84 protein-coding genes, 1 tRNA gene and 4 pseudogenes are annotated in these 84,439 nt (G+C 32.2%); 47 read left to right on the forward strand and 42 right to left on the reverse strand.

Going from position 1 to position 84,439, the window contains the following annotated elements; genetic code table 11:
* Positions 1-109: 109 nt before the first annotated feature.
* Positions 110-182: transfer RNA gene (locus B3578_RS10960), tRNA-Lys, on the reverse strand.
* Between the two features lie 298 nt (positions 183-480).
* On the opposite strand from B3578_RS10960, the gene B3578_RS10965 reads away from it, so the two are divergent.
* Both B3578_RS10965 and B3578_RS10970 read left to right on the forward strand, forming a co-directional pair.
* A complete protein-coding gene (locus B3578_RS10965) occupies positions 481-1,086 on the forward strand; it encodes a hypothetical protein (protein ID WP_180904952.1) in 606 nt (201 codons plus the stop codon).
* Positions 1,087-1,088: 2 nt separating this feature from the next.
* Positions 1,089-1,616 carry a shikimate kinase gene (locus tag B3578_RS10970; RefSeq protein ID WP_180904953.1) on the forward strand — a complete coding sequence of 176 codons (528 nt, stop codon included), beginning with the start codon at positions 1,089-1,091 and terminating at the stop codon, positions 1,614-1,616.
* Here the strand turns inward: B3578_RS10970 and B3578_RS10975 are convergent.
* Positions 1,613-2,026, reverse strand: coding sequence for an RNA-binding S4 domain-containing protein (locus B3578_RS10975; protein ID WP_180904955.1), 414 nt, complete (start codon positions 2,024-2,026; stop codon positions 1,613-1,615). The two genes, B3578_RS10970 and B3578_RS10975, sit on opposite strands and share 4 nt — an antisense overlap.
* Before the next feature lie 67 nt (positions 2,027-2,093).
* Between B3578_RS10975 and B3578_RS10980 the strand changes: the two genes are divergently transcribed.
* Both B3578_RS10980 and pncB read left to right on the forward strand, forming a co-directional pair.
* The gene (locus tag B3578_RS10980; protein ID WP_286494656.1) at positions 2,094-2,849 is read left to right on the forward strand and encodes a hypothetical protein; all 756 of its coding nucleotides are present in this window, start codon (positions 2,094-2,096) and stop codon (positions 2,847-2,849) included.
* Positions 2,850-2,945: 96 nt separating this feature from the next.
* The gene (gene pncB, locus B3578_RS10985; protein ID WP_280062556.1) at positions 2,946-4,148 is read left to right on the forward strand and encodes a nicotinate phosphoribosyltransferase; all 1,203 of its coding nucleotides are present in this window, start codon (positions 2,946-2,948) and stop codon (positions 4,146-4,148) included.
* A 73-nt stretch (positions 4,149-4,221) separates the two neighbouring features.
* Here pncB and B3578_RS10990 read toward each other — a convergent pair whose 3' ends face one another.
* A complete protein-coding gene (locus tag B3578_RS10990) occupies positions 4,222-5,526 on the reverse strand; it encodes an aminopeptidase P family protein (RefSeq protein WP_180904959.1) in 1,305 nt (434 codons plus the stop codon).
* Between the two features lie 338 nt (positions 5,527-5,864).
* Between B3578_RS10990 and rpsF the strand changes: the two genes are divergently transcribed.
* From rpsF to rplI, 3 genes and pseudogenes are all read left to right on the forward strand, one after another.
* Positions 5,865-6,212: a 30S ribosomal protein S6 gene (rpsF, locus tag B3578_RS10995; protein ID WP_038334492.1), complete on the forward strand. Its 348-nt coding sequence runs from the start codon at positions 5,865-5,867 to the stop codon at positions 6,210-6,212.
* Positions 6,213-6,220: 8 nt separating this feature from the next.
* On the forward strand, positions 6,221-6,523 hold the full coding sequence (gene rpsR / locus B3578_RS11000) for a 30S ribosomal protein S18 (protein WP_019976570.1): 303 nt from the start codon (positions 6,221-6,223) through the stop codon (positions 6,521-6,523).
* 21 nt (positions 6,524-6,544) lie between these two features.
* Positions 6,545-7,042 (forward strand): annotated as a pseudogene (gene rplI, locus B3578_RS11005) (50S ribosomal protein L9); the annotation flags it as partial.
* Positions 7,043-7,251: 209 nt separating this feature from the next.
* Here the strand turns inward: rplI and B3578_RS11010 are convergent.
* Positions 7,252-8,076, reverse strand: coding sequence for a DUF5694 domain-containing protein (locus B3578_RS11010; protein ID WP_280038012.1), 825 nt, complete (start codon positions 8,074-8,076; stop codon positions 7,252-7,254).
* Between the two features lie 469 nt (positions 8,077-8,545).
* On the opposite strand from B3578_RS11010, the gene B3578_RS11015 reads away from it, so the two are divergent.
* Entirely contained in the window at positions 8,546-9,286 is a 741-nt protein-coding gene (locus B3578_RS11015) for a sensor histidine kinase (protein ID WP_185144074.1), read from the forward strand.
* Positions 9,273-9,953 (forward strand): LytR/AlgR family response regulator transcription factor, encoded by a 681-nt coding sequence (locus tag B3578_RS11020; protein WP_125348776.1) that lies wholly within the window; start codon positions 9,273-9,275, stop codon positions 9,951-9,953. Before B3578_RS11015 ends, B3578_RS11020 begins: the two co-directional genes overlap by 14 nt.
* 130 nt (positions 9,954-10,083) lie before the next feature.
* Here the strand turns inward: B3578_RS11020 and aroC are convergent, their stop codons facing one another.
* The gene (gene aroC, locus B3578_RS11025) at positions 10,084-11,142 is read right to left on the reverse strand and encodes a chorismate synthase (RefSeq protein ID WP_115001405.1); all 1,059 of its coding nucleotides are present in this window, start codon (positions 11,140-11,142) and stop codon (positions 10,084-10,086) included.
* A gap of 23 nt (positions 11,143-11,165) precedes the next feature.
* Entirely contained in the window at positions 11,166-12,239 is a 1,074-nt protein-coding gene (locus B3578_RS11030) for a 3-oxoacyl-ACP synthase III family protein (protein WP_291048680.1), read from the reverse strand.
* 123 nt (positions 12,240-12,362) lie between these two features.
* On the opposite strand from B3578_RS11030, the gene B3578_RS11035 reads away from it, so the two are divergent.
* The 10 genes from B3578_RS11035 to B3578_RS11080 all read left to right on the forward strand — a co-directional run bounded on the left by B3578_RS11035 (position 12,363) and on the right by B3578_RS11080 (position 20,165).
* A complete protein-coding gene (locus B3578_RS11035; protein ID WP_291048683.1) occupies positions 12,363-12,926 on the forward strand; it encodes a hypothetical protein in 564 nt (187 codons plus the stop codon).
* 25 nt (positions 12,927-12,951) lie between these two features.
* Positions 12,952-13,692: a bifunctional demethylmenaquinone methyltransferase/2-methoxy-6-polyprenyl-1,4-benzoquinol methylase UbiE gene (gene ubiE / locus B3578_RS11040; protein ID WP_038334486.1), complete on the forward strand. Its 741-nt coding sequence runs from the start codon at positions 12,952-12,954 to the stop codon at positions 13,690-13,692.
* A 26-nt stretch (positions 13,693-13,718) separates the two neighbouring features.
* The gene (locus B3578_RS11045) at positions 13,719-14,540 is read left to right on the forward strand and encodes a porin family protein (RefSeq protein ID WP_291048687.1); all 822 of its coding nucleotides are present in this window, start codon (positions 13,719-13,721) and stop codon (positions 14,538-14,540) included.
* A gap of 52 nt (positions 14,541-14,592) precedes the next feature.
* On the forward strand, positions 14,593-15,732 hold the full coding sequence (locus B3578_RS11050; RefSeq protein WP_115001412.1) for an acyl-CoA dehydrogenase family protein: 1,140 nt from the start codon (positions 14,593-14,595) through the stop codon (positions 15,730-15,732).
* 123 nt (positions 15,733-15,855) lie between these two features.
* On the forward strand, positions 15,856-16,716 hold the full coding sequence (locus B3578_RS11055) for a fumarylacetoacetate hydrolase family protein (protein ID WP_125348772.1): 861 nt from the start codon (positions 15,856-15,858) through the stop codon (positions 16,714-16,716).
* Between the two features lie 334 nt (positions 16,717-17,050).
* On the forward strand, positions 17,051-17,506 hold the full coding sequence (gene rplM, locus B3578_RS11060) for a 50S ribosomal protein L13 (RefSeq protein ID WP_038334665.1): 456 nt from the start codon (positions 17,051-17,053) through the stop codon (positions 17,504-17,506).
* 9 nt (positions 17,507-17,515) lie between these two features.
* Complete coding sequence (rpsI, locus tag B3578_RS11065) at positions 17,516-17,902, forward strand: 30S ribosomal protein S9 (RefSeq protein ID WP_038334481.1); 387 nt, start codon at positions 17,516-17,518, stop codon at positions 17,900-17,902.
* Positions 17,903-18,026: 124 nt separating this feature from the next.
* A complete protein-coding gene (gene rpsB / locus B3578_RS11070) occupies positions 18,027-18,773 on the forward strand; it encodes a 30S ribosomal protein S2 (RefSeq protein ID WP_038334479.1) in 747 nt (248 codons plus the stop codon).
* A gap of 114 nt (positions 18,774-18,887) precedes the next feature.
* Positions 18,888-19,712: a translation elongation factor Ts gene (tsf, locus tag B3578_RS11075; protein WP_219033598.1), complete on the forward strand. Its 825-nt coding sequence runs from the start codon at positions 18,888-18,890 to the stop codon at positions 19,710-19,712.
* A gap of 129 nt (positions 19,713-19,841) precedes the next feature.
* Positions 19,842-20,165 carry a T9SS type A sorting domain-containing protein gene (locus tag B3578_RS11080; RefSeq protein ID WP_115001418.1) on the forward strand — a complete coding sequence of 108 codons (324 nt, stop codon included), beginning with the start codon at positions 19,842-19,844 and terminating at the stop codon, positions 20,163-20,165.
* A gap of 69 nt (positions 20,166-20,234) precedes the next feature.
* Here the strand turns inward: B3578_RS11080 and B3578_RS11085 are convergent, their stop codons facing one another.
* Positions 20,235-21,014, reverse strand: a complete 780-nt coding sequence (locus B3578_RS11085) for a superoxide dismutase (protein ID WP_286494662.1) — start codon at positions 21,012-21,014, stop codon at positions 20,235-20,237.
* A gap of 151 nt (positions 21,015-21,165) precedes the next feature.
* Between B3578_RS11085 and B3578_RS11090 the strand changes: the two genes are divergently transcribed.
* A complete protein-coding gene (locus tag B3578_RS11090) occupies positions 21,166-21,792 on the forward strand; it encodes a hypothetical protein (RefSeq protein ID WP_286494663.1) in 627 nt (208 codons plus the stop codon).
* A gap of 43 nt (positions 21,793-21,835) precedes the next feature.
* Here the strand turns inward: B3578_RS11090 and hemE are convergent, their stop codons facing one another.
* The 4 genes from hemE to hemA are packed head-to-tail and all read right to left on the reverse strand — an operon-like array spanning position 21,836 to position 25,709.
* Positions 21,836-22,864, reverse strand: a complete 1,029-nt coding sequence (hemE, locus tag B3578_RS11095) for a uroporphyrinogen decarboxylase (protein ID WP_219033601.1) — start codon at positions 22,862-22,864, stop codon at positions 21,836-21,838.
* Positions 22,851-23,528 (reverse strand): uroporphyrinogen-III synthase, encoded by a 678-nt coding sequence (locus B3578_RS11100; RefSeq protein WP_181816324.1) that lies wholly within the window; start codon positions 23,526-23,528, stop codon positions 22,851-22,853. The genes hemE and B3578_RS11100 overlap by 14 nt, the downstream gene beginning before the upstream one ends.
* Positions 23,528-24,454: a hydroxymethylbilane synthase gene (gene hemC, locus B3578_RS11105; protein ID WP_221854357.1), complete on the reverse strand. Its 927-nt coding sequence runs from the start codon at positions 24,452-24,454 to the stop codon at positions 23,528-23,530. Before hemC ends, B3578_RS11100 begins: the two co-directional genes overlap by 1 nt.
* Before the next feature lie 7 nt (positions 24,455-24,461).
* Positions 24,462-25,709 (reverse strand): glutamyl-tRNA reductase, encoded by a 1,248-nt coding sequence (gene hemA, locus B3578_RS11110; RefSeq protein ID WP_219033603.1) that lies wholly within the window; start codon positions 25,707-25,709, stop codon positions 24,462-24,464.
* 196 nt (positions 25,710-25,905) lie between these two features.
* On the opposite strand from hemA, the gene B3578_RS11115 reads away from it, so the two are divergent.
* The 3 genes and pseudogenes from B3578_RS11115 (at position 25,906) to B3578_RS11125 (ending at position 27,921) form a co-directional block, all read left to right on the forward strand.
* Positions 25,906-26,784: a helix-turn-helix domain-containing protein gene (locus B3578_RS11115; RefSeq protein WP_125348767.1), complete on the forward strand. Its 879-nt coding sequence runs from the start codon at positions 25,906-25,908 to the stop codon at positions 26,782-26,784.
* A gap of 81 nt (positions 26,785-26,865) precedes the next feature.
* A pseudogene (locus B3578_RS11120) lies at positions 26,866-27,609 on the forward strand (endonuclease); the annotation flags it as partial.
* Between the two features lie 24 nt (positions 27,610-27,633).
* Positions 27,634-27,921 (forward strand): T9SS type A sorting domain-containing protein, encoded by a 288-nt coding sequence (locus B3578_RS11125; protein ID WP_286494800.1) that lies wholly within the window; start codon positions 27,634-27,636, stop codon positions 27,919-27,921.
* Between the two features lie 52 nt (positions 27,922-27,973).
* On the opposite strand, the gene B3578_RS11130 is transcribed toward B3578_RS11125, so the two are convergent.
* The 6 genes from B3578_RS11130 to ruvB form a co-directional block, all read right to left on the reverse strand.
* On the reverse strand, positions 27,974-28,492 hold the full coding sequence (locus B3578_RS11130; RefSeq protein ID WP_052217554.1) for a hypothetical protein: 519 nt from the start codon (positions 28,490-28,492) through the stop codon (positions 27,974-27,976).
* A gap of 29 nt (positions 28,493-28,521) precedes the next feature.
* Entirely contained in the window at positions 28,522-29,016 is a 495-nt protein-coding gene (locus B3578_RS11135; RefSeq protein ID WP_038332097.1) for a hypothetical protein, read from the reverse strand.
* A gap of 52 nt (positions 29,017-29,068) precedes the next feature.
* Complete coding sequence (locus B3578_RS11140; RefSeq protein ID WP_038332094.1) at positions 29,069-29,383, reverse strand: hypothetical protein; 315 nt, start codon at positions 29,381-29,383, stop codon at positions 29,069-29,071.
* A gap of 46 nt (positions 29,384-29,429) precedes the next feature.
* Entirely contained in the window at positions 29,430-30,110 is a 681-nt protein-coding gene (locus B3578_RS11145; protein ID WP_286494665.1) for a hypothetical protein, read from the reverse strand.
* Positions 30,111-30,170: 60 nt separating this feature from the next.
* Positions 30,171-31,118, reverse strand: a complete 948-nt coding sequence (gene queG / locus B3578_RS11150) for a tRNA epoxyqueuosine(34) reductase QueG (protein ID WP_286494666.1) — start codon at positions 31,116-31,118, stop codon at positions 30,171-30,173.
* Positions 31,119-31,318: 200 nt separating this feature from the next.
* Positions 31,319-32,356 (reverse strand): Holliday junction branch migration DNA helicase RuvB, encoded by a 1,038-nt coding sequence (gene ruvB, locus B3578_RS11155; protein WP_038332085.1) that lies wholly within the window; start codon positions 32,354-32,356, stop codon positions 31,319-31,321.
* A gap of 108 nt (positions 32,357-32,464) precedes the next feature.
* On the opposite strand from ruvB, the gene hemH reads away from it, so the two are divergent.
* The 5 genes and pseudogenes from hemH to hutI all read left to right on the forward strand — a co-directional run bounded on the left by hemH (position 32,465) and on the right by hutI (position 37,871).
* Complete coding sequence (gene hemH, locus B3578_RS11160; RefSeq protein WP_286494667.1) at positions 32,465-33,448, forward strand: ferrochelatase; 984 nt, start codon at positions 32,465-32,467, stop codon at positions 33,446-33,448.
* 81 nt (positions 33,449-33,529) lie between these two features.
* Positions 33,530-34,630 carry a DUF3078 domain-containing protein gene (locus B3578_RS11165; RefSeq protein ID WP_286494668.1) on the forward strand — a complete coding sequence of 367 codons (1,101 nt, stop codon included), beginning with the start codon at positions 33,530-33,532 and terminating at the stop codon, positions 34,628-34,630.
* Positions 34,631-34,655: 25 nt separating this feature from the next.
* Positions 34,656-35,708, forward strand: coding sequence for a DUF3078 domain-containing protein (locus B3578_RS11170; protein WP_286494669.1), 1,053 nt, complete (start codon positions 34,656-34,658; stop codon positions 35,706-35,708).
* A gap of 491 nt (positions 35,709-36,199) precedes the next feature.
* A pseudogene (locus B3578_RS14345) lies at positions 36,200-36,430 on the forward strand (GNAT family N-acetyltransferase); the annotation flags it as partial.
* Positions 36,431-36,641: 211 nt separating this feature from the next.
* The gene (gene hutI, locus B3578_RS11180; protein WP_219033614.1) at positions 36,642-37,871 is read left to right on the forward strand and encodes an imidazolonepropionase; all 1,230 of its coding nucleotides are present in this window, start codon (positions 36,642-36,644) and stop codon (positions 37,869-37,871) included.
* On the opposite strand, the gene B3578_RS11185 is transcribed toward hutI, so the two are convergent.
* Positions 37,861-39,171: a DUF4026 domain-containing protein gene (locus tag B3578_RS11185; protein ID WP_219033615.1), complete on the reverse strand. Its 1,311-nt coding sequence runs from the start codon at positions 39,169-39,171 to the stop codon at positions 37,861-37,863. The genes hutI and B3578_RS11185 overlap by 11 nt on opposite strands.
* Before the next feature lie 149 nt (positions 39,172-39,320).
* Between B3578_RS11185 and B3578_RS11190 the strand changes: the two genes are divergently transcribed.
* The 3 genes from B3578_RS11190 (at position 39,321) to B3578_RS11200 (ending at position 41,609) form a co-directional block, all read left to right on the forward strand.
* Positions 39,321-40,181, forward strand: coding sequence for a YicC/YloC family endoribonuclease (locus tag B3578_RS11190; RefSeq protein ID WP_236688172.1), 861 nt, complete (start codon positions 39,321-39,323; stop codon positions 40,179-40,181).
* Entirely contained in the window at positions 40,181-40,747 is a 567-nt protein-coding gene (gene gmk, locus B3578_RS11195) for a guanylate kinase (RefSeq protein WP_221854349.1), read from the forward strand. Before B3578_RS11190 ends, gmk begins: the two co-directional genes overlap by 1 nt.
* 91 nt (positions 40,748-40,838) lie before the next feature.
* On the forward strand, positions 40,839-41,609 hold the full coding sequence (locus tag B3578_RS11200; RefSeq protein ID WP_221854348.1) for an alpha/beta fold hydrolase: 771 nt from the start codon (positions 40,839-40,841) through the stop codon (positions 41,607-41,609).
* A 32-nt stretch (positions 41,610-41,641) separates the two neighbouring features.
* On the opposite strand, the gene B3578_RS11205 is transcribed toward B3578_RS11200, so the two are convergent.
* The 6 genes from B3578_RS11205 to mutS form a co-directional block, all read right to left on the reverse strand.
* A complete protein-coding gene (locus tag B3578_RS11205; protein WP_291048719.1) occupies positions 41,642-44,137 on the reverse strand; it encodes a cation-translocating P-type ATPase in 2,496 nt (831 codons plus the stop codon).
* 140 nt (positions 44,138-44,277) lie between these two features.
* Positions 44,278-45,042: a C40 family peptidase gene (locus tag B3578_RS11210; RefSeq protein WP_219033619.1), complete on the reverse strand. Its 765-nt coding sequence runs from the start codon at positions 45,040-45,042 to the stop codon at positions 44,278-44,280.
* The gene (locus B3578_RS11215) at positions 45,042-45,689 is read right to left on the reverse strand and encodes an O-methyltransferase (protein WP_291048723.1); all 648 of its coding nucleotides are present in this window, start codon (positions 45,687-45,689) and stop codon (positions 45,042-45,044) included. Before B3578_RS11215 ends, B3578_RS11210 begins: the two co-directional genes overlap by 1 nt.
* A 179-nt stretch (positions 45,690-45,868) precedes the next feature.
* Positions 45,869-47,773, reverse strand: a complete 1,905-nt coding sequence (gene acs / locus B3578_RS11220) for an acetate--CoA ligase (RefSeq protein WP_286494673.1) — start codon at positions 47,771-47,773, stop codon at positions 45,869-45,871.
* Between the two features lie 97 nt (positions 47,774-47,870).
* On the reverse strand, positions 47,871-48,674 hold the full coding sequence (locus tag B3578_RS11225; protein WP_221854344.1) for a M48 family metallopeptidase: 804 nt from the start codon (positions 48,672-48,674) through the stop codon (positions 47,871-47,873).
* Positions 48,675-48,684: 10 nt separating this feature from the next.
* Positions 48,685-51,240, reverse strand: a complete 2,556-nt coding sequence (gene mutS / locus B3578_RS11230; RefSeq protein WP_286494675.1) for a DNA mismatch repair protein MutS — start codon at positions 51,238-51,240, stop codon at positions 48,685-48,687.
* Positions 51,241-51,320: 80 nt separating this feature from the next.
* On the opposite strand from mutS, the gene B3578_RS11235 reads away from it, so the two are divergent.
* Positions 51,321-51,851 (forward strand): RNA methyltransferase, encoded by a 531-nt coding sequence (locus tag B3578_RS11235; protein WP_125348748.1) that lies wholly within the window; start codon positions 51,321-51,323, stop codon positions 51,849-51,851.
* 53 nt (positions 51,852-51,904) lie between these two features.
* Here the strand turns inward: B3578_RS11235 and B3578_RS11240 are convergent, their stop codons facing one another.
* The 12 genes from B3578_RS11240 to B3578_RS11295 form a co-directional block, all read right to left on the reverse strand.
* A complete protein-coding gene (locus B3578_RS11240; RefSeq protein WP_115001464.1) occupies positions 51,905-52,357 on the reverse strand; it encodes a GNAT family N-acetyltransferase in 453 nt (150 codons plus the stop codon).
* A gap of 235 nt (positions 52,358-52,592) precedes the next feature.
* Positions 52,593-53,960, reverse strand: a complete 1,368-nt coding sequence (locus B3578_RS11245) for a deoxyguanosinetriphosphate triphosphohydrolase (protein ID WP_286494676.1) — start codon at positions 53,958-53,960, stop codon at positions 52,593-52,595.
* A 79-nt stretch (positions 53,961-54,039) separates the two neighbouring features.
* Complete coding sequence (locus B3578_RS11250) at positions 54,040-54,372, reverse strand: hypothetical protein (protein WP_221854340.1); 333 nt, start codon at positions 54,370-54,372, stop codon at positions 54,040-54,042.
* Between the two features lie 17 nt (positions 54,373-54,389).
* Positions 54,390-55,202, reverse strand: a complete 813-nt coding sequence (locus tag B3578_RS11255) for a TPM domain-containing protein (RefSeq protein WP_280036030.1) — start codon at positions 55,200-55,202, stop codon at positions 54,390-54,392.
* Positions 55,183-55,623, reverse strand: a complete 441-nt coding sequence (locus B3578_RS11260) for a TPM domain-containing protein (protein WP_286494678.1) — start codon at positions 55,621-55,623, stop codon at positions 55,183-55,185. The genes B3578_RS11255 and B3578_RS11260 overlap by 20 nt, the downstream gene beginning before the upstream one ends.
* A gap of 5 nt (positions 55,624-55,628) precedes the next feature.
* Positions 55,629-56,231, reverse strand: a complete 603-nt coding sequence (locus tag B3578_RS11265) for a LemA family protein (RefSeq protein ID WP_291048759.1) — start codon at positions 56,229-56,231, stop codon at positions 55,629-55,631.
* A 114-nt stretch (positions 56,232-56,345) separates the two neighbouring features.
* Positions 56,346-56,813, reverse strand: coding sequence for an ABC transporter ATPase (locus B3578_RS11270; protein WP_125348739.1), 468 nt, complete (start codon positions 56,811-56,813; stop codon positions 56,346-56,348).
* Positions 56,814-56,970: 157 nt separating this feature from the next.
* Positions 56,971-57,762 (reverse strand): (Fe-S)-binding protein, encoded by a 792-nt coding sequence (locus B3578_RS11275; RefSeq protein ID WP_038332021.1) that lies wholly within the window; start codon positions 57,760-57,762, stop codon positions 56,971-56,973.
* A 39-nt stretch (positions 57,763-57,801) separates the two neighbouring features.
* Complete coding sequence (locus B3578_RS11280) at positions 57,802-58,230, reverse strand: LNS2 domain-containing protein (RefSeq protein ID WP_125348737.1); 429 nt, start codon at positions 58,228-58,230, stop codon at positions 57,802-57,804.
* Positions 58,231-58,301: 71 nt separating this feature from the next.
* Entirely contained in the window at positions 58,302-59,627 is a 1,326-nt protein-coding gene (locus B3578_RS11285; protein ID WP_185144083.1) for a (Fe-S)-binding protein, read from the reverse strand.
* A 54-nt stretch (positions 59,628-59,681) separates the two neighbouring features.
* A complete protein-coding gene (locus B3578_RS11290; protein WP_291048766.1) occupies positions 59,682-60,656 on the reverse strand; it encodes an MlaD family protein in 975 nt (324 codons plus the stop codon).
* A gap of 59 nt (positions 60,657-60,715) precedes the next feature.
* On the reverse strand, positions 60,716-62,011 hold the full coding sequence (locus B3578_RS11295) for an N-acetylmuramoyl-L-alanine amidase family protein (protein ID WP_257467976.1): 1,296 nt from the start codon (positions 62,009-62,011) through the stop codon (positions 60,716-60,718).
* A 72-nt stretch (positions 62,012-62,083) separates the two neighbouring features.
* Between B3578_RS11295 and B3578_RS11300 the strand changes: the two genes are divergently transcribed.
* The 13 genes from B3578_RS11300 (at position 62,084) to B3578_RS11360 (ending at position 75,348) form a co-directional block, all read left to right on the forward strand.
* The gene (locus tag B3578_RS11300; RefSeq protein WP_219033626.1) at positions 62,084-64,696 is read left to right on the forward strand and encodes a putative LPS assembly protein LptD; all 2,613 of its coding nucleotides are present in this window, start codon (positions 62,084-62,086) and stop codon (positions 64,694-64,696) included.
* Positions 64,697-64,707: 11 nt separating this feature from the next.
* A complete protein-coding gene (locus B3578_RS11305) occupies positions 64,708-65,094 on the forward strand; it encodes a RidA family protein (protein ID WP_125348731.1) in 387 nt (128 codons plus the stop codon).
* 9 nt (positions 65,095-65,103) lie between these two features.
* Positions 65,104-65,580 (forward strand): hypothetical protein, encoded by a 477-nt coding sequence (locus B3578_RS11310; RefSeq protein ID WP_125348729.1) that lies wholly within the window; start codon positions 65,104-65,106, stop codon positions 65,578-65,580.
* Between the two features lie 9 nt (positions 65,581-65,589).
* Positions 65,590-66,663: a 4-hydroxythreonine-4-phosphate dehydrogenase PdxA gene (gene pdxA / locus B3578_RS11315; protein ID WP_291048771.1), complete on the forward strand. Its 1,074-nt coding sequence runs from the start codon at positions 65,590-65,592 to the stop codon at positions 66,661-66,663.
* A gap of 72 nt (positions 66,664-66,735) precedes the next feature.
* A complete protein-coding gene (locus tag B3578_RS11320) occupies positions 66,736-67,314 on the forward strand; it encodes a YceD family protein (RefSeq protein WP_291048774.1) in 579 nt (192 codons plus the stop codon).
* A 55-nt stretch (positions 67,315-67,369) separates the two neighbouring features.
* Positions 67,370-67,567 (forward strand): 50S ribosomal protein L32, encoded by a 198-nt coding sequence (rpmF, locus tag B3578_RS11325; RefSeq protein WP_019975824.1) that lies wholly within the window; start codon positions 67,370-67,372, stop codon positions 67,565-67,567.
* Between the two features lie 125 nt (positions 67,568-67,692).
* Positions 67,693-68,175, forward strand: a complete 483-nt coding sequence (gene accB, locus B3578_RS11330; RefSeq protein ID WP_125348723.1) for an acetyl-CoA carboxylase biotin carboxyl carrier protein — start codon at positions 67,693-67,695, stop codon at positions 68,173-68,175.
* Positions 68,176-68,195: 20 nt separating this feature from the next.
* A complete protein-coding gene (gene accC, locus B3578_RS11335; protein WP_221854334.1) occupies positions 68,196-69,560 on the forward strand; it encodes an acetyl-CoA carboxylase biotin carboxylase subunit in 1,365 nt (454 codons plus the stop codon).
* A gap of 279 nt (positions 69,561-69,839) precedes the next feature.
* The gene (locus tag B3578_RS11340; RefSeq protein ID WP_180905001.1) at positions 69,840-71,159 is read left to right on the forward strand and encodes a trigger factor; all 1,320 of its coding nucleotides are present in this window, start codon (positions 69,840-69,842) and stop codon (positions 71,157-71,159) included.
* Between the two features lie 50 nt (positions 71,160-71,209).
* Entirely contained in the window at positions 71,210-71,875 is a 666-nt protein-coding gene (gene clpP, locus B3578_RS11345) for an ATP-dependent Clp endopeptidase proteolytic subunit ClpP (protein WP_038331995.1), read from the forward strand.
* Between the two features lie 236 nt (positions 71,876-72,111).
* Positions 72,112-73,260, forward strand: a complete 1,149-nt coding sequence (gene clpX / locus B3578_RS11350) for an ATP-dependent Clp protease ATP-binding subunit ClpX (protein WP_280062867.1) — start codon at positions 72,112-72,114, stop codon at positions 73,258-73,260.
* A 598-nt stretch (positions 73,261-73,858) separates the two neighbouring features.
* A complete protein-coding gene (locus B3578_RS11355) occupies positions 73,859-73,996 on the forward strand; it encodes a hypothetical protein (RefSeq protein WP_286494681.1) in 138 nt (45 codons plus the stop codon).
* Positions 73,997-74,052: 56 nt separating this feature from the next.
* Complete coding sequence (locus B3578_RS11360; RefSeq protein WP_291048786.1) at positions 74,053-75,348, forward strand: TlpA family protein disulfide reductase; 1,296 nt, start codon at positions 74,053-74,055, stop codon at positions 75,346-75,348.
* 58 nt (positions 75,349-75,406) lie between these two features.
* On the opposite strand, the gene rodA is transcribed toward B3578_RS11360, so the two are convergent.
* From rodA to sppA, 6 genes are all read right to left on the reverse strand, one after another.
* The gene (rodA, locus tag B3578_RS11365; protein WP_291048789.1) at positions 75,407-76,951 is read right to left on the reverse strand and encodes a rod shape-determining protein RodA; all 1,545 of its coding nucleotides are present in this window, start codon (positions 76,949-76,951) and stop codon (positions 75,407-75,409) included.
* The gene (locus tag B3578_RS11370) at positions 76,920-78,905 is read right to left on the reverse strand and encodes a peptidoglycan D,D-transpeptidase FtsI family protein (protein ID WP_291048792.1); all 1,986 of its coding nucleotides are present in this window, start codon (positions 78,903-78,905) and stop codon (positions 76,920-76,922) included. Before B3578_RS11370 ends, rodA begins: the two co-directional genes overlap by 32 nt.
* Positions 78,902-79,417: a rod shape-determining protein MreD gene (mreD, locus tag B3578_RS11375; protein WP_291048795.1), complete on the reverse strand. Its 516-nt coding sequence runs from the start codon at positions 79,415-79,417 to the stop codon at positions 78,902-78,904. The genes B3578_RS11370 and mreD overlap by 4 nt, the downstream gene beginning before the upstream one ends.
* Positions 79,407-80,258, reverse strand: a complete 852-nt coding sequence (gene mreC, locus B3578_RS11380) for a rod shape-determining protein MreC (protein WP_291048797.1) — start codon at positions 80,256-80,258, stop codon at positions 79,407-79,409. The genes mreD and mreC overlap by 11 nt, the downstream gene beginning before the upstream one ends.
* A 14-nt stretch (positions 80,259-80,272) precedes the next feature.
* A complete protein-coding gene (locus B3578_RS11385) occupies positions 80,273-81,298 on the reverse strand; it encodes a rod shape-determining protein (RefSeq protein ID WP_019975837.1) in 1,026 nt (341 codons plus the stop codon).
* Between the two features lie 168 nt (positions 81,299-81,466).
* On the reverse strand, positions 81,467-83,236 hold the full coding sequence (gene sppA, locus B3578_RS11390; RefSeq protein WP_291048802.1) for a signal peptide peptidase SppA: 1,770 nt from the start codon (positions 83,234-83,236) through the stop codon (positions 81,467-81,469).
* A 49-nt stretch (positions 83,237-83,285) separates the two neighbouring features.
* Here sppA and folK point away from each other — a divergent pair, with 49 nt between their 5' ends.
* Positions 83,286-83,672 carry a 2-amino-4-hydroxy-6-hydroxymethyldihydropteridine diphosphokinase gene (gene folK / locus B3578_RS11395; protein WP_221854325.1) on the forward strand — a complete coding sequence of 129 codons (387 nt, stop codon included), beginning with the start codon at positions 83,286-83,288 and terminating at the stop codon, positions 83,670-83,672.
* 136 nt (positions 83,673-83,808) lie between these two features.
* Positions 83,809-84,439 (forward strand): annotated as a pseudogene (locus tag B3578_RS14435) (transposase); the annotation flags it as partial.

Here is an 84,439-nt window from a genome sequence, read left to right on the forward strand (position 1 = left end):
GAGCTACCAGGTCTCCGTTTTTTCGGACTGCAAATATACGATTATATCTGAGTTTACAAAACGAAAGACGTTTTTATTTTTTTATATAAAAAAGAACGTTTTGACTAAGTGACCTGGCTGGGGCTCGAACCCAGGACCCCAACATTAAAAGTGTTGTGCTCTACCAACTGAGCTACCAGGTCGGTTTCTTAAATCGAGTGCAAATATAGGGCGTTTAATACTAATTTAACAAACGTTTTGTGAAGTTTTTTACAATTTATTAATTAATCATTTCGGTTTTAAGAACTTAAATTTAGATAAATTTTTAGTTTTTTTTTGAAAGATAGAATTTCGGATAAGAAAACTGAAAAAATAAGCCATAGAAACATCATTTTATATATTTGATAAATGATTTATATACTATATTTGTCATCCAGCAAATCTAAATCTATGTGAACCGAAATTATTTTCGGAACGCTATTTAAAGATTGAAATTTTAGAATGAAGAAGAATATACTATATATTATTATTGCTTTGTTTTCGATAGTGTCGTGTAAAAAATCTGACAACCCAGAGGCAGACGTACCCGATTCTGAATATGCAAACAATTGTAATCAGGAAACAAAAGATGCACATTTGTCTAATTTTGCATTGAAAGAATTAAAGGAATTAATAAAAGATCAACCACAGATTATTCATCAAAAATTGAATGATCGTTGTTTCAAGGTTTCTAAACTTGGAAAAAATTTATACATTCAAAATTCAGATCGTTTAGATTCTTTGAAGATTAAAAACAATAATCAAGGAACGATGTTTTTGAATAAAATAACAGCAATACAGGTTTCGCAAGTGATTGTTTATAAATTAACATATTCTTTTCCTATTAAATTCTTGAATCAATATAGAGCAGAAATCAAAAAAGATGCGCCAAAATCTAAATACCATCATTCAAATTCAATCGTTACTAACGAAGATTATCAAGTAACTTATAATGTTGAACGTTATGATGCAAGACGTTTGGAGAATACGTATTCATATCAAATTGATACGTTTGATGGATATGCGAGATTAACTATTTTTTATTCAGAAGACTTACCAGTAGACTAATCATGATTATTTCTTTAGTAGGATATATGGGTAGCGGAAAATCGACTACCGGAAAAGATTTAGCCAAAGCATTGGGTTTCGAATTTATCGATCTTGATGATTTTATCGAAAATAAATATCAAACAAAAATTAGTGAGATTTTTGAAAAAGAAGGCGAATTAGGTTTTCGTAAAAAAGAAAGAGAAGCCTTAAAAGAAGTTCTGACTTCAACAAACATTGTGCTTTCTTTAGGCGGTGGAACTCCTGTTTATTACGATAATATGAATGAGATTGCCAACAATTCAATTTCATTTTTCATGCGTGTACAATTACCGCAATTGGTGAAACGATTGGAAAATAAAAAAGAAACTCGACCTTTAATTGCTCATCTTTCTAATGAAGAAATGATGGAGTTTATTGCGAAACATTTATTTGAACGCAATCAATATTATGAAAAGGCAAAATATACAATCAGCATTTCAAACCAAAGTACATTAGAGATTTTGGACGAAATTATGAAACATCTTAAAAAGGAGAAGATTTGGAATTAATCCAAATCTTCTCCTTTTATAATGATACCTTCAGTATCTTCTCCTCCCTCTTCTAAATAATCATCCAAATCTCGACGATCTTTTTTCGTTGGTCGACCTTCACCTCTTTCACGATAATAATCTTGCGAAAGTTTACGAAGCTCTAACACATCATATTCTTCTTTTGGCGTTGTATCCACAATATGTAAGGTTAATAATTTAGCTCCAATTCTATTATTTGGCACTTGCAATACTTTAAAAGATAAATTTATTTGATCTTTTCTCACCTCAATCGCATCACCTGGAATTATATCTCGCGACGCTTTTGCTACATCTCCATTTACTTTTACACGATTTTTTTTAACCGCATCAGCCGCTAAAGATCTCGTTTTATAATATCTAACACTCCAAAGAAATTTATCTAATCTCATTTAAAACTGAATATTTGTTAGGTTAAACTAATATTTTTTCTAAATTCGCAATATAAATCGAAATAACATGATAAAGAAATTCTTCGTTACTTTAATTGCATGTTCTGCTGTTTTAGTAGGATGTAATAATGATGATGATAACGGTGTGAATAAAGAAACTAAGATTCCAGTTGAAGAACGTAATGCATTAGATGATGAAGCGATTCAACAATACATGGAAGATTTTTACTTCAACTCTAAAGGTGTACTTACAAAATTTGATACCATCAAAGGAAACGAAGATGATGCTTATCCAACATTAAAATCTTTAGCAAAGCAAGATGAATTAGGAATTTGGTATGCCGAAAATCCTAATCATAAAGGAACAGGAAAAACTATTATTTCTAATGATAGTACTTCTATTTATCTAAGTTCTATTTCAACATATTTTGTTGCAACAAATAGTACAGACTACAAAAGAAAATATGGTTCTTTGGATCAGTTTTATTACTCAAGTATAAATACTGGAGATGGTTCTGCTACGCAAGATCCAACTTTTTATTACTTTACACCAACAGCAACTGAAATTAAAAATGGGGTAAAAAGAGAACACATCGAATTAAAAAACTTTGTAGAAGGATTAAAACATTTCAAAACAACTGAACGTGCTACAACTGACTTGTATAACTTTCAAGGTGTAATTATTTTACCTTCTCGTTTAGCTTATGCGAGAAACAAATATTATGTTACAAGCACAGGATTGACTGAATTTTCAGCTTATAGAGATGCAACTATAATTTTCAATTTCGAATTACCTAAAATCGAAAAAAGAACAACAGAATAATTATCTTCAAAATAAGATAATCTTACAAAAACCATCTGTATTGATGGTTTTTTTTTATCTTTAAATTTCAAAATGTATTAGAATTAAACCTAAAAAATGAGTATAATAAAATCTATTATCGATAACGATTTCTATAAATTCACCATGCAATTTGGCGTTACAAAATTGTATCCAGATGTAATGGCGCGCTATAAATTCATTAACCGTGGTGAACATCAATTTCCTGAAGGTTTTGCGGAAGAACTGCAAAAAGAAATCAATGCAATGGCTTCGCTTTCTTTAACCAAAGACGAAAAAAATTTTTTCACAATAAATTGCCCTTATTTAAGTCCTGCTTATTTAGATTTTTTGCAAGGTTATCGCTATGATCCAAATGAAGTAAAAATCACTCAAAACGGTACTGATGTAGAAGTTCACGTAGAAGGATATTGGTATCGTACTATTTTATGGGAAGTTCCAATCTTGTGTTTGATTAGTGAAATTTTCTATAAATTAACAAATGCGCAACGCATTTCTAACGAAGAAATCACAAAACGTACAAGCGATAAAGTTGATTTATACAATCGTCTTGGCGTTACAGTTGCGGAATTTGGTACCCGTCGTCGTCACAGTTACGAAGTTCATGATGTGGTAATGAAAGAATTAACAAACCATAAAGGAAAAAGCTTTGTTGGAACTTCGAATGTTCACTTTGCGCATAAATATGGTGTAAAACCAATTGGAACACACGCTCACGAATGGTTTATGTTTCATGGTGCACGTTACGGATTCAAAATCGCGAATTCAATCAGTTTAGATCGTTGGGTAAAAGTTTATTATGGTGATTTAGGAATTGCTTTGACTGACACTTATACGTCGGATGTTTTCTTTGGACAATTTGATAAAAAATTATCTAAATTATTTGATGGTGTTCGTCATGATTCTGGAGATCCGATTGAGTTTGGAGAAAAAACAATTGCGCATTACGAAAAAATGGGCATCAATCCTTTATTCAAAACGATTATTTTCTCGGATGGATTAAATTCAGAAAAAGTGGAAATGATTACAAAAGCTTTCAAAGGAAGAATTGGATTATCATTTGGAATTGGAACCAACTTAACAAACGACACTGATTTAAAACCTATGAATATCGTGATGAAATTGACCGAAATTTCTTCTATTGATATAAAATGGACAGGTGTTGTAAAACTTTCGGACGAAAAAAATAAACATACCGGAACGCCACGTATGATTGCTCTTGCAAAAGAAATGTTAGATTTAGATGACATTCCATCACATGATGCGCCAGAAAATGATTAAGAATATTCTTTAAAATAAAAAATGGAACTCAATATTGAGTTCCATTTTTGTTATCATTTAATATAATGAAAGATTACTTATTCATTAAATCTTCGATTTCTTCTGCTTCTAATGGAATATTTTGCATCAAGTTGAAAGGTTTTCCTTCTTTCTGAATTACATAATCATCTTCCAAACGAATTCCAAAACCTTCTGCTGGAATATAGAATCCTGGCTCGTTTGTGAAAACCATTCCTGCCACAAAATCATCAGTCAATAAACCATAATCATGTGTATCTAATCCCATATGATGAGACGTTCCGTGCATCATGTATTTTTTGTAAGCTGGCCAAGCTGGATCTTCATTTTGTACATCTGCTTTATCCAACAAACCTAAACCTAACAATTCAGAAGTATAAACTTTTCCTAATTCTTCATGGTATTTGTACCAATTATTCCCAGGAACTAACATCGTTTCCGCTTCTTTTTTACAACGTAAAACTGCGTCATAAACTTCGCGTTGGCGTTTTGTATATTTTCCATTAACTGGAATTGTACGTGACATATCTGATGAATAATTTGCATATTCAGCTGCAACATCAAACAAAATCAAATCACCGTCTTTACATTCTTGATTATTTTGAATATAATGTAACACATTTGCATTATTTCCAGACGCAATAATTGGCGTGTATGCAAAACCTTTTGAACGATTACGAAGAAATTCGTGAACAAACTCAGCTTCGATTTCGAATTCCCAAACTCCAGGTTTTACGAAATTTAAAATACGACGGAAACCTTTTTCTGTGATATCACACGCTTGTTGAATCAATTGAATTTCTTCTGGTTCTTTTACAGAACGTAAACGTTGCAAAATAGGGTTTGAACGTAAATAAGTATGTCCAGGATAATCTACTTTCAATTGTTTTACAAAACGATCTTCGCGCGTTTCTACTTGAGGTGCTTCTGTTACACGATAATGCTCATTTTTATTTACATAAACATTATCTGCTTCTACCATCAATTTGCGCAAAACATTTGGTAAATCTTGTAACCAAAGTACAGTTTTGATTCCAGAGACTTCTGTTGCTTGAGCTTTTGATAATTTTTCTCCTTCCCAAACTGCAATATGATCGTTTGTTTCACGAACAAATAATACTTCCTTATATTTAGGATCGTAAGCGTCAGGAAAAATTAATAAGATAGATTCTTCTTGATCAACTCCAGATAAATAAAAAATATCACGATGTTGTGCAAACGGTAACGTAGAATCTGAAGAAATTGGATAAATATCGTTAGAATTGAAAATAGCAAGAGAACGAGGTTTCATTGCTTTTACAAATTTCGCTCTGTTCTTTACGAATAACTCGCTTGGAATAGGATTGTATTTTGTTGTCATAAAATTTTACATTAATTATTATGACCAAATTTAAGAAGATGTTTTTAGAAAAAAAAGGAAAACCCTCGCAGAAACGAGGGTTTTAACCTTAACCAACCTAAACCTATGAAAAAGCCATTAGCCTTTTATGTTGACAAATGTAAGCTACTTTTTTTAAACTGCAAATTTTTTTTAAAAAAAGTCAATATTTTTTGAAGATCAATATGATAAAACGATAATATTCAATAAATAAGGTTTTAATAAAAATTCAATAAATATTCATTTGTAATATTTGGATTATTATTTATATATTTGCACCTCGAATTTTAGTATAAATAATAACTTAAAAGAAGTTAAAAATGACACATTACGAAACTGTTTTCATTTTGACTCCCGTTCTATCTGATTCTCAGGTAGAGGAAGCAGTTAATAAATTCAATGACTTTGTTACTGCTAACGGTGGTGAAATCGTAGCAAAAGAGAACTGGGGCTTAAAAAAATTAGCTTACCCAATTCAAAACAAAAGAAATGGATTCTACCACTTAGTAGAATTTAAATCAGACAATAACGAGTTAGTTTCTCAATTAGAAGTTGCTTACAAACGTGATGAGCGTGTAATCCGTTTCTTAACTGTGAAATTAGACAAACACGGTATGGACTGGGCAGAAAAACGTAGAACAAAATTAAAGTCTAACTCTAACAAATAAGCAAAGCTATGGCAATTGACGATTTAGCAAAAAAAGCAGCTGGAGGTAGCGAATCAGAAATCCGTTATTTATCTCCTTTAGATATCGAAACACAATCAAACTCAAAATATTGTCGTTTCAAAAAATTTGGAATCAAATACGTTGACTATAAAGACGCTGATTTCTTAATTCAATTCGTGAATGAGCAAGGTAAAATTTTACCTCGTCGTTACACAGGAACATCTTTAAAATACCAAAGAAAAGTTTCTAAAGCGATCAAAAGAGCTCGTCACTTAGCATTAATGCCATTTATTGGTGATCAATTAAAATAATAACCTAAATATTAAAATATCATGAACGTAATTTTAAGACAAGATGTAGAAGGTTTAGGTTTTGAATTTGAAGTTGTTTCAGTAAAACCTGGATACGCACGTAACTTCTTAATCCCTCGTGGATTAGCATCAGTTGCAACTCCAAATAACGTAAAAGCATTAAACGAAGTTTTAGAAGCTCGTAAAGCAGAAGAAGCTACATTAATCGCTGCAGCAAAAGAAAAAGCAGCTAAATTAGATGGTTTAGTTGTTAAAATCGACGCTAAAGTTGGTTCTGGAGACAAATTATTTGGATCTATCAACAATGCAGATTTAGCAGAAGCTTTAGTAAAAGCTGGTGTTGAAATCGAGAAGAAAAACATTAGAATCCCTGGAAATACTATCAAACGTTTAGGAAAATACGAAGCTAAAGTTCGTTTCCACAGAGATGTTGAAGTAGATTTCGGATTTGAAATTGTACCAGATGCTGCATCTATCAAAGCTGCTGAAGAAGCTGCTAAAACTAGAGTAGAATTAGCTAAATTAGATGCTCAAAAAGCAGCTAATGCTACTAAAGAAGAAGGTTCTTTCTTCAACTATGATAACCCAATTTACGCTAACGACAAGAAAGCGAAAAAAGAGGAAGTATCTGAAGAAGTTGCGACAGAAGAAACTCCATCTACAGAAGAATAATTATTATTCAACTATATAAAAAAAACCTCGCAATTTGCGAGGTTTTTTTTATGCTTTTATTTTAGATAATCTAACGTATTTACTTCTTTAAACTTTGGTGAACGTCGTAAGAAATCTTTAAAGAAAGCCGTATGTGTAGCTCCCATTAATACAAAAATACGATCGTCTTTTGTTATTGGCACATTATTCATATTTGAGAACATGGCTAAATTTCTATGATAATATTTCGCCGCTTGCTCTGCTCCTACTGGATATTTTTTGTATGAAACCGTCGTTAACATATCCGCATTAACTGCAACAGAAAAATCTAAAAATTCTGGTTGATTATAGTACTGCAATAACTCTTTTAATTTTACATCTTTTTTTGTTACTCCATTTTTCGATTCATTATTTCGGAACATTTCAATGTATCTTTTGAATGTAATCGAATCATCTTGCTCTTTCAACAAATCACCAAGCATATAAAGATAATCTTCTTGATAATTAATTCCGTAAATTTTCTTCGATCCGCTTAGTCTCCCAACTTCATAAGCCAATAACTCAACTTCGTTTGGATTTTCAAACTTCATTTTAGGATTAAGTAAATAATCTTGAAAAAGTTTATTCAACACTTTATTGCGAGAAGGATTTTGTTCAACTAAAATAATTGTAGGTTTAAAAGCCGCAATCTGCTTTGCTATTTCATGTATTTGACGAACATTATCTTGGTTATTCTCATCAAATTCAGTCGTACTTGCATCTGGAGTATATCCCATGTGAAAAGTTCCCATATTAAGAACTGGAATAGCATCATCAAATTTTGTTTGAAATTGATATTTTGTTTGAGCAGATAAATTCATAGTACCAATAAATGTAGCAATTGCAATAAATAAGTTTTTCATTTGAGTTAATTTTTAATTATGATTCAAATTTCTATGATTCTGAAAAAATTGACTTTTATTTATCGACTAACCCATTTGAATAATCGACGAATCACTTCACTTTTATGTAGAAAAGAATCTAATTTTACAAAAAACAAAAACAATGGAAGATGATAAAAAAAATTTAAGCTTCTCAAATCAAAAAAGCGTATTTATACTTTTAGGTTTTTGGGTTATTTACATTCTGTTTGATTACATAACAATTGGATTAGTTAATCTAACTAACGGAAATTCATTTTTTAAATCAATTACATTATTTGCATCAACAATGTATATTGTTCAGTTAATTACAATTTTTATTATCTATTTTTTTATTGCCCCCTATTTTCTTAAAAAAATAAATTGGAAATCGATATTATTCTCTATAGTATGTTCCTTTACAACATTCATTATTGTTCGTTATTTTATTGAGCAAATTATTACAGATTTTTTGTTCCATAAAGTCAATTATTTTGAAGGAACAACAATTAGTTTTTACATTTACGACAATTTACATTATGGTTCTTTTATCGTTTTTTCGTCACTTTTTTTATGGATGACATTCCATTCAATCCATACACTAAAACAAAATAACATCATTGAAAAAGAGAAAAAAGAAGCTGAAATTAATTTTCTCAAATCTCAAATTAATCCTCATTTTTTGTTTAATACACTCAATAATATTTATAGTTTGGTGAGTGTAAATTCTCCTCATTCGTTAAAAGCAATCGAAAATTTGAGTGCAATTATGCGTTTTACAACCTACGAAACCAATAAAGATAAAATTGAAATTGAACGAGAAATTGATTACATCAATCAATATTTAGATTTGGAGCAGATTCGTTATGGAGAAAAATTTTATGTCGAAAAAGAATTTTTGATTGAGAATTCTAAAAAATTAATTCATCCATATATTATTTCGCCTTTAATCGAAAATGCAATAAAACATGGTGTTGTAAAAGACATTAATCATCCAATTAAAATCAATTTAAAAACTAATTCTGAATACCTTGAGATTTCCGTTTCAAATAAAATTAATCAACATCAAAAAGATGAAACTTCAGGAATTGGATTAACGAATTTGAAAAAAAGATTGAATTATTATTTCGGAAATAATTATACTTTCGAAATTAAAAACGATTATGAAACCTTTCATATTTACTTAAAAATTCCATTAAATGACGAAAATTAAGTGTATTATTTTAGACGATGAACCTTTAGCTGTTGAATTATTGAAAAAACATGCTTCTGAAAATGAAAATTTAATTGTTTCACTTGCAACAACTGAAGTTTTTGAAGCAATTGATTTTCTCAAAAATAATAAAGTTGATCTTATTTTCACAGATATTCAAATGCCCGAATTGACTGGAATTCAGTTGATGAAAATCCTTGATCATTCTCAGAAATTCATTGTCACAACAGCTTATCAAGATTATGCTTTAGAAAGTTTTAATTTTCATGTGGTTGATTATTTATTGAAACCTATTACGAAAGAACGTTTTGATGCCTCTATAAAAAAATATGTTGATTTTTTTCAAACGACATCAACTAAAAATCAGTCGACTTATTTGTTTGTAAAAGCAAATGGAAAGCAAGTAAAAATTAATTTTTCAGATTTAATTTACATTGAAGGTTTGAAAGATTATATTCGAATTCATACCAAAACTGAAAAAATATTAGTCTTAGAAACCATGAAGTCTTTCGAAGAAAAATTACCAAATCATTTCAAAAGAATTCATCGTTCGTATATCATCAATCTTGATTTTTTAACTTCTATTGATGGAAATTCTGTTTATCTCAATCAGAAAATTTTACCAATTGGAGAAACTTATCGAAAAGAAATGAAGGATTTTGGTTAAGAATTATTAAGAACAAAAAATACTTGTCTTTTCGAGCTTGTCGAAAAATCTCAGATTCTTCATTTCGTTAACACTGCATTCAGAATGACAATAACAAAAAACTCCAACTTTAAAGGTTGGAGTTTTTTGTTTATATATTTCTTGTTCGTTGTATCAGCAACATATCAGCCAAAACCATCGCAGCTAAACTTTCTACAATAGGAACGGCTCTTGGAACAACACAAGGATCGTGACGACCTTTTCCATGCATTTCTACCATTTTGCCATCTGCATTCAACGTTGTTTGTTCTTGCATTAATGTCGCAACTGGCTTGAAAGCAACTTTAAAATAAATATCCATTCCATTTGAAACTCCACCTTGTATTCCTCCAGAATAATTGGTTCTTGTTGTTCCATCTTGGTTGAATTGATCATTCATTTCTGAACCTTTCATCGATGTAGAAGCAAAACCTTCGCCGTATTCAAAACCTTTTACGGCATTTATCGACATCATCGCCTGTCCTAAACGTGCATGCAATTTATCAAAAATTGGTTCACCTAAACCAACTGGCACATTTTGAATAACACAAGTTACTTCACCTCCAATTGTATCACCTTCTTTGCGAATTTCTTTGATACGATTAATCATTTTTTCTGCCATTTCTAGATCTGGACAACGAACTGCCGTTTCTTCAATTTTAGAAAAATCTAATGTAGAATAATCATTATCCAACTTCAACTCACCTACTCCGCTTACATAAGCTGTAATATTGATATTTGGAATCACATGTTTTGCAACAGCACCACCAACAACCCAATTAGCCGTTTCTCGCGCAGAAGTTCTTCCTCCACCTCTATGATCGCGAACACCATATTTGGTTTCGTATGTAAAATCGGCATGAGAAGGACGAAAAACGTCTTTTATATGATCGTAATCGTGAGATTTTTGATTATCATTCGGAATAATAAACCCGATAGAAGCACCTGTTGTTTTTCCTTCAAAAATACCTGAAAGAAATTGTACTGTATCTGGTTCTTTTCGTTGTGTCACAATTGCAGATTGTCCTGGTTTACGACGATCTAATTGCGCTTGTATCCAATCAAAATCTAATTCGATTCCACTTGGAACGCCATCAATTACACCTCCAATCGCTACACCATGACTTTCGCCAAAAGTTGAAATTTTAAATAGTCTTCCGAATGTATTCACAATAGTATATGTGTTTTTTGTTTTTATTTTTCGAATTGATAAATCACTGCATTAACATTCATTGCAGCTCCAACAGAAGCTAAAATAATTATATCATTTGCGTGAAATTGATGAGGAGCTAATTCTCCTTTTTTTATTAAATCAAACATTGTAGGAACCGTTGCTACAGATGTATTTCCTAAGAATTGAACCGTCATTGGATCAATTTTTTCTGGTACAGCTACACCATATAATTTGTATAAACGCTCTATCATTGCATGATCCATTTTTGCATTTGCTTGGTGCAATAAAATTTTATCAATATCGGTAATTGATAAATTTGTTTCATCTAACAATTCTTTAATTGCTGGTGGAACATTTTTTAATACGAATTCGTAAACTTTACGACCTTTCATATTAATTGTTTTGATTGAACCTTTATAATCTGGATTTGCAGAACGTCCATTTGTCAAGTAAGCCAATTCATCACCTGTATAACTTAACGTTTCGTGATTGATGATTCCATATTTATAATCAGCTTCTTTCGCTTCCAAAACAACTGCTCCTGCTCCATCTGCAAAAATCATCGCAGAACGATCATGCGGATCTACAGCACGAGATAACGTATCAGAACCGATTACCAAAACTTTCTTTGCAATATTTGCTTGAATAAATTGATGTCCTAAAATCAATGATTCTATCCAACCTGGACAACCAAATGTCATATCATAAGGTTTACATTTTAGGTTTTTGATTCCTAAATTGTGTTTTACTTTTGCCGAAATTGACGGCATAATATCAATTTGATGACCAACAGGATCAATATCTCCAAAATTGTGCCCAACGATTATATAATCTAATTCTTCTGGATTAACGCCAGATTCTTCAATTGCTTTTTTAGCAGCAAAAGTTGCGATATCAGAATTTAATAAATCATCTTCTACATATCTTCTTTCTCTGATTTCTGTAATTTCCTCAAATTTACGCGTAATTTCTTCACCAGTTTTATCCAAACGATTTCCACTTTCGTCATAAAATTCGTGGTTAACAAAATCTTCGTTCGTAACAATTCTATTTGGTAAATAGTGTCCAGAACCTGTAATTACAGAGTTTATCATATTAATATTGTTCAATTTTAATAAAAAAATAATAGCGACAAAGTTACACATTTCATTAAAATAGTCATGAAAAATATGTAATAACTCATGCCGAAATTAATAAAGTATAATTAATTTAGCAGCATGAAAAAAAATCCTTCATTAATTGGTCTTTTAATCGTCTGTGGATTAGCTGCTTTGATCGTTGTTGTTTATAACACTTTTTTGAGCAAAAAAGATGGGTATGTGATTGACAATCCATCAAACAAAACCTTGACAATCAAAATTAACGATAAAGATTTTACAATTGCACCGCAACAAAATGCAAGAGTAGACTTGAAAAAAGGAAAAGCGCATATCGTTTATAGTTTTAATAACAAAAATGTAGATACAGTTGTAGATATTACGAGAGCAAATGGTTTTATAAATCCAACGCATCAAGAATATTATACATTTACACGACCTTATGGTGTTAGAAAAAATAAAGATTCTATCTTTTTATCAAACAATATTGCAATAGATAACAAGATTTATCACGGAATTATCGAAAAATCTTCTCAATTATACATCGAAAACTTTTACTATAACATCGATCAAGATTATCCTAAAATGTTCATAAAAAGTAGTGGAAGCGAGAAAGCAACTGATTTATCGAAAATATTTAACAAAGAAGATTTTAAACAATTTTATTTCGAGAATTACGAATAAGATTTAGATTTTATAACTTTACAAAATGGCAAATCATCAACACGATGCAGTAACTCCTTACGAAGCATCAGATCTAAATAAAAAGAAACAAGTCGAGCAAATGTTCGATAATATTTCGCCAAAATACGATTTATTAAACCGTGTTTTATCAATGGGAATCGACATTCAATGGCGAAAAGATGTTATCAAAATGGTAAAAGCTTCTCAACCAAAAACGATTTTAGATATCGCGACTGGAACAGGAGATTTGGCAATTATGATGGGTAAAAATACCGATGCAAAAATTACTGGATTAGACTTATCTAACGGAATGTTGGAAGTTGGTCGCAAAAAAGTAAAAGAAGCTGGATTAGAAAATCGTATCGAAATGGTACAAGGTGATTCGGAAAATTTACCTTTTCCTGATAACACTTTTGACTGTGTAACCGTATCTTTTGGTGTTCGTAATTTTGAAAACCTAGAGAAAGGTTTAGCAGAAATTAATCGTGTTTTAAGACCTGGAGGAACTTTCGTTATTTTAGAATTTTCTTATCCTACAGCTTTTCCAATGAAACAGTTGTACACATTTTATTCTAAAAATATTTTACCTGCAATTGGTAAAATGGTTTCGAAAGATCAAAGTGCTTATACCTATTTACCAGATTCAGTTCGTGCTTTTCCACATGGAGAAGAAATGAAAAACATTCTGAAAAGTGTAAAATTTACACAACCTATTGATAAAAAACTTACTTTTGGTATTGCAAGCATTTATAAGAGTATAAAATAAATTTGCTTGTTATTCGTTGAAAGTCTATGAGAAAAAATCTAATCATCGCATTATCGTTAACTGTTGCTAGCATTGCAAATGCGCAGTTTCGCCCTAATAATGACAGAAGCGAAAACAGAACTGAAACTGATCAGAAAAAATTTAGTTTTGGATATTTCTTGGGAACTAATATGATGAGTTACAAGATTGTTCCAAAAGCACAAACAAATCCATTGCCAGGAACTCCTCAAATTCCAGAAGATGATGGAGTAAATGAACACGGTTTAGTTTATTTAGATCAAGAAAGTAAAGCTGGTTTCTCTGTTGGATTAATCGCAAAAATGCGAGTAAATGATTATATTGATTTAAAATCAGAACCAGGATTGCATTTTGCGCAACGTATTTTACATTTCAATAACTATTTAGATCCAGTAACTGGTGAAACTATTGATGATCCATCTAAAGTGATGCGTGAAGTAAAATCTACTTATATCGAAATCCCATTGTTACTTAACTTTCACGGAGATCGTTGGTTCAATACACGTCCATATATTCAAGGAGGTTTGGGTTATCTAATGAATTTACAATCGAACGAAAATAAAGAAGACGATAACGCTACTGGAGTTTTCAGAACAACAACGAATAACTTTAACTGGCAAGCAGAAATTGGAGTTGAAATTTATTTCAAACGATTTAAACTTACACCAGCTCTAAAAGGTATGTTCTTCTTTAATAATGAAATTGTTCCTGATAATTCTACTATAGATGACCCTAGAAATCCTGGAAGTCAAATAACAGTACCATATTGGACAGGAAGTTTAAATTCATTATCAACCAGAGCATTTGTTTTTTCTCTAAAATTTGAATAAAAATTTAAAGTCATAATCATAAAATAATAAAAACCATAAATAATATAATCACATGAATTTTCAATTATCGGAAGAACAATTAATGATTCAAGAAGCTGCTCGTGATTTCGCTAAAGCCGAATTATTACCAGGAGTTATCGAACGCGACGAAACATCTACTTTCCCAACTGATGCAGTAAAAAAAATGGGAGAACTTGGATTCTTAGGTATGATGGTTGACCCAAAATACGGAGGATCTGGTTTAGATAGTGTTTCTTATGTCATTGCAATGGAAGAAATAGCTAAAGTTGATGCTTCTGCTGCTGTTGTCATGTCAGTTAACAACTCTTTGGTTTGTGCTGGTATGGAAAAATATTGTAACGAAGATCAAAAACAAAAATATTTAGTACCATTAGCTTCTGGTCAAGTGATTGGAGCATTTTGTTTATCTGAGCCAGACGCTGGTTCTGATGCAACTTCTCAAAAAACTACTGCGGTAGATATGGGAGATCACTATTTATTAAATGGTACAAAAAACTGGATTACGAATGGTGGAACAGCTTCTACTTATTTAGTAATCGCTCAAACTGATCCAGAAAAAGGTCACAAAGGAATCAATGCTTTCATCGTAGAAAAAGGATGGGCAGGCTTCGAAATTGGACCAAAAGAACAAAAAATGGGAATCCGTGGTTCTGACACACATTCATTATTCTTTAATGATGTTAAAGTGCCAAAAGAAAACCGTATTGGTGAAGACGGATTTGGATTTGCTTTCGCAATGAATGTCTTAAACGGAGGACGTATTGGTATCGCTTCTCAAGCTTTAGGAATTGCACAAGGTGCTTATGAATTAGCGTTAGATTATGCAAAAATTCGTAAAGCATTCAAAACAGAAATCATCAATCACCAAGCTGTTGCATTCAAATTAGCAGATATGGCAACTAATATTACAGCTGCTCGTATGTTATGTTTTAAAGCTGCGGTTGAGAAAGACGAAGGAAAAGATATTTCTATTTCTGGTGCAATGGCAAAACTATTTGCTTCTAAAACAGCGAACGAAGTTGCTTCGGAAGCCGTTCAAATTCATGGAGGAAATGGTTATGTTCGCGAGTATCATGTAGAACGTATGATGCGCGATGCAAAAATTACTCAGATTTACGAAGGAACATCAGAAATTCAAAAAATTGTAATTTCGAGAGGAATTGCTAAATAATTTTAAATAAATATAATTATTTTTTATCTTTATAAGACATCTGTTAATGACAGATGTCTTTTTTTATTTATTTAATCAAAAAACAATACGTCGTATATTTGTGGCGGAAAAAATATAAAGAAGATGAAAATTTTTAGATTCGGACCAAAAGGTCAGGAGAAATCAGGTGTAATCATCGATGAGAAAAAATTCGATGTTTCAGCATCAGGAATTATTTATGATGATGATTTTTTTGGAAATACAGAAAAACAAGAAACTTTACAAAAATATATCGAGCTTAACATTAACAGCTTGCCATTAGTTGAAGATGATGTACGTATTGGTACACCTTTAACTCGCCCAGGAAAAATTGTTTGTGTAGGTCTTAACTTTGATGATCACGTAAAAGAAACAGGTTTACAACAACAAGCAGAACCGATTATGTTTATCAAAGCTAATCAATCGTTTAACGGACCAGAAGACGGAATTATGCAACCAAATGGTTCTACAAAAATGGACTGGGAAACAGAACTTTGTATTATTATTGGTGAAAAAGCAAATAATGTAACGGAAGAAGAGGCAATGAATCACGTATATGGTTATGCCTTAATTAATGATATTTCTGAGCGTGCTTTCCAAACAGAACGTGGAGGAACTTGGGACAAAGGAAAAGGATGTGATACATTTGCACCTGTTGGACCTTTTATTGCAACAAAAGACGAAATCGAGGATGTAAATAATTTACGTGTTTGGTTAAAATTAAACGGAGAATTAATGCAAGATGGTAATACAAGTGATTTTATTTACCGTATTCCTAAATTAATTTCTTACCTATCTCAATTTATGTCTTTCTTACCTGGAGATATTATTTCTACAGGTTCACCTGCAGGATCAGGAATGGGAAAAACACCTCAAGTTTGGCTAAAACCAGGAGATGTTATCGAATATGGAATTGAAGGTTTAGGTTCTACAACTCAAACTATTTTACCTTTCTCAAGAGGTTAAAATAAGATATCTTACAATAAAAAAAACCGTGCAATTTAAATTTTGAATTGCACGGTTTTTAAATTTTGTTTAGCGTCATACTTAATTGATTAAACAATAAAACGAATTCTTTTTCATACAATCAATCGATTAAATAGAACGTCTAATTCGAAAAAAATATTGGATATTCAATTAATTAACGTAATTTTGCAAACGTTTTGACAACCATCTAAATGGTACAAATCCATCAAAATGACGAATAATTCCTAAAATCTTTTGGGAAAACAGAATCATTTTGTACATTTGCACCCCGATCGGATTGTCGGTAATTTATAAAATATTAAAAATCAAGATAGTGGACACGTTAAGTTACAAAACTTCATCAGCCAACAAAGAAACTGCTCAGAAAGAATGGGTAGTTGTGGACGCTTCTGACTTATCATTAGGTCGTTTAGCGTCAGGTGTTGCGAAGCTTATCAGAGGTAAGCACAAAACAAACTTCACTCCTCATGCAGATTGTGGAGATTATGTAATTGTTTTAAACGCTGACAAAATTCAATTAACAGGTAACAAATGGGATGACAAATTATACATCCGTCACACAGGTTACCCAGGTGGACAAAGATCATTAACTGCGAAAGAAGTTTTTGCAAAAGATCCTGTACGCTTAATCGAAAAGTCAGTAAAAGGAATGTTACCTAAAAATAAATTAGGTAGTAAATTATTGACTAATTTACATGTATTTGTTGGTACTGAGCACAATCACGAAGCTCAACAACCAAAACAAATCGATATTAACGAATATTTATAATCTAATTCCATGGCAATAGTTCATAAAATCGGACGTAGAAAAACATCTGTTGCTCGTGTATACTTACAAGAAGGTAATGGAGAAATCTTCATTAACGGGCGCGAGTTAGCAATCTACTTCCCTACAGCAGTATTACAATACAAAGTAGAACAACCATTTTTAATCACTGGTACAAAAGAGAAATACAATGTAGATATCAAAGTATTTGGTGGTGGAATCACTGGTCAAGCTGAAGCAATTCGTTTAGCTATTTCTAGAGCTTTATGTGAAGTTGACGCAGATTTTCGTTTACAATTAAAACCAGAAGGGTTATTAACACGTGACCCACGTATGGTTGAACGTAAAAAATTCGGTCAAAAGAAAGCGCGTAAGAAATTCCAATTCTCTAAACGTTAATTTATTCAATTCATTAAAAAATCCATTTTCCGTTGGTTTAGCATCTAAACAAATAAGGCTAGAATTCTTCGACCACTTGTTTGTTGCTTGTTGAGATAACGGAACGTAAACTAAAAAAAAGAAAATGGCAAAAGTAAATGTAAAGGACTTATTAGGTGCTGGTGTGCACTTTGGTCACTTAACAAGAAAATGGAATCCGGCTATGGCTCCTTATATTTTTATGGAGAAAAACGGAATCCACATCATCGATCTTCACAAAACTGCAGTGAAATTAGATGAAGCATCTGAAGCTTTAGGAAAAATTGCTGCATCTGGACGTAAAGTTCTTTTTGTTGCAACTAAAAAACAAGCAAAAGATGTTGTAGCTAAGCATGCTGAAGAAATCAACATGCCTTATATTACAGAACGTTGGCCTGGTGGGATGTTAACTAACTTTGTTACTATCCGTAAAGCAGTTAAAAAAATGAATTCAATCGATCGTATGAAAAAAGACGGTACGTTTGAAACACTATCTAAAAAAGAAAGATTACAAGTTGATCGTCAAAGAGCATCTTTAGAGAAAAACTTAGGTTCTATCGCTGATATGACACGTTTACCATCTGCAGTATTTATTGTAGATATCGTACGTGAGCACATAGCTGTAGCAGAAGCTCAAAAATTGGGTATTCCAATCTTTGCAATGGTTGATACAAATACTGACCCTCGTCAAGTAGATTTCCCAATCCCTGCAAATGATGATGCTTCTAAATCTATCGATATCATCTTATCTACAGTAGCTGATTCTATCAAAGCTGGTTTATCTACACGTAAAGCAGAAAAAGAAAAAGCAAAAGAAGGTAAAGAAGAAGGAGCTGAAACAAAAGAAGCTTAACATTAACTTGATGATCAATTCATCGATATAATATACCTTGTAGCTCCTACACCACTTTGTGGTGTACGAGCTACTTTTATTTAAAATATTAAGAAACAAAATAAAAATATTACTATGAGCTACAAAGCAACAGCCGCTGAGGTAAGTAAATTAAGAAACGCAACTGGTGCGGGAATGATGGATTCTAAAAAAGCTTTAGAAGAAGCTGGTGGAGATTTCGATAAAGCTGTAGAAGTTTTACGTAAACAAGGACAAAAAGTAGCTGCTAAAAGAGCTGACCGTGATTCTACAGAAGGTGCAGTTATCGCTAAAGTTAACGCTGACCAAACTAAAGGTATCGTTATCGCTTTGAACTGTGAGACTGACTTCGTTGCTAAAAATGAAGCTTTCGTTGCTATGGCTAACGAAATCGCTGATTTAGCTTTGACAGTTAACTCTAAAGAAGAATTATTAGCTTTACCATTCGCAGGAATTACAGTTGGTGAAAAATTAACTGAGCAAACAGGTGTTATTGGAGAAAAAATCGAAATTGGTACTTTCCAAGCTATCGAAGGTGCTATCGTTAATTCTTACATCCACGCTGGTAACAAAATTGGTGCTGTAGTTTCTTTATCTGCTAACGTAGAAGGTGCTTCTGAAGTAGCTCGTGACGTTGCTATGCAAGTTGCTGCTATGAACCCAGTAGCATTAGATGAAACTTCTGTTGCTCAATCTGTAATTGACACTGAATTATCTATCGCTAGAGAAACTTTAGTTGCAGAAGGTAAACCAGAAAACATGATTGAAAACATCGCTCAAGGTAAATTACAAAAATTCTTCAAAGAGAATACATTAGTTCACCAAGCGTCAATCAAAGACGGAAAAACTTCTGTTCAAGATATCGTTAAAGCTGTTAACGCTGACTTGAAAGTAACTGGATTTATCCGTTACAGCTTATAATAAGTTTATAATTTTTATTATATATCTTAAAGTGATGCTAAATTTTAGCATCACTTTTTTGTTTGGTATATATTTTGAAATGTTTGTTTTATAATTATTTATTTTTATATTTGTTAGGATTACAAGCATATGAAACACTTTATACTATTTATAACTATATTTTTATTCACCATAACATCTGCTTCAGCTCAGTCGAGATTTGATCAGGATAAAGGCTCTGTTAGTATTTATCCAAATCCTGCGAGTTCTACATTTACAATAAAATTTGACAATCCATCAAAGGCAAGTTCGGTGTCGATATATTCGATTATTGGAAATGAAGTGATGAATAAAAAATTAGACGGAAGCCAAAAAGCAAACTTTAACGTACAAAGTTTGAAAAAAGGAAAATACATTGTTCGCGTTTTTAATGAAGATGGAACAACAGAAACACAATCCTTGATTAAGAATTAAGATTATTCATATATAAAACAAAAAAGCTTCTCAAAATTTGAGAAGCTTTTTTGTTTGTAATTAGAAAGACTATTTTGCTTTCTTATAATTTTCTTCAACTTGTTTCCAATCCAAAACATTGTTAAACGCTTTCAAATAATCATCGCGTTTGTTTTGGTATTTTAAATAGTAAGCATGTTCCCAAACATCAATTCCTAAAATTGGCGTTCCTGCGATCTCTGCTCCTGGCATCAATGGATTATCTTGATTTGCTGTACTTGTAACCGCCAAACTTCCGTCCGCTTTCACAACCAACCAAGCCCAACCAGAACCAAAACGTTTAGAACCCGCTTCGTCCAATTGTTTGATTAATTCTTCTGTAGAACCAAATGTTGCTTCAATCTTCGCTTTAAGATCTCCTGTAGGGGCTTTCTGTGGCGTTGGAGACATAATATCAAAATATAGCATGTGATTGTAATATCCACCAGCATTGTTGCGTAAAGCAGCATTATTCATATCCATTTTTTTCAAAATATCTACAATATCATTCGATTTGATATTTGCTTCTTTTAGCGCTGTATTCAATTTGTTGATGTATCCTAAATAATGTTTAGAGAAATGAACTTCCATTGTTTTTGCATCAATGTATTCGTTCAATTCATCGTAACCATATTTCAAAGGTTTAATTTGGAAAGTTCCTGGGTCAGCTTTAACATCTGTAGGATTTCCAACAGGCTCTGCAACAGCTTGCACTGTATCTTGTTTTACAACTTCTTTAGTTGTTGAGTCAGCATTTTCTTTCTTCGTTTCGCATGACTGAACAAAGAAAAGAACACCCAAAACTGACATCAAAAATATACCCTTTTTCATCTTATTCTTTTATGTAGTTTACTTATGATATTAATATTTCTACTAAAATATACTAAAACTATCGAATATAAAATTGATTTCTTTTAATTTTCTGTTAAAATGGAGATTATCATCTAAATCAATAAAGGTAATTTGTTTGTATATTTGATTCATGGATATTGAAATTAATAAAGAAGAATTAAATGATCTAGTTGATAAATTATATTTATTAACTGAAGATTATAAAAATTTGGCTAAAGAAATTTTTAAATATAAAGCTATGAAAGTTGATTTTATTGCTCTTAGTATTTTAAATAGAGCTATGTCAATTAATGAAGGTTTTAGATTATTATTTCAAGAAAATAATTTTTACTCTGCAACTCATCTAATTAGAATACAAATGGATAATCTAATTAGATATAATTCTATCCTAGTTGCTAAAGACGATAGTTATATTGATTATATATTAGACGGAAAAGAAATCAGAAAATTCCGCGATAGCATTTTAAAAAAGAATTTCAATGATGCTTATTTAGTTGAACAAATTTCAAAAAAATTTCCAGAAATAAAAATTTTATACAAAAAATACTGTGGCTTTATTCATTTTAGTAACGAACATTTAGAAAGAATAAAAACCTTTCCTAATATTGAAAATGTAAAATTTCGTGTAGAGATAGGTAATTTCGAAAATTATTCACATCAAGAAAAAGTAGAAATTGTATCTGATATGATTACTATTTCATTATTTATTTTTAATCAAATCAATTATTGGACCGAAGCAAAAAAGACCATAAAATAAAAAAACCTTCCATTCGGAAGGTTTTCTTGTTATATAGAGTTTCTTAATCTCTTTTATAATCTACAACAGCTTCTATAAAAGCTTGTGCATTTTCAACTGGAATATTTGGTAAAATTCCGTGACCTAAATTGGCAATATATTTATACGGACCAAAATCGTCAATCATTTCTTTTACCATTTGCTGAATAGTTTCTGGTGGCGATAACAAACGAGAAGGATCAAAGTTACCTTGTAACGTCTTTTTGAAACCTGTAAACTCACGCGCTAATTGTGGCGTAATCGTCCAATCAACACCCAAAGCAGATGCTTTAGAATCTGCCATTTTCTCTAAAGCAAACCAACAACCTTTTGCAAAAACAGTTACAGGAACTACTTTAGAAACTTCGTTTACAATTTGCTCGATGTATTTCCAAGAAAATTCATCATAATCTTTTGGCGATAACATTCCACCCCAAGAATCAAAAATCTGAATCACATTTGCACCATGTTCCACTTTTTTCAACAAATATTGAATCGTTGTTTGTGTAATTTTTTCTAATAATTGGTGTGCTGCAACTGGATTTTGGAAACAAAAACCTTTCGCTTGATCAAAAGATTTAGAACCACGACCTTCCACTGCATAACACAACAATGTCCAAGGCGAACCTGCAAAACCAATCAACGGAATTTTATTGTCCAACTCTTTCTTTGTAATATCCATCGCTGCATAAACGTATCCTAACTCTTCTTCAACATCAGGAATATAAACTTTTTCTACATCTTGAGCTGTACGAATAGGATTCTCTAACCAAGGACCAACACCAGGTTTCATCTCGAAATTCATTCCCATTGCTTGTGGCACAACCAAAATATCTGAAAAGATAATTGCTGCATCTAACGGAAAACGACGAATTGGTTGAACTGTAATTTCAGCCGCTAACTCTGGCGTTTGACAACGTGTAAAGAAATCATATTTATCTCTCAATTCGATAAACTCTGGTAAATAACGTCCTGCTTGACGCATCATCCACACTGGCGGACGCTCTACCTCCTCACCTCTCAATGCTTTTAAAAGCAAATCATTTTTTATCATTGATGTATTTTTTTATATTTTCAATAACTACTTCCACCAATGGTGTTTGCGCAGTTATAATTTCATGATTTGGATAAACTTCTTCTATCGCAGAAGTTGTTGTATTTCCGATTGTAAAAATACGCGAACTTTCTGAAATTTCATTTTGTTGATGAAACGCTTTGAATGACAACGGACTAAAAAAAGCATACACATCAAATGTTTCATTTAATTGATAAACAATTTGCCCTGATTGATATGTTATAATTTGATTGACTTCGTGATTTGCTTTTGATAATTCATTCACCAACAAATCTCGACGGGAAGAACCACATAAGAAATTCCATTTCGGAGAATAATTTCCTGAAATTAATTTCGAAGCTAAATCTTCTGCATAATCTTCAACCAACACAACATCTCTGTTTTGCGCTTTTAGTTTTTCTGCCGTTTTTTTTCCAACAACAAAAAAATGACCATTCAATTCCAAATCTTGAATGGCATTTACAGTATTTTGACTCGTCACGATAAACTGATGAACGGATTCATCAATCTGTGCATAAATTTCATTTTTCGAAGTCAAATCGATTTGTAAAGTTGGTTTACAAACCACCTCAACATCAGTTCCAAATTCTTTTTCAAGCAATTCAGAAGAAATTAACTTCGTGAATAAAACCTTCGTTCGCACTATTTCGTTCCGATTTCTTTTTTTATTTGTTCAATCATTTTTGCTGCACCTTGTGCAATACATTCTTCAGCAAATTCGCGACCTTTCGTCAAATATTCATCTGCTTTGAATTGTCTTTCGATTGAAATCATTTCTTGTCCATCAATGGTTAAAATTGCTCCTTTGAAGGAGTAATTTTCTTCATCAATTTTCTCAACTAATGCTCCAATTGGCGCTGTACAACCACCTTCTAAAACATTCAAAAATTGACGTTCTACCGTTGCAAAAAGTTCACATTGAGGATTATTAATATCACTCAAATCCAAACCTTCTTTGGCTACAATTCCTAAAATTCCTTGTGATGGTGCAGCAATCATCCAATCAATCACTTTATAATGAAGACCTTTTTCTGCCAATTCATCTAAAATTTCTGAACGATCCAAACCTGCAAAAGCAAAAACAGCTCCGTCCCAATCTGCATTATCTTGCAACTTTTTCAGACGTAATTGCACATTTCCACGTAAATCTACAATCGTATCATTTGGATATTTATGATTCCAAAATGCTTTACGACGCAAAGATCCAGTAGCGATAACACGATGTTTTTTCTCGAAAATATCTTCCGATTTGTACACCAAAATATCCGCAGAACTTGCGCGTTCTGGATATGCAATCAACTCTAATTTTTCTGGTAAAACAGTTGGCACATCTTTCAACGAATGAACCGCAATATCTACTTGATCATTCAACAAAGCAATGTCCAATGAACGCGTAAAAACACCTGTTAAACCTAATGAATAAATGGGTTGTTTTAGATTTGCATCGCCTTCAGAAGTAATCGGAACGATTTCTGTTGGATGACCTTTTGCCTCAAGAATAGAAGCAACTTTATTGGCTTGCCAAAGCGCTAACGGACTTTGACGTGTACCAATTTTTATTGTTTTCATGATTGTATTAAGCTTGTTTTAAATGAAACATTTTTTCGATTAACTGAATTGTTTCGTCTGCGTTTTCTTTATTTTCGATCAAATAAGAAGCAAACTGATTTGTAATTTTCTGAATTACTTTTTCAGTTAAAATCGTTTCATTTTCGTCGATATTTACATTGTCTTTTTTCAAGTTATTTAAAGCAAAACTCTGAAAAAAGTCTAATCTATCTTTGAAAGATTGAATAGCTGGAACCAATTCTCTGGTTTCTAACCATTCGTAAAACTCTGTAGAATGCTCCTCTATAATTGCCAATGCTTCTGGAATTGCATTGCGACGTTGCGCAATTGTATCGTCTACCATTTTAGATAATCCATCTACATTTACCAATTGAATAGATTCGCGAGCAGCCAATGTATGAATTACATTTTCTGGAACTGACATATCAATAATCGTCATTTCCTTATCGAACGGAATCATTTCTTCTGTAATCGTGTAATTACTTGCTCCCGTTGCAACAATTAGAATATCTGTTTTTTGTAATTCTTCTTTTAATTCGCTGTGATCTTTTACGGTAATATCGTATTTCAGTCCAAGAATTTCTGCCTTTTCTTTTGTACGATTGATTAGCGTAATGTTTGTATTTGGATAATGTTTGACCAAATTAGCACACGTATTACGACCAATTTTACCAATTCCGTACAACAAAATATTTTTGTCAACTAAGTTTCCTTGCGTTGCTTGAATAAAATTAACCGCTGAATATGCAACCGAAGCAGAACCGTTACTTAAGAAAGTTTCGTTCTTCACTTTTTTACTAATTTGAATCGCAGTATTTACCAAACGCTCTAAAAAAGCATTTGATGCACCTTGTTTTTTGAAACGAGAAAACCAAATTTTGATTTGTCCGATGATATCAAAATCACCTAAAATCTGACTTTCTAATCCCGACGAAACACGGAATAAATGTGTAATCGCTTCTTCTCCTTCTTTTACCATCATAAATTGACGGAATTCATCTGCATTACCTTCTGTGTATTTACAATATTGCTCAACGATTTGATCTTCGTTTTCTGCAAAACCATAAAATTCAGTACGATTACAAGTTGATACAATAAAAAAGTTTTCTAATCCATTCGTTTTAGAATCTTGCGTAAACGTTTCAACTTGTTCCGGGAAAAATGTAAATTTACCACGTGTAATGGCGTCAGCTTTTTCATAACTGATTCCGATTACGTAAAAATTTTCTTCCGTTTTATTACCTCTAATTGCCATTTCTTCAAATACTGATACAAAAGTAGTTTCAAAAGTCTTCGAAAAATAACTTTAAAAAGAAAAAATAACGCTAAAAATTAAAGTTTGCTTTTTTAGAATAATTATAAATTAAAGGTTTATATTTGTATGTAAACCATTATAAAGAGCGAAGTTGACAATTATCACGTTTTTTATATGACAAACCTCATTATTCAAAATGGAATTAAAAAATACCCATAAAAGTAAAATTAACGAGTATAAATTGTCAACAGACGTATTTATCGCTCAAATAGACAACTTTACAGCTTCTACAGACACGATTCTGAAAGGAATTGACAAGCGTTATATACAATTCTATTTTTGTACAAAAGGTTCGTTGACATTTAATTTTAATAATGGTATTTATAAAATCAATTTGAACGAAGGAAAAAGCTTTTTGTTCTATTATCCGACATTGGACATTCCATTATCGTTGAATATAAATGCCGAAAGCAAGGTTTATATTGTGGTTTTGTCTATTCAGAAATTACATCAATTGTTTGCAGAATATCAAATTCAGAATAATTTGATTTCGAGTATGACGCAAGAAAAATTTTATATTGAACGAGAAATTGGACCTTCAATAAAATTAGTTTTGAATCAAATTGAACAAATGAAACTTTCTCCGCAATTTCAAAATTTATTTTTGATTGGAAAAATGTACGAATTATTCACCCTTTATTTTTCTGAAATTGAAAGTCAAACCGAACATTGTCCTTTCTTAAATGATGAAAATGAAGGAAAACGAATCAAAGAAATCAAAGATTATTTATTAGCTGATTTTAAAAATCCGCCAACAATCAAACAACTTTGCGAAAAATTTTCGATCTCGGAATATCATCTGAAAGAAGGTTTCAAGGAACTATACGGAACAACTGTTTATGGTTATTTGTTGGATAAAAAACTGGAATATGCATTGCATAAATTAGAAGAAAATCAACAAATGGTAAAAGATATTTCGTTTGAAATTGGTTACGAAAACCCATCTCATTTTATATCAGCATTTAAGAAGAAATATGGCTTAACTCCTAAACAATACATTAAACAATTTCAGTAAAAACTTTAAGAATTGTTAATCTTAATATCATTTATTAACTACTTATAAATACTTACTTTTGTTAAATATTTATAAATAGTTATGCAAAAATTTTTGCTTCTTTTATTTCCTTTTGCCGCTTTTGCGCAACAACCCGACTATTATGAAGGGATTGATTTTAATCAAAATGGAAAAACTATAAAGGAAGAATTACACGATTTAATCAATGCTACACATCATGCAGTTAGCTATACGCCTGGAGTTTGGAATATTTTAGATAAATCTGACTTGGATTTAGATTCAAAAGGTCGCGTTTTATTGATTTATGGTTTCACAGATAATTCTACTGTTTATGCAGAACAGCGCACGCGTGATATAAACAACAAAAACAACTCTTCAAGTGGAAGTACAATCGGAAAATGGGAACGCGAACATGTTTTCCCAAAATCTTTAGCAGTTCCTAAACTTGATACTGATCGTCCTGGAACTGGAACAGATGCTCATAATTTACGCGCAGTTGATAGACAAATAAATTCGACTAGACGTAACAATGCTTATCGCGAAAAATGGGCACAAGATGTGACAGGACAAGCCAAATTAATCAATGGAGGTTTTTATCCTGGTGATGAATGGACGGGAGATGTCGCGCGAATTATTATGTATATGTATGTACATTATGGTATGGAAACCGATCCACAATTGGTTGCGTATAACAATACGACAACAACCAATAATGATGGAATGCCAGATATGTTTTTGAAATGGAATGTATAGGATAAAGTATCTGAATTTGAGAAAGTCCGAAACGAAATTATTGCCGAAACACAAGGAAGTCGAAATCCATTTATTGATAATCCGTATTTAGCAACGTTGATTTGGGGAGGAGATAAAGCCGAAAATACTTGGACTGAATTATCTGCGAACGATTACAATTATCAACAAACGCTTGTAGAAGTTTTTCCTAATCCAACAACAGACAAAGTAAAGATTAATGCTAAGAATTTTGATTATGTGAATTTATATGATTTTAACGGTCGTTTACTTGGAATTGAATTAGGTTCGGAAGTTAATTTGAAAAATTATCCAGCTGGAATGTATATTTTATCTATTCACCTAAAAGATGGAAACATCGTCACAAAAAAAGTGATTAAAAAATAATTTTAAACAAAAAATTCCAACTCTAAGAGTTGGAATTTTTTGTTTATTCATTTTAACAACCTTCATTATACATTACATCGAAAGAAACTACTTTATCATTCACTAAATAAAATTGTAGAATCGATCCATTATCATAATCTTCAACATTAAAATAACGAAAAGCTTTTGTTCTTTTATCCGTTTTATCATCATAACCATCGAAAATAGAAATATTCAGATTTTTATATTTATTAATTAACTCATCCAAAGATGAGCCAATTTTAATTCCAGATAATGTTTTAAGACTAGAATCCGAAGACTTTACACTATATACAGTTAAAGTAGAAGAACCTGCTGTCTCCTCACCATTTGTTGTCAATCCAACTTTATATGTTACTCCTTTAGAGACAATTGTTACATCACCATCAGGATAACCATATTCATTCAATTTTATTTTGAATTTTTGTCCAGTTAATTTTTCTAATTCAGACAATTTCATTCCAAGTTTTACGTCATTAATACGAGTTGTAGAAACTTGCGCTTGCAAAGCTATTCCAGCTACAAAAGCAGCTATAAAAAATATTTTTTTCATTTTTATGTATTTAGGTTTTAATCATTATTTTAAAGTGTACATTCTTCTGGGTTATAAGAACTCAATCTTATTGTTGTTACAATTTCATTTTTCAAAGAAAAAGTCAATATAACACCATTTTCTCTATCATCAATTCTAAATTCTCTGTTATTATTATTCGATTTATCCAAAAACACATTATATTTTGACGAATAAGCTTTCCACAAATCCTCCAACGTACTACCAATTCCAATTCCAGACAAAGTTTTGATATTTTTACTTGTTGTAGAAATAGAACTTAAATAGGTGTCATTTTCTGTTTTACTCAAATAACCACTTCTTATTTCGATTGTATAATCAATCCCTTTTAGGGTGACATTCGTTTCTCCTTCATCAACAATTGCAGCAATTTCTTCACCTAACAATTTCAACACTTCGAACGGACGCATACCAATTTTCAGTTCATTCATTCGTGTTGTAGAAATCTGACCAAATCCAACAACCGAAAGCAAGAAAAATCCTAATAAAGTTATTTTAATCCTCATAAATTTTATTGTTTAAATATCCCGATTCTGTCTCATCATCTTCAAAAATATCTTACACCGAAATATCATATTTTTTGTACGCTTTCCATAAATCGTCCAACGAACTTCCAACTTTTATTCCTGATAAAGTCAAAAGTTTAGAGCTGACAGACGAAACCATACATACTTCGAATTGTTTTGTTTTCAAATTTTTATAGTACGAAATATGATATTTAATTCCATTCAACTCAATGTCCTGTTCAGGCATTTCTGCATTATTTACATCATAAAGAGCTAATTGATTTGGTGTTAAAGCTGCAACTTGTTTTTGCTTCATTTCGTACGAAATATCTCCAAATTTGGAAGTCGTTACTTTTTGAGCAAACATTATCGAAGTGAATAGCAAGAAGCACCCTAAAATTGAAAAAAATCGACTAAGCATAAGCATTAATTTGAGCAATATGTTTTACAATTTTTCCATTATCCAAAACCCAAAGTGCATCATAAACACCAGCTCCATCGCTATATGTACCGAACAAATAATATTGATTTAACTCTTTATTGTAAGTAAGTTTTGTTGCTGATAAATTCGCATTATATAAATTGATAAAATATTCTTTTGGAATGATAATTTCTTTTCCTTTGAATGATATTTTAAACGATTTGAATTCTGTTTGAGGAATCATTCCATCCGAACCAAGAAAATCTTTTTCATCAATCGCATAAACAAAATCACTTTCCTTGAAAATTTTATGTTTTTTCGAATTAAATTCTTGCGTTTCGAGCTGAATGGTATAATCAGCAACCGAAAATTCTATTTTAGAATCATTGACTGAAGTTGGTGAAATAGTTTCAAAATCTTCTAACTTTTTGATTCGATCATAGTAAACAAAACCAGCTTTTTCAGGCTGATATTCAACTAAATACCATTTCGAGTTTTCTTCATCAGAATCAATTGGATAAATTGAATTTGAATTGACTTTAGCAACAATTTTAGACGAAATATTTTTATCATCTCTCACATTTGCAAAACCATCTTTATCTTGCACAATCCCAAATTGAGCTTGCACAAAATAGCCTAAAAAAGTAGTAAGAATGAATAAACTTTTTTTCATTTTTTGATTCGATTTTCTTGAAGTAAAGCTAACAAAATCTAAACCAAAAATTTTCACGAATTATAGTGATTTTACAAAATCGATATTTCTTTTCAAACCATCAAATTTTGTACGTTTTACAGGTGATTTCTTAAAAATTTCTCGAAAAACATCCTCTGTAATTTCTTCCCAATCTTTCTTCGAGAATTGATTAATTTTCTTATGACCAACAAAACGAGTTTCTTTCGTTGGCAACGAAAAACGATTCCATGGACAAACTTCTTGGCAAAGATCACAACCAAAAATCCAATCATCAAATTTTCCTTTCATTTCGGTCGGAATTTGATCTTTCAATTCAATTGTAAAATACGAAATACACTGACTTCCGTTCACTGTTTTATTGGGTAAGATTGCCTCAGTTGGGCAAGCATCAATACAACGCGTACATTTTCCACAATGATCAGTTTCAATTGGAGAATCATAAGCTAAATCCAAATCAATAATTAATTCGGATAAAAAGAAAAACGAACCTTTTTGTTTAGATAACGTCAACGAATTTTTTCCAACCCAACCAATTCCAGCTTTTTTCGCCCATGCATGTTCCAGAATTGGTGCTGAATCGGTAAAAGCTCTTCCGCTCACCTCCCCTATTTCTTCTTGAATAAAATCTAACAACTCGCGCACTTTTTCCTTCACGACAAAATGATAATCTTCGCCTTGCGCATACATCGCAACTTTGTAAGAATTAGGATTTCGATCTAAATCTTGGTAATAATTATACGCCAACGAAATCACAGATTTTGCTCCTTCGACCAAAATTCGAGGATCCAGTCGCATATCGAAATGATTTTCCATATACTGCATTTCTCCATGATAATTATTCTTTAACCAAGACTCTAAACGTGGAGCTTCCTCTTCCAAAAAATCTGCTTTGGCAATACCACACGAAATAAATCCCAATGCTTCAGCTTTTTCTTTGATTCGATGGGACCATTTTATTTTGATATGTTCTTCTGTTTGAAGGAGCATTAGTTAATTCGTAATTATGAATTTATAATTATTATATCGACGAGATTAAATTTTATCATTCTGAATGAAACGTGAGTGAAATGAAGAATCTTAGATTCCTCCTAACGCAAGAATAATATGTCGTGTGAGCCATTTTCGATTTATTAGAGTAAGAAAATCGTTAAGATTCTTCGACAAGCTCAGAATGACTTAGAACAAAATTACAAATCAAACAAATCGGTTTGAGGTGAATTTTCTCCACGATATTTTACACCAATATGTTTGAAAGCTTTTTCTGTTGCCACACGTCCACGAGCAGTACGCATCAAATAACCTTCTTGAATGAGATACGGTTCATAAACTTCTTCTAATGTTCCACCATTTTCTCCAACTGCTGTTGCTAAAGTTGTAATTCCGACTGGTCCACCTTTAAATTTTTCAATAATTGTTGATAAAATTCTGTTATCCATTTCATCTAAACCATTATCATCAACTTTTAGAGCTTTTAAAGAAAATTCAGCAATTGATAAATCAATTTTTCCATTTCCTTTAATTTGTGCAAAATCTCGAGTCCTTCTCAATAAAGCATTTGCTATACGAGGAGTTCCACGACTACGACCTGCAATTTCTATCGCCGCTCTTTCGTCAATTGGTGTGTCTAAAATACGAGAAGATCGCTCAACAATCGTACTTAATAATTCAACATTATAATATTCGAAACGGAAATTAATTCCAAAACGAGCACGAAGCGGCGCAGTTAATAAACCAGAACGCGTTGTTGCACCAATTAATGTAAAAGGATTCAAACCAATTTGAACCGAACGTGCATTTGGTCCAGATTCGATCATAATATCAATCTTAAAATCTTCCATTGCCGAATACAAATATTCTTCGATAACGGGAGACATACGATGGATTTCATCAATAAAAAGCACATCATTTTCTTCCAAATTCGTCAATAAACCAGCTAAATCACTCGGTTTATCGAGAACTGGTCCAGATGTAATTTTGATTCCTACACCTAATTCATTCGCAATAATATTTGCTAATGTCGTTTTTCCCAAACCTGGAGGTCCGTGCAACAAAACGTGATCTAATGCTTCGCCACGAAGTTTAGACGCTTTTACGAAAACTTCTAAATTCTCTAGAATATGCGCTTGTCCAGCAAAATCATCAAAACTTTGCGGACGAACAGTATTTTCGTGATTTAGATCGTCATCTGGATAAAATTCTTTATCAGGATTTAATAAATCTGACATAAAATGATGATATAAATTATAATGATGATATTACGAAGGACAAATTAAATTATCCTCCGTACTTTTACAACTACAAAGAACGCAATATTTTTTTAGATAAAAAGAATTATGAGCAAAGGAATATTATTAGTGAATTTAGGTTCGCCCGATTCTACCAATGTTGAAGACGTAAGAACTTATTTACGCGAATTTTTAATGGATAAGAAAGTTTTGGATTCTCCTTGGATTATTCGTAAAACTATTGTTGAATTATTTATTTTACCAAAAAGACCCGAAAAATCTGCTGAAGCTTACCGAAAAATTTGGACAAAAGAAGGTTCTCCTTTAATTGTTTACTCTAAAATTTTGAGAGATATGATACAAAAACAAATGGATATTCCAGTTGTTTTGGCAATGCGTTACAAAAACCCTTCGATAGAAGCTGGTTTACAAGAGCTTTATGACAAAGGTGTTCGCGACATTTTGGTTGTTCCTTTATACCCTCAATACACAATGTCTTCTACAGAAACTGTTGCGGATAAAGTGCTTGAAATTCAGAAAAAAAGTTACAAAGACACTAAGATTAATTTCTTGAAAGCTTTTTACAATCATCCAGATTATATCAAGGTTTTAGGAGATTCTATCAAAGAAAAATTACCTGAGAATTTTGATAAATTATTGTTTTCTTATCACGGAATTCCAGAACGTCACGATAATAAAGCACTTCGTGCTGCAAAAGCGAGCAAATTACCTATTGAAACTTATCGTAATCAATGTTTTGAAACAACACGTTTGGTAACCGAATACTTGCAATTACCAGAAGATAAATATACCACTTCTTTTCAGTCTCGTTTAGGTCGTGACCCTTGGATTAAACCTTATACAGACCACATGTTAGAAGAATTTCCTGCACAAGGCGTTAAGAATTTAGCGGTTTGCACCCCTGCCTTTGTTTCGGATTGTTTGGAGACTTTGGAAGAAATTTCGATGGAAGGACAAGAAGAATTCTTAAAAGCTGGTGGTAAGCAATTTACATACATCCCTTGTTTGAATGATCGTCAAGATTGGGTGGATACATTAGTGAAATGGTTGAAAGGTTGGCAAAATAATTAAGAAAGGTTTTTAGCCTTACAAAATAAATTAGATATCTTTGTTTGGAATTTTTCAATTTTAAACAAAGATATTTTTTTTAAAATGAGACTAATTTTCTCAATTATATTTTTAGTCCTATCACTTTTTAGTTCGGCTCAATTTTTAGATACTAGTGGAAATCTAATTATTGATGGTCGAAAATATCTGAAATCCAAAGTGGATACTACAGGACGAAAATCGGGTTGGGAAATTTATGGTGCAAATACTTTAACCGTTAATCAAAATACCTTTTCCAATTGGATGGCAGGTGGTGAAAATTCGGTTTCACTAAATGCTAAAGCTGATTACGAATTTAATTTCCGAAAAAAGAAACACTTTTGGGACAATCGTTTTATTTTTGAATATGGTTTTTTAGACAATAAAACCAATGGAACGCGTAAAACTGCTGACAATCTAAATATCACAACTTCTTATGGATATTTGATAAAAGAAAAGTGGTACCTAACCTCATCACTTAATATTCGTTCACAGTTTTCTACAGGTTACAATTACGGAACAACTCCAAAAACAAAACTATCAAACTTATTTGCGCCTGCATATGTAACAATTGGGGTCGGTGCGAATTATACGCCAAATTCTAATTTTTCTGTCAGTTTTCAACCTTTAACATCAAGAACAACAATTGTAGCAGACAAAGATTTGCAAAAGAAAGGAACTTATGGTTTACGAAACGATGGAGATACGTTTCTTTTTGAAGTTGGAGCATATTTAGGTGGTCGATACAAAATGAAACTTTTTGATAACGTAACTTACGATAATAATATTGGAATTTTCTCTAATTATTCGAACAAATTTTATAACCTCGATATTGTATATGCTGGATTATTAGACATGAAAATTAATAATTTTATGTCCACACAATTAACCATCAATTTGATTTATGATGAAGATCAAGTTACTCAAACACAATTTAAACAAGCCCTCGGAATTGGCTTAACATATAAAATAGACAGTACTAAGAAAAAAGATAAGAAGAAACGTAGAAAGAAGGAAATTCTCCCATATTTCGATACATCTGGCATTTCCCCAGTCAAATTACCTAGAATAAAACTGGATAAACAAAACTATGATCAAGTTTTTGATAAAAATACAATTGACGAAAAATCAACATATATTAAATCAGAATCCATATTTTTGGAGTAAGTTAATATAAATCAATCAAATCTACATGAAAAAATTTTTATTTGTATTAGCAATTTTAGGAAGTGCTACAACTTTTGCGCAAACAGTAAAAGATGGTAAAGTAGCTACTGATAGCAAGCGTTATTTAAAAGATCAAAAATTTGATGGCCGTCAACCAGGATGGTTCGTTTCGGGAAATAATTCACTTTTATTTTCTCAAAGTGCATTCAGTAATTGGGTTGCGGGAGGTGTAAATTCGTTTGCGCTGAACGGAAGTTTAGATTACGAATTTAACTTGACAAAAGAGAAACATATTTGGGATAATCGTGTTGTTTTAGGATACGGAATCCAGACTAACAAAGGCGAAAGTTCTCGCAAAACAAATGATGTTATCGACTTAACTTCTTCTTATGGTTACAGCATCGGAAATCATTGGTATTTAGCTTCCTCTATGAATTTTCGCACACAATTTACAGATGGTTTTGATTATTCAAGAGATCCAAAAACGAAGATTTCAGCCTTGATGGCTCCAGGTTATTTAAGTTTAGGATTGGGTATTGATTACAAACCAAGCGAAAATTTTCAAATTAATATTCACCCATTTACACCAAGAATGACCTTTGTCTTAGACAAAGATTTACAGAAAAAAGGAAATTTTGGACTTAAAAATGATGGAGACAATACTTTATTTGAATTCGGTGCATATTTAGGTGCGCGATATAAACTACAAATTATGGAAGGAATTTCTTATGATAACCGTGTCGGAATCTATGCAGATTACCTGAAAAATTTCGGAAATATGGACGTTGCTTATCAAGGAATTTTGGATATGAAAGTGAACAAGTTTGTTTCGGCACAAGTAAGTGTCAACCTATTGTATGATGAAGATCAAATCAAAAAAACACAGATTAAACAAACACTTGGAATTGGATTTAATTACAAATTTGATAACACGCCACCAAAAATAGAAGAAGCTCCAGCAATTGCATTTATGCAAGAAGCACCAATTTTCGAAGAAAAAGAAGAAACTGTAGAAGTAGCAACAAATATTCTAAAAAGAGAACCAATTCTTAATGAAACAAAATTAGTCACTCAATAATATTTTTAACCTGCTTTTAATAAGCAGGTTTTTTATTTTTCTTATTTTTATAACTCAATAGAAGAATAAAATGACAAAAAATATTTTCGGCGCACTTTTACCACAAATTTTAATAATTGTTTGGGCAGCTTTCGAGCTTTACCTTGGGTTCAACAACGAACAAAATAACCGCATCATTCTTAGCGCAATCGTGATATTAATCTTCGTTATTTTTACAATTATTACATTACTCAAGGTAATTAAATATCCCAACGACCCAACTTATTTGAAGAAAAAGTAATTTATATAAATGTAATTCTTAAAACTGAACGTTTAACTTTGAGACCAGTCACACTTGATGATACTGAAACAATTCATCAATTATATTCTATCGAAGAAGTTGATTAATACAACACGTAGGAATTCCAGAAAATATAGAGGTTACAATTCTTCATGTAAAAGATTTAGTAAAATCTAATCAAGGAGAACAACCACAAGCTTATACTTTTGTTATCGAAAATGACAATCAATTTGATGGATTAATTTCTTTAAATTTAGGTAGGGCTAAATACAAGAATGCAGAAGTTTGGTTTAAACTTCATCCAGATTTTTGGAACAAAGGAATTGCAACAGAAGCTTTAAGAGAAATTATTTCTTTTGGATTCAATACGTTAAATCTTCATAGAATCGAAGCTGGATGCGCAATTGAAAATATTGGTTCTTACAAAGTTCTTGAAAAAGTTGGAATGATTCGAGAAGCACATACCAGAAAGCTTCTTCCTCTAAAATCTGGTTGGGCAGATAATTATGGCTACGCTATTTTATCGACTGACTTACGATAAAAATTAAGTCATTGCAAACTCATTTTAGAATCATATCTTATTTGATAACAAGTTCAGCTTATCTACAAATTCTCCCTTAAATTTCGTAAACTTGTGTTATAAAACAACAAAAATGAAATTAATCGGTCCTTTCAGACAAATTATAACACTTGCCAATTTACCTTTAAAAGGTGCTATTCACGAAAACCAAGTCGAAGTTCTCGAAGATGGAGGAATTATTATTGATGATGAAACAATTGTAGAAATAGGAAATTTCGAAACGCTTTCTCAACAACATCCAACTATCGAAATTGAACATATCGAAACGGAACAAATTCTTCTTCCTGGATTTGTAGATTCGCATACACACGTTTGTTTTGGAGGAAATCGTGCCAAAGATTTCGCCATGCGTTTGGACGGAAAAACCTATTTAGAAATTGCCGAAAGTGGTGGTGGAATTTGGTCTACTGTGACAGAAACACGTAAGAAAACAGTTGACGAACTGAAAGATATTACGCTAAAACATATTGCCCAATTAGCTAAACAAGGAATCACAACTGCTGAAGTAAAATCTGGTTATGCTCTCTCTGTTGAGGGTGAAATTAAAATGTTAGAAGCGATAAATATGGCGAATCAAGAAAGTGAGATTGATTTGATTCCTACTTTTTTAGGTGCGCATATGAAACCAAAAGATTTTGAAGGTTCGAACAAAGAATATTTAGAACTTTTGGTGAAAGAAGTTTTTCCTAAATTAAAATCTGATGATTTAGCAAATCGTATCGATATTTTTGTGGAACAATCTGCTTTCTCTGTTGAGGAAGGCGATTATTTCTTAAACGAAGCAAAAAATCAAGGTTTTGATATTACGATTCACGCTGATCAATTTACAGCTGGAGGAAGTTATTTAGCTACAAAATTCGATGCTTTGAGTGCAGATCATTTAGAATTTTCAGGAGAAGAAGAAGTGAAAAAACTTGCCAATTCTGATGTTGTTGCAACTGTTTTACCTGGCGCTTCTATCGGTTTGGGAATGCAATATGCACCTGCTCGAAAATTGTTAGATGCTGGTTGTTGCGTTTCGATTGCTTCGGATTGGAATCCTGGCTCAGCTCCAATGGGAAATCTTCTTACACAAGCTTCTGTTTTGGCTACTTTTGAGAAATTATCAATGGCAGAAGTTTTAGCTGCAATTACTTTTCGTGCTGCAAAGGCTTTAAATTTAGCTGATCGTGGAACAATAGAAAAAGGTAAAAAAGCCGATTTTATCAGCTTCTCTACCTTCGATTATCGTAATATTATCTATTATCAAGGACAATTACAACCAACAAATGTATGGAAAAATGGTGCTTTGATTAATCAATAGTGTAAATATTATCAGGAGTGATGGTGTTTGTCGGCGTGTAAATTAACCAATCGGTAATCATTTCTTGCGGATAAAGACCTTCATCTCCTTCATTCAAACCTTCTACAGCATAAGGACGATTCAAACAAACGCCAAAAATTTCGTTGTTCTCATTGATTCCGTACACATCAAACCAAATGTGTTCCTTATTCATTTCATGATCGACATCAAATCCTAATTTAATTAAAAATCGATAATAATTTTCTTCATCTGCTTCTGGATTAAAATATGTGTTAAATGCTTTTTTATACAATTCAAAACGTTGATAAGCCAAGGCTGACATTCGTTCCGTTTCCTGATCGCTGATAAAGAAAATCGGATTATCTGCAATTGTCGCCGCATAAACTTCTGGTGTCAATGTATGTCCTTCTTGCACCGCTAACAAAACGCCACAAGGTTCATAATTTTCGTTTTCTGGCTGACGTTCATTGTAACCTCCAGGAATTTTAGCAGGATAATCTTTCACCACATCTTCCCAACGTTTCCAACAAAATGTAATATCCAAACCATCATAACCAATATTAAATTCTTCATTTTCTGGCGAACGAAAATCTGGTTTGATAAACGCATTTACAATCATATCCAAAGCCGAATTCATCTGCTCTACTCCATCTTTGATGTTCAACATCTCCAACTCCACAGAACCGCAACGATGCAAACCATGCGTATGCATCCAATACACGCGATCGCCATTTTCATCCTCATCATAAACGCCATGAATCACATATAAATACGAAGGCGCAGGCGGAATTTCTGACTCTGCTGTCACTTTAGCCCATTTACCAGAAAGCAAACGATAAGGCATAAAATCGACAACAATAGACGGGTTTTCAACAATTGCTTGCATAATTTTTAATTGCAAATGAAAACTATCCAATGCATCATTTCCAAAATACATCACAGATTCCAAATAAAAATCTTGTTGCGTTGCAATTTCCATTTCTTCGTCCGAAATCATATTTCCAAAACCAAATTCAGAATAATCGTTACTTCTCGCATCCACAACATACAAATTCACATCAAATTCTTCCTCCAAATAAGACACTACAAGTTGATATTCTTGCTTTACAGCTCCATTTTCGTCTTTATCAATCTCGATAAGATCAAAATTGATTAATTGAAAATAATCGGTTGATTTTAGACTTTTTTCAATTGATTCTCTTGAAAATACAAAATCTTTCGACGAAGGAAAAATTCCCATTGTAGAAGGTAAACTCAATCCATCCTCTGCAATTCCTTTGTACAATTCTTGATTTGTCATAGTTATTTTTAGTTTGTTTTTTGTTAAAGATAAATGTTTTAAGTTCATCAAAATTTTAGCAAAATGTTAAACTTTAAAATGATTAAAGATGATAATTCAGTTCGCATTACGTTAATTTATTGTAATTTTGTTCGCATAATTTTACAATTATGATAGCATCTATGACAGGTTACGGTAAATCCGTATTGGAATTACCTGAGAAAAAAGTAACGATAGAAATCCGTTCTTTAAACAGTAAAACACTAGATTTAAACACGAGAATTCCTTCTTTTTATCGTGAAAAAGAATTAGAAATCAGAAACCTTATTTCAGAAAAAGTTCAACGTGGAAAAGTTGATTTTTCGATGTTAGTAGAGTTAAATCCTGCTGCAAGAAATCAAAATATAAATGCTGAATTAATCAAAAGTTATATGGCAGAATTTAAATCAATCACACCAAATGTGACTGATGGTGAATTATTGCCTGTAGTAATGCGCCTTCCAGACGTTATTTCGTACACGCAAGACGATTTGAGTGAAGACGAATGGAATCAAATTCGCGCAACAATTATTGATGCGATCGACGCATTAAATCAATTTAGATTAGATGAAGGAAAAGTTTTAGAGAAATATTTGACTTTAAACTTGAATAACATTCTTGAGCTTTTAACACAAGTTGTCCCTTTTGAAAAAGAACGAATTGAAACTATAAAAGAACGTTTCAATAAACGTTTAGAAGAATTAAAAGTTGATGTTGATCAAAATCGTTTCGAACAAGAATTAATTTTCTATTTGGAGAAATTTGATATCACAGAAGAAAAAGTTCGTCTAAAAAACCATTGCGAATATTTCTTAAAAGAATTAGCTGGAACTGAATCAAATGGAAAAAAACTAGGATTTATTTCGCAAGAAATTGGTCGTGAAATCAATACATTAGGTTCTAAATCAAATCATTCTGAAATGCAAAAAATTGTTGTTCAGATGAAAGATGAATTAGAAAAAATTAAAGAACAATCGTTAAACATTTTATAATGAAAAAAGGAAAATTAATCGTCTTTTCGGCTCCATCAGGCGCAGGAAAAACAACTTTGGTTCGTTACGCTTTAGAACAATTGGAGAATATCAAATTTTCTATTTCTTGTACAACTAGAGATAAACGCGAAGGTGAAACTCACGGAGAAGACTATTATTTCTTAACACCAGAAGAATTTAAGGCAAAAATTGCAAACGACGAATTCGTAGAGCACGAAGAAGTTTACCGCGATAATTTTTACGGAACTTTAAAATCGGAAGTTGATCGCATTACATCTGAAGGAAATTCTGTAATTTTTGATATTGATGTTATTGGTGCATTGAATATCAAAAAATTGTACGGAGATCAATGTTTAACAGTATTTGTAAATCCTCCATCTTTGGAAATATTGAAAGAACGTTTAATTTCTCGCAACACAGAAAGCGAAGATAAATTGAAACAACGTATTGATAAAGCAGGAATTGAAATGGAAAAAGCTAAAGAGTTTGATATCATTTTATTGAACGACGATTTAGAAACTGCAAAAGCAAAAACCTTAGAAATTATTACAGATTTTATTAAATAATAATTTTTAATCATCATGATATAAATGCCTCGAATAAATAAAATCGAGGCATTTTTGTTATCTTTAGCTTTCGAAAAAATCACTACATAAAATGGAAATAGAAAATAGTTTAGAAATCAACAACGCCAATATTCATTATGTTCACCACGAAATAAATCCAGAAAATCCAACACTTATTTTTTTACACGATTCCTTAGGTTGCACCCAACTTTGGAGAGATTTCCCAAAAGAAGTTGCCGAAAAAACAAATTGTAATTTATTCATCTACGATAGAAAAGGTTATGGAAAATCGTCGCCTTTTACCATTGATCGTCGCGAATTGACTTACATGCATGATGAAGCAGATTTTCTAAATGATTTGGTTCAATATTTCAACTTCAAAGACATTATTTTATTTGGACATAGCGATGGCGGATCGATTGCGTTACTTTATGCTTCGAAATATCATCAAAATTTAAAAGGAATTGTTGTAGTTGGTTCGCACATTATTGTAGAAGAAATTTCTTTACAAGGAATCAGAGATGCAAAAATTGCATATGCAGAAACTAATTTGAAAGAACGTTTGACAAAATATCATGGCGATAAAACGCAGAAAGTTTTTGAGATGTGGACAGAAACTTGGTTACGCCCAGATTTTATTGATTTTGATATTCGAAAAGAATTGCAAAACATCGAATGTCCAACTTTGGTTATTCAAGGAATTGATGATGAATATGGTTCGATTGAGCAAGTAAATGGAATTATCAACAATGTAAAAGGAAGAAAAGAAAGTTATCTTGTTCCTGATGCAAAACATACACCTTACAAAGAGAATAGGACGCCGACTTTGGCAAAAACAGTTGAGTTTATTGATTCGTTATAACGAATCAATAAACCTAAATATTACCATTTTACTCAATTTTTTCTCCTACGTTTAATCCATTTATAAACTTCAAACCACAATACAGATAACATTGCTACAAGCATCGCCATTCCTAATTCTTTTAGATTCAACGAAGAAACTTTAAAAAATAAAGAAATTGACTTTATATACAGTATTGCAAAAAGTATAAGCAATGTAAGAATTATAACGCCAACCATTAAATTATTTTTATTTTTAAAACTTGACCACAAGCTATAATAAAACGATCTATTCGTTAAACTTAACCAAACATTTGAGAAAATCAACGTTGTAAAAACCATTGCTCGGGTTTTCTCTTCATTTCCGCCTAACTGATAAGTGTATTGATAAACAAAAAGCAATCCTAATGTGATGATAATTCCTTGAATAATACTTGTTGAAAGTTCTTTCCAATTCAGAAAAGTTTCCGTCATAGGACGAGGTTTTTCGTTCATAGAATTTTTCTCTAAAGGCTCGTTTTCATACACAATAGAACAGGTTGGTCCCATTACCAATTCTAAGAAAATAACATGAACCGGTGTGAAAATTTGCGGAAAAGCCCAACCTAAAAACAACGGCAATGAAACAATTAATATAATTGGAATATGAATCGAGATAATGTATTGAACAGCTTTTTTAAGATTCGTATAAATGCGTCTTCCAGCAGCTATTCCGATAACTAATTTTCCTAAATCATCATTTGTTAAAATTAATTGCGCAGCTTGTTTGGCTATTTCAGTTCCTTTTTCGCCCATTGCAACACCAATGTGTGCGGCTTTCAATGCTGGTCCATCGTTTACTCCGTCGCCCAACATTGCAACTACTTCTCCATCCTCTTTCAAAGCTTTCACGACGGCTAATTTTGCTTCGGGAAACATTCGTGCAAATAAGACTTTTTCGTCGGCTGCTTTTAATAATTCTTTTTCAGAAAGTTGTGTAATTTCACTTCCTGTAATACTATCTTCAGCATGAATAATTCCTGCCTGATTCGCAATACTCATCGTAGTTTCGGCATTATCGCCTGTAATTACTTTTACTTTTATTCCGGCATTATATATTTTCTCGAAAACCTCATTTATTCCCTTTTTAGGCGGATCATAAAAGACAACAAAACCTAACAATTCAAAAGGTAAATCTTGTTGTTGTTTTGGAAAATCGTTTGAATTAAAAGTAGATTTTGCAACACCCAAAAGTCGGAAACCTTTTGTTCCAAAATCGCGAATAACGTTTCGTAAATGATCTTTTTGTTGATCAGAAAGATTCGAAACTTGTAAAATAGCTTCTGGAGCACCTTTTGCCGCAATTATTCGTTGATTATCTTTATTTTTAAAACAATGCGTCATCATCGGAGGTTTTCCAGATAAAGGATATTCGAAAAACATTTGATATTGATTGCGCTCATCAACCTGTGTTTGTTCGTAAACTCGGTGCAACGTTTTTTCCATTGGATCGAATGGAACAGGTTCACTACTCCACATCGCATATTGTATAATCTTAGAAATTTCGACATCATTGAATTGAATTTCATCAAAAACCGTAGACATTTTTGCATCATAAATCGCTTTCAATTTCATCGAATTTTCGGTAATTGTGCCTGTTTTATCACTACAAATAACAGTTGTGCTTCCTAAAGTTTCGACAACGCTACTCTTTTTTACAATAATTCCTTCGCGTAATAATTTCCATGAACCCAATGCCATAAATGTAGTAAATGCAACTGGTATTTCTTCGGGTAAAATAGACATTGCCAAAGTCAAACCGTTTAATAAACTACTTACAATGTCTTTTGTTTGAAAATAATTGAATCCGCAAACCATTGCAAAAACAATAATTCCAATGATTGCCATTCCTTTCACAAATTTTTCTATCTGCAATTGCAAAGGCGATTTTTCTTCTTTTATAGATAAAATTGACGTTCCTATTTTTCCCAACTTCGTTTCTGCTCCAATGGCTGTCACTTCAAAAATAGCCAAACCAGAAACTGTCAAAGTTCCACTGTAAATTTCTGGATGATCTATATCTTTAAAAACTGACATACTTTCGCCTGTTAAAGCCGATTCATTCACCGAAAAATCATTACTATGAACAATATTTCCATCCGCATTAATCATTTTTCCTTCTTCCGTAATACACAAATCACCAATTGTAATTTCGTGTGTTGGTATCTCAACTAATCGTCCATTACGAATAACTGAACTCAAAGGTTCGTTCAACTTTTCTAACTCTTGCAGAGCTTTTTGATTACGAGAACCTTGGTAAAATGAAATTCCTGTCACAGCAACAATAGCCACAAACATAAATGCAGCTTCGCCCAAATCACCAACCAACACATAAATAATTGATACAGCAATCAAAATTAGCGTCATTGGTTCTTTTAGAATATCAAATAATAAACTATACCAAGCAGAATTCTGTTCACCCTTTATAGCATTATCTCCGTATTGTTGTTGAGCTTTTTTGACTTCAGAATCAGATAACCCTTTTAAATTTTCAGGAATTTTTATAGACATTATTTCAATCGATTAGTGTTTACTAAAGTTACAGCTAAATCCAATTAAAAAATAGTTTAATACTTGATTATATCCTATTTAGATTTGATTTCAATTAAAACAAAAAAATCATTTCTTTCGAAATGATTTTTGCTCTATTATTAAGGAATTAATTTTCGAATGCATCGCAGTTTATGCGAATATTTTTGAGAATCGGTATTGAAAATTCCATTTGTATCGATTGGATCAATTCTAACTTTTCCGTGTGCGTGCAAAATTTTTCCATTGCCACACATAATTCCGACATGAATAATTAGACCTTCTGCATTATCAAAAAAAGCTAAATCACCTGGTTCTGCTTCTTCTACAAAACTCAAAACTTCACCCATTTCCGCTTGTTGATAAGCATCTCTTGGAATTTTATAGCCACCTATTTTGTACACTTGTTGCGTTAAACCAGAACAATCAATACCGAACGAAGATTTTCCTCCCCACAAATAAGGTACATTTAGATAGGCTTTTGCAATTTCTACCAATTGATCTTTTGATTTTTTACCAGACGTATATACCCCAAAATATTCAAAACATTTTGGACCAATTTTGATTTTACTTTCATTCAAAGTACGAACCTCAGCTCCAATTGTCAACGTCATTGGCAAGCCATTTTCCATCGCATGATTATACGGATTAATTGCAAATTTCTCGATCGAATCTTTATTATATTCTTCTTCCGAAATTTCTACAATTTGTTTTGGATCTAGCCAACCTTCGTAACCATCAAAAGCTAACTGAACTTTAGTCCATTTTTCTAATTCTTCTAAAATAATCAACTTTTCTCCAAACAAAACCTGACTCACCATTTCTGATGAATCTCTTGCTTCGTAGCGCAATGGCGCAACACTTACTTGACAAATGGCGTACTTCATTATTTTTTTCGAATTAACGTAATTCCGTCACGAATTGGTAAAATTATCGACTCTACTCGTTTGTCTTTCGTTACCATTTCATTAAATTCTTTCAAAATTTTTGTCGAAGGATCTTTTTTATCTTCCTCTTCCATCATTACTTTTCCGTACCACAAAACATTGTCAACTAACATGGTTCCTCCTGGACGTAAAAGTTCTAAAACTTTTTCAAAATAATAAGGATAACTCTCTTTATCAGCATCAATAAAAGCTAAATCTACAGAATTTTTCTCGATTGTTTCTAATTCTTCGCGTGCATCATTGATTCTAAAATCAATTTTTGAAGCAAATTCAGATTCATCAAAATATTTTCTGCACAAATATTCCAATTCATCATTTTTATCCATCGTAATGATTTTTCCATCAGCAATCAAACCTTCTGCCAAACACAATGTTGCGTAACCTGTAAAAGTTCCTAACTCTAAAATAGTTTTTGGGACTAAAATCTTTGACAAAATACTTAACAAACGACCTTGATATTCTCCCGAAATCATGTGTGGCTGCGTTGTACATTGATAAGTTTCAACACGTAAACGGCTCAAGATTTCAGGTTCTTGATCCACATGATGATCTAAATACGATTCTAAAACTGGTGAAATTTTTATCATACCTTTAAAAAGTCAACAAAATTACAAAAAATGCATTGAATATCGGCTATATAAAGGAAATTTAGAAGAGAAAATTTATCCAAAATAATCAAACCAAAAAAGCATTACTTTTGGGTAATGCTTTTTGTTTTGAAAATTATTTTGATAAGCTTAGACTAAATCTTAACCTCAGCCTTACTTTAAACTTTTCCTTTCTGAATAACAGTTACAACATCTGGATCTAATAATGTTGATGTATCGCCAAAATCAGTTTCGTTGCTTGCTATTTTTCTTAAAATACGACGCATAATTTTTCCGCTTCGCGTTTTTGGTAAACCTGAAACAAACTGTATTTTATCTGGCTTTGCAATTGCTCCAATTAATTTAGAAACTCCATTTTTTATTTCTGCTTCAAGTTCTGGTGAACCTTGTACTCCATCTTGCAAAATCACATAAGCATACAATGCATTTCCTTTGATATCATGAGGATAACCAACAACCGCGCTTTCTGCTACAGCTTCGTGTTCATTTATCGCATTTTCTATTGGTGCAGTTCCTAAATTGTGTCCAGAAACAATCACTACATCATCTACACGTCCTGTAATTCGATAATTTTCCATTACATCACGATACGCTCCATCTCCTGTAAAATAATATCCCGGAAATGTTGAAAAATAGGTTTCTACATAGCGTTTATGATTACCATAAATAGTACGAGCCATAGATGGCCAAGGAAATTTAATTGCTAAACGTCCTTCTGCTTTTTCATTTACTGCTTCTACTTCTTTTCCATGTTCATCCATTAAAACTGGCTGAATTCCTGGAAGCGGTAATGTTGCAAACGTTGGACGAAGCGGCGTAATTCCTGCTAATGGCGAAATCAAAATAGATCCCGTTTCTGTTTGCCACCATGTATCTACAATTGGACAATTTCCTTTTCCAATATAATCATTAAACCAGTGCCAAGCTTCCTCGTTAATTGGTTCACCAACTGATCCTAAAACTTTAAGACTTGATAAATCATATTTCTCGACATAATCTAAGGATTCACGAGCTAACGAACGAATTGCTGTTGGAGCTGTATAGAAATGTGTCACTTTTAATTTTTCGACAATTTCCCAAAAACGTCCAAAATCAGGAAAACTTGGAATTCCTTCGAACATTACTGAAGTTGCTCCACAAGCCAAAGGTCCATAAATAATGTAACTATGTCCTGTAATCCAACCGATATCTGCTGTACACCAATAAATATCGTTGTGCTCCATTTGAAAAATATTATCGAACGAATAAGCCGTTTCCACCATATATCCACCACATGTATGCACCATTCCTTTTGGTTTTCCTGTAGAACCAGAAGTATACAAAATAAACAAAGGATCTTCGGCATCCATAATTTCCGCAGGACAATTATCGTCTACCTTATGCATTTCATCAATCCAAAATTTATCACGTCCACCAACCATAGAAGTAGGCTCGATAGCACGTCGATAAACAATACACGACTGAATAGAAGCACAATCTTTTAAGGCTTCATCACAAATTGCTTTTAAGTTAATTGATTTCGTTCCACGAAAAACTTCGTTTGCTGTCACCAAAACCTTACATTGCGCATCGTTGATACGAGAGGCAATTGCAGCAGAAGAAAATCCTGCAAAAACAATAGAATGTACCGCGCCAATACGAGCACAAGCTAACATCGCGATGGCTAATTCTGGAATCATTGGCATATAAATACACACACGATCTCCTTTTTGTACGCCATTATTTTTTAAGACATTCGCAAATTGGCAAACTTTTGAATGCAATTGACGATATGTAATAATTCTAGATTCCTCTAAAGGATTATTTGGTTCCCAAATTAAAGCTGTTTTGTTTCCATTTTTTTCCAAATGACGATCCAAAACATTTTCGGTAATATTTAGTTGTCCACCTTGAAACCATTTAAAATCTGCTTGTTCAAAATTATATTCAAGTGTTTTGTCCCATTTCTTTTGCCAAACGAAGTTTCCAGCAATTTTATCCCAAAATTTTTCAGGCTCCTCGACACTTTTTTTATACGCTTTCTTATATTCAGAAAACGAATTGATTCTAAAATTGTTAATCATTTTAATTTTAATTGTGGTTTTGAATACTAAATATAAAAAAAGCGAATCAATTTATCAAATTAACTCGCTTATATTTTACAAATGAATAAAAACTATTCTATTTTCCTTTATACGGACTTGCATTGTAATATGCTAAAGCAGTTGGTAAGGCTTCCTTTATTTTAGCCATACGCGTCGCATCCGAAGGGTGAGTACTCAAGAATTCTGAAACTCCTGCATTTCCACTTTTCGCCGCCATACGTTCCCAAAAAGGAATTGCTTGAGAAGGATCATAACCCGCCATCGCCATTAAATACAATCCTGTAACATCAGCATCTAATTCCATTTTACGAGAATAGTTTAGTAAACCAACTTGTGCACCTACAGGATATAATTGTTCAAAAACTTTTGCATATTCTGCATTTCCAATGGATCCACCAACTATTTGTCCTAAACCTTGTGCGGCCATTTGCTGAGAAGCTTGCTCCGCACTATGACCAGCCAAAGCGTGACCAATTTCGTGACCTAAAACAACAGCCAATCCCGTTGCATCTTTGGTAACAGGTAAAATACCTGAATAAACCGCAACTTTACCTCCAGGCATACACCATGCATTTACTTCGTTTGCATTTAACAACGTAAATTGCCATTGATAACCTTGTAATTGAGAAGATATTCCCTTTTCTTGATAATATTTTTCAGCGGCATATTTTAAACGTTCCCCTACTGTTTGCACCATTTTAGCATCGGCAGTACCTGTAATTACTTTCCCTTGTTTAAGAACCTGAGAATATTGATTGTAAGCTGTCGGAAATAAATCTGCATTAGAAACTAATGACAACGATTTACGTCCGGTAACAGGGTTTGTAGCACAAGAAGCTAATACTAAAGCTCCTGCTACAGTTAAAATTATTTTCTTCATATTTTTAAGTTTATTTACCAAGTTTCTTTTTGATTTCGTTCAATTTCATCAATGCTTCAACAGGTGTTAACGTATTGATATCTGTGTTCAGAATTTCTTCTCTTATAGAATCTAAAATTGGATCATCTAACTGAAAGAAACTTAATTGCATATTATCTTGCGTTATTTTCTCCGTTTTATTCGAGATTCCTTCATCTGTTTTCGTTGCTTCCAAAATTTTCAACACATCATTTGCTCTGTCCACCACTCGTTTTGGCATCCCAGCCATTTTAGCAACATGTATACCAAAACTGTGCTCACTTCCTCCTGGAACTAATTTTCTCAAAAATAATATTGTATCTTTTGTTTCTTTGATACTAACATTAAAGTTTTTGATACGTTCCATCGATTTTGACATTTCATTCAATTCATGATAATGCGTTGCAAACAATGTTTTTGGTTTCAAGGCACTTTGATGTAAAAATTCTGCAATTGCCCATGCAATCGAAATTCCATCGTAAGTCGAAGTTCCTCGACCAATTTCATCCAATAAAATCAAACTTCGTTCCGAAATGTTATTTAAGATACTTGCTGTCTCATTCATTTCGACCATAAATGTCGATTCACCTGATGAAATATTATCTGAAGCACCAACTCGAGTAAAAACTTTATCAATGATTCCTAAATCTGCAGCTTGAGCTGGAACAAAACTTCCCATTTGCGCCATCAAAACAATCAAAGCAGTTTGACGTAAAAGCGCCGATTTACCAGACATATTTGGTCCAGTAATCATAATAATTTGCTGATGATCCGAATTTAACTCAACATTATTCGACACATATTGTTCACCAATTGGTAATTGTTGCTCAATCACAGCATGACGACCTTCTTTTATATTTAGTTCAAAACCATCATTAAGAGAAGGTTTTGTGTAATTATTTTTCTCTGCTATTTCTGCAAAAGTTGACAAAACATCCAAAAATGCAATTGCTTTTGCCGTTTGTTGAATCGGTAAAAGTTTAGTGATAATTTCTTGTAACAATTCAATAAATAATTGATTTTCTATAGCAAGAATTTTTTCTTCTGCACCAAGAATTTGTGTTTCGTACTCTTTTAATTCTTCGGTAATATAACGCTCTGCATTCACCAAAGTTTGCTTACGAATCCATTCTTCTGGCACTTTATCTTTGTGCGTATTTCGAACTTCAATATAATAACCAAACACATTATTGAATGCAATTTTCAAGGACGAAATTCCAGTTCGTTCTGTTTCGCGTTGACACATTTGATCCAAATAATCTTTTCCAGAAAACTGAATTTTTCGTAATCGATCCAATTCTTCTGAAACACCTTCTCTAATTACATTTCCTTTTACAATTTGATGCGGAGGCTCGTTAGAAAGTGTATCAAAAATCTTTTGTGTTAAATGATCAATTGGTTCGATTCGAGAAAATAAATCTGCAACTTCTTTGATATTCGATTGTTCAGCAACTTCTTTTATTTCTTCCGAAATTTTCAAACTTTGTGCTAATTGTTGCAATTGACGAGGTGTAATTTTACCTGTCGAAACTTTTCCAGCCAAACGTTCTAAATCGGTTAATTGACCTAATTTTTCTCGCAAATCGTAACGTAAATCTCCAAATTTGTAGAAGTATTCGACAATATTTTGACGACGTTGAATTGATTTCAAATCTTTCAACACCATTACCATCCAACGATTCAACAAACGTGCTCCCATCGGAGTTTTGGTATCGTCTAAAACATTTAATAACGTAACACCTTTTGGATGTGGAGAATAAACCAATTCGAGATTGCGAATCGTAAATGGATCCATCCACACAAAACTATCTTGATTAAGACGCTGAATAGATGTTAGATGCTGAATTTCGAAGTGATGTGTGTCATCCAAATAAGCTAAAATTGCACCCGCAGAAATGATTCCATCTTTTAAATCCTCAATTCCAAAACCTTTTAGATTCTTAGTTTTAAAAAGATTGGTTAATTTATCAACTGCAAAATCATATTGAAAAGCCCAATCATCCAACAAAAATTTACTTTTGACATCAGAAAAATTATATTTAACACGTTTTTGGTAAATCACTTCACTTGGTCGAAACGATTGAATAATTTTCGCTACTTGATCTTCTTGTCCTTCCGAAACCAAAAATTCTCCTGTCGAAACATCTAACAACGCAATTCCAAAAGCTTTATCACCTTGATGAACAGCCATCAAAAAGTTATTCGATTTTGACGATAAAACCTCATCTTGCAACGCAACACCAGGCGTTACCAATTCTGTAACACCACGTTTTACGATACCTTTTACCATCTTTGGATCTTCGAGCTGATCACAAATTGCAACGCGTAAACCGGCTTTCACCAATTTCGGTAAATAAGTATTCAAACTATGATGAGGAAACCCTGCCAAAGCACTATTATCAGAACCATTGGCGCGTTTTGTTAAAACTATATCTAAAATGCGAGAAGCTCGCACAGCATCTTCTCCAAATGTTTCGTAAAAATCTCCCACACGGAACAACAACATTGCATCAGGATATTTCGCCTTGATGGTGTTATATTGTTTCATTAGAGGAGTTTCCTTATTCTTTACTACTTTTGTCAAATTATTATAAATTTTGAACAGCTAAGTTAGTTAAAAACGAAGTGATGAGAAAACTAAAATTAGACGAATTAGGTCGCGTTTCTGCGGAAGAATATAAAGCTATTGAAAAACACCCGATTGTTGTGGTGTTGGATAATGTGAGAAGTATGCACAATGTTGGTGCAGTTTTTAGAACTTCGGATGCATTTTTAATTGATAAAATTTATTTGTGTGGAATTACAGCAACTCCACCTCATAAAGAAATTCATAAAACGGCCATTGGTGCAGAAAATTCTGTTGATTGGGAATATGTGAAAGATTCGAATGAATTGGTTGCTAAATTAAAAGAAGATGGTTATCAAATTGTAACGATTGAACAAACGGAAGGTTCTGTTTTGTTAAATGAATTTGAAGTTGACCAATCTCAGAAATATGCAATTGTGATGGGAAATGAGGTTGATGGTGTGCAACAATCAATCATTGATCAATGTGATACGTGTATCGAAATTCCACAATCAGGAACAAAACATTCGCTTAATGTTTCGGTTTGTACAGGAATTATTTTATGGAAATGGTATGAAAGTTTTATGAAATAGCGTTAAGCAAAAATATAAACTCCAACTTTTCATCAAGTTGGAGTTTTTTGTTATTAAAAATTCACCGAAACATTAATCCATTCTGGATCAAAATCTGCGTTATATTTTTTATAGAAATTAATTGCAGGTTCATTCCAATCCAGAACTTGCCAAACCATTCCGTGGTAATTATTCGCTTTTCCATAAACAATTAATTCATCCAATAATAATTTACCAATTCCAGAACCGCGCATTTTTTCGGTTACAATCAAATCCTCCAAATATAATCTGCGTCCTTTCCAAGTCGAATAACGATCGTAATGCAACGCAATTCCTTCCACATTTCCGTCCACTTCTGCAACCAAAGAACCCCAAACTGGTTTATCTCCAAACCCGCATTCTTCCATTTCTTCTAAGGTTACCGTTACTTCGTCTGGTGCTTTTTCGTATAAAGCTAATTCGTGAATTAACTCTAAAATTCGAGGACAATCTTCTTTTCTTGCTTCTCGTATTGTTACATTTTTCATTATTGTGTGATGTTATTTAGTTATTCGTTATTCGAGACTAGAAATTAGTTATCTAGTTTACGAAACGTAGAATTCATTATTTTTTGTCATTCTGAATATAGCTTCAGCGAAATGAAGAATCTATAGATTCCTCCATTCGTCGGAATAACAAATTCGCTAATTTTTGATGAGATACTGAAACGAGTTCAGCATGACAATTTCTCTAAATTCGAGCTTCGTATTTCTAACTTCGTACTTAAATCGTCATTCCAATTTCGATTCCTTTGATACGACGATATAATTCTGTTGCGTAATTATCAGTCATTCCCGAAACATAATCCAAAATTCCCATTACCTTTTGATACTTTGTTCCTTTCTCATATAAAAACTGAGCAGGAACTAAACGCAAGGCTTTTTTCTCAAACGTTTTGCGTTCTTTTTCATCTTTTAAAATTGGAGGAATAAATTGCGAAAGCAATTCTGACATTACATTATAACCTGCATTTTCAATTTCGAGAACAGAACGATGATTATAAATATTTTCAATCGAGAAACGTTGAATTTCGTCTAAAACTCGTTTCGTTACTTGTTCCGTTTCATTTTTAATCACATCTAATAACGCCGTTTTAAATTCTCCTTTTACAATTTGATCAAAATTATTTTGGTAAACTTCAACCGATTTTTGCGTCAATAAATTAATTGATTTTGCACGTAAATAGGCTATTCGATCATTTTTATCTGAAATTGATTTTAATGTATTTTTTGTTTTATCAATTTGAGATGGATCTAAAGATTCAACTAAATTCAAAAATAATTTTCGGCATTTATCATGATCAATAATTCCTAAACGTTGCGAATCTTCGACATCGATAATCGAATAACAAATATCGTCAGCCGCCTCTACCAACCACACAAACGGATGTCGCTTGTAAATAATTGGTGAATCTTGTTCCAAAATCATATTCGTTTTTTCAGCAATTGTTCGGAAAGCTTCCTTTTGCGCCTGAAAAAATCCAAATTTCTTACGATGCAATTGATTTTTATCTTTTGCAACCGATTCACATGGATATTTTGCAATCGCAGCCAATGTTGAATACGTCAAACGTAAACCACCTTCCGATTTTCCGTTTTGTTGTTGTGTTAAAATTCGAATTGCATTTGCGTTTCCTTCAAAATTGATTAAATCAGCCCATTCGGCTTCAGTAAAATATTGTTTCAAATCTGTTTCATGGCGATCAAAATAAGAAGCAATTGCATCTTCGCCCGAATGTCCAAAAGCTGGATTTCCGATATCGTGACACAAACATGCCGCTGAAATAACATCGTGAATACTATATTTATAAAATTCTTGTGATTCTTTTGTTAATTTATAATTTTCGGAAATAAACTTTCCTACCAAATTTCCCATCGAGCGTCCAACAGACGAAACCTCTAACGAATGCGTCAATCGATTGTGGACAAATACACTTCCTGGCAAAGGAAAAACTTGCGTTTTGTTCTGCAAACGACGAAAGGCAGACGAAAAAATAATACGATCATAATCACGCTGATATTCTGATCTCGCATCCGACGTATCGTTTGTATTGCTGCGTTGATTGGTGTAAATATGATTGAGAAGTTCCATAAACTGATTTAGAAAACGAATTTAACGAATAATGTTCAGTCATAAAAAAATCCGAACGGTTTCGTTCGGATTTTTGGGTTTATTCGTGAAATTTTAAAAGATTTTTCATTCTTTCTGTAATATATTCATCTTGAAGAAAATTTGCTTCATTAAAGTTTAAATCAAACTTATATTGAACAGCTAACTCTTTTAGAATTTCAATTTCAGCTTTTATCTCTCCTTCAAACCAGTTGTCCCAAGCAAACAAAATTATTTTTTCATTTTTAGCTAATTTGTAAAAGTCGAAATCAATTGATTTATCAAAAATTTCATCATCATATTCACAAATAATTTTCCATTTATCTTTTACTAATTCATTAATAATTAAATAAAAAATATCAGTTTCAATATTTGTGACAATTTTAAAATTCATTAATCAAAATAGTATTTCTACCAACTACCAGATGCTCCTCCGCCTCCGAAGCTTCCGCCTCCGAAACCACCAAAGCCGCCTCCGCCACCAGATGATCCACCCCAAGAACTACCTCCTGAGCCGAAACCTCCGCCACCGAAAACAGAACTTCCTGTGTTCATAATGATAATATCATCTAACAAACTTCTTCGTCTGCCACCATTTCCTCCATTATTTCCTCCTTTACCTTTCGAAATAATAATAAAGATAAAAATGAAAAATCCTATGGCAAAAATCAATGCAAGCCAATCCATTTCTGGTTCTTGCGATTTTGGTTTGTCTTGCTTATATTTTCCTGCAAAAGCTTGAAAAATAGAATTGACTCCAGCATTTATTCCACCAGCATAATCACCTTGTTTGAAATACGGAATAATAACATTGTCAATAATCGATTTGTTGACACTTGGCGGTAAATAAATTTGAGCTCCATAACCTGTTCTAATCGTAATCTTACGATCTTGTTCACTTAAAACAATTACAACTCCATTATCTTTTCCTTGTGTACCAACTTTCCATTTTTCACCAATATCATTTGCAAACATTTCTAACGGATAACCATCTAGAGACTTCACTGTTAATACCAAAATTTGAGTAGATGTTGAATCATCATAGGCTACTAATTTTCGTTCTAATTCATCCAATTGCATTGCATCAAAAACATGTGCATAATCTTGCACAAGCTTTTTAGGCGGATGTTCCATCTTCACCAATTCATCCGGTGTCTGCCCAAAAACGGTTAAAATTGAAAGAAAAAAAGTTAGAAAAAAGTATTTAACTGTAGCTAATTTCATCTGGTAATTCGTTTGTATCATCCTCTTGATAAGGAAAATATTTTTTAAGTGCTTTGCCTGTTTTTTTTATTCCTTCACAAAGCCCTTTTACATAATGTTCTTTTTTGAAATGCTTGATGACCTCTTCTTTTATATCATCCCAAAAATCATCTGGTGTCACTTGATCAATTCCTTTATCACCAATAATTGTAAAGTTATGATCGGTTGGTGAAACATGAAACAACACACCATTTCTATCTTTGGTTTTGTGCATTTCCAATTGCTCGAAAACTTCTAAAGCTTTGTCAAAATGATTGGGAGAAGATTCGAATTCAATATGAACTCGAATTTCCCCACTTGTATTTTTCTCCGCTTTTTGGATGGCTTCGATTATTTTTTTTTCATCTTTAGAGGAAAGAAATTTATGTTTCTTATTTCCCATAATGATTAGAATTCTACTTTAGGAGCATTCTCAGATCCTGCAGCAGCTTTGAAATAACCTTTTTTCGTAGCACCTGTAAAACCAGCGATTAAGCTGTTAGGGAAAGTTACAATCATGTTGTTAAATTTCTCTGCAGCATCGTTGTATTTTTTTCTTTCAAATAAAACTTCTTGTTCGATAGAAGATAATTCTGCTTGTAAAGAAGTAAAGTTTTGATTGAATTTAATATCTGGATATTTTTCAACAGAAACCAATAAGCGGCTTAATGTAGATCCTAATTGAGCTTGAGCTTGTTGAAATTTCGCAATATTTGCATCTGTTAATTGACTTGGATCATCAATTTTAATTTGATTAGAAGTCGCTTTTGCACGTGCATCAATCACAGCTGTTAACGTTTCTTTTTCCATATTCGCAGCACCTTTTACCGTGTTCACTAAATTTGGAACTAAATCTGAACGTTTTTGATATGTATTTTCTACATTCGACCATTGTTTTTGCACACCTTGGTCTGTTGTTTTGATCGTATTCGAAACTCCAATTCCCCAGAAAACGATTCCTGCAAGAAGTAAAAGAATCACTCCGCCAATAAGACATCCTTTGTTTTTCATAGTATTTTTAATTTATTATTACGTAAAAATAGTGTTTTTTAAACAATATTTTATCAAAAATAAAACCGAGCTTATTTCTAAACTCGGCTTTAATATTTTTTGGATTTTAAGCGTTTAATTTAATAATGTTTTCGCCCAACTTTCTTCAATCGGTAATAACCAATTTTGCTTAAAATCATTCAAAGAAGAAATTCCATTATTGAAAACTTTTACATTTTTGATTTCTCCTTCTTTTACTTTTTGTTTGAATGTTGGTAATTTTTCGATAAAAACTTCCTGTTCATTTTCATACGAAACTAACATTCTGTTCAATAAATCGAACGAATAATCTGCATCAATTTCGCGTACGATTTTCGTTAATTTATCGATAGAACAACCACTTGCTGTCGCTTGATTTTCGTCTACACCAACTACAATAAATTGATCATAAGGTAAATCAAAATCAGCTAAAAGTTCAGCGCCATGCGCATTCCAATCCGCTATAAAAGTATTTAGTTTAGCTGTAATAGCTTGCTTTTCTTCTGTTGAGAATTTACGATTGGCTTGAAAAATCCAAATTCTTGAATCGTCTGCTAAATTCATTTTCTCTTTGTTTAAAATTTGTGTTTCAAAGATACGGAAATTTTAGATGTTAGATGTTAGATGNNATGTTAGATGTTAGATGTTAGAAAGCTAAAATTTTTACATAAAAAAGCCATCTCAAAGAGATGGCTTTTTTATATTATTTTTATAAATTCGATTATAAATCTTTCGCTTCCATAATCAATTCAGCTAAGTCTTTTACCATAACCGTTGATTCTTTTTCGAAGTGTTTTACACCGTCTGTCATCATTGTATTACAAAATGGACAACCTGTTGCGATAATGTGCGGCTCTTTCTCTAAAGCCTCTTCTGTACGTTCTACATTGATGTCTTTGTTTCCTTTTTCTGGTTCTTTGAACATCTGCGCTCCACCAGCACCACAACATAATCCACGTGTTTTGCAACGTTTCATTTCGACTAATTCGGCATCTAATTTTTCGATTAATTCGCGAGGCGCTTCGTACACATCGTTACCGCGACCTAAATAACAAGGATCGTGGAAAGTGATTCGTCTTCCTTTGAACGTTTCAGAACCTTCTAATTTCAATTTACCTTCGTTGATTAACTGCTGTAAATATTGAGAATGATGCAAAACTTCATACTCTCCACCTAAACTTGGATATTCATTTTTCAACGTATTGAAACAATGTGGACAAGTTGTAACGATCTTTTTCACTTCGTAAGCATTCAGAACTTCAATATTCATCATAGCTTGCATTTGGAAAACAAATTCGTTACCAGCACGCTTTGCAGGATCACCTGTACACGATTCTTCTGTTCCTAAAACGGCGAATTCTACGCCAATATTATTTAAAATTTTAACGAATGCTCGTGTTATTTTTTTAGCTCTGTCATCAAAACTTCCGGCGCAACCAACCCAAAACAAAACTTCTGGTTGTTTGCCTTCGGCCATATATTGAGCCATTGTTTTAACTGTAATATTTGACATATTTTTTTGTAGTCTTTGTGTTATTTGAATGGATTTAGTTTAATGTTTTCCATCATCAAAAACTTGAATCGAAACATTTTTTTCAACCAAATCTGTAAATTTACCATTGTATCGTGTCGCTTTTACTAAATGGTTGTCAACCCAATGATAATTTCCTCCACGAGGTTTTCCCATTAAAAGTCCATGGTATTTGAAACCATGTTTTTTCAACCAAATTTCTGTGTACTCACGATGTTCTTCTGTACGTGATGTAAAAAATGTGATAATATGTCCTTCGTCGTACCATTTGTTTAATGTTTCTAAAGCATCTGGATATAATTCTGCTGTTAGCATACGTTCTGGTTCTTCGTTTGGAATATCATCGCAAATTGTTCCATCAATGTCAATTAAATAATTTTTAACATTTTCTGGTAAAATAGGACTTACTCTTTCTCCGTTTTCAATTTTTTCCTCTAAGAAATTTTCCATGTGTGCTGTGTTTGTGTGTTATGTACAAAAATTAATAGTTCTTTGAGAATGAGTAATTGTATTTTACAATTTTAATCGTTTGCCCAATTCAATCTATCCGCATTGTTAAATTGCCAAGGAGCTCCATTGTTTTCGACATTTGTCATCATCATGTTCAACTCGTTTGGTGCAGCAGATTGTTCCATTACCAAATAACGACGTAAATCAACAATAATTGATAACGGATCGATATTTACTGGACAAGCCTGTGTACATGCATTACAAGATGTACATGCCCATAATTCTTCTGGTGAAATGTAATCGTTGACAAGCATTTTACCATCATCCACAAAACTTCCGTTTGCATCGATGTTTTTACTTACTTCTTCTAAACGATCACGAGTATCCATCATAATTTTTCGAGGAGATAATTTTTTCCCTGTCAAATTTGCTGGACATTCAGATGTACAACGCCCACACTCCGTACATGTGTAGGCATTCAATAATTGTACTCTGTTTAAATCAAAAATATCTTTTGCTCCAAATGTTTCTGGCTCTCCCTGTGGTTCGGCAGGTGCTGCGTAAGGATCTGCATTTGGATCCATCATCATTTTTACCTCATCTGTTACAGATTGTAAATTATTGAATTCTCCTTTTGGTTCTAACTTAGAAAACCATGTATTTGGAAAAGCCAAAATGATGTGTAAATGTTTTGAATAATACAAATAATTTAAGAAAAAGAAAATTCCGATGATATGAAACCACCAAGCTGCTCTTTCTATAATTGTAATAAATGTGATGTCGTTGAATTGACTAATAATTGGTGCTGTTAACCAAGAAGAAATTGGAAAAGATCCTGTTTCGATATAATGAGGTGCACCCATTTTTTGTAACACTTGATCTGCACCATTCATTGTAAATAAAGCCAACATAAATGCAACCTCCATAATTAGGATATAATTAGCATCGTCTTTTGCCCAGCCTTTCATTTCTGGTTTCCAAAAACGTCCAACTTTTACAAAGTTTCTTCTACAGAAGAAAATGATACACGAAACCATCACCAAAAAGGCTAAAATCTCGAAAAACCCTATCATTCCGTTATAGAAACCTCCTAAGAAACTTAGAATACGGTGTGTTCCGAATACACCATCGATGATAATTTCTAATACTTCGATATTGATTAAAACAAATCCTACATAAACAAAAACATGTAGAATACCAGCAAGAGGACGAACAGTCATTTTACCTTGTCCTAAAGCCACACGAGCCATCGTTTTCCACCTTTCCGCAGGATGATCGAAACGATCTATTTCTTTCCCTAATTTGATGTTACGTATAAGTTTCTTTACGTTTTGCGCAAAGAACCAAATACTTCCTATCATAATTAGAAGAAAGATTACATTTGGAATGTACTTCATCATTTTTTATTAGTCTTTTTGTGAGTTTTGAGTATTTAAATTTTAGTTTTGATTTTATGGCTGAACTGGTTGCTTTTTACCAAAAACAGAGATGTTCACATAACGACTTGGGTTTTTCTTTAAGTCTGTTACCAATTCATTCATATTTTTGATTGTTGCTTCAAGTTCGTTAGCAAGCGTTTCATCTTTTGCTAATTTTCCTAAAGAACCTTTTCCATTATTCATATCTTCTAACAATGTATTTAAGTTTTTAGACGCATTTTCAAAATTCTTAATCACTTGATCTAATTCTAACGCGTTTAATTTATCCGCAGTTTTTCCAAATTTGTCAACCGTAGCTTTTGCAGAAGCCATTGTAGCACTTGCATTGTTAAGCGTTGTGTTCAATGTCTTTTCGTTTGTTTTGATCAAATTATTTGCACTATTTGATGTTGCAGTCAACGATTGCGCTGTTTTGTCGAACGAATCAATTGTATGATTCAAGTTTCTCAACATTGCTTTAATATCTTGTTGAGTTGACGGATCCAAAACATTGTTTACACTTCCTAATGTTTGATTAAAACTTAATAAAACACTATCTAACTTTGCTTGTGTTGGCGTTAATTGTTTCGTCAAACCATCTAACATTCCGCCTGCAATACGACCTTGTAAATAATCACCATCTTTTGCTACATCTGGTCCATAGTCTAATAAAAGTCTAACTTCTGGTCCAGACATAATTCCTGGTTCGTAAATTTCTACAATTGTTTTTTTCGAAAATTGAATATCTTTTTCGACAGAAATCACGACTTCAAAATAGATAGGTTTTGCAGTATCTATAATTTTAATTTCTTTCACCTGACCAACTCTCAAACCGTTTACAGAAACAGGTTTAGAAGGAGCTAATCCGCTTACATTTTCGTATTTTACAGTAAACAAACGTCCTGATGAAAAAATATTTTGACCTTTTAAGAAATTGAATAGCATGAAAAAACCTACTAAGGTTAAGATGGTAACAACTCCTATTTTTAATTCTTTAGATAACTTCACTTGTTATGATTTTATGCAAAAATAAAATTTAATTTGTAAAGAAACATTTTATATTACGTTTACATTGGTTCTTCACCATTAAATGTAACGATAAAGGCGTTTCTAAAACCTTTGTCTTGTACTTGTTTCAATGTTTTTTGAGCAGATTCCATTGTTTTATCAGAGCCATAATAATATTTCTGAAGTCCACCTTCTTTTACTCGCAACACATTTGTCAATCCATTAAATTTTTCGTCTTTGTCTTTATATTTTTTATTTGATGTCATAAACTGAACACGATAATTTTTACCACCTTCTAATTTTTTATTCGTTTCAAATTCTACAATTTTTGCACCAGAAAATCCTTTACGTTTTACCGTTTGCAACAAATCATCTGCACGAGATTGTAAATCTGTTTCTCCGTAATAATACACGTAATTATCACCTTCCTGAATTACATCTAAATCTGTTAAACCTCTTAATTGCGGCGAAGTTGAAGAAAATTTCATTTTAGACTCCATTACCCTTACCTTCAATTTTTTTCCTTCTACAGGTTTTTCAACTTTTTTAACTGGTTTAGGTTTTTCGTCCTCGTCCTCTACTCCACTTCTACGATCATATTCTTTTTTGAATTGTTTAAAAGCTTCATAAATTGTAGTCGTCGTTTTATCTTTTCCTTCGTCTGATGCTAAAAATGTTCCTTCATCATAATTCGAAATAAATCCTAACTCTACCAAAACAGAAGGAGAAGCATTTCCTCTCAACACGTGAAAATTTGCTTGTTTAACACCTCTACTTTTTCTGAAATCACGATTTACGAAACCTTTTTCTACCAAATCTGCAAAACGAATAGATTGTTCTTTATAAGCTGCATTCATAATCTCAAAAGCGATAACCGCTTCCGGATCATTTGGATTAAATTTTTCGTAACGTTCTTGATCTTTCTCTAAAAACACAACCGAGTTTTCACGTTTAGAAACTTCATCTGTTTCGTTAGATCGTTTCAATCCCATTACAAATGTTTCTGTTCCTGTTGCGCTTTTGTTATCAGCCGAATTACAGTGAATCGAGACAAATAAATTCGCATGATTATCATTTGAAATTCGTGTACGTTCCCATAATTCTAAAAAAATATCTGTATCACGTGTTAAAACAACTTTAACATCTTTGTGATTTTTCTTAATTAACTCCGCTAATCTTTTCGAAACATCTAACGTGATATTCTTTTCATAATCAGCGACTCCCCTTGCTCCAGCATCATGTCCACCATGACCAGCATCAATAACAATTACAAAATTTTGCTTTTTTTGTGCAAATGAAAATGTAGAAAATACCATCATCATCGCAAAAAATAAATACTTTTGTATGTTAATCATTTTTAAACTCATACTATAGGTTTGTTTTTTTGATTAATTTTGACGCAATTTATAAAAAATAAGTTTTTCAATTTGTTTACAAAGGCAATTAAATCGATTTTATTTTTTAGTCCAGTTATGGTTTGCACCGTTTCTTTTGGACAAGTTAAGCAAAATAATAACGATAAAGATCACTCTAAGATAGTTTCTGATTCTGTAAAATTAGATACTATTATCCCTGTAAAAGAGAAATTAGAGTTTGTGGTAGAGCACAATTCCGAGGACGAAATACATAATCGTAAAAAACGTATGACTTACCTTTTGCGTAAGGCACATGTAGTTTACGGCGATATGACTATTGATGCAGATTATATCGAACTAAATTGGGATACAGGTGATGTATATGCCGAAGGTAAGCGCGATTCTATTGGGAATATTATTGAAAAAACTAAGTTTACACAAGGTCAACAAGAAATTTTGCAAGATGCTTTCAAAGTAAATTTCAAAACGAAAGTTGGAATTGCATATAACATTCGCATGACGCAAGAAGATGGAATCATCATTGCTGATAAAGCGAAGCGTGTCAATGATTCGGTAATGTTGTTAAAACGTGCCGATTTTACAACGGATACTTATTTTAAAGAAGGAAAAGATACTCGACCAGATTATTTTCTTCGCGCCAAAGAAGGAAAAATGATTGATAAAAATGGTAAGAAAACATTAATTACCGGACCTATCAATATGTGGATTTATGACGTACCAACGCCCTTAGCATTGCCATTTGGTTACATCCCAGCGATGGGTGCAAAACGTGCCGCAGGTATTTTGATGCCTCGCCCAGGTGAGCGTACAAATCTTGGTTTCTTTATCGAAGATTTAGGGTTTTATGTTCCATTTGGAGATAATTTTGATTTAAAACTTTCGGGAGATATCTATACAAAAGGTAGTTGGGCTACTAGAGCCGAGTCTACCTATAAAAAACGTTACAAATACAATGGGCGACTTGCAGCGAATGTAGAAAATCGCTTAACTGGTATCAAAGGTCTTACAGAAGGCTCTAATGCCTTTTCTAAACAAAGTATGTTTGGTGTTATGTGGTCACATAGCCAAGATCCGAAAGCAAATCCATATTGGTTATTCAATGCCAATGTTAACTTTTCGAGTTCGAAATATTACCGTGAATCTGTACGAAATCAATACATTAATACTGGACAAGTTTTTACAAACAACGTTAACTCGTCTATTAACTTAACAAAAAACTTTGAGAATGCTCCACTAACAGCTCAGTTGAGTATGTCGCACTCTCAAAATTACAATACTGGAGATATTAACATTGCATTTCCTCGTTTCAACTTGACTATGTCTCGTATTTTCCCGTTTGCAAAGAAAAATATGCCAAAAGAAGGTTTAATTCAGAATCTTGGTTTAACGTATAGTATGCAAGCTGGAAATGAAGTTAACACCAACGACAAAGACATCTTTACAGACAAAATGTGGAAAGATCAAATGCGAATGGGTGCGAATCACAAAATTGGTTTGCAGACAGGTATTACACTTGCTAATTATTTCCCATTAACACTTTCTTCTGACTATAATGAAGTTTGGGGTGATAATCGTTTGATTAAAAATTACAATTCTGTTAACGGAAAAATAGAGGACACAACATTGAAAGGATTCAATTCATATCGAACATTTAATTTCAATGCTTCTGTTTCAACTAATATTTATGGATTATATCTTAATCCAAATAAAGATGCTAAGATTTTAGGAATTCAGCACGTGATTACACCATCTATTGGTTATAGTTATACGCCGGATTTCCAAAGTCAATCTTGGGGATATTACAAAGCTTATCAAAACCAAAATCAAGAAGAAGTTTGGTACAATCAATATCAAAACATGTTGTATGGTGTATCAATTCCTGGTTTGACAAATTCATTAAACTTTGGAATTTCGAACAACTTAGAGATGAAAGTAAAAGATGCAAATGACCCGAAAGGTTTCAAAAAAGTAAAGATATTTGAATATTTACGTTTGAGTTCATCTTATAACTTCTCTGCAGATGAATTTAAACTTTCTCCAATCAGTATTAACGGAATGACATCTTTGTTTGATAGAAAAGTAAACGTACAATTTTCGTCAACTGTTAATCCATATAAAATTCAACGTTACATGAATGCTGAAGGAAGTGAAGTTGCTCAATACATTGATGAACTTGGCTTAGGAAATCTTCGTATTTCGAATATGACATTAGGAACTGGTTATACATTTGACAATAGTACATTTGGCGGAAAACGTTTCGATGCCAAGAACTATAAAAAACGTGGAACAGTTCGTGATGAAAATTTCTATTATGACAGCGATAATTATGCGCAATTTGCTATTCCTTGGAGTTTAACAGCTAATTTAAGTTATAATTATAGCAAAGGAACAGAACGAAAAGGAAGTAGCACAGGTTCTATTGCAATGAATGGTAAAATTTCGCCAACACCATATTGGGCAATTTCTGCAAATGCAACTTACGATTTCATCAAAAGTGAAATAACTTATGTACGTTTTGGTTTTGAAAGAGATTTACGAAGCTTTACCTTATCATTCAACTGGACACCAATGGGAACATATAAAAGTTATGATTTCTTTATCGGAATCAAAGCATCAATCTTACAAGATTTAAAATACAACGATAGATCAAGACTTAATTACTAAAAAATATTAATATGAAAAAACAAATCGTTCATACAGAAAAAGCACCACAAGCAATTGGACCTTATTCACAAGGTGTAAAATACAACGGATTTATTTACACATCAGGACAAATTCCTTTCAATGTAGAAAAAAATGAATTGGTTACAACAGGTATTCAAGATGAAGTTCATCAAGTAATGAAAAATGTAATTGCAATTTTAGAAGCTGGCGGAACAACAATTGACCAAGTTGTAAAAACAACAATTTTTGTTAAGGATTTGAATGATTTCAACGCAGTTAACGAAGTTTATGCTTCTTATTTTAATGACGAAAATTATCCTGCACGCGAATGTGTAGAAGTTGCTCGTTTACCACGCGACGTAAATGTTGAAATTTCTGTAATCGCTATTGCAGACTAATAAAATATTATGCTAAAAGACAAAACTGTATTAAGAAACACAATTGCTGTAATAGTAGGATTAGCTGTTATCTACGCTATCATACAATTTGGTCTTATATACAACGCGGATAGATTGGGATGGGACAACAAAGTTTTTCCGGAATGGAGACACATCATCAAATACTTTTCGCACCAAGAAGGAAAAAAATTCGAAGTTCAATTTTTTGGATCAATGCTCGCAATTAGTGGAATTGCAGCTTTAGTTGGAGGTGTTATAACAGCACTTATCGTAAGAAGAGCTAAACAAGCTTACACGATGTTTGTAGGTTTTATTGTGTTAATCGTTGCATTAGGCGACGTTCTTATCACGCCTTATCACCCAACTTGGTACGAAATTGCGATCTGTCCAGTTTTATTCTTTTCATCATGGATTGGAGGTTTAATTGTAGATTTAATTTACAAAAGATTTTTAAAAAAATACAAACCATCCAGCCAATCATATTAAACTAACATTATGTCTGAAAAAGATAGAAAAATTAGAGTTGCCATCTCGATTGGTGATTATAACGGAATCGGAATTGAGGTTATCTTAAAAACCTTACAAGAAAAAGAAATAACAGAGTTTTTTACGCCTGTTATTTTCGGTTCAACCAAATTATTATCGTATCAAAAAGATCGTTTAAAATTTGACCGAATCAATTTTCAAGGTATTCAAGATGCGAATCAAATTGTAGACGGAAAAATCAATGTGGTTAATCTTTGGAAAGATCAAATTGATGTACATTATGGTAAAGTAACCAAAGAAGCTGGTGAACACGCTTATCAATCATTAAAAGCGGCTGCAAAATCTGTTTCAGATGGTTTTACTGATGTTTTGGTAACGGCTCCAATTAATAAAGATAATATTCAGTCCGAAGAATTTCATTTCCCAGGTCATACCGAATATTTAGGAGATGTTTGGGGAGGAAAACCTTTGATGTTCTTAGTTTCAGAGAAATTGAGAGTTGGTTTAGTAACGCAACATATTCCGATTAGCGAAGTTGCAAAACAAATTAATCCAAAATCTGTTTATGCAAAAATTCAACAAATTCATAAAAGTTTGATTGAAGATTACGCCATCGAAAAACCAAAAATTGCAGTTTTAGGTCTTAATCCTCATGCAGGTGACAATGGTCTGTTAGGATCAGAAGAAAAAGAAATTATTTCGCCAGTTATCGAGCGCTGCATTAACGAAAATCAATTAGTTTTTGGACCTTATTCGGCAGATAGTTTTTTCAATCCAAGTAATTTAGACGCTTTTGATGCTGTTTTGGCCATGTATCACGATCAAGGATTGGTTGCTTTCAAAACAATTAGTTTTGATGAAGGAGTTAATTATACAGCTGGATTAAAATTTGTACGAACTTCGCCAGATCATGGTGTAGCTTACGACATCGCAGGAAAAGGAATTGCAAACGAAGAATCATTTAAGGAAGCTATTTTTTCAGCAATCGAATTATATAAAAATCGAAACGAATACCAAGAGCTAACAAAAAATGTATTGCAACATATTCCTCTAAAATTAGAAAAAGGCGATAATAAAGAATAAAAATTTAAAATAAGTTGCAAAGAGCTATTAATTTTAAATAAATTAGATTATCTTTGCACACCTTTTTGTGGTATGGACAAGTTAAAAAATTATAATATTGTATTTACAAGCTTGCCTTTTGGTAAGAGTGATTTTACATTCGAATTATCACAATCGTTCTTTGATTTATTTGAAATTGAGCAAGATTTTGACAATCCTAATTTAATTGCAACAATTATTTTAGATAAAAAATCGACAATGCTTGAGTTAGAAATCAGCTTAAAAGGAGACATTACAGTCCCTTGTGATTTGACTGGAGAATTGTTTCAACAAGAAATTTCAAATAATGCAGAATTAATTGTTAAATTTGGAGACGAGTTTGACGATACTGATTTTGAAATGTGGGTAATTCCAAGAGAGGAATACCAAATCAACGTTGCGCAAGTTCTTTATGAATTGGCAATGCTATCAGTACCAACAAAACGAATTCATCCCGATGTCTTGAATGGCAAAAGCGATTCTGAAATGATTGAATTGTTAGACCAATACAGCATTTACGAATTAGACGAAGATGCAGAAGACGAGCATGACGATGACGATAACAATGATGACGATGACGATAATAACGACATTGATCCTCGTTGGGCAAAATTGAAAGATTTGAAACCTTAATTGGTTTTTATTATTAAAATAAATTATAGAAATAAAGAAAAAAAAGTAGTTAGATATGGCACATCCTAAGAGAAGACAGTCGTCAACAAGAAGAGATAAACGTAGAACACACTACAAAATCGAAGCTCCACAATTAGCAATCGATAAAACAACAGGTGAAGCACATTTATATCACAGAGCTCACTGGTCTGACGGAAAATTATACTACAAAGGTAAAGTAGTATTAGAGAAAGTACAAGAAGTTACTGAATAATATAATCTTCGAAAGATTTTGAAGCTGTTTCTAAAAAGAAACAGCTTTTTTTATTTTTTTTTCAATACCTTTGAAATCGTTTTATAAAAAACAAACATAAAAGGTCAAATAAAAAACCGCATTATATGGACATTAAAGACATTCAAAATTTAATTAGATTCGTATCAAAAGCAGAAGTTGCTGAAGTAAGCATCAAACAAGATGACATCGAAATCAAAATCAAAACTTTAGCAAGCGTACCTGCACAAGTTGCATCTCAACAAATTTATGTACCACAAGCTCCTGTAGCTCCAATTGCCGCTCCTCAAGCGTCAGCAGCTGCACCAGCAAATAACTCTACAACATCAACAGAAGAAGAAAATAGTAATTTAATTACAGTTAAATCTCCTATGATTGGTACTTTCTACCGTGCTGCAGGACCAGGTAAAGAACCTTTTATTAATGTAGGTGATGCTATTGCTCCAGGTAAAGTTTTATGTATTGTTGAAGCAATGAAGCTATTCAACGAAATCGAATCAGAAGTTTCTGGAAAAATTGTAAAAATCTTAGTGGACGACGCTAGTCCAGTTGAGTACGATCAACCATTATTCTTAGTTGATCCAGCTTAATCAATTACATCTAAAAAATTATGTTTAAAAAGATATTAATCGCTAATAGAGGTGAAATTGCAATGCGTATTATACGTACTGCAAAAGAAATGGGAATCAAAACGGTTGCCGTTTACTCTAAAGCAGACGAGACTTCATTACACGTACGTTTCGCTGACGAAGCTGTGTGTATTGGTCCTGCTCCAAGTAAAGATTCGTACCTAAAAATGGCTAACATCATCGCGGCTGCAGAAATTACTGACGCGGATGCTATTCACCCAGGTTACGGGTTTTTATCTGAAAACTCAACTTTTTCTAAAATCTGTGCTTCTAACGGAATCAAATTCATCGGTGCTTCTGCAGAAAATATCGAGCGTATGGGAGATAAAGCCAATGCGAAAGCTACTATGAAAGAAGCTGGTGTTCCTGTAGTACCAGGTTCTGATGGTTTATTAGAAAGCTATGAGCAAGCCTTAGAAGTTGCGCGCGAAATTAAATACCCAGTTATGATGAAAGCTACTGCCGGTGGTGGTGGTAAAGGTATGCGTGCAATTTGGAAAGAAGAAGATTTATTACACGCATGGGAATCTGCTCGTACAGAAGCTGCTGCAGCTTTTGGTAACGACGGAATGTATATGGAAAAATTAATCGAAGAACCACGTCATATCGAGATTCAAGTTGCAAGTGACCAAAACGGTAAAGCTTGTCACTTATCAGAACGTGACTGTTCTATTCAACGTCGTAATCAAAAATTAGCAGAAGAAACCCCTTCTCCAATCATGACAGACGAATTACGTCAACGTATGGGAGATGCAGCAGTTAAAGCTTGTGAATATATAGGTTATGAAGGTGTTGGCACAATTGAATTCTTAGTTGACAAACACGGAGATTTCTACTTTATGGAAATGAATACTCGTATCCAAGTAGAGCATCCAATTACTGAGCAAGTAACAGGTTTCGATTTAATTCGTGAACAAATTATGTTAGCGGATGGTGAGCCAATCTCTGGTCAAAACTATTATCCAAACGGACATTCTATCGAGTGTCGTATCAATGCAGAAGATCCTTATAACGACTTCCGCCCTTCTCCAGGGAAAATTACAAATATTAATATTCCTGGTGGTAACGGTGTTCGTGTTGATACACACGTTTATGCTGGATATACAATTCCACCAAATTACGATTCTATGATTGCAAAAATCATTGTTACTGCACAAACGCGTGAAGAAGCAATAGCAAAAATGAAACGTGCGTTAGGGGAATTTTATATCGAAGGTATCAAAACAACGATTCCTTTCCACTTACAGTTGATGGATAATCCAGATTTTATCGCGGGTAATTACACAACTAAATTTATGGAGGATTTTGTTTTTGACGAATCTTACGCAAATTACGGAGAATTATAAGAAATTAAATTTTCGAAATATTGAAAATCCAGAACGTATATTCTGGATTTTTTTATGTCATTGTGTCAGCAAAAATCAAATGGCTTAATTGTTGAAAATATCACCTCAGAAAAGTAGTAAATAATCAATTCAATCATTCCATCTAAAATCAAAATATCAAGTATTTGATAAGATTCCATCCGAATTGTTAATTTATAGTGAATGAATTGATTGTAATATTACTTTTTACTATTAAAAATCATTAATAATTTATACATTTGCACTCCAAATTTAAGGTAGATGAATATTACTAAAAATACAACAGACAAATTAAACGCAGTATTAACTGTAACTGTTGATAAGGCAGATTATCAAGAAAAAGTAGTTGATGTATTAAACCAATACAGAAAAACAGCTAACATCAAAGGTTTCCGTAAAGGACAAGTTCCTATGAGCTTTGTAAAAAAACAATACGAACAAGCTGTTGTTTTTGATACAGTTAACGAAATTTTACAAAAAAGTGTATCTGAATACATCAACACAGAAAAATTATCAATCTTAGGAAATCCAGTTCCAGTAATGAAAGATGTTGATTGGGATGCTGATCAATTATCATTTGATTTCGAATTAGGATTAGCTCCAGAATTTGATGTTGATTTATCTAAAGTAGAAGTTGACAGCTACAAAGTAAAAGTTGCTGACGACGAAATCCAAAAATATGTAGATAATTTCGCTGCTCGTTTTGGATCATTAAAATCTTTAACTGAAGCTGAAGCTGAAGCTGTATTGAAAGTAGAAGCTGCTGTAGAAGGACAAGAAGCTAAACCAACATTTATCCGTTTAGAAGAATTGAAAGATGCTTCTGCATTTATCGGTAAAAAAGCTGGTGATGTTGTAGAAGTAAATTCTAACGATATTTTTGACACTGCTGAAGAAGCTGCACAACAATTGAACACAGAAGTTTCTGAAGAAGGAACTAACGTTACGTATACAATCAAAGAAATTAACAAAGCTGAAAAAGCTGAAGTTAATCAAGAATTATTTGATAAAGTTTATGGAGAAGGAGCTGTAGATTCAGAAGAAGCTTTCCGTAACAAAATCAAAGAAGAGTCAGAAAACATGTACAACAAAGAATCTGACAAACAAATTATCAATGATGTTGTAGCTAAATTATTAGATACAGTTCAATTTGATTTACCAACAGAATTTTTAACAAAATGGTTAATCACTTCTAACGAAAATGTAACTTCTGAAGAGCAAGCGAAAGAAGAATTGGTAAAAATGGACAAAGGTTTACGTTACCAATTAATCGAAGCTAAAATTGCTGAAGTTAACAATGTAGAAGTAAATGCTGAGGAAGTAAAAGAAGCTGCTTTTGCTGCAATCAAAGATCAATTAAAAATGTACGGTCAAACTTCTATTCCAGAAGAAACATTACAACAAATTGCAATGTCTGCTTTACAGAATCAAGAAGAATACAACCGTTTATCATACCAAGTGTTTACAGACAAAATGTTAGACATCTTCAAAAACAATGTAAAATTGAACGAGAAAGAAGTAACATTTGACGAGTTTGTTGACATTATTACAGAAAAAAATAAAGAATTAGCAGAAGCTTAATCACTTCTAAAAAATTCTTTATACCTTTCATTTAAAATCTAAATTTAATAATGAAAAACGTAGGAGAAGAATTTAAAAAATATGCGCTGTTAGACAAAGGAATTAGCTCTTTACATATGGAGAGTTACATCCAAAATACAACGCCTTACATCGTTGAAGAAAGAAAATTGAACGTTGCACAAATGGACGTTTTCTCTCGTTTGATGATGGATAGAATCATCTTTTTAGGAACAGGAATCGATGATCAAATTGCAAATATTATTCAAGCACAATTATTGTTCTTAGAAAGTGTAGATGCAACAAAAGATATTCAGATTTATGTTAACTCACCAGGTGGTGGTGTTTATGCAGGATTAGGAATTTACGACACAATGCAGTTAGTAAAACCAGATGTTGCAACAATTTGTACAGGAATGGCAGCTTCTATGGGAGCAGTTTTATTATGTGCAGGTGCAGCAGGAAAACGTTCAGCACTTAAACATTCTCGCGTGATGATTCATCAACCTTTAGGAGGTGCTCAAGGACAAGCAACTGATATGGAAATTACATTGAAGGAAATCTTGAAATTAAAAAAAGAATTATACGACATTCTTGCAACTCATTCTGGTCAAACTTTCGAGCAAATCGAAAAAGATGGTGAACGTGATTACTGGATGACTTCACAAGAAGCAAAAGAATATGGAATGATTGACGAAGTTTTATTGCCTCGTAAATAATTTTAAATTCAATAAAAATACAAAAAAAGGATACTCAACTTATTGAGTATCCTTTTTCGTTTACAAATACTTAAAAATTTGTAAAACAATAAGAAAGAAACATAAAAAACAATAATCTAAAATAAGATAACTTCATCCTTTATTTTACCATAATTTATACTGATAGAAATTAACAAATAAATATTTTCTATCTAAAAGAAAATAAATACCTTTGCATCTTAATTAAGTATAGAAAATTGGAAGAAAATAAGTGCTCTTTTTGCGGAAAAAGCAGAAACGAAGTAAATATTTTAGTGTCTGGAATCGACGGTAATATTTGTGATAATTGCATAGAACAAGCTCATGGTATAGTTTTAGAAGAATCGAAATTTAACGAAAATAACGATTTGATAAAACCATTAACGCTAAAATCTCCGAAAGAAATTAAAGAGTTTTTAGATGATTACGTGATTGGTCAAGACCAGGCAAAAAAAATATTGTCGGTTGCCGTATACAACCATTACAAAAGAATATTACTAGACAAAGAAAATGATGTAGAGATTGATAAATCGAACGTAATTTTAGTTGGAGAAACAGGAAGTGGAAAAACATTATTAGCTAAAACAATTGCTAAGTTATTAAATGTTCCGTTTGCAATAGTTGATGCAACTGTACTTACAGAAGCTGGATATGTAGGAGAAGATGTAGAAAGTATTTTGACGCGTCTTTTACAATCTGCTGATTACAATGTAGAGCTTGCCGAAAAAGGAATCGTATTTATTGATGAAGTAGATAAAATTGCACGTAAAAGTGACAATCCATCTATTACACGTGACGTTTCTGGAGAAGGTGTACAACAAGCTTTGCTTAAAATTTTGGAAGGAACTATTGTTAACGTGCCACCAAAAGGAGGACGTAAGCATCCTGATCAAAAATTTATAGAAGTTAATACAAAAGATATTTTATTTGTGGCTGGTGGAGCTTTTTCTGGAATAGAAAAACACATTGCAGATCGTTTGAAGAAACACGTAATTGGTTTCAAGAATGAGGATCACAAAGAAATCGAAAATCTTTTGGATGAAGTAAATGCACAAGATTTGAAAAACTTTGGTATCATTCCAGAATTAATTGGACGTTTACCAATTATTACGTATCTTAAAGCATTAGATAAAGAAGCGATGAGAGCTATTTTGACAGAACCAAAAAACTCTCTAATGAAACAATATACAAAACTTTTTGCCCTAGACGGAAAAGAGCTTGTAGTGACGGACGAAACCCTAAATAGAATTGTAGACCGTGCCAATGAACTGGGTTTAGGAGCTCGAGGATTACGAGCAGTTACGGAAGAAATCTTTACTGATTTAATGTATAACATTAAAGATTTACCAGAAAAAGTTATAATATAATCTGTTGAATAGTAACTTATTAATAAATATTTTTATATTTGTAATAAAATTATTATTTAATTTAATAGAAACCTACCAAAAATAACATAATTTATGAAAAAGAATCTACTTGCTTTAGTCACACTTGCTTAGGTCTATAGTGATTCTACACAATATAAATATATAAAAAATAGCTGACGATAAAATTAATAATCGCTTAGAATTCTATTGGAATCAATCACCAAAAACACTAGATATAAATGATTTAAATAAGCTACTATTTATATTGAAATAATGGAGGTCATTTTGTTAAATTTGAGCAAAGTAATACAACCGCTAATATTTCAATTTTTAATTTAATTGGACGTCAAATATTTTATAAAACAATATTTCTACAAATACAGATTATAATTTAAATATTAATAATATTCCAACCTTATATTTGGTTAAGATTGTATATTAAGGTGGTGAAACTTTAACGAAGAAAACCATTAACAAATAAAACTAGCTATGAAAAAATTATTGAAAATTAACTTGTTTTTTTTATTTGTTTTCATTATTAATGTATCTGTTAACGCCCAACCTACAAATCCTTTATTCAGATTGGAAAAATTGTAATATGAACGGAGATAATACAGGAAATAGGGATGGTATTAGAAAAGTATCTATTCATGATTATGCACCTTTTTTAATTGTTACAGCTGTAACAATTGCAGGAATAGATTCATATGAACAAAGACTAATAATTAAAAAATAAATTCATACTTTTAAACCTCAATCAATAGATTGAGGTTTTTTTATATCAAACAAACTATGAAAAATAAATTTATACTGCCGCTTGTTGTTTTAGGAAGTTCTGTCTTTGGGCAGTTTAATGTTTCTGGGCAAATAGAAAATTATGCAAATAAACCTGTTTTGGTTAAAATTTTCGACAATGCCGAAATGAAATTAATCAACAATGCGATTACTGATAACAACGGAAATTTTTCTGTAAAATTTCCAAAAGAATACAATGGTTTTGTACGTATTGATTTGCCAACAGGTGAAAATCTTTCGTTATTAACTGATAACAAAAATCTAAAATTCAAAACGGTTAGTGGGCAAGAAATATCTACTAAACTTGAAATTTTTGAGGGAAATACACAAAAGGAATACAATAAAGTTTTAGCACTTCAACCATTAAATGAAATTCAGAACCAGGTTTTTCCTTATTTAATGCAAATGTATAAACCAACTGATGAATTTTATACAGCAATGGTAAAAGAAGATAAGCGTATAAAAGAGTTGAAACGTAACGAAAATTTTTCGCCATTAATTACCTATATTAATGAGTTGAATGATTTGAAACAAAAAGCTCAAACAAATAAAGATGCTGAAACGCTAAATGAAATTGTGAATCATTTTGTAAAAGATGATATACGATTGGAGCAATCTGGAATGTTTAATGATTTAGTTTTTGCTTATATTAATGGAAAATTAGCTGCTGCAAACAATCAAGATGTAGAAGGGAATTTAATTGCTGCTACAGACGAAATTTTGGCTAAAACAGATATCAAAACGACAAGAGGTCAAAATGTATTGACAACTATCTTAAACTTTGTTCCTGAAAAAGAATATGCAAATTTTCATAAAAAATATGTAGATAAAGTAAAAAGTTTGACTTCTAATGTAACAGATCAATTGAAAAAGAAAGTGGAAAAAAGCGCTTCTATGCAAGTGGGAAGTAAAGTTCCTAATATCACTTTTCCTCAACCTGTTAATGGGAAAAAATCATTATATGATATCAAAGAAGATCAAAAATTAATTGTTTTCTGGGCTTCTTGGTGTCCTGCTTGTCAACAAGAAATCCCGCACATTAAAGAGTTTTACAAGAACTTCAAATCAAAAGGTGGAGAAATTGTTGCTATTTCTTTAGACTATGATCAAACAGCGTTTAACAATGCTACGAAAGAATTACCTTGGTACAATTATACTGATCTTTTGAGATGGGATTCGCCAATCGCGGCAGAATATGGAATAGAATCTACTCCTACTCTAATTTTGGTTGATAAAGACAATAAATTAATTAAGAAAGTTCATCATATTTCTGAGTTAGAAGTATCGAAATAATAACGAAAAAGCTACATTGAAAATCAATGTAGCTTTTTTATTCTATTGAATTATTATTCTAAATAAATCCTTGACTGTTCTTGTAATGAATGATTAGGAAAATTCCGATCAGAATAGTGAATCCCCATAACGAACTTCCTCCGTAGCTGAAAAATGGTAACGGAATACCAACCGTTGGGAAAAGCCCAATCACCATTGCGATATTGATAAAAAAGTGGAAAAATAAAATAGAGGCGACTGCATATCCATAAAATCGTGCAAATCTATTTTTTTGGATTTCGGCTAAGAAAAATAATCGCCCTACGAAAACTGCATAAACAATCACCAAGGCTGTACTACCAATGAATCCCCACTCTTCTCCTACTGTTGTAAAAATGTAATCGGTTTGTTGTTCTGGTACAAACCTTCCTTTTTTAATAGTTCCTTGATTGTAACCTTTTCCATATAATTCGCCCGAACCAATCGCTGTTTTTGCATACAATAAATTATATCCCGAAGTATCACGATACTTTGCTTCTCCTTCGTACAAAACCATCACACGCTCTTTTTGGTGTTTGGGTAATTTCTCAAAAATGATCGGAGAAATAAAACTAACCGTGCTTGCAAATAATAACAACACAATAGACGCAATAATACTAAAATTCAGAACATTTGCAGCTAATCCAGATTGTGTTTTGAATGGTGAATCATTAATTTCTTTTTGTTCGGTTAATTTTAAAATTAAAACTGGAATAATTGATATAAAGAATCCTATCAATCCAAAGAAAGTTGTATTAAAAAATATTGGTTCTGAGAAAAATAAGGAACGCATTGGAAATAAATGTCCGAAAGATTCGCGTGTTTCTTCAGATAAATCTTCAACCAAATAACAAATTCCAATCAATAATAAAAAGAAAATTGATAAGCCGATTAAAACACCATGCATCGCATCAACTACATTCTGATTATAATTGAAAGCTAAAATTAATAAAGCTATTGTAAGAATTATAAATCCAAAAACTAATAAAACGTAAAAAGGAATTTGTACAATCGAAATCAAGAAAATGATTAATAATATGATTGGTGCTAAAATTATCCATGGATTAAGTCCTTCTCTGTACAAGGCAATACTTAATGAACAGAAAATAATTACTGAACCTAAATCGGGTTGTAAAAGAATTAAAACTACTGGTATTGCGATAATCAACAATATTTTTCCTATAAAACCTAAGTCTTTTAGATTTGCGTTTGAATGATTGATAAAATTAGCAATCAACAAAGCTGTACCAATCTTCGCAAATTCGGCTGGTTGCAAACTCAGAGGTCCAAAACGATACCACGCTTTTGCTCCATTAATTTCCTTTCCAACAATCAAAACTCCGACGAGCAAAACGAGGGAAATGATATAAAAAACAGGACTATAAATTTCGAAAAAATTACGGTTGTTTCCGCTCGCAATTATCAAAATCAATATCATCACCATTCCAAGTCCAAACCAAATTAGCTGTTTTACACCTAAATCTGGATTGACACTATACACATTCATAATCCCGAAAGTTACTATCAGAAACCCTAGGATCAGTACAATCCAATCAATTCCTTTTAGTAATCTGCTTTGGCTCATGTTTTAGTTTTGTTGAATCTTTTTTAAATTTTAAACTATCTATTTTATTTCCGATAGAATCCTTTTTTACAGGTTCTACGTATAATCCTTTTCTTTTTAGATAATCTATCCATTGACGACGATATTCGCCTTGTAGATTACCATTTTTCATACGTTGCACTAACGCAGGTCGTTTTATTGTATCCGTTACGTATAATTCTGCGATCAAACTCGCCATTGGTCCAGCATAAGTTGTACCCCAAGAACCATTTTCTACAATTGCAGCAATCGCAATTTTTGGTTTATCTGCTGGAGCAAACAATACAAATAATGAGTGATCTTGTCCATGAGAGTTCTGAGAAGTTCCAGTTTTACCAAATTGTACAAAAGAACTTGTATCAAAACTACGAGCTGTACCCATTGTAAATACATTACGCATTCCGCGTTGAATGATGTCAAAATGTTTTGGATCAACCAATGTATTTTTTTTCACCATATAAGTAGAATCCGTCAATGGTTTTCCATCAATACTATGTACAATATGCGGTGTATAGAAAAATCCTTTGTTGGCAATAATTGCTGTATAATTTGCCATTTGCAGCGGAGTTGTATTAATATCTCCTTGTCCCATACCATTGAAAATAATACGGTAAGGATTCCAAACACCTTCTCCAAAGCGATTGTCGTAAAACTCAGCTGTCGGAATAAGACCTTTGCTACCAACCGGTAAATCTGTTCCCATAAATTTTCCTAATCCGAAACTATTCAAAATGGAAGCCCATTCGTTAATTCCGACACTATAATCATTTGGATCTTTACGAACAATATCACGATAAGCTTCAGAAAAATAATTATTACATGATTTTCCAATTGCATGTTCTAAACCTTGCGGCGTATAATACATTCCACAGTGACAACCAATATGCATACGTCCATAACGGAAACCATGTTTACAAACATATGTTGTTTTTTCTGTCATCGTTCCCATTTGTAAACCAGCCAAAGCCGTTACCATTTTGAATGTAGAACCAGGAGGATAAGTTCCTTGTAAAGCTCTATCATAAGTTGGACGAGCAATAGAATCGTTGATTAATGCACTTCTCAACTTTGTATTCAAATAATCGTTTGGATTAATTGTAGGTGCGGATGCTAAAGCCAAAATTTCACCATTATTAGGATCAAGTGCGACAATTGCCCCACGTTTATTTTGAAGCATTTGTTCTGCCAATTCTTGCAAACGATAATCAATTGTCAAATGAACTGTTTTCCCACTTTTTACAGGTCGATCATAATCTCCGTTTTTATATGGACCAACAACATTCATTGTTCGGTCTACAATCCAGTTTTTTACACCTTTTATTCCTCGCAAATCTTTTTCATACGATTTCTCAACACCAGCAATACCAACCAAATCTCCAGGTTGATAATAGGTAGAATCTGTTTTGATATAAGATTGATTGGCTTCGTTTATATAGCCCAGTATATTTCCGGCAGAATTTACCATATATTTACGCTCGGGACGTTTGATAATGCTAAATGCAGGATACAAGTACAATTGTTCTTGCATACGAGCAAAATTCTCTCGCGAAATATTTTTTAAGAATGGATAAGGCGATAATTTTTTATAATCTTTTGCGGTAACAATTTTATCTAAAATAGAATCAAATTGTTGTGTAGAAATTCCAATCATTTTAGAGAATTTAGGTTTATCAAAACCATTCATATATTCTCCATAACTGTCAATTAATTTCCCTGGAATAACGTCTAATTCGTACGAATATGTGTTACTCACCAACAATTTTCCGTTTCGATCAAGAATATCACCACGATTAGGATAAATAATTTCTTGTTTGATCGAAGTATTAAATGCATTTAACGTATAACGATCTGTAAATAATTGCAAATACGCCAAACGTCCTATAAATAGAAACACTATAAACAGGATGAGTGCATAAACAACCATCAACTTTTTCATACTCCAACTTTATTTTTAAATAAAATTTTATAAATAAAGACAAACACAAAAGTTATTCCCGAATTGATTAATGCTTTTAGCATCAAAGATCCAATTCCTGATGGTTTAAAATTCTCAAGAAGTAATAAAATAATATGATGTGCAAGAATTAGAATAATCAAATAAAACAACCATTGCGCAAAACTGAACGAATTGAAAGAGAAAAATTCCATTTCGTAATCTTGTTTTCCTGCCAAAAGTTTGATGATTGGATTTCTAAGAAATGCGATAAGTGTTAATGCAAAAGCATGAATTCCTCCTGTGTATTCGAAAATATCTATCATTAATCCTAACATAAATGATAAGATTAGTAAGGCATATTTATTTTGATAAGGCGGATAAAATAATACAAATACAATATAGATATATGGTTGATAACTTCCTAAAAAGTTGATGTGATTGAACACAAAAACTTGTAACAAAGCTAAAACGATAATCTTGATAATATTGATTAAAAAATCTTTATTGAACATTCTGTGGACTTGTTATTGTATCTGATTTTTCTACTTGTTGAATTTCAACTTTATTAAGGTTTGTGACCACATAAGCTTGAGCTAAATTGGCGAAATCTTGTTTCAATCTTACTTGAACTTTCATTTCTCCCGTTTCATCAATTCCTTTACTTACAACTTTACCTATAATAATTCCTTCTGGGAAAACTGGTGATTTACCATCTGTTTCGATAATATCTCCTTTTTTCACTTCGATGTATTTCGGAATTTCATATAACTGAACATAACGAGGATCTTTTCCATCCCATTTCACTGTCCCAAAATATTGATTTCCTTTGATACGTGCATTGATATTGATATCCTTGTTTAACAACGAAATTGCACGAGAATAATTTTTCCCAGCAAAAGTTACAATACCAATTACACCATTATTTGTAATGATTCCGTCACCTTTTTCTATTCCATCATTTGTTCCTTTATCAATCATCAAAAGGTTTTGCGTTTTGATAATCGAGTTATTTACAATCTCTGCAGGTACAAAAGAATACGTTTGATGATAACCTAAGGTATCCGATTTGTAAAACTTTTTAGTTTTCGCATCTTTAATACCTAAATGCACCAATTGCTCACGCAAAAAGGCATTTTCGTCCATCAAATCTTTATTGGTACTCGGTAAATGAATAAAGTTTGTCACCTTTGCAATTTTATCATCCACATAACCTGTAAACGATGTGCTTGCAGAGGCAAGAATAGTTTCGTGATAAATATTTTTCTTAAAGACAAGAAACAACGCAATTAACTCTAAAAAGACAAAAATTAATAGCATTCCATTTCTTCTAATCGCATTCAGAATATATTGCATTGCTCTTTACTCTTCTATTTCATTAAGAAAGTGAATTTATCAATATTTTTAAGTGCAATACCAGTTCCACGAACAACAGCACGTAAAGGATCATCAGCCAAGAAAACTGGTAAACCTGTTTTTTTAGAAATACGTTGATCTAAACCTCTCAACATAGCTCCACCACCAGCCATATAGATACCAGTGTTGTAAATATCAGCAGCTAATTCTGGAGGAGTTTGAGATAACGTTTCCATTACACCATCTTCAATGCGTAAAATTGATTTGTCTAATGCACGTGCAATTTCGCGGTAATTTACAGTAATTTCTTTTGGTTTTCCTGTAATCAAATCACGTCCTTGTACTGGCATATCCTCTGGTGCATGCTCTAGTTCTTCTACAGCAGCTCCAACTTCAATTTTAACACGTTCAGCAGTTCTTTCTCCGATATATAAATTATGATGGGTTCTTAAGTAATATGCAATATCATTTGTAAAAACATCACCTGCAATTTTCACAGATTTGTCACAAACAATACCACCTAATGCAACAACGGCAATTTCTGTAGTACCACCACCTATATCAATAATCATGTTACCTTTAGGTTGAGTGATATCAATTCCAACACCTATCGCAGCAGCCATTGGTTCGTAAATAAGACGAACATCTTTTGCGTTAACGCGTGCACAAGAATCTTTTACAGCACGTTTCTCAACTTCTGTAATTCCAGAAGGAATACAAATCACCATTCGTAATGAAGGTGAAAATAACTTCCCTTGAATTCCAGGAATTTTCTTGATGAACTCTGTCAACATGAATTCTGAAGCTTCAAAATCTGCAATTACTCCGTCTTTTAAAGGACGAATTGTTTTTATATCATCATGCGTTTTACCTTGCATGTGTTTTGCTTGTTCTCCAACAGCAATAACTTTATTTGTTCTTCTATGTATAGCGACGATAGATGGACTATCTACTACAACTTTATTATTATGAATAATTAAAGTGTTAGCAGTCCCCAGGTCAATCGCAATTTCTTGCGTGAAAAAATCAAATAATCCCATCGTTGATTATGTCTCAGTATTATTAAAAATGAATGTACAAAAGTATAATAAATTTAGATGATTATAAAAGAGAATTTAATTTTTTAATCATCTAAATATTTTTACTAAAATAGTAAGATTTTAACAATAAAAAAGGGTTAAAAATATTTTAACCCTTTTTTATGATTTTTATTGAATTTGAATATCGTAAGGTAGCCTAACTTGAATACCTTTTTGTTCATTCATCATCTTTATTTCTTTATAAATTCGGATTCCGTCCGACCCTAATTCTTTTGCAATTGCTGCTTCGGTATTTTTTCCTTGAAGATTATCCATAAATTCTTCGAAAGAATCTTTTCGTTTTGGGTAATTCTCTGTCGAATATTTTTCGATTTTAGCCAATTTAGCTGCTTCTTTTATTGCTGTATCTAAACTTCCGAAATCATCTACCAAACCAATTTGTTTTGCACGAGTTCCAGACCAAACACGTCCTTCACCTATTTTATCAACTTGCTCGTATGTTAATTTTCTATTTGTAGCAACGTGATTTACGAATTTTCCATAAATCAATACAATTGATTTTTGCATCGTATTTTTTGCTGTTGGTGATAATGGTGTCGTCAAAGACTTTAACTGATCTGCATTTGCATTCGTTTTTACTTCATCAAAATCTAATCCGAAATTATTGAATAATTTTTGCGCATTTGGTATCATTCCAAAAACACCAATAGACCCAGTTATTGTATTTGGTTGCGCATAAATTTTGTCAGAAGCTTGCGCGATATAATATCCACCAGACGCCGCAACATCTCCAAAAGACACAACAATTGGCATTTTCGTTTTCAATTGCATCAATTCATATAAAATTTCTTCTGAAGCATTTGCGCTACCTCCAGGAGAATTTACACGTAAAACTAAAGCTTTGATTTTATCATTTTGACTGATTTTGCGAATCGCATCTACATAAGTTTTTGATTGAATACCATCAAAACCATCTCCTTCAGTAATTGTTCCTGAAGCATACAAAACTGCAATTTTATCTTTTTCAGATTTATTTGATAAGGTCTCAAAATAATCTTCCATTTTTATAGTATGTTTATCAAGAACTTCAAAATCAGTTTTTGATTTTTCTTCTTTCAAACCAAGTTTTGAGAATAACATTTTTTGATATTCATTTTCTTGAGCCAATACATCATAAATCTTGTTTTCTTTTCCTGTTTCTGGAATGAAAGCATACAAACTATCTGTTACTGTTGTAAATTGTTCAGGAGAAATTTTACGTGATTTTGTAATCGAAGTTGAAACATTACCCCAAACATCATTCAATAATTCCGATAATTGCAAACGATTCTCATCAGACATATTTGTTCTCATATAAGGCTCTACAGCACTCTTAAATTGTCCGTGACGAATCACCTGAAAATCTACACCATATTTATCTCCTACATTTTTGAAGAACATAATATTAGAACTCAAACCTTGTAATAAAGTTCCACCCAAAGGATTTTGATAAATTTTATCAGATACACTACTTATATAATATGACAACTGACTTCCTGAATTAGAATATGAATACACAAATTTTCCAGATTTTTTAAAATCTTCTAACGCATTACGAATATCAGTCGCTTGCGTAGCTCCACCAGAAAATTTATCCAATTTCAGACTAATTCCTTTTATTTTATCATCATTCTTCGCTTCTTCAATTGAATGAATAATATCTTGTAAAAAAACATTTGGACTTTCTGACATATCAAAAATAGAAACGGAACGATCCATATCACTTTCCATAATTGGATCTTCCAACGAAATTTCTAAAACAGAACCATCTTTCACACTTTTTGTTGGAGCAGATAATGCTGAAACAAATATCAACACGAAAAGTAGTATGACAAATACACTAATCGTTAATAGATTTCCTATGATTGTTGAGAATACTCTCCCGAAAAAGTTTTTCATTTTTAATTTATTATTACTTTTGCTCTATATGTCGCAAAATATAGTCATTTTGTTACTTGGTACAAACTTAGGTGACAAAAAAAATAATTTAGAAACAGCTAAAAACCTTATAAACAAAGAGGTAGGCGAAATAAAAAAAGAATCTAATATTCTTGAAAATAAGGCTGAAGGATTTACTACACCTAATTTATTCTTAAATCAAAAAATAGAAATTAATACAAGTTATTCTCCATTTAAGATTTTGAAAAAAATTAAAGATATTGAACAAAAAATGGGAAGAATCTATTTTAAACCCAAAGAAAATGAGAGTTACGTTGATCGTTTAATAGATATTGATATATTATTCTATAATAAAGTTTTAGTTAATTGCAATTATTTGAAAATTCCTCATCCTCAAAATTATTCTAGAGATTTTATTAAAAGTTTATATTTTTAGCCTGTTCTGCATTTTGATTATTAAATAATAAAGTTGTTCATTTGATTGAAAATTTGTAAATTGTTTTTACAATAAAAAATTCACAATGAATAACTTACTTGCAAATTATAAAAGAATATTGGAAATTCTATGAAAAATATCCTAAGATAAACTTTTAATTTATCAATGTAGAAGACCTAAACATTTGATTTAAAACTCATAAGTCTTTTCTTAACTACTGAATTTATGGGTATTGATAGTGAAAATAATTCATTTCGGAATATTCCTAAAGCGTAAGTTGTAAAATTGAGCGAAGTATTTACAATCGAAGAAAATGTAGATTATCATATCAAATTAATAGTATTCGCCTCAAATTAGCGAAAGAATTTAATGAATTTGAAAATTGTTTTAATCATTGATAGTATGCCGTTTCAGTTTTGTAAAATAGCAAGTATAAATAGCTCAAAATTTACAAGGAACACTAGTATAATGCACAAAACAGAGGTTTTTGTGCTTCTCAGTAAATGTCTTTTTATGGTTATAAACTTCATGCTGTTTGTTCTTTAAGTGGTGTTTTCCTGAGTTTTAACATTAGTCCAGCATCTGTTCATGTATTCATTTTTGAAACATATTGATTTATTTAATGAAGTTAATATCGATTAGAAACACTGAAAAGATCGAATCAAAAAGATTACAAACCTCAGTTTTATACATTCAAAAAGAATTGAAACTTTATTTTCTCTACTATACGAACAATTTATGATTAGACGCAATTATGCAAAGACTTT

The organism is Empedobacter sp. UBA1574 (assembly GCF_002322895.1).
In the GTDB taxonomy this organism is placed as follows: Bacteria; Bacteroidota; Bacteroidia; order Flavobacteriales; family Weeksellaceae; genus Empedobacter; species Empedobacter falsenii_B.

Bases quoted from the DNA above. Each gene is read 5' to 3' on its own strand.
- B3578_RS11165 (WP_286494668.1), top strand. From the start codon at position 33,530: ATGAGACTAATTTTCTCAATTATATTTTTAGTCCTATCACTTTTTAGT.
- B3578_RS11080 (WP_115001418.1), top strand. From the start codon at position 19,842: ATGAAACACTTTATACTATTTATAACTATATTTTTATTCACCATAACA.
- B3578_RS11240 (WP_115001464.1), bottom strand. From the start codon at position 52,357: ATGAAAAATGTAACAATACGAGAAGCAAGAAAAGAAGATTGTCCTCGA.
- B3578_RS11145 (WP_286494665.1), bottom strand. From the start codon at position 30,110: ATGAAAAAAAGTTTATTCATTCTTACTACTTTTTTAGGCTATTTTGTG.
- B3578_RS11360 (WP_291048786.1), top strand. From the start codon at position 74,053: ATGAAAAATAAATTTATACTGCCGCTTGTTGTTTTAGGAAGTTCTGTC.
- B3578_RS11265 (WP_291048759.1), bottom strand. From the start codon at position 56,231: ATGAAAAACAAAGGATGTCTTATTGGCGGAGTGATTCTTTTACTTCTT.
- B3578_RS10980 (WP_286494656.1), top strand. From the start codon at position 2,094: ATGATAAAGAAATTCTTCGTTACTTTAATTGCATGTTCTGCTGTTTTA.
- B3578_RS11050 (WP_115001412.1), top strand. From the start codon at position 14,593: ATGAATTTTCAATTATCGGAAGAACAATTAATGATTCAAGAAGCTGCT.
- B3578_RS11235 (WP_125348748.1), top strand. From the start codon at position 51,321: ATGAGAAAACTAAAATTAGACGAATTAGGTCGCGTTTCTGCGGAAGAA.
- rodA (WP_291048789.1), bottom strand. From the start codon at position 76,951: ATGAGCCAAAGCAGATTACTAAAAGGAATTGATTGGATTGTACTGATC.
- B3578_RS10970 (WP_180904953.1), top strand. From the start codon at position 1,089: ATGATTATTTCTTTAGTAGGATATATGGGTAGCGGAAAATCGACTACC.
- B3578_RS11285 (WP_185144083.1), bottom strand. From the start codon at position 59,627: ATGAAGTACATTCCAAATGTAATCTTTCTTCTAATTATGATAGGAAGT.
- rpsF (WP_038334492.1), top strand. From the start codon at position 5,865: ATGACACATTACGAAACTGTTTTCATTTTGACTCCCGTTCTATCTGAT.
- B3578_RS11260 (WP_286494678.1), bottom strand. From the start codon at position 55,623: ATGGGAAATAAGAAACATAAATTTCTTTCCTCTAAAGATGAAAAAAAA.
- B3578_RS10975 (WP_180904955.1), bottom strand. From the start codon at position 2,026: ATGAGATTAGATAAATTTCTTTGGAGTGTTAGATATTATAAAACGAGA.
- gmk (WP_221854349.1), top strand. From the start codon at position 40,181: ATGAAAAAAGGAAAATTAATCGTCTTTTCGGCTCCATCAGGCGCAGGA.
- B3578_RS11140 (WP_038332094.1), bottom strand. From the start codon at position 29,383: ATGTTTGCTCAAAAAGTAACGACTTCCAAATTTGGAGATATTTCGTAC.
- B3578_RS11085 (WP_286494662.1), bottom strand. From the start codon at position 21,014: ATGAAAAAGGGTATATTTTTGATGTCAGTTTTGGGTGTTCTTTTCTTT.
- ubiE (WP_038334486.1), top strand. From the start codon at position 12,952: ATGGCAAATCATCAACACGATGCAGTAACTCCTTACGAAGCATCAGAT.
- B3578_RS11115 (WP_125348767.1), top strand. From the start codon at position 25,906: ATGGAATTAAAAAATACCCATAAAAGTAAAATTAACGAGTATAAATTG.
- queG (WP_286494666.1), bottom strand. From the start codon at position 31,118: ATGCTCCTTCAAACAGAAGAACATATCAAAATAAAATGGTCCCATCGA.
- B3578_RS11205 (WP_291048719.1), bottom strand. From the start codon at position 44,137: ATGTCTATAAAAATTCCTGAAAATTTAAAAGGGTTATCTGATTCTGAA.
- rpsI (WP_038334481.1), top strand. From the start codon at position 17,516: ATGGCAATAGTTCATAAAATCGGACGTAGAAAAACATCTGTTGCTCGT.
- B3578_RS11190 (WP_236688172.1), top strand. From the start codon at position 39,321: ATGATAGCATCTATGACAGGTTACGGTAAATCCGTATTGGAATTACCT.
- B3578_RS10965 (WP_180904952.1), top strand. From the start codon at position 481: ATGAAGAAGAATATACTATATATTATTATTGCTTTGTTTTCGATAGTG.
- rpmF (WP_019975824.1), top strand. From the start codon at position 67,370: ATGGCACATCCTAAGAGAAGACAGTCGTCAACAAGAAGAGATAAACGT.
- hemE (WP_219033601.1), bottom strand. From the start codon at position 22,864: ATGATAAAAAATGATTTGCTTTTAAAAGCATTGAGAGGTGAGGAGGTA.
- B3578_RS11020 (WP_125348776.1), top strand. From the start codon at position 9,273: ATGACGAAAATTAAGTGTATTATTTTAGACGATGAACCTTTAGCTGTT.
- pdxA (WP_291048771.1), top strand. From the start codon at position 65,590: ATGTCTGAAAAAGATAGAAAAATTAGAGTTGCCATCTCGATTGGTGAT.
- B3578_RS11370 (WP_291048792.1), bottom strand. From the start codon at position 78,905: ATGAAAAAGTTGATGGTTGTTTATGCACTCATCCTGTTTATAGTGTTT.
- B3578_RS11275 (WP_038332021.1), bottom strand. From the start codon at position 57,762: ATGTCAAATATTACAGTTAAAACAATGGCTCAATATATGGCCGAAGGC.
- B3578_RS11340 (WP_180905001.1), top strand. From the start codon at position 69,840: ATGAATATTACTAAAAATACAACAGACAAATTAAACGCAGTATTAACT.
- B3578_RS11225 (WP_221854344.1), bottom strand. From the start codon at position 48,674: ATGAAGAAAATAATTTTAACTGTAGCAGGAGCTTTAGTATTAGCTTCT.
- B3578_RS11035 (WP_291048683.1), top strand. From the start codon at position 12,363: ATGAAAAAAAATCCTTCATTAATTGGTCTTTTAATCGTCTGTGGATTA.
- B3578_RS11030 (WP_291048680.1), bottom strand. From the start codon at position 12,239: ATGATAAACTCTGTAATTACAGGTTCTGGACACTATTTACCAAATAGA.
- B3578_RS11130 (WP_052217554.1), bottom strand. From the start codon at position 28,492: ATGAAAAAAATATTTTTTATAGCTGCTTTTGTAGCTGGAATAGCTTTG.
- hemC (WP_221854357.1), bottom strand. From the start codon at position 24,454: ATGAAAACAATAAAAATTGGTACACGTCAAAGTCCGTTAGCGCTTTGG.
- ruvB (WP_038332085.1), bottom strand. From the start codon at position 32,356: ATGTCAGATTTATTAAATCCTGATAAAGAATTTTATCCAGATGACGAT.
- B3578_RS11250 (WP_221854340.1), bottom strand. From the start codon at position 54,372: ATGAATTTTAAAATTGTCACAAATATTGAAACTGATATTTTTTATTTA.
- clpP (WP_038331995.1), top strand. From the start codon at position 71,210: ATGAAAAACGTAGGAGAAGAATTTAAAAAATATGCGCTGTTAGACAAA.
- B3578_RS11200 (WP_221854348.1), top strand. From the start codon at position 40,839: ATGGAAATAGAAAATAGTTTAGAAATCAACAACGCCAATATTCATTAT.
- tsf (WP_219033598.1), top strand. From the start codon at position 18,888: ATGAGCTACAAAGCAACAGCCGCTGAGGTAAGTAAATTAAGAAACGCA.
- hutI (WP_219033614.1), top strand. From the start codon at position 36,642: ATGAAATTAATCGGTCCTTTCAGACAAATTATAACACTTGCCAATTTA.
- hemA (WP_219033603.1), bottom strand. From the start codon at position 25,709: ATGGCAATTAGAGGTAATAAAACGGAAGAAAATTTTTACGTAATCGGA.
- sppA (WP_291048802.1), bottom strand. From the start codon at position 83,236: ATGAAAAACTTTTTCGGGAGAGTATTCTCAACAATCATAGGAAATCTA.
- B3578_RS11010 (WP_280038012.1), bottom strand. From the start codon at position 8,076: ATGAAAAACTTATTTATTGCAATTGCTACATTTATTGGTACTATGAAT.
- pncB (WP_280062556.1), top strand. From the start codon at position 2,946: ATGAGTATAATAAAATCTATTATCGATAACGATTTCTATAAATTCACC.
- B3578_RS11295 (WP_257467976.1), bottom strand. From the start codon at position 62,011: ATGATTAACATACAAAAGTATTTATTTTTTGCGATGATGATGGTATTT.
- B3578_RS11255 (WP_280036030.1), bottom strand. From the start codon at position 55,202: ATGAAATTAGCTACAGTTAAATACTTTTTTCTAACTTTTTTTCTTTCA.
- mutS (WP_286494675.1), bottom strand. From the start codon at position 51,240: ATGAAACAATATAACACCATCAAGGCGAAATATCCTGATGCAATGTTG.
- rpsB (WP_038334479.1), top strand. From the start codon at position 18,027: ATGGCAAAAGTAAATGTAAAGGACTTATTAGGTGCTGGTGTGCACTTT.
- mreD (WP_291048795.1), bottom strand. From the start codon at position 79,417: ATGTTCAATAAAGATTTTTTAATCAATATTATCAAGATTATCGTTTTA.
- B3578_RS11310 (WP_125348729.1), top strand. From the start codon at position 65,104: ATGCTAAAAGACAAAACTGTATTAAGAAACACAATTGCTGTAATAGTA.
- B3578_RS11045 (WP_291048687.1), top strand. From the start codon at position 13,719: ATGAGAAAAAATCTAATCATCGCATTATCGTTAACTGTTGCTAGCATT.
- rpsR (WP_019976570.1), top strand. From the start codon at position 6,221: ATGGCAATTGACGATTTAGCAAAAAAAGCAGCTGGAGGTAGCGAATCA.
- B3578_RS11215 (WP_291048723.1), bottom strand. From the start codon at position 45,689: ATGATAAAAATTTCACCAGTTTTAGAATCGTATTTAGATCATCATGTG.
- B3578_RS10990 (WP_180904959.1), bottom strand. From the start codon at position 5,526: ATGACAACAAAATACAATCCTATTCCAAGCGAGTTATTCGTAAAGAAC.
- accC (WP_221854334.1), top strand. From the start codon at position 68,196: ATGTTTAAAAAGATATTAATCGCTAATAGAGGTGAAATTGCAATGCGT.
- B3578_RS11280 (WP_125348737.1), bottom strand. From the start codon at position 58,230: ATGGAAAATTTCTTAGAGGAAAAAATTGAAAACGGAGAAAGAGTAAGT.
- B3578_RS11245 (WP_286494676.1), bottom strand. From the start codon at position 53,960: ATGGAACTTCTCAATCATATTTACACCAATCAACGCAGCAATACAAAC.
- B3578_RS11210 (WP_219033619.1), bottom strand. From the start codon at position 45,042: ATGAAGTACGCCATTTGTCAAGTAAGTGTTGCGCCATTGCGCTACGAA.
- B3578_RS11090 (WP_286494663.1), top strand. From the start codon at position 21,166: ATGGATATTGAAATTAATAAAGAAGAATTAAATGATCTAGTTGATAAA.
- B3578_RS11320 (WP_291048774.1), top strand. From the start codon at position 66,736: ATGGACAAGTTAAAAAATTATAATATTGTATTTACAAGCTTGCCTTTT.
- acs (WP_286494673.1), bottom strand. From the start codon at position 47,773: ATGATTAACAATTTTAGAATCAATTCGTTTTCTGAATATAAGAAAGCG.
- hemH (WP_286494667.1), top strand. From the start codon at position 32,465: ATGAGCAAAGGAATATTATTAGTGAATTTAGGTTCGCCCGATTCTACC.
- B3578_RS11355 (WP_286494681.1), top strand. From the start codon at position 73,859: ATGAACGGAGATAATACAGGAAATAGGGATGGTATTAGAAAAGTATCT.
- B3578_RS11170 (WP_286494669.1), top strand. From the start codon at position 34,656: ATGAAAAAATTTTTATTTGTATTAGCAATTTTAGGAAGTGCTACAACT.
- B3578_RS11305 (WP_125348731.1), top strand. From the start codon at position 64,708: ATGAAAAAACAAATCGTTCATACAGAAAAAGCACCACAAGCAATTGGA.
- B3578_RS11270 (WP_125348739.1), bottom strand. From the start codon at position 56,813: ATGAATTTAGCAGACGATTCAAGAATTTGGATTTTTCAAGCCAATCGT.
- B3578_RS11185 (WP_219033615.1), bottom strand. From the start codon at position 39,171: ATGACAAATCAAGAATTGTACAAAGGAATTGCAGAGGATGGATTGAGT.
- accB (WP_125348723.1), top strand. From the start codon at position 67,693: ATGGACATTAAAGACATTCAAAATTTAATTAGATTCGTATCAAAAGCA.
- B3578_RS11055 (WP_125348772.1), top strand. From the start codon at position 15,856: ATGAAAATTTTTAGATTCGGACCAAAAGGTCAGGAGAAATCAGGTGTA.
- mreC (WP_291048797.1), bottom strand. From the start codon at position 80,258: ATGCAATATATTCTGAATGCGATTAGAAGAAATGGAATGCTATTAATT.
- B3578_RS11135 (WP_038332097.1), bottom strand. From the start codon at position 29,016: ATGAGGATTAAAATAACTTTATTAGGATTTTTCTTGCTTTCGGTTGTT.
- B3578_RS11385 (WP_019975837.1), bottom strand. From the start codon at position 81,298: ATGGGATTATTTGATTTTTTCACGCAAGAAATTGCGATTGACCTGGGG.